Annotated in this window: 107 protein-coding genes and 4 pseudogenes (1 of these 111 cut by a window edge); 61 read left to right on the forward strand and 50 right to left on the reverse strand. The window is 57.5% G+C overall.

Annotated features, from left to right (window positions below; all coding sequences use genetic code 11):
* The first annotated feature begins 524 nt into the window (after window positions 1–524).
* Window positions 525–1,547 (forward strand): nucleotidyltransferase family protein, encoded by a 1,023-nt coding sequence (locus O6760_RS31565; RefSeq protein WP_075284020.1) that lies wholly within the window; start codon window positions 525–527, stop codon window positions 1,545–1,547.
* A 118-nt stretch (window positions 1,548–1,665) separates the two neighbouring features.
* On the opposite strand, the gene O6760_RS31570 is transcribed toward O6760_RS31565, so the two are convergent.
* The gene (locus tag O6760_RS31570; RefSeq protein WP_075284021.1) at window positions 1,666–2,115 is read right to left on the reverse strand and encodes a MucR family transcriptional regulator; all 450 of its coding nucleotides are present in this window, start codon (window positions 2,113–2,115) and stop codon (window positions 1,666–1,668) included.
* 1,736 nt (window positions 2,116–3,851) lie between these two features.
* Here O6760_RS31570 and repA point away from each other — a divergent pair.
* The 3 genes from repA (at window position 3,852) to repC (ending at window position 7,599) form a co-directional block, all read left to right on the forward strand.
* Window positions 3,852–5,075, forward strand: coding sequence for a plasmid partitioning protein RepA (repA, locus tag O6760_RS31575; protein WP_075284022.1), 1,224 nt, complete (start codon window positions 3,852–3,854; stop codon window positions 5,073–5,075).
* Window positions 5,072–6,124, forward strand: coding sequence for a plasmid partitioning protein RepB (gene repB, locus O6760_RS31580; protein ID WP_083660788.1), 1,053 nt, complete (start codon window positions 5,072–5,074; stop codon window positions 6,122–6,124). Before repA ends, repB begins: the two co-directional genes overlap by 4 nt.
* Before the next feature lie 218 nt (window positions 6,125–6,342).
* Window positions 6,343–7,599 carry a plasmid replication protein RepC gene (gene repC / locus O6760_RS31585; RefSeq protein ID WP_075284023.1) on the forward strand — a complete coding sequence of 419 codons (1,257 nt, stop codon included), beginning with the start codon at window positions 6,343–6,345 and terminating at the stop codon, window positions 7,597–7,599.
* Window positions 7,600–7,726: 127 nt separating this feature from the next.
* Here repC and O6760_RS31590 read toward each other — a convergent pair whose 3' ends face one another.
* Complete coding sequence (locus O6760_RS31590) at window positions 7,727–8,650, reverse strand: recombinase family protein (RefSeq protein ID WP_075284024.1); 924 nt, start codon at window positions 8,648–8,650, stop codon at window positions 7,727–7,729.
* A 282-nt stretch (window positions 8,651–8,932) separates the two neighbouring features.
* Between O6760_RS31590 and O6760_RS31595 the strand changes: the two genes are divergently transcribed.
* The 4 genes from O6760_RS31595 (at window position 8,933) to O6760_RS31610 (ending at window position 13,559) form a co-directional block, all read left to right on the forward strand.
* Window positions 8,933–10,039 (forward strand): RHE_PE00001 family protein, encoded by a 1,107-nt coding sequence (locus O6760_RS31595; RefSeq protein WP_075284025.1) that lies wholly within the window; start codon window positions 8,933–8,935, stop codon window positions 10,037–10,039.
* Between the two features lie 103 nt (window positions 10,040–10,142).
* Window positions 10,143–11,060 (forward strand): hypothetical protein, encoded by a 918-nt coding sequence (locus O6760_RS31600; RefSeq protein WP_075284026.1) that lies wholly within the window; start codon window positions 10,143–10,145, stop codon window positions 11,058–11,060.
* Window positions 11,050–11,538: a hypothetical protein gene (locus O6760_RS31605; RefSeq protein ID WP_075284027.1), complete on the forward strand. Its 489-nt coding sequence runs from the start codon at window positions 11,050–11,052 to the stop codon at window positions 11,536–11,538. The genes O6760_RS31600 and O6760_RS31605 overlap by 11 nt, the downstream gene beginning before the upstream one ends.
* Complete coding sequence (locus O6760_RS31610; protein ID WP_075284028.1) at window positions 11,535–13,559, forward strand: hypothetical protein; 2,025 nt, start codon at window positions 11,535–11,537, stop codon at window positions 13,557–13,559. Before O6760_RS31605 ends, O6760_RS31610 begins: the two co-directional genes overlap by 4 nt.
* 65 nt (window positions 13,560–13,624) lie before the next feature.
* Here the strand turns inward: O6760_RS31610 and O6760_RS31615 are convergent, their stop codons facing one another.
* Together O6760_RS31615 and O6760_RS31620 are read right to left on the reverse strand one after the other, a co-directional pair.
* A complete protein-coding gene (locus tag O6760_RS31615; RefSeq protein WP_228873471.1) occupies window positions 13,625–14,254 on the reverse strand; it encodes a TIGR02391 family protein in 630 nt (209 codons plus the stop codon).
* Between the two features lie 125 nt (window positions 14,255–14,379).
* Window positions 14,380–14,796, reverse strand: coding sequence for a MerR family transcriptional regulator (locus tag O6760_RS31620; protein ID WP_075284029.1), 417 nt, complete (start codon window positions 14,794–14,796; stop codon window positions 14,380–14,382).
* 75 nt (window positions 14,797–14,871) lie between these two features.
* Here O6760_RS31620 and O6760_RS31625 point away from each other — a divergent pair, with 75 nt between their 5' ends.
* From O6760_RS31625 to merA, 5 genes are read left to right on the forward strand one after another with little or no spacing between them, the layout of a single operon-like run.
* Window positions 14,872–15,258: a mercuric transporter MerT family protein gene (locus O6760_RS31625; protein WP_075284030.1), complete on the forward strand. Its 387-nt coding sequence runs from the start codon at window positions 14,872–14,874 to the stop codon at window positions 15,256–15,258.
* Window positions 15,259–15,271: 13 nt separating this feature from the next.
* The gene (locus tag O6760_RS31630; RefSeq protein ID WP_075284031.1) at window positions 15,272–15,577 is read left to right on the forward strand and encodes a hypothetical protein; all 306 of its coding nucleotides are present in this window, start codon (window positions 15,272–15,274) and stop codon (window positions 15,575–15,577) included.
* Between the two features lie 9 nt (window positions 15,578–15,586).
* Window positions 15,587–15,841: a hypothetical protein gene (locus O6760_RS31635; protein ID WP_075284032.1), complete on the forward strand. Its 255-nt coding sequence runs from the start codon at window positions 15,587–15,589 to the stop codon at window positions 15,839–15,841.
* Entirely contained in the window at window positions 15,838–16,065 is a 228-nt protein-coding gene (gene merF, locus O6760_RS31640) for a mercury resistance system transport protein MerF (RefSeq protein ID WP_075284033.1), read from the forward strand. The genes O6760_RS31635 and merF overlap by 4 nt, the downstream gene beginning before the upstream one ends.
* Window positions 16,058–17,482 carry a mercury(II) reductase gene (gene merA, locus O6760_RS31645; protein ID WP_168693851.1) on the forward strand — a complete coding sequence of 475 codons (1,425 nt, stop codon included), beginning with the start codon at window positions 16,058–16,060 and terminating at the stop codon, window positions 17,480–17,482. Before merF ends, merA begins: the two co-directional genes overlap by 8 nt.
* A 117-nt stretch (window positions 17,483–17,599) precedes the next feature.
* On the opposite strand, the gene O6760_RS31650 is transcribed toward merA, so the two are convergent.
* Both O6760_RS31650 and O6760_RS31655 read right to left on the reverse strand, forming a co-directional pair.
* A complete protein-coding gene (locus tag O6760_RS31650) occupies window positions 17,600–17,929 on the reverse strand; it encodes a YnfA family protein (protein WP_168693850.1) in 330 nt (109 codons plus the stop codon).
* A gap of 49 nt (window positions 17,930–17,978) precedes the next feature.
* Window positions 17,979–18,557 carry a recombinase family protein gene (locus O6760_RS31655; RefSeq protein ID WP_168693849.1) on the reverse strand — a complete coding sequence of 193 codons (579 nt, stop codon included), beginning with the start codon at window positions 18,555–18,557 and terminating at the stop codon, window positions 17,979–17,981.
* 153 nt (window positions 18,558–18,710) lie between these two features.
* On the opposite strand from O6760_RS31655, the pseudogene O6760_RS31660 reads away from it, so the two are divergent.
* A pseudogene (locus tag O6760_RS31660) lies at window positions 18,711–19,649 on the forward strand (DUF4158 domain-containing protein); the annotation flags it as partial.
* An 11-nt stretch (window positions 19,650–19,660) separates the two neighbouring features.
* Here the strand turns inward: O6760_RS31660 and O6760_RS31665 are convergent.
* Window positions 19,661–22,624: a Tn3 family transposase gene (locus O6760_RS31665; protein WP_208984812.1), complete on the reverse strand. Its 2,964-nt coding sequence runs from the start codon at window positions 22,622–22,624 to the stop codon at window positions 19,661–19,663.
* Window positions 22,625–22,753: 129 nt separating this feature from the next.
* Between O6760_RS31665 and O6760_RS31670 the strand changes: the two genes are divergently transcribed.
* Entirely contained in the window at window positions 22,754–23,353 is a 600-nt protein-coding gene (locus O6760_RS31670; RefSeq protein ID WP_009452622.1) for a recombinase family protein, read from the forward strand.
* Window positions 23,354–23,495: 142 nt separating this feature from the next.
* On the opposite strand, the gene O6760_RS31675 is transcribed toward O6760_RS31670, so the two are convergent.
* The 3 genes from O6760_RS31675 to O6760_RS31685 form a co-directional block, all read right to left on the reverse strand.
* Entirely contained in the window at window positions 23,496–23,900 is a 405-nt protein-coding gene (locus O6760_RS31675; RefSeq protein ID WP_055661663.1) for a MerR family transcriptional regulator, read from the reverse strand.
* A gap of 70 nt (window positions 23,901–23,970) precedes the next feature.
* Window positions 23,971–24,630: a DsbA family protein gene (locus O6760_RS31680; RefSeq protein WP_028793180.1), complete on the reverse strand. Its 660-nt coding sequence runs from the start codon at window positions 24,628–24,630 to the stop codon at window positions 23,971–23,973.
* Entirely contained in the window at window positions 24,627–25,067 is a 441-nt protein-coding gene (locus tag O6760_RS31685; protein ID WP_024706423.1) for a disulfide bond formation protein B, read from the reverse strand. Before O6760_RS31685 ends, O6760_RS31680 begins: the two co-directional genes overlap by 4 nt.
* A 221-nt stretch (window positions 25,068–25,288) precedes the next feature.
* On the opposite strand from O6760_RS31685, the gene O6760_RS31690 reads away from it, so the two are divergent.
* The 8 genes and pseudogenes from O6760_RS31690 to O6760_RS31725 all read left to right on the forward strand — a co-directional run.
* Window positions 25,289–27,421, forward strand: a complete 2,133-nt coding sequence (locus O6760_RS31690) for a heavy metal translocating P-type ATPase (protein WP_040673348.1) — start codon at window positions 25,289–25,291, stop codon at window positions 27,419–27,421.
* 66 nt (window positions 27,422–27,487) lie between these two features.
* Window positions 27,488–28,105, forward strand: a complete 618-nt coding sequence (locus O6760_RS31695; protein ID WP_018065776.1) for a cation transporter — start codon at window positions 27,488–27,490, stop codon at window positions 28,103–28,105.
* The gene (locus O6760_RS31700) at window positions 28,098–28,601 is read left to right on the forward strand and encodes a copper chaperone PCu(A)C (protein WP_009452628.1); all 504 of its coding nucleotides are present in this window, start codon (window positions 28,098–28,100) and stop codon (window positions 28,599–28,601) included. The genes O6760_RS31695 and O6760_RS31700 overlap by 8 nt, the downstream gene beginning before the upstream one ends.
* A gap of 62 nt (window positions 28,602–28,663) precedes the next feature.
* Window positions 28,664–29,218: an SCO family protein gene (locus O6760_RS31705; protein ID WP_442969953.1), complete on the forward strand. Its 555-nt coding sequence runs from the start codon at window positions 28,664–28,666 to the stop codon at window positions 29,216–29,218.
* Complete coding sequence (locus O6760_RS31710; protein WP_009452630.1) at window positions 29,218–29,961, forward strand: cytochrome c biogenesis CcdA family protein; 744 nt, start codon at window positions 29,218–29,220, stop codon at window positions 29,959–29,961. The genes O6760_RS31705 and O6760_RS31710 overlap by 1 nt, the downstream gene beginning before the upstream one ends.
* A gap of 25 nt (window positions 29,962–29,986) precedes the next feature.
* Window positions 29,987–30,451 carry a signal peptidase II gene (lspA, locus tag O6760_RS31715; protein ID WP_009452631.1) on the forward strand — a complete coding sequence of 155 codons (465 nt, stop codon included), beginning with the start codon at window positions 29,987–29,989 and terminating at the stop codon, window positions 30,449–30,451.
* The gene (locus O6760_RS31720) at window positions 30,448–31,560 is read left to right on the forward strand and encodes a flavin-containing monooxygenase (RefSeq protein WP_075282879.1); all 1,113 of its coding nucleotides are present in this window, start codon (window positions 30,448–30,450) and stop codon (window positions 31,558–31,560) included. Before lspA ends, O6760_RS31720 begins: the two co-directional genes overlap by 4 nt.
* A 156-nt stretch (window positions 31,561–31,716) precedes the next feature.
* Window positions 31,717–33,759 (forward strand): annotated as a pseudogene (locus O6760_RS31725) (Tn3 family transposase); the annotation flags it as partial.
* Here O6760_RS31725 and O6760_RS31730 read toward each other — a convergent pair.
* The 9 genes from O6760_RS31730 to O6760_RS31770 all read right to left on the reverse strand — a co-directional run bounded on the left by O6760_RS31730 (window position 33,716) and on the right by O6760_RS31770 (window position 42,353).
* The gene (locus tag O6760_RS31730; RefSeq protein WP_228873468.1) at window positions 33,716–34,087 is read right to left on the reverse strand and encodes a hypothetical protein; all 372 of its coding nucleotides are present in this window, start codon (window positions 34,085–34,087) and stop codon (window positions 33,716–33,718) included. The pseudogene O6760_RS31725 and the gene O6760_RS31730 sit on opposite strands and share 44 nt — an antisense overlap.
* Before the next feature lie 95 nt (window positions 34,088–34,182).
* A complete protein-coding gene (locus O6760_RS31735) occupies window positions 34,183–35,505 on the reverse strand; it encodes a type II toxin-antitoxin system HipA family toxin (RefSeq protein WP_075282899.1) in 1,323 nt (440 codons plus the stop codon).
* Between the two features lie 3 nt (window positions 35,506–35,508).
* Window positions 35,509–35,865 carry a helix-turn-helix domain-containing protein gene (locus tag O6760_RS31740; protein WP_228873466.1) on the reverse strand — a complete coding sequence of 119 codons (357 nt, stop codon included), beginning with the start codon at window positions 35,863–35,865 and terminating at the stop codon, window positions 35,509–35,511.
* A 430-nt stretch (window positions 35,866–36,295) separates the two neighbouring features.
* A complete protein-coding gene (locus O6760_RS31745; protein WP_075282901.1) occupies window positions 36,296–37,189 on the reverse strand; it encodes a DMT family transporter in 894 nt (297 codons plus the stop codon).
* On the reverse strand, window positions 37,186–38,541 hold the full coding sequence (locus O6760_RS31750; RefSeq protein WP_083660635.1) for an SAM-dependent methyltransferase: 1,356 nt from the start codon (window positions 38,539–38,541) through the stop codon (window positions 37,186–37,188). Before O6760_RS31750 ends, O6760_RS31745 begins: the two co-directional genes overlap by 4 nt.
* A complete protein-coding gene (locus tag O6760_RS31755) occupies window positions 38,538–39,782 on the reverse strand; it encodes an NAD(P)/FAD-dependent oxidoreductase (RefSeq protein WP_139314151.1) in 1,245 nt (414 codons plus the stop codon). Before O6760_RS31755 ends, O6760_RS31750 begins: the two co-directional genes overlap by 4 nt.
* Window positions 39,783–40,604: 822 nt before the next feature.
* On the reverse strand, window positions 40,605–40,913 hold the full coding sequence (locus tag O6760_RS31760) for a hypothetical protein (protein ID WP_139314152.1): 309 nt from the start codon (window positions 40,911–40,913) through the stop codon (window positions 40,605–40,607).
* Between the two features lie 70 nt (window positions 40,914–40,983).
* Window positions 40,984–41,631 carry an RNA polymerase sigma factor gene (locus O6760_RS31765; protein ID WP_075282904.1) on the reverse strand — a complete coding sequence of 216 codons (648 nt, stop codon included), beginning with the start codon at window positions 41,629–41,631 and terminating at the stop codon, window positions 40,984–40,986.
* Window positions 41,632–41,666: 35 nt separating this feature from the next.
* Window positions 41,667–42,353 (reverse strand): DUF6629 family protein, encoded by a 687-nt coding sequence (locus O6760_RS31770; protein WP_075282905.1) that lies wholly within the window; start codon window positions 42,351–42,353, stop codon window positions 41,667–41,669.
* Here O6760_RS31770 and O6760_RS31775 point away from each other — a divergent pair.
* Complete coding sequence (locus O6760_RS31775) at window positions 42,352–43,017, forward strand: potassium channel family protein (protein WP_208992311.1); 666 nt, start codon at window positions 42,352–42,354, stop codon at window positions 43,015–43,017. The two genes, O6760_RS31770 and O6760_RS31775, sit on opposite strands and share 2 nt — an antisense overlap.
* Window positions 43,018–43,038: 21 nt before the next feature.
* Here O6760_RS31775 and nhaA read toward each other — a convergent pair whose 3' ends face one another.
* The 7 genes from nhaA to O6760_RS31810 form a co-directional block, all read right to left on the reverse strand.
* Entirely contained in the window at window positions 43,039–44,196 is a 1,158-nt protein-coding gene (nhaA, locus tag O6760_RS31780) for a Na+/H+ antiporter NhaA (RefSeq protein WP_075282906.1), read from the reverse strand.
* The gene (locus tag O6760_RS31785; RefSeq protein ID WP_228873486.1) at window positions 44,193–45,455 is read right to left on the reverse strand and encodes an APC family permease; all 1,263 of its coding nucleotides are present in this window, start codon (window positions 45,453–45,455) and stop codon (window positions 44,193–44,195) included. The genes nhaA and O6760_RS31785 overlap by 4 nt, the downstream gene beginning before the upstream one ends.
* Before the next feature lie 399 nt (window positions 45,456–45,854).
* Window positions 45,855–46,682: a hypothetical protein gene (locus tag O6760_RS31790; RefSeq protein WP_139314153.1), complete on the reverse strand. Its 828-nt coding sequence runs from the start codon at window positions 46,680–46,682 to the stop codon at window positions 45,855–45,857.
* Between the two features lie 253 nt (window positions 46,683–46,935).
* Window positions 46,936–47,586 (reverse strand): methyltransferase family protein, encoded by a 651-nt coding sequence (locus O6760_RS31795; RefSeq protein ID WP_075282909.1) that lies wholly within the window; start codon window positions 47,584–47,586, stop codon window positions 46,936–46,938.
* Complete coding sequence (locus tag O6760_RS31800; RefSeq protein ID WP_075282946.1) at window positions 47,583–47,831, reverse strand: DUF2933 domain-containing protein; 249 nt, start codon at window positions 47,829–47,831, stop codon at window positions 47,583–47,585. The genes O6760_RS31795 and O6760_RS31800 overlap by 4 nt, the downstream gene beginning before the upstream one ends.
* Window positions 47,832–47,848: 17 nt before the next feature.
* Entirely contained in the window at window positions 47,849–50,230 is a 2,382-nt protein-coding gene (locus O6760_RS31805) for a copper-transporting P-type ATPase (protein ID WP_269586472.1), read from the reverse strand.
* 8 nt (window positions 50,231–50,238) lie between these two features.
* On the reverse strand, window positions 50,239–50,688 hold the full coding sequence (locus O6760_RS31810) for a hypothetical protein (protein WP_075282911.1): 450 nt from the start codon (window positions 50,686–50,688) through the stop codon (window positions 50,239–50,241).
* A 764-nt stretch (window positions 50,689–51,452) separates the two neighbouring features.
* Between O6760_RS31810 and O6760_RS31815 the strand changes: the two genes are divergently transcribed.
* The 4 genes from O6760_RS31815 to O6760_RS31830 all read left to right on the forward strand — a co-directional run bounded on the left by O6760_RS31815 (window position 51,453) and on the right by O6760_RS31830 (window position 58,757).
* Complete coding sequence (locus O6760_RS31815; protein WP_075282912.1) at window positions 51,453–52,346, forward strand: DUF3991 and toprim domain-containing protein; 894 nt, start codon at window positions 51,453–51,455, stop codon at window positions 52,344–52,346.
* A 210-nt stretch (window positions 52,347–52,556) separates the two neighbouring features.
* Window positions 52,557–53,153, forward strand: coding sequence for a DUF1419 domain-containing protein (locus O6760_RS31820; RefSeq protein ID WP_075282913.1), 597 nt, complete (start codon window positions 52,557–52,559; stop codon window positions 53,151–53,153).
* An 8-nt stretch (window positions 53,154–53,161) separates the two neighbouring features.
* Window positions 53,162–53,560: a DUF3085 domain-containing protein gene (locus O6760_RS31825; protein ID WP_075282914.1), complete on the forward strand. Its 399-nt coding sequence runs from the start codon at window positions 53,162–53,164 to the stop codon at window positions 53,558–53,560.
* 88 nt (window positions 53,561–53,648) lie between these two features.
* A complete protein-coding gene (locus O6760_RS31830) occupies window positions 53,649–58,757 on the forward strand; it encodes a DEAD/DEAH box helicase family protein (protein ID WP_269586473.1) in 5,109 nt (1,702 codons plus the stop codon).
* An 11-nt stretch (window positions 58,758–58,768) separates the two neighbouring features.
* On the opposite strand, the gene O6760_RS31835 is transcribed toward O6760_RS31830, so the two are convergent.
* A complete protein-coding gene (locus O6760_RS31835; protein WP_075282916.1) occupies window positions 58,769–59,266 on the reverse strand; it encodes an RES family NAD+ phosphorylase in 498 nt (165 codons plus the stop codon).
* Between the two features lie 5 nt (window positions 59,267–59,271).
* On the reverse strand, window positions 59,272–59,622 hold the full coding sequence (locus O6760_RS31840; protein ID WP_008188369.1) for an antitoxin Xre/MbcA/ParS toxin-binding domain-containing protein: 351 nt from the start codon (window positions 59,620–59,622) through the stop codon (window positions 59,272–59,274).
* 413 nt (window positions 59,623–60,035) lie between these two features.
* Here O6760_RS31840 and O6760_RS31845 point away from each other — a divergent pair, with 413 nt between their 5' ends.
* The 5 genes from O6760_RS31845 to O6760_RS31865 all read left to right on the forward strand — a co-directional run bounded on the left by O6760_RS31845 (window position 60,036) and on the right by O6760_RS31865 (window position 64,452).
* Window positions 60,036–61,724, forward strand: a complete 1,689-nt coding sequence (locus tag O6760_RS31845; protein WP_269586474.1) for a ParB/RepB/Spo0J family partition protein — start codon at window positions 60,036–60,038, stop codon at window positions 61,722–61,724.
* A gap of 90 nt (window positions 61,725–61,814) precedes the next feature.
* Window positions 61,815–62,288, forward strand: a complete 474-nt coding sequence (locus O6760_RS31850) for a hypothetical protein (RefSeq protein ID WP_075282918.1) — start codon at window positions 61,815–61,817, stop codon at window positions 62,286–62,288.
* Complete coding sequence (locus O6760_RS31855; RefSeq protein WP_075282919.1) at window positions 62,285–63,160, forward strand: DUF7007 domain-containing protein; 876 nt, start codon at window positions 62,285–62,287, stop codon at window positions 63,158–63,160. Before O6760_RS31850 ends, O6760_RS31855 begins: the two co-directional genes overlap by 4 nt.
* Entirely contained in the window at window positions 63,157–63,507 is a 351-nt protein-coding gene (locus tag O6760_RS31860; protein WP_075282920.1) for a hypothetical protein, read from the forward strand. Before O6760_RS31855 ends, O6760_RS31860 begins: the two co-directional genes overlap by 4 nt.
* A 357-nt stretch (window positions 63,508–63,864) precedes the next feature.
* Entirely contained in the window at window positions 63,865–64,452 is a 588-nt protein-coding gene (locus O6760_RS31865) for a hypothetical protein (RefSeq protein WP_075282921.1), read from the forward strand.
* Between the two features lie 232 nt (window positions 64,453–64,684).
* Here O6760_RS31865 and O6760_RS31870 read toward each other — a convergent pair whose 3' ends face one another.
* Window positions 64,685–68,140 carry a class I SAM-dependent DNA methyltransferase gene (locus tag O6760_RS31870; protein ID WP_075282922.1) on the reverse strand — a complete coding sequence of 1,152 codons (3,456 nt, stop codon included), beginning with the start codon at window positions 68,138–68,140 and terminating at the stop codon, window positions 64,685–64,687.
* Window positions 68,141–68,645: 505 nt separating this feature from the next.
* Between O6760_RS31870 and O6760_RS31875 the strand changes: the two genes are divergently transcribed.
* From O6760_RS31875 to O6760_RS31885, 3 genes are all read left to right on the forward strand, one after another.
* Window positions 68,646–68,831 carry a hypothetical protein gene (locus O6760_RS31875; protein ID WP_269586475.1) on the forward strand — a complete coding sequence of 62 codons (186 nt, stop codon included), beginning with the start codon at window positions 68,646–68,648 and terminating at the stop codon, window positions 68,829–68,831.
* Window positions 68,832–69,101: 270 nt separating this feature from the next.
* Window positions 69,102–70,031, forward strand: a complete 930-nt coding sequence (locus O6760_RS31880; protein WP_269586476.1) for an ArdC family protein — start codon at window positions 69,102–69,104, stop codon at window positions 70,029–70,031.
* Between the two features lie 723 nt (window positions 70,032–70,754).
* The gene (locus O6760_RS31885) at window positions 70,755–71,072 is read left to right on the forward strand and encodes a DUF736 domain-containing protein (RefSeq protein WP_075282947.1); all 318 of its coding nucleotides are present in this window, start codon (window positions 70,755–70,757) and stop codon (window positions 71,070–71,072) included.
* 87 nt (window positions 71,073–71,159) lie between these two features.
* Here O6760_RS31885 and O6760_RS31890 read toward each other — a convergent pair whose 3' ends face one another.
* Window positions 71,160–71,420, reverse strand: a complete 261-nt coding sequence (locus O6760_RS31890) for a WGR domain-containing protein (RefSeq protein ID WP_269586477.1) — start codon at window positions 71,418–71,420, stop codon at window positions 71,160–71,162.
* A 363-nt stretch (window positions 71,421–71,783) separates the two neighbouring features.
* Here O6760_RS31890 and O6760_RS31895 point away from each other — a divergent pair, with 363 nt between their 5' ends.
* From O6760_RS31895 to O6760_RS31905, 3 genes are all read left to right on the forward strand, one after another.
* Entirely contained in the window at window positions 71,784–71,948 is a 165-nt protein-coding gene (locus O6760_RS31895) for a hypothetical protein (protein ID WP_168693765.1), read from the forward strand.
* Window positions 71,949–72,193: 245 nt separating this feature from the next.
* Window positions 72,194–72,442, forward strand: a complete 249-nt coding sequence (locus tag O6760_RS31900; protein ID WP_075282925.1) for a type II toxin-antitoxin system ParD family antitoxin — start codon at window positions 72,194–72,196, stop codon at window positions 72,440–72,442.
* Window positions 72,439–72,732, forward strand: a complete 294-nt coding sequence (locus O6760_RS31905) for a type II toxin-antitoxin system RelE/ParE family toxin (protein WP_075282926.1) — start codon at window positions 72,439–72,441, stop codon at window positions 72,730–72,732. The genes O6760_RS31900 and O6760_RS31905 overlap by 4 nt, the downstream gene beginning before the upstream one ends.
* A 33-nt stretch (window positions 72,733–72,765) precedes the next feature.
* Here O6760_RS31905 and traG read toward each other — a convergent pair whose 3' ends face one another.
* From traG to O6760_RS31920, 3 genes are read right to left on the reverse strand one after another with little or no spacing between them, the layout of a single operon-like run.
* Entirely contained in the window at window positions 72,766–74,685 is a 1,920-nt protein-coding gene (traG, locus tag O6760_RS31910) for a Ti-type conjugative transfer system protein TraG (protein ID WP_269586478.1), read from the reverse strand.
* Window positions 74,606–74,866: a conjugal transfer protein TraD gene (gene traD / locus O6760_RS31915; RefSeq protein WP_332306235.1), complete on the reverse strand. Its 261-nt coding sequence runs from the start codon at window positions 74,864–74,866 to the stop codon at window positions 74,606–74,608. Before traD ends, traG begins: the two co-directional genes overlap by 80 nt.
* A gap of 43 nt (window positions 74,867–74,909) precedes the next feature.
* Entirely contained in the window at window positions 74,910–75,161 is a 252-nt protein-coding gene (locus tag O6760_RS31920) for a TraC family protein (RefSeq protein ID WP_168693775.1), read from the reverse strand.
* Window positions 75,162–75,769: 608 nt separating this feature from the next.
* Between O6760_RS31920 and traA the strand changes: the two genes are divergently transcribed.
* The 4 genes from traA to O6760_RS31940 are packed head-to-tail and all read left to right on the forward strand — an operon-like array spanning window position 75,770 to window position 81,491.
* Window positions 75,770–79,147 (forward strand): Ti-type conjugative transfer relaxase TraA, encoded by a 3,378-nt coding sequence (gene traA, locus O6760_RS31925; RefSeq protein WP_269586479.1) that lies wholly within the window; start codon window positions 75,770–75,772, stop codon window positions 79,145–79,147.
* A gap of 59 nt (window positions 79,148–79,206) precedes the next feature.
* Window positions 79,207–79,701, forward strand: a complete 495-nt coding sequence (gene traF / locus O6760_RS31930) for a conjugative transfer signal peptidase TraF (protein WP_228873492.1) — start codon at window positions 79,207–79,209, stop codon at window positions 79,699–79,701.
* Window positions 79,610–80,860 (forward strand): conjugal transfer protein TraB, encoded by a 1,251-nt coding sequence (locus O6760_RS31935; RefSeq protein ID WP_267480489.1) that lies wholly within the window; start codon window positions 79,610–79,612, stop codon window positions 80,858–80,860. The genes traF and O6760_RS31935 overlap by 92 nt, the downstream gene beginning before the upstream one ends.
* 4 nt (window positions 80,861–80,864) lie before the next feature.
* Complete coding sequence (locus O6760_RS31940; protein ID WP_269586465.1) at window positions 80,865–81,491, forward strand: conjugal transfer protein TraH; 627 nt, start codon at window positions 80,865–80,867, stop codon at window positions 81,489–81,491.
* A 527-nt stretch (window positions 81,492–82,018) separates the two neighbouring features.
* Here the strand turns inward: O6760_RS31940 and O6760_RS33510 are convergent.
* On the reverse strand, window positions 82,019–82,576 hold the full coding sequence (locus tag O6760_RS33510; RefSeq protein WP_083660640.1) for a transposase: 558 nt from the start codon (window positions 82,574–82,576) through the stop codon (window positions 82,019–82,021).
* Window positions 82,577–83,054: 478 nt separating this feature from the next.
* On the opposite strand from O6760_RS33510, the gene O6760_RS31955 reads away from it, so the two are divergent.
* From O6760_RS31955 to O6760_RS31970, 4 genes and pseudogenes are all read left to right on the forward strand, one after another.
* A complete protein-coding gene (locus O6760_RS31955; RefSeq protein WP_075282933.1) occupies window positions 83,055–83,912 on the forward strand; it encodes an OmpA/MotB family protein in 858 nt (285 codons plus the stop codon).
* Between the two features lie 30 nt (window positions 83,913–83,942).
* Window positions 83,943–85,087 (forward strand): annotated as a pseudogene (gene istA, locus O6760_RS31960) (IS21 family transposase); the annotation flags it as partial.
* A 43-nt stretch (window positions 85,088–85,130) separates the two neighbouring features.
* Window positions 85,131–85,925 (forward strand): IS21-like element helper ATPase IstB, encoded by a 795-nt coding sequence (gene istB, locus O6760_RS31965; protein WP_075282935.1) that lies wholly within the window; start codon window positions 85,131–85,133, stop codon window positions 85,923–85,925.
* A 322-nt stretch (window positions 85,926–86,247) separates the two neighbouring features.
* Window positions 86,248–86,999 (forward strand): IS5 family transposase gene (locus tag O6760_RS31970; protein WP_139314154.1). Its coding sequence is split into 2 segments (ribosomal slippage): window positions 86,248–86,578 and window positions 86,578–86,999, totalling 753 coding nucleotides; the frame shifts between segments, so codons are not numbered across the junction.
* A gap of 13 nt (window positions 87,000–87,012) precedes the next feature.
* Here the strand turns inward: O6760_RS31970 and O6760_RS33515 are convergent.
* Complete coding sequence (locus O6760_RS33515) at window positions 87,013–87,441, reverse strand: IS5 family transposase (protein ID WP_075282938.1); 429 nt, start codon at window positions 87,439–87,441, stop codon at window positions 87,013–87,015.
* 139 nt (window positions 87,442–87,580) lie between these two features.
* Window positions 87,581–87,793 carry a transposase gene (locus tag O6760_RS33520; RefSeq protein WP_419150112.1) on the reverse strand — a complete coding sequence of 71 codons (213 nt, stop codon included), beginning with the start codon at window positions 87,791–87,793 and terminating at the stop codon, window positions 87,581–87,583.
* Window positions 87,794–88,055: 262 nt separating this feature from the next.
* Here O6760_RS33520 and O6760_RS31980 point away from each other — a divergent pair, with 262 nt between their 5' ends.
* On the forward strand, window positions 88,056–88,811 hold the full coding sequence (locus O6760_RS31980) for a heparan-alpha-glucosaminide N-acetyltransferase (protein WP_075284825.1): 756 nt from the start codon (window positions 88,056–88,058) through the stop codon (window positions 88,809–88,811).
* A 36-nt stretch (window positions 88,812–88,847) separates the two neighbouring features.
* Here O6760_RS31980 and O6760_RS31985 read toward each other — a convergent pair whose 3' ends face one another.
* The 4 genes and pseudogenes from O6760_RS31985 to O6760_RS32000 form a co-directional block, all read right to left on the reverse strand.
* Window positions 88,848–89,852: a L,D-transpeptidase family protein gene (locus tag O6760_RS31985; protein WP_075284826.1), complete on the reverse strand. Its 1,005-nt coding sequence runs from the start codon at window positions 89,850–89,852 to the stop codon at window positions 88,848–88,850.
* 393 nt (window positions 89,853–90,245) lie between these two features.
* Window positions 90,246–90,941: a TVP38/TMEM64 family protein gene (locus O6760_RS31990; RefSeq protein ID WP_075284827.1), complete on the reverse strand. Its 696-nt coding sequence runs from the start codon at window positions 90,939–90,941 to the stop codon at window positions 90,246–90,248.
* Window positions 90,942–91,082: 141 nt separating this feature from the next.
* Window positions 91,083–91,196, reverse strand: a pseudogene (locus tag O6760_RS31995) (transposase); the annotation flags it as partial.
* A 127-nt stretch (window positions 91,197–91,323) separates the two neighbouring features.
* Window positions 91,324–92,093 (reverse strand): IS5 family transposase gene (locus tag O6760_RS32000; RefSeq protein ID WP_209171662.1). Its coding sequence is split into 2 segments (ribosomal slippage): window positions 91,324–91,763 and window positions 91,763–92,093, totalling 771 coding nucleotides; the frame shifts between segments, so codons are not numbered across the junction.
* A gap of 247 nt (window positions 92,094–92,340) precedes the next feature.
* Here O6760_RS32000 and O6760_RS32005 point away from each other — a divergent pair.
* Window positions 92,341–93,438 carry an acyltransferase family protein gene (locus O6760_RS32005; RefSeq protein WP_075284839.1) on the forward strand — a complete coding sequence of 366 codons (1,098 nt, stop codon included), beginning with the start codon at window positions 92,341–92,343 and terminating at the stop codon, window positions 93,436–93,438.
* A 109-nt stretch (window positions 93,439–93,547) separates the two neighbouring features.
* Here the strand turns inward: O6760_RS32005 and O6760_RS32010 are convergent, their stop codons facing one another.
* From O6760_RS32010 to O6760_RS32020, 3 genes are all read right to left on the reverse strand, one after another.
* Complete coding sequence (locus tag O6760_RS32010; RefSeq protein WP_075284840.1) at window positions 93,548–94,240, reverse strand: methyltransferase family protein; 693 nt, start codon at window positions 94,238–94,240, stop codon at window positions 93,548–93,550.
* Between the two features lie 61 nt (window positions 94,241–94,301).
* Window positions 94,302–96,626: a copper-transporting P-type ATPase gene (locus O6760_RS32015; protein ID WP_267480492.1), complete on the reverse strand. Its 2,325-nt coding sequence runs from the start codon at window positions 96,624–96,626 to the stop codon at window positions 94,302–94,304.
* A gap of 311 nt (window positions 96,627–96,937) precedes the next feature.
* The gene (locus tag O6760_RS32020; RefSeq protein ID WP_075284818.1) at window positions 96,938–97,144 is read right to left on the reverse strand and encodes a heavy-metal-associated domain-containing protein; all 207 of its coding nucleotides are present in this window, start codon (window positions 97,142–97,144) and stop codon (window positions 96,938–96,940) included.
* A gap of 154 nt (window positions 97,145–97,298) precedes the next feature.
* Here O6760_RS32020 and O6760_RS32025 point away from each other — a divergent pair, with 154 nt between their 5' ends.
* The 3 genes from O6760_RS32025 to O6760_RS32035 all read left to right on the forward strand — a co-directional run bounded on the left by O6760_RS32025 (window position 97,299) and on the right by O6760_RS32035 (window position 100,872).
* Complete coding sequence (locus O6760_RS32025) at window positions 97,299–99,809, forward strand: heavy metal translocating P-type ATPase (protein WP_209171661.1); 2,511 nt, start codon at window positions 97,299–97,301, stop codon at window positions 99,807–99,809.
* An 11-nt stretch (window positions 99,810–99,820) separates the two neighbouring features.
* The gene (gene cueR, locus O6760_RS32030) at window positions 99,821–100,237 is read left to right on the forward strand and encodes a Cu(I)-responsive transcriptional regulator (RefSeq protein WP_075284727.1); all 417 of its coding nucleotides are present in this window, start codon (window positions 99,821–99,823) and stop codon (window positions 100,235–100,237) included.
* Between the two features lie 128 nt (window positions 100,238–100,365).
* Window positions 100,366–100,872, forward strand: coding sequence for a cytochrome b (locus tag O6760_RS32035; protein WP_075284726.1), 507 nt, complete (start codon window positions 100,366–100,368; stop codon window positions 100,870–100,872).
* 78 nt (window positions 100,873–100,950) lie between these two features.
* On the opposite strand, the gene ppk2 is transcribed toward O6760_RS32035, so the two are convergent.
* From ppk2 to O6760_RS32070, 7 genes are all read right to left on the reverse strand, one after another.
* Window positions 100,951–101,757: a polyphosphate kinase 2 gene (ppk2, locus tag O6760_RS32040; protein WP_075284725.1), complete on the reverse strand. Its 807-nt coding sequence runs from the start codon at window positions 101,755–101,757 to the stop codon at window positions 100,951–100,953.
* A gap of 105 nt (window positions 101,758–101,862) precedes the next feature.
* Window positions 101,863–102,564 (reverse strand): CBS domain-containing protein, encoded by a 702-nt coding sequence (locus O6760_RS32045; protein WP_075284730.1) that lies wholly within the window; start codon window positions 102,562–102,564, stop codon window positions 101,863–101,865.
* A gap of 104 nt (window positions 102,565–102,668) precedes the next feature.
* Complete coding sequence (locus O6760_RS32050; protein WP_075284724.1) at window positions 102,669–103,106, reverse strand: c-type cytochrome; 438 nt, start codon at window positions 103,104–103,106, stop codon at window positions 102,669–102,671.
* Window positions 103,107–103,312: 206 nt separating this feature from the next.
* Window positions 103,313–105,091, reverse strand: a complete 1,779-nt coding sequence (locus tag O6760_RS32055; RefSeq protein WP_075284722.1) for a DUF3141 domain-containing protein — start codon at window positions 105,089–105,091, stop codon at window positions 103,313–103,315.
* Window positions 105,091–105,411, reverse strand: a complete 321-nt coding sequence (locus tag O6760_RS32060; protein WP_075284721.1) for a DUF5676 family membrane protein — start codon at window positions 105,409–105,411, stop codon at window positions 105,091–105,093. Before O6760_RS32060 ends, O6760_RS32055 begins: the two co-directional genes overlap by 1 nt.
* Complete coding sequence (locus O6760_RS32065) at window positions 105,404–105,745, reverse strand: YHS domain-containing protein (protein ID WP_269586466.1); 342 nt, start codon at window positions 105,743–105,745, stop codon at window positions 105,404–105,406. The genes O6760_RS32060 and O6760_RS32065 overlap by 8 nt, the downstream gene beginning before the upstream one ends.
* Window positions 105,746–105,940: 195 nt before the next feature.
* Complete coding sequence (locus tag O6760_RS32070) at window positions 105,941–106,324, reverse strand: hypothetical protein (protein ID WP_139314320.1); 384 nt, start codon at window positions 106,322–106,324, stop codon at window positions 105,941–105,943.
* 700 nt (window positions 106,325–107,024) lie between these two features.
* Between O6760_RS32070 and O6760_RS32075 the strand changes: the two genes are divergently transcribed.
* From O6760_RS32075 to O6760_RS32115, 9 genes are all read left to right on the forward strand, one after another.
* Window positions 107,025–107,606 (forward strand): c-type cytochrome, encoded by a 582-nt coding sequence (locus tag O6760_RS32075; RefSeq protein WP_083660862.1) that lies wholly within the window; start codon window positions 107,025–107,027, stop codon window positions 107,604–107,606.
* A 3-nt stretch (window positions 107,607–107,609) separates the two neighbouring features.
* On the forward strand, window positions 107,610–108,500 hold the full coding sequence (locus O6760_RS32080; RefSeq protein ID WP_075284718.1) for a c-type cytochrome: 891 nt from the start codon (window positions 107,610–107,612) through the stop codon (window positions 108,498–108,500).
* Between the two features lie 22 nt (window positions 108,501–108,522).
* On the forward strand, window positions 108,523–109,899 hold the full coding sequence (locus O6760_RS32085) for a multicopper oxidase family protein (RefSeq protein WP_228873420.1): 1,377 nt from the start codon (window positions 108,523–108,525) through the stop codon (window positions 109,897–109,899).
* A 65-nt stretch (window positions 109,900–109,964) separates the two neighbouring features.
* On the forward strand, window positions 109,965–110,318 hold the full coding sequence (locus tag O6760_RS32090) for a hypothetical protein (protein ID WP_269586467.1): 354 nt from the start codon (window positions 109,965–109,967) through the stop codon (window positions 110,316–110,318).
* A 66-nt stretch (window positions 110,319–110,384) separates the two neighbouring features.
* Complete coding sequence (locus tag O6760_RS32095; RefSeq protein WP_083660861.1) at window positions 110,385–110,951, forward strand: L,D-transpeptidase; 567 nt, start codon at window positions 110,385–110,387, stop codon at window positions 110,949–110,951.
* A gap of 128 nt (window positions 110,952–111,079) precedes the next feature.
* Entirely contained in the window at window positions 111,080–111,253 is a 174-nt protein-coding gene (locus tag O6760_RS33525) for a DUF2933 domain-containing protein (protein ID WP_228873488.1), read from the forward strand.
* Between the two features lie 182 nt (window positions 111,254–111,435).
* Window positions 111,436–112,104 (forward strand): L,D-transpeptidase, encoded by a 669-nt coding sequence (locus O6760_RS32105; RefSeq protein ID WP_075284715.1) that lies wholly within the window; start codon window positions 111,436–111,438, stop codon window positions 112,102–112,104.
* On the forward strand, window positions 112,101–112,589 hold the full coding sequence (locus tag O6760_RS32110) for a c-type cytochrome (RefSeq protein WP_075284714.1): 489 nt from the start codon (window positions 112,101–112,103) through the stop codon (window positions 112,587–112,589). The genes O6760_RS32105 and O6760_RS32110 overlap by 4 nt, the downstream gene beginning before the upstream one ends.
* Window positions 112,586–112,999, forward strand: the 5' portion of a protein-coding gene (locus O6760_RS32115; RefSeq protein ID WP_075284713.1) for a DsbA family protein. It continues 330 nt past the right edge of the window; the window shows 414 of its 744 coding nt (coding positions 1–414); its start codon is at window positions 112,586–112,588; the stop codon falls past the right edge of the window. The genes O6760_RS32110 and O6760_RS32115 overlap by 4 nt, the downstream gene beginning before the upstream one ends.

Here is a 112,999-nt window from a genome sequence, read left to right on the forward strand (position 1 = left end):
ATTTGAATTGGGAAATATAACACTCAAATTGGGCTACGTTGCCGTCCGTTCATCTAGGTCTTAGCTAAAGAGATATTCGACGTTACGAAGCTTCGTGATCACAGATCCTTATGGCCGGGGCCAAACGTGGACCTATCAGCCGTGTCAAAAAAACAGGCGCATCTCTGCGCCTGTAGAAAGGTTCAATGCACGGGCTTGAACGACCACGAAGTGCCGCCTCCTGAAAAACTCTGCAATTGTGCGAATGGATTTTTTTATTGAACGCGGATAAAAGGGAAAAGTGACCCAGCGTCACGTGCGCACCTTTCCAGGCGCGTCCAAGTGTCTTCCTCCCAAGGCTCAACACGTGCGCGCTATTTTTTTGAAGCAGCTGCTCTTTGGTTTTTCGTTGGCGTTCCACACCAAGGACAAGGCGGTTCGGAAGGTTCTCCGAGATTGTGTTCCTTGTTTACCCCACAAAATAATTTCTGTGGGATAGAAAATCTGCTAGTCTTACCCCACGAGAAAAAATATGTGGGGTACATATGACCATCGACTATCACAGTGCAATCGGCACAGCCGCCTGGACGGACTTGCGGCGGTCCCTGCGTGACAGCGAGGTGTCGGAGCTGCGCGGCGCGCCACGGTCGAAGGTGGTCGCCTCCAAGACCTATTGGTACGATCACTTTCGCGTCGGGCAGAAAACCATCGACCGGTATATCGGCGAAGACACGCCAGAACTGCGGAACCGCCTGGAGCGGCAATCGGAGATCGCCAGGGCGGCGAAACTTGCCGAACGGGAACGGGCGAGACTGATGCGGGTGCTGCGGGCCGAAGGCTATCTGTTCGCCGATGTCGGTTCCGGCCAGGTGGTTTCGGCCATGGCCAAAGCCGGCGTCTTTCGGCTCGGTGGAACGATCGTCGGTACGCAGGCCTTCCGCTGTTATGAAGGCGAACTCGGCATCCGGATCGGGTTCGACCAGTCGGCCACGACAGATGACATCGACATTGCAAGTTTCGAGCGGTTGTCACTGGCTCTCGCGGACACGGTCGACCCTCCCCTTGCAGAGGTTTTTTCCGAGCTTCAGTTCGATCCCGTGCCTGCGATCGAAGACGGCAAGACCTGGCGCTGGCGGCAAACACATCGCCAGACCCTGGTCGAGTTTCTGACGCCGTCCTTCGAAGAGGATGAGGCCATCCGCGATCTTGCCGCCCTTGGCGTCAGTGCGCAAAGTCTGCATTTTCTCAATTACCTGATTGCCGATCCGATCAGTGTCCCCTTTTTGTATCGCTCGGGCGTGCTGGTGCAGATCCCGCGCCCGGAACGCTATGCGGTGCACAAGCTCATCGTCGCGGACCGGAGGCAAGGAGGGGCAGATGCACTCAAGGCGCACAAGGATCGGGCCCAGGCGGCATTTCTGTTCGAGGCGTTGACCGAGACCAGGCCGGGCGACCTTGCCGAAGCCTACCAGAGCGCATTGGAAACCGGTCCGGAATGGCGCAAGCGCATTGCGGCAAGCCTGAAACGCATGCCGGCAACTTCGGCCTTGCTCGATCAGCTTTCTTGACAGGCGGACTTGCCGGCAGGGAACCGGTCGCTGCAGGCACCTGCTTCAGAGTGATCGAATTGTGCCCCGCGCGCCGGAACTTCAGCTCCGGCGGGGTCTTGTCCAGGCGGGAAGAAGACTAGCTCTTGTTCGCCAGTTTGCTTCTGCGACCCTGTTTCTGACCCAGTCCCATTTTCCTGGCGAGATCCGACCGCGCCGCGGCGTAGTTCGGGGCAACCATCGGATAATCCGCAGGCAGGTTCCACTTGGCCCGGTAGTCTTCCGGCGTCATATCGAAATGCGTTCGCAGGTGACGCTTCAGCGATTTGAATCTTTTGCCGTCCTCGAGACAGATGATGTAGTCGCCCAAGACGGACTTCTTGACCGGTACAGCCGGGACAAGTTCTTCAGCGGCTGGTTCCTGTGCCGTTTGTGCGGCCGAAACGAGAGCCGAATGAACCGTCGCTATCAAGGCTGCCAGATCACCCGAAGCAATCGTGTTGTTGCTCACATATGCGGAGACGATGTCGGCAGTCAGATCAACATATACGGGCTCAATAGTTGTGTTGTTTTCGGGTGTCTCAGACATTGGGTTCCTTGCCGGGCGATACTGGGATCTGGGTGCGCGCTGGTTCTAAACTTGTTCCCCTGTGAAGTAAAATCATCGCTTCGGACAGCCAGTGGTCGCTTTACGTTCACCATTGCTCTTGAGCACACCGCGATCGAGCTTTTCGGCCATCCGAACCTGATGTTCACTTCTTTAGGTTGGAGGCCCCTGCCCTCGTAATGAATATCTCTTACGGTCGGCATCTTCCGGCTGGTCACTTCCTACCTTAGTGCTCGACGGTTGCCATTTAGCATCAGTTGTCTGGGCGGTTCAAAATCGCCGTCGCAATCATTCGCTAGCGTTTACGGTCCTGTTGTATTTTTTGATGGGATTGCCCTGTGGGACCTCAATACTTCTTTGGTAGGAAAAGGGAGACGATGTTTTCACCGCGGGATTCAATTGTTCTCGTGGCCGCAAATCGGGGGAGGGGAGTTCAAGAATTGTTCGCATTCGATTGGAAGGAATGACGTCTCGGAAAAAAAACATCGAAAAAACAATTTCTTGACCCGGTGTCATCTGACACCCCACTCGGAACTAGGTGTTCAGAAACGTATCAAGTCAACAGGTTTGCGGATTCCACTACATCGCAGACGGAACTTCATCTGCGGTGTTTGAGTTGATTGCGTTCTGTGTTGCCGATAATGCAGAGTCTGGTCTCGTAGACGGAACCGAGCTCTTGGTCGCCAAGCTGCGTCCAAATGCCGATTTGGCGTGGGTTGGAAATCAATTTCTGGTCATCCAACATAGGAACTTCAAATCGTTGATCCGGGGCTGGAGGTTGGATATTGCCCAGCGGAGAGGAGGGGGCTTGGAAATCCAATTGGTCGAATTGTCTCACAACAATTTGGCACGACGCAGTGCTGGTAAATTCATACGATGAACGATGTCAGTACGAACCTTTTGGAAAGAAGGGTTGTTAAAATCTCGTGGCGCCACCTTCTGGAATTGCTTTGCCCGGCCTGTCCTAAAAGAAATGCATTTCGACCTAACACAATTGTTTGACGAATGGGTCTACAGGTAGCCGTGAGCGCGGCTCATGTCTGAATAGAACTTGTCATTCAGGGTTGTCGTCGATGTTGGTCTTCTTCGTTCACGCCGCAATTCGTAGGCAACAAGCTTTAAGATGGCGAAAGCTTTTCTGAGGTCTCCTAGCGCAATAACATTGCACCGAGAGACCTCACTCGAGAACTTGAGTGTCAGTTCGGCAAGAAGACATTTTAGAATTAGACCCCGAATGCGGCGATCCAATAAAAGACCTCTACTTTTTATGGAGTTTCAAAGTGGACATTTGTCATGAAAACGGTGGTGGATACACTGGGCGTCAATCTGACTGCCGTGCGTGAGTGGGCGAAAGGGAATACGAAACCGAGTCATAGCTATCAAAAAACACAGGAAGCAACGCGGTCTCCGCGCATCAAAACTTAGACGCCGAACGCCTGATCTCAGGATACATTCGGGTCTTCGCTGATCTGAATCGAATATTATGAGGCGTACATCATTGTTTAGCTCGCTCTGCACTTCTGAACAAATGCACCATGAGCAGAGTCTGCCTGCAAGTACTAGTGTGGTCCATTTTCTCTAGGCACACGATATCGTGTCGACGGTGGAAAAGTTAACGGGCGTTAACTAAAAAGCCATTGACAGGAATCACTAATTCGCTCTTAGTTCGCTCTGACGCTTATTTCCGTGTTTTTCAAATTTTTGCGTCGGAGTGGATAATGACAGAAGAAGCCGCAATTTCTGACAAGGAATTGGACCCCAACTCAACAAGGGGAAAAATTGCGCGTTTTTCGTCACTATTGAGCCAGCAAATCAAAAACAACTGGCAACAGAATTATCCTCCGGAGTCGCGTAAGCACTTGCGATCGTTTTCCTCATCTGAAGTTTCGGACCTGATTGGCATCGCGCCCGCAACCTTGCGGCAAATGTCGCTCGACAATGAAGGTCCGCAACCGGCGCGGTCTGATGGGAACCGGCGCATGTACACACTCGATCAGATCAATGAACTTCGATCGTTCCTGGCCGAAAAACGTCCCGGACAGTCCCTACAGTTTGATCCGCGTCGTCGTAAAGATGACGGAATGCAAATTGTCGCGATCGCCAATTTCAAAGGTGGCTGCGCGAAAACGACGACTGCTTTGCACTTGGCTCAGTTTCTCGCGTTGCAAGGCCTCCGCGTTCTCGCAATCGACCTTGATACACAAGCAAGTCTGACGGAGATGCTGGGTGTTCAGCCGGTCTTGGAAGTAGGCGACAACGAAACGGTGTTTGGCGTTCTGCGTTACGATGATGAACGTCGGCCACTTCCGGAGGTAATTCGACCGACCTACTTTGCGGGCCTGGATCTTGTTCCAGGCCAGAGCGAGCTGCAGTATTTCGATTACGAAACGCCAGCCGCCATCATCAGCAACAAATACGTGGGAGACGAATACTTTATTCGCCGGTTGGCGACTGCACTGAGAAGCGTGGAGGATCGTTACGATGTAGTCGTAATCGATGCGCCACCGCAATTGTCGTATCTGACATTAAACGCTGTATTTGCCGCTACCGGGCTAATTATCCCTGTACAGTCCGCGATGATCGACGTCGCAAGTATGAACCAGTTTTTGTACATGATGGACGAAATGCTGGAACAAATGGCTCACTTTGGTGCGCCTGTCGATCATGAGTTCATGCGGTTTCTTTTGACCAGACATATTCCCCACGATGTTCCACAGGTGAATATTGCAGCGATGCTTCGGTCTCTCTTTGGAGAAAGCGTCTTGACTGCTGCAGTTGTAGAGACCACTGCGATCACAAATGCCGGTCTGGAAAACAAAACGTTGTACGAACTCGAAAAAGGGTCTGTCGGACGCGACACGTACAATCGCGCCATAGAATCCGTAAATGCTGCCAACACTGAGATCTTCCAAGAGATCCTGAAAGTCTGGGGACGCTCATGAACAAAGCATCCAACCGGGCGAAACGCCTTGCCGGCATGTTTGGTGCCGTAGACCCGAACGAACTTGCCAAACAAGCTGAAGCCGAGAAATCGGACAAGACTACGAGTCGGCCCATGACGACTGCTCCGACGAAAGCACTGCAGGCGAGTTTTGCAAGCATCGAAGAAGAAAACCTGCGGCTGAAAGCCGAGCTTGAAAAATCCCAAACCGTTGAACTCGACCCCATCACCGTGCGGGCTTCCATCATTCAAGACCGTCTTGAATGGACCGACGATGACCCGGATTTTCGAAGCCTGGTGACTTCCATTAAGGAAGAAGGCCAACGACTCCCCATCCTTGTCCGTCCACATCCGGCAGAAAATGGTCAGTACCAACTGGCGTATGGAGCGCGGCGCAATCGTGCTTGCATGGTTCTTGGGCAAAAGGTGAAAGCTTACGTTCAAGAACTTTCTGACGAAGAGCTTGTCATTGCTCAAGGTCTTGAAAATAATGAACGAAAGAACCTGTCCTTCATTGAGCAGGCGGTATACGCAGTCGCCCTTTTGGAAGCCGGTTTCACGCGTAAGCTTGTAGCCAAGTCTGTTGGAGTTGCCTCTGACACAACGATTTCGAAAATGTCTGCAATCGTCGCTTTGGTGCCAGCTGATATCTTTCGTTTGATTGGACCTGCCCCCAAGATCGGCCGAAATCGTTGGGAGGCTTTTGCGAGCCTCGCTGATCGAGGTGCAAAGAAGTCTTCGATTCTCGAAGCGGTGCGTGCTCTACCCGAAAGCGCAGTGTGGAAAGGGGCTGACTCCAACAAGCGTTTCGAACTGGCTTATCGGACAGCTGAAAAAGCAGACAAGTTCAGGACGACGAAATCCAGAGCTGAAAAGTCTCGATTGGAGAACGAAGGTCGCTCGTTCGGAACGATGGAGCAGTCCAGCAACGCTGTCAAAATCTTCCTAGATGCGAAGAAAGAGCCGGCTTTTGCTCAGTTTGTCGCAGACAAGATGACGGCGTTGATTGAAGAGTTCAAAAAAGGCGAAGGGAAACAAGCGAGCAAATAAAAGCATGAAACAAAGAACCCGCCACGTGGGCGGGTCCTCGTTGAGATAAGCACGAGTGCCTATGATCTCGGTCTAGCAGCTCTGATTCTAGAATCACTCGCAGCGCAACGCAAGTTCTGTCTCGCAGCAGAGCACGATTTCTTGCGTCTTCCAGCTTGTCTCGCATCTGAAAATTCAGTGCTCGGTCGCGTTTATGCGCTTCCGGCAAAGGAGGACTTATGTCTTCGACCCAGCAGATTGCGAGTTTTCGCAAGGTGTCTGCCGGGATTCTTGCGAGCGCGCATCTGGCGTCCCAGGAAGACCGGCCGAAGGTCACCAAAAAGGAAATCTCCCTGGTTCTGAAACGCGTTGCGCCGGCGCTTGGTATCGATGGCACGGCTTATCATGTCCTGGATATTCTCCTGGGTCTTGTGCAGCCCGACGATTTCCAGGCCGGAAAGCGGCCGGTAGTGGCGATCTCAAATCAGCGTCTTGCCGAATACACTCGGCGCACCACGCGCACTGTCACGCGCTGCCTGAAGAAACTCGTCGAAGCCGGAGTGCTTGCCTATCGGGACAGTCCGACCGGGCGACGCTATGTCTATCGCGGTTCAGAAGGGGCTCTGGAGCAGGCCTACGGTCTGGACTTTAGCCCTGCGTGCTTCAATCTGGAGGCCTTCAAGGTTCAGGCGGATGCATTCCAGCGCCGTATCAAGGCCGAGCAGGAAGCCAGGCGGGCTGTTACACGGTTTTCACGGGCGATCGCCGACATGGCCGAACTGGAGCCTGCAGAATTTCACGGGTTTGCTGCCCGAGCCCAGGCGATTGTGATCCGGGACGAATTGAATGTGGTGGAGAAGGCGGCACTTCTGGAATCGCTCTATGCGCAGGTCCTGGCTCTCCATGAAGCACATTCGTTGAAAAATAAGGATAAAATGTCATGCGCGGGTGACATTGATGTCAGCCCTTTATTTATTACAACCCCAACCGACTCCCTTGAAAGTAATCCTCAACGGACTTGCTCTAACGAGCAAGACATTGAATTTACTTCTGACAACGGCTTCGCCGTTGAAATGGCTCTTGAAAAAGAGCCTTGCGGCGGGCGCACGGAAACACAACAGCCGAAATCACAAGTGGGAAGGGGAGGCGCAGGCAAGTTTCCCGAAACCAACCTGGATGGTGTTTCCATAGGGCTCATTCAGTCGGCATGTTCATCGGTACAGGCAGAATTGGGGGTCGGTCTGAGCAGTTGGCCGGCTCTTTGTGGAGCTGCCGAGCAGTTGCGCATGCTGATCGGCCTCAGTCCGTCCGGATATCAGCTCGCTGTCGAGCGGCAAGGCAGATATCTGGCCGCGGCCTGCCTTGCGGTTGTCGCCGAAAAGGCGCTGCGGGATCCGGAGCACATTGCCTCGCCCGGCGGATATTTCCGCGCCATGATCGACAGGGCTGGGGAGGGCAAACTCCACCTCCACAAATCCCTGCATGGGCTGGTGTGAGACCATGGTGAGGTCTGAACGGAGATCAGTGCCGGCGCCAGTTTTCCGACCGGTTGAAATCAAACGCACGGAGACTTCGTCCGCAGGGTCTGGGCGGGCAATTTGCGCCGGAGTTCCGATCTGGGACTCAAACTGCTTCGAGCAAACCAGTCCGCTTTGCCCGGTCGATGAGGTTCTTGACGGAAGAAGGCGACCATTTTGTCCCACCGCGGGGTGTACGCTCGTGCAGGCGTTCGAGCTGACCGGCGATTTCGCGCAATGTCAGCTCCGGATTGGACGAATGAATGCCGGCGACCAGCGTCATCAGCCGGTCTTCCGGCGGGCGCGGAGGCGACTTGCTGAGCAGGGCCTTGTCCGCCATTCCCTCTGTGACCATCCACTTCACCGCGCGCCGAAGCCGTTCGGGCGTCCAGTCAAATCCACGGTTTTTGAGAAACCGTGAGATATCGTCCCAGGTGTGATAGGGACGCATGCGCCGGACAATTGGAAGCCACTGACTTGCACTTGCCTGGATGCGTGCACCATAGGCCGCCTTTTGAGCGGCCGTCATCTTGGCAAGCGCTTCAGGTCTGCGCTCTCGAATTCCTGGATTGCCGGGTAACTTCCCCTTCGCCTTTGCGGCCTTGATGCCGGCCTTGGTGCGCTCGGAGATCAAGGCGCGCTCGAGCTGCGCGACAGCACCCAGAACCTGCAGCGAGAACATGCCCTGAGGTGTCGTCGTGTCGATCGGGTCGCTCAGTGAGCGAAAATGCGCTCCCTTTGCATTCAGATCGTCGATCACTTCTAAAAGATGGTTCACTGAGCGGGCGAGACGGTCAAGCCGGACGACGACCAGCGTCTCGCCGGCATCGATCTCCCGAACGAGCCTGGCGAGGGCAGGACGAGCGCGTGAGGCGCCGGAACCGTATTCCTCCACGATTATCTCGCAGCCCGCCGAACGCAATTCCAGTTCCTGCGCCTCTGTCGCCTGTTCCTCCGTGGAGACGCGCGCGTAGCCAATAAGCCGTCCCTCAGGTCGATGAGAAGACTGTTTGAGCGCTGATTTGGCCATTTGGGACGCCTGAGAGCCGATAAGAGAGGAAGTTTCCAATTAAAGAAGATACGGATAACCGATCGTTTGTAAACGTCTTTTGAGTGCCTTTTCCACGACCCGAACCGTCAAAACCCCAGGAAAACCGGGCCCTCTCGTCGACCTGAGCGCGGACTGCCGGGCATTTGTTCAATTCAGAAGGCCTCAGACTGCATATCGGCGAACGCGAGTTTACGGGGCAGTCTATGACGGAAGTTAAATTCGTGGTAGCTTCCGCATAAATGCGTAAGACACGAAAAAACAATGCCTTATGAAATTGGAAAGTTGAGCCTCGAGGCTCTCTTGAAGCCGATATCGGCGGCTGAAGATGCACTCGCACGGCTTGATGAGCGTGTTGCCCGATCTGAGGTCGGACATGGCTTTGCAGAGCGGGCTGATTTCTTCGAGGCCGTCTCCAACATGTGGGTGGCCGGCGAACTTGTCCATCTGGAAGACTTGGTTCTGCACGACGCCAAGATGGACGTTCGCGCACCAAGCCACGAGCTTGTCATTGCGCACCGGATCGTCCGGGCGAGACGACGGGCGATGAGAAACAATCCAGGTTGGGCGATCTCGCGGGCTGGGATCATTGCCTTTGCGGGGATTGCCGAACAGGAGGATGAACTTCCCAGAAAACTCAAGAGGAGAGGAGAGGGGAGGGATCTCGAAACGGACGAGCACGATGCGCTTCCTCCGGAATTGGCAGAGTTCGACGAGGTGCTTGCGGAAACCAGCTGGCTGGTAGAAGCCGTTCCCCCCGGATCTACCAGAACCCGGCAACCAGACCTCATTGTGGGCGAGTTGGTCATCAGGGATCCTGATTGGGACGAAGCCGAACGGATCTCTGAATGGCTCGAGTTGGTCAGAAAAGTTGACACACTTCCGGCAACCCTGGCCGCAGCGGTTCTTTGGGATGGCTGGGAGCAGCTCGAACCGCTTCAGCGGCAGCATTGGCTTGGGCAGGTGCTCGTTTCGGATTTCTTAAGATCGCGAGGAAAGGTTCAATCACATCTCCTGGCTTTCTCCGTCGGGCTGCGAGAGATGCCTCGTGAGCGGCGGCGTGCGCGGGATAGAACAACCAGGCTGAGTGCCTTCCTCGAAGCAATGATCGCTGCGGTTGGTGCGGGAATGAAGGAACTTGATCGTTTGACGCTAGCAAAGCATCAGCTCGAGCGGCGTGCTGTCGGCAAGAGATCTACAAGTAGTTTGCCCGTCGCCATTGAGCAACTGTTGTCACGGCCGATCGTGTCGGCACAGATGCTCGCCAACGCGGCCAGGATCACGCCGCGTGGCGCTCTGAACCTTATTGGCCAACTCGGCGTGCGCGAGATTACGGGAAGGGGACGTTATCGAGCATGGGGTGTGTTGTGAGCTAGACGTCGTCTAGGGTCGATATACCTACGATTGCACGTATTGAAATATCCTCGATCACAGATAGACTTGCCGAATTCGGGGCGGGGGCATATTCGTGACAATGTTGAGTGCAGTTCAGGTTTGGAACCCAGACGATTGGGAGCACTTTGCACTCAGTCTTCTTCAAGGCCGTCATGGTCCCTTAAATGTGCAGAAAATACCAGCCGCACACCAAGGTGATTATGGAGTCGACTATTACTGCACGACGGATGCTGTCGCCTATCAATGCTACGCCGTCGAAGAGCCAGTTGATATCGCCACGCGTGCGGACAGGCAAAAGAAGAAGATAACAACCGACCTCGGAAAGCTGATTGCAAATCACGTTGAGGTTGGAAAGTTGTTTCACGGCACGCTGATCAAGCATTGGGTGCTAATGTCGCCTTTGCACGATAGCAAAGACGTAAATCTCCACTGCGCAAAGAAGACGAAAGACCTCAGGGAGGCAGGTTGCGTTTCGCTGGACCCAGCTTTCGAGGTGACAATTCAGGATCCAGGCGCCTTTCCATCGGAAGCAGTTGCGAGTGGTATGGCGTCGCTTTCCAAGGTTACGCTTTCGATTCCTTCCCCGACCCAATCGGAGGTCGATAGCTGGTCTGTCGGGTCTACAAACCTTTTGACCAACGCGACCGAAAAGCTGAAAAAGCGCGCCTCACCAGATCAATTGGACGAGTTCGTGGCTGAAGCTGTTCGCTCGTTCTTACAAGGCAACGCGTTGCTTGATGCGTTGCGGTCAAGTTCGCCCGAACTTCACGAAAAGGTCATTACAGCGGTCAAAAGCCGAGCCCGCCGCCTTCAGTTCGCTGGCCCACAAGCGGGCGACACAGCTGGACAGGTTTTGAATGCAGAGCTTGACGCGCTCATCTCTGCAATGCGGACAGCTGCCCCGAGCCTTTCTGCCGAGAATGCCGAACAAATTGCCTACGGGTCAATTTGCGAATGGATCATGCGGTGTCCACTGGATTTCCCCAATGTCCAGTGAAACACGATTTCGCACCGCCATCCTGGGCGGATCATTCACATTTACAGCTCGACCGGACCCTGTTCCTGGCGACCTTCGAATGTCATGGGGAATCGCGGTCCTGATGCTCGCGCTGTTTTACAGTCGCGGGAAGAAGTCCAACTTTCAAAAGCTTCAGTTTCTTGCCCATTCTGTGCGATTGCCAGAAGGCCGGGAAGAGGTTCGAGGCCTTCTTTCGGGAGAGTATCGCCCAAACGAGGTTTCGGTGCGTGTCGAGCCCTCTCTGAATAGAGCTGTGGCGTTTGCGCACGCTCTGGGCATGGTCAAGATCGACAAAGGAACGTCGATCTCACTTACCGACAAGGGAGTGAAAGTGGCGCAGGCAATCGTCAAGCAAGGAGAAACGCTCGCCGAGGAAGCGAAGTTTTTGAGCGAGGTGGCGCCTCGAATGACTGATGCGTTGATGAAGCGGGTCTGGCGTTTGGAGGATTTGATATGACGTTGCGCTTTCGACACCTGAGGTTGCGGGCTGTCACAACGGATGGCGTTTATGGTGCCGACGTTCCTTTTACTTCCGGATTGACCGTCCTCTGGGCGGACAACACCAAGGGCAAATCGACGTGTATGCAAGGGATGTTATACGCGTTGGGTCTGGAACGAATGTTGAGCCCTCGGAGAGAAATTCCGTTACCGCACGCGATGACAAGCTACCTCAATACAGACGAGGAGAAGCGTGTTGAGGTGATCGAGTCGAGCGTTTCGCTCGAAATCGCCAATGGTGAGGAACAAATCATCACCGTTCATCGCGGCGTGAAAGTGGCGACAGATACTAGATTGGTATCAGTAGATTTCGGAGCGGCCTTGTCAGAGGGCACCAATGATCTCAGACGGCAAAACTTCTTCGTGCTGGATCCAGGAGCCGCCCAAAGGGAAGACGGATTTCATCATTTTCTGGAAGGCTTCCTCGGATGGCATTTGCCGCAGGTCCGAAGGTATGATGCGCCAGAAACGAAGCTCTATCTGGAGACGGTGTTCCCACTTTTCTGGGTGGAACAGAAATTTGGCTGGACGGCAATCCCGGCTGCTATCCCCACCTACATGAGAATTCGAGAGGTCCACAAACGGGCTGTCGAATTCATCATGGACCTCGATGTTTACAAGCTTGAAGTGCAGCGCGAGCGATTGGCGGAGCGCGTCGCAGCCAATTCGAAGGTATGGTCGGTTACCAGGCAAGATCTGGAGCGGTTCGTAGCGCGAGGCGGCGGCAGGATCGCTTCACTCAGCGAGACGCCTATTGCGGATCTCGGTGCGTTGTCAAATGCTCACATTCAATTGGCCGATGGGACGAATTGGGTACCGCTAAACGCGGTTGCTTCCAAGCTCAGAGGTAGCATAGCAGACCTGGCCGCCACGGCAGTACCAGACGTCGAAGACCAGTCGGAGGAAGTTACGCAAAAACTGCAGCAGATGACCCAGCGGGTCGATGATTTGAACGCTGAGAGAATTCGGCTTCACGGACTGCAGCAACTGAAATTAGCTGACTTACAATCTCTGCGAAGGCGAATTGCTTCACTCGACGAAGACCTTCAGAAGAACCTCGACGTCCAAAGACTGCAAAGGTACTCGGGTGTCACTGCCGCATTGACGCCGGATCGATGCCCGACCTGCGAACAGGCTCTCGCGGATACATTGCTGGCGCAGGAAGCCCTCTCCGTCATAATGCCGGTTTCGGACAACATCGAGTACATCCGATCGCAGAAAAAAATGTTCGAAGATATTCTCGTTAGGGAGGAAAGGGACGAGAACGACCGGAGGGAGCAACTCTCTGCTGTCGGCCGGCAACTGTCGGATCACTACACCCAAATCCGACTTCTTCGTTCGGAGTTGGTAGCGCCAGGTACCAACCCCTCGGCTGCCGTTATCGAGGAACGCATACGGGCAGAAGCGAGATTGAGGGACCTAGAGGCGCTGCAGGCCGTTTTTGATGATGCGCTGGATCGGTTTCGGGGTTTGCAGGAGGCCTATACTGAGCTTCTGCGAGAGCAAGCGGAGATTCCTAAAGAGAAGCTCTCTCCGCTCGACAAAGATAAGCTTGGTCGCTTGACGCGGCTGGTGCAGGGCCGAGCTGCAGACTTCGGATTTAGTACATTTTCACCCTCCGAACTGTCGATCTCTGAGGACAGCTACAGGCCCGAGAAGGAAGGATTTGAAATTGGGTTTGAGACTTCCGCGAGCGATGCGATTCGTCTGAAATGGGCCTACCAAATGGGCCTGCTCGAGCTATCCAGCGAACAGACGACCAACCACCCGGGTCTGCTCGTATTCGATGAACCGCGTCAACAGTCATCGTCACGTCCAAGTTTCAAAAACTTGTTGGGTCGTGCTGCTGGCGCAAAAGAACGCGGGCAACAGGTGATCTTCTCTACCAGCGAAGACATTGAAATCTTAAGGCCCATCACGGCCGGAATCGATTGCAATGAAGTAATCTTCCCTGGATACATTCTTCAAAAAATCGACTGATTCGCTCTGCTTCAGCAACCTCTGTCCACCGGCTGCTGTGGAGCGGAAAACTGCATGACGCTGGATTATAGCCGGGACGGCGTTGTGGCTGCATCAATTCGCCGATGCATCAGCGAAACCATGGAAAGCAGGTCTTCTGCGTCTTTCTTTGACATCTTCCAATAGATTCGCGGCGCGTGCGCGGTCGTGTTGCGAAACATACCGAAAGTGCCCTTCAGGAGATTGCAGAAGCCCTTTTGCTCGCTCTTCTCGCTTTCCGTTGACAGCGCGTTGATCGCCAACATCGGCCTGTCACCGCCGAAGGCGCGATCGACGAGAACTCCTCCGTCATCAGTTAGACCCGTTCGAGTTCTAATTTTTTCCGCGACGCTTTTTACAGCCTCGAGGACGGCGTGGAAGTAGTTGTCAGCGAGAAGTTCTTCGCGGCAGAAACTGAGAACGTCCGGGTGGACACCTCGGCTCGCAAGGTCTTCTCGCAGTTCTCTGGCGCGCTTGCTGGCTTCCGAAAGTGTCTGAACGGCGCTGGCCGAGACGAGTTGGCCCGATGCTTCAATCGCCAAGCCTGCGAATGCCAAAGCACGGTTCAGATTCTGGCGCATAGGGGCCAGAACAAGATTTGCAATAAATCCTGCGCTTAGCTGGAACGAACACCGAACTTTCGATTCGACCAGTCTGATAATCGCGACCTGCCACAACAACAGTCTTCATTTAAGGAGAAATTCGCACAGGCATATTTGAGCACTGCGTTTGGCAGGTGTAAACAGCCGGAACGGCCCCCAGGGCGAGCAACTTGCCGGGACAGTCAATCACCCAATAGTTACTACGCTTCAAAGAGCGTCTGGATAATCGGACAGTTCGGGACATCTCCCTTCGCGCATTCAGACGCCATATTAGTAAGAGCCTTTTCAAGCTTCTTCAGGTGCTGAATCTTTTCCCTTACAGAGCTCAGGTGTTCCATTGTCATGGCATGCACCTCACCGCAACTGATGCCTTTCTGGTCGACCATTTTCAGCATCGCGCGGATCTCGTCGATGCTGAACCCAAGTTCCCGGCTCCGCTTGATAAATGACAATCGTTGAAGGTGGTCGTGGGTGTATTGCCGGTTGCCTCCGGCAGTCCGGTCAGGCTTCGGCATCAGTTCGATGCGTTCATAGTAACGGATCGTCTCGATATTCACGCCGGTTTCGCTGGACATTGCCCCAATCAGATAGCCTCGCGCGTTCGTGATCCCGGACATAGGAAAACTCCTTGCATCTGTAGTGGCTACAGACAGTACGCCTTCACCTTAGATGGATCAATTGAGGGTGTCAGAATGACGTCAGAAATACATCCCGGGACCAAAGGGGAGAGAGATCTGGGTGCGAGAGCCGCCACCGCTGGCGGCATACTTGGCGCTCTTGCAATGACCTCCTGCTGCATTCTGCCGCTGGTGCTTTTCAGCCTCGGGGCCACAGGCGCATGGATTGGTCAGCTCGGAGCGCTCTACCAGTACAAATGGGTCTTCTTCGCGTTTGCCGGAGGCACACTCTGTTACGGGTTCTGGAAAGTGTACAGGCCGACGCCGCAGGCCTGTAATGATGGAAGCTGCGAACGGCCTCTGCAAAAGCGGTTCATGAAAAGAGCACTGTGGGGTGCAACTTTCATTGTCGTGCTCTCCTTGGCTTTCCCATACTTCGCTCCGCCACTACTCGGTTACTGAGAAAGGATTCTCCATGAAACAGACATTTATGACACTTGCCGTTTTGCTCCTGGCGACTGGGGCAACCCATGCAGAAGAGCGAAAAGCGCGGATTGAGGTCACAGGCCTTTGGTGCCCGTCCTGTTCTTACATCGTTGGCGAGGCGTTGCAAAAATCCGAGAGCGTCGAGATCCTGAATTTCCAAGAGCACGAGGATGGCCGCTCCGGTGTCTACACGATCACTTTCGACGACGCTGTGACGGATATGGAGGAGATCGTCGCACAACCCGCCACATATGGGTACACGGCGGTTTTGCTGGACGATGGTTCGAACTCCTGAAGCTAACCCATGAGTGACAAGTCCTTGGGTATGATACTGGCAACGGCGGTTGCCGCTCCCGTAGTGATTATCTGCTGTGGTGGCGGCCTGGCGTTTGTTGGTTCCGCAGCAACCGGATTGATCGCCCAGCTATTCGGTTCGGGTGTTGTGTTGTCCGTGCTGATTGCCGCGGTCGCGGGTCTTTTCGCTTATTTCCTGCGCCACAGGTTGCGACTCTCGGTCGGGTCTGGCTGCCGGGAAGACAATAGGGAAAATCTGAAATGAACAATAAGCTCTTGGCGACAGGGGTGATCGGTACAGTGATCGCAGCGCTGTGCTGTTTCACACCGGTTATCGTCGTATTGTTCGGCGCGGTCGGGCTATCGGCCTTCGTTGGCGTTCTCGACTATGTCCTGTTGCCAGCTCTTCTCGCCTTTGTACTCCTCACGGTTTATGCGCTTGTTCGCAACGCACGACGTCAACGCAATGAAGGAAACCCAAATGTCTGATTGTTGTTCGAACAAGAACGGATCTTACGATCTGGCTGTGGTTGGCGCAGGGTCAGCGGGATTTTCTGCCGCAATCACAGCGGCCGAGGAAGGTGCTCGGGTCGCGCTTCTTGGATACGGTGTCATCGGTGGGACTTGCGTCAATGTCGGTTGTGTACCGTCCAAGGCGATGATCCGGGCTATGGAGGTCATGCACTCCCCAAAAGCCGCCGAGAGATTTGACGGGATAGAGGCGACGGCGCAGATCACGGATTGGGCCGCCATTATCCGCCAAAAACAGGCGCTGGTCGATGACCTGCGAGCTGCAAAATATATCGACGTCCTGCCCCAACACAACAACATCGTCTATTTGGAAGGTGAGGCTCGTTTCATTGCTGGCGGTCAGCTGACTTTGGATGGAGAGGTTATCTCTGCGGACAAGATCATCCTCGCCACGGGATCCCGGCCCCAGGTGCCTGACATTCCCGGGCTGACCCAGGTACGCCCTCACGACAGCACATCAATCCTCGAAGTTCAGAAGCGCCCTGCGTCGTTGATTGTTATGGGAGGCGGATACATCGGTGTTGAATTAGCCCAAGTATTTGCACGCACGGGAACGGCCGTCACCATAGTCAGCCGCCGAGGATTGCTGCCTGAGGCTGAACCGGAAATAGGTAATGCGCTGACGCGCGCGTTCGAAGACGAGGGAATTATCGTCAGAACCATCAAGAGCTACACGGAAGTCATGAAGCGTGATGGCCACATTGCACTGAGGGTGGAAACGGAAGATGGAACCGAGACCCTGGAAGCGGAGGACCTTCTGCTTGCGACAGGTCGTACGCCCAACACGCAAAATCTTGCGTTGGACCTGGCAGGAATCGCCACCGACCGGCGTGGCGCGATCCTTGTCGATGACCGGATGCGTACCAGCCACAAGAATGTCTACGCCGCCGGTGATGTAACCGGACGTGACCAATTCGTCTATATGGCTGCCTGCGGTGCCAAACTGGCTGCGAAAAACGCGATGAACGGCGATAGTCTAGTCTATGACAACACTACCATGCCGGCAATCGTCTTCTCTGACCCTCAGGTTGCCAGCGTCGGTCTCACAGAGGCCGCGGCAAAGGCTGCCGGCCAAACTGTTCGCACTTCAGTGTTGTCGCTCGAGCACGTACCCCGGGCGCTCGCTGCCCGGGACACGCGCGGGCTCATAAAACTTGTCGCGGACGGAAACACCAAGCGGTTGCTCGGGGCACATATACTTGCTCCGGAAGGTGCCGACAGTATCCAGACCGCGACGATGGCGCTTAAGGCGGGAATGACTTACGAGGAGCTCGGCGCGATGATCTTCCCATACCTCACAACGGTTGAAGGGTTGAAGCTTGCTGCGCAGACTTTCGAAAAGGATGTAGCGGCTCTCAGTTGTTGTGCGGGGTGATCGTGGCCGTTTCAGGGCTTGAAACAGTGTTCGTGATTTCTGCCGCGTCGGCATTGTTCCAGGCGGCGTTGTTATTCAGATTGAATGCAGGAATTAGATCTCGATAATGCCGCCCGATTAAACGCGTGAGTGAGGCGCGGCAATAATAATCGCAGCCCCGACTATACAGATGGTTGCACCTAAGAGATCCCAGCGGTCAGGATGGACGCCCTCGACCAGCCAGAGCCATATGAGAGAACTCGCAATGTAGATACCTCCATAGGCCGCATAGGCACGACCTGCGGCCGCGCTATCTACCAACGTGAGCAAATATGCAAATAGACTCAGCGCAGCGAGACCCGGAACGATCCACCAGATTGATTTGTCGAGCCGCAGCCAAGCCCAAAATGCAAAACATCCCGCTATTTCAAAAACGGCTGCGCCGACATATGCCGCGAAAGTTTGCATTCTTGATAGCCCTCGTTTCGAAGAATGGAAATCCGATCCTGCTTCTTGCTCAACGGATTTCGTCACGCACCCGCATGATTGTTTGACGGCTGGTACCAAATGCTCGGGCAATAGCGGAAATGCTTTTGCCGGAATTCAGCGCAACCCGCACATCTTGCTTTTGGCTGTCTGTCAGGCTTGGCCGCCGACCCAGAACTTTCCCTTCGGACTTGGCACGTCTTAAGCCTGACTGCGTTCGCTCGATTAGCAAATCTCGCTCGAACTGGGCAACGGCATTGAGCACGTTCATGGTCATCGTGCCGGCTGAACTCGTCAGGTCGACACCGCCAAGTGCAAGACAGTAGACCCGTACTCCTTCGTCGGCCAATGCCTTTACTGTTGAACTGACGTCTATCGCATCCCGGCCGAGGCGATCGAGTTTCGTCACGATGAGAATGTCGCCAGGTTCCAGACGGTCCACCAGCCGAGAGAATTCCGGACGCTGCGTTATCGGCACACTGCCGGAAATCGTCTCGGTAACAATCCGGCGGTCTTCGACGTGGAACCCCGCCGCCCGGATTTCTTCTATCTGGTTTTGGGTCGTCTGGCCGGGCGTGGAGACGCGGGCATAGACGAAAGTGCGTGACATGGCGTCAATCCTGTCCGAAAAGGCTGTTCAAATTATCTGCTTGTCCAGAATGCAGTCAAGCTAATTTGTGGACAGGGTATTTAAGCCCTGTACGCAATCGGACGTTTTCGGACACAGACATGGGTCATCGGCTTGCATAGTATGGAGTGTAAGATGGCCCGGCGTATGCTTCTCAAGATTCAGGAGCGACAGGAACTATTCGATATCCCCACCGACGAAGACAGCCTGATCCATCATTATTCCCTGTCTCCAGCCGACCGGCTTGAAATTGAGCTTCGCAGACGAGAACACAATCGGCTCGGCTTCGCGATCCAGCTTTGCGTGATGCGGCATCTGGGCCGGGTACTCTCTGTCAACGAAGCTCCGCCGACGGCAATGCTGAACTATGTTGCCGAACAGGTTGGAGCCGAGCCTGCTTCATTTGAACGATATGCTCGCCGGGAGGAAACGCGCAGCAATCACATCGCGCACCTGCTCGGCTATCTCGGAATGCGGAGTGCAACAGCCCAGGATCGTCGCGCGGCATTGCTGTCCGCGATACAGGCGGCTTCAGCGACCGACAAGGGCGTGCCGATCGCGAATGCCATCATCGCAACGTTTCGCGAACGCCGGGTGCTGTTGCCTGTGGCGAATGTCATTGAACGTATGGGACTGTTGGCGCGAACCATCGCGCGCCGCGGTGCTGAAGCCGCCCTGATCTCGAACCTTACGCCGGACACACTGGAAGCACTCGACAGTTTGCTGACCGTCGACCCGGCGATCAGCCAGACACGCTTTCACTGGCTGAAGTCAGCTCCGGACGCTCCTGGCGCGTTGAACCTGGTCGGATTGACAGAGCGCATCGCATTTCTACGCTCGCTCGGGATCGATCCCCGTTTGCAAGCGCGTATTCCGTCGGGACGTTGGGATCAGATGGTGCGCGAGGGGGATGCAATGCCGGCCTGGCTTGCCAACGACTTCACCGCCAGCCGCCGACGCGCGACACTTGTGGTGCAGGTCATCAAGCTCGGCCAGAAACTCACCGACGACGCGATGACCATGTTCATCAAGTTGATCGGCCGGTTGTTTTCCAAAGCCAATAACCGCAAAAAGGCCTCTGTGCATTATCGGGACATAGATTCACGGTAGCTATCGGGGATTCGAAGGGGCATGAGTCCGTCGGCATCGAGTTCAATGCCGTCTGACCAGACATAATCGCCGGTGAGGTTGATCCGGTCCCAGCCCAAAGGTGAAAGCTGCGAGAGTAGAGCGGGATCAATTTTCACTCCGCGACTTCCAAGTTCACTCACGGCGCGGTCGAGATAGCGGCAGTTGAACAGGATGATTGCGGCGGTGACGAGATTGAGTGCTGCCGCTCGCATTTGCTGATTTTCGATACCGCGATCCCGGAAGCGGCCGAGCCGGTGGAACGCAACCGCGCGCGCCAGACTGTTTCGCGCTTCGCCCTTATTGAGTTCACCCGTGACAAGCTGGCGAAGCGCCGGATCCTTGAACCATCGCAATGTGAAGAGTGTGCGCTCGATACGGCCGACCTCGCGAAGGGCAGCGGCAAGGCTGTTTTGTTGCCGGTAGGCTGAGAGCTTTTTCAGGATCAGCGATGGGGTGATGGTTCGGTCGCGCATCGCCCTAATGACGCGATGAATGTCGGGCCAGTGATTGACGATCAGATCGCGGTTGAGCCTGTTCCCGAACAGCGGCGCGAGGCGTCCGTAACGCTTGGGCGGCTCGAAGGAATAGAGGCGGCGATCGGAGAGGCGCGGAATACGTGGCTCAAAATCAAGCCCGAGCAGGTCCATGACCGCAAACACGATATCGGAGACGCCGCCGCCATCGACGTGCAGCGCGGAAAGGTTGGCGTTGCTTTCGTGGCCGAGAATGCCGTCGAGGGCATGGATCGCTTCGCCGGCAGTGCCCGCGATCACGGTTTGATGGAGCGGTGCGTAGCGGTCGGTGATGGTGGTGTAGATTTTGACGATCGGGTCGCGGCCGTAATGCGCGTTGACCTGACCGCCAGCCTCCCCGGCGCCACCAAGATAATAAGCCTGCCCATCGGCAGAGGCGCGCCAGCCCTCACCGAACCAGGCCGCCATTGGTTCGGCCTGTATGGCGTCGGTCAGACAGCCGAGCGCGGCGCGAAACGTCTCTTCACGCATGTGCCACGTCTGCATGCGCAGGAGCGTGCGCCGCGATGCCACGCCGCAGACCTCAGCCATCCGTGACAGGCCGAGGTTCGTCGCTTCCGCAATCATAGCTGCGAGAAAGGATCGTTCATCGCTGGGCGGCAACCCGGTCGAGACATGACCGAAATGGCTGGTGAAACCGGTCCAACGTTCGACCTGAGACAAAACATCGGTGATGCGCGTCGTCGGCACGAGATTGTAGCAGGTCCGGACGAACTGTCTGCCATCGTCGCGTTCGGCAAGATCGGTTTTCGGCTCTTTCGGAAACCGCAGTCGGTCACCGGAAAACAGCGCGGGATCGCCGCTGGTCAGCCCCCCTGATACCTTGAGCAGCGCAGTATCCAGTTCGGCCGCGCGGGCATCGAGCCACACATGAGGATCAGGAATATCGGAGACCTGTGCCGGGACCGGATCCGTACTCGGTGAAAGCAGCGTTTCCAGAGAGCGGTGCAGTCGGGAGGTTGGCACCCAGATGTCGCCCGCCGCCAGTGCTCCAGCCAACGCGGAATAGGTCGCCAGCTCCCAATGGGTTCGGTCGATCTTGTCGTCCGTGACGACATAGCGCTGCCATCGCCGCTCGATATGCCCGAGCGGCAAGCCATCAGGGAGCGCCGTGCGCCAGTCGCCATCGAGTTCGGCCAGGATCGCCATCGCTGCACGGAGCGGCGCGGTACCCTTGCGACCCTCGAACGTGAACGCTTTCAGGAAGCGCGGCCCCGCCCGCTTGAACGTCCGATATTCTGGCCCGATTTCACTGATGGCATTATCTCGTCCCGGCCTCGTGGTTCGCCGGAGAAGAGCAGCGTCGGCATCGATCGTATCGAGCGAGGCGACCGCTGCGACCGCTGCTGCAATATCGCCGCCGGCGCGTGCGGCTTTGCTGACCGCCTCAAGCACGTCGGCGACACGGATTAATCGGTCGCGGCCCTGGTCGGCAGAAGCGGCAACCGTCTGTTCAAGGCGTTTGCGGGCACGCAGATGCGCTCGCCCGATGAGCGAGTCGAACATACCGATAGCTGTGTCAGTCAGCGTGGCCTCAAACTCGCGCAGCGTCGCCACAAGAATAACATGCCGCCGCGCCGACCCCATCTGCTGGAATGCCTGCGCGGTGTAGCGGACCCCTTCGCGCGCAAATTGCTCCATTCGGGGTTCGTATCGTCTATCGATGGCGGGCGTCCTGATGCCGCGAACCAGTGCGATCTTGTCAAGAATACCGACGAGCGAGGCAGAGGCGACGCGCGGGGTGGGTTCCCGTAGCCAGGAAAATCGGCTTTGCCTATCGTGCGTTTTCTCGGCGATAAGCGCGTCAAGTCGGCTATGGGTGGCCGGATCGAGACGATTGTCGATGTCGGCGATGATCCGGTTTTCGGCCGCGTGCATCGCTTCGGCGGCCATGCGCTCGACCACGGTGATTCCGGAAATGACTATCTTACGGAAGCGCAGTTCGTCGAGGAAGTTGCCCAACAAGACGCGTCCGTTGGTCAGGCCGACAGCTTCGGCTTCCAGCCACGCTCGAAGCGTTGCGCGCATCGGCTTGGTGAGGTCGGTGAACCCGAAACGCGCCTTGATCGCGAGAAGCTGATCGTAGCGTGTGGGCGTCCGTCGTGCGAAACCGCCGATCACTTCTGCATCGATCCCGATCTGCTCAGCGATATGGTCGAGCATGACAGCGGGCAGCAATTCGCCGCGTCGGAGATGCCTCCCCGGATAACGCAGACAGCAAAGCTGCAAAGCATAGCCAAGCCGGGTCTCAGGCGTGCGGGCGCTGTTGATGGCAGCTAGGTCGTTTACGTCCAGACTGTGATGGCGGACGACCGTCGTCTCGTCTTCGGGCAGCGCCAACAAAGCGTCGCGCTGAGGGCCGATCATGTAAATGCGTGCTGGCATCGGTTATCCCTTTCAAAAATCACTTGCCTTTTGATACAGTTTTGCAAGAGGATTGTGAAAGGCATTGAGCCTTGATTTGCGGTCATGGTCATCCTGCTTCCGTAGACGGCCGTTTGTGAAAGGATCGAATTGAGCACCGCACCTTATTTGATCGGCTATGCTCGCGTGTCGAAGGGGGACGACCAGTCGAACGCAGCACAGTTGCGCGCGCTGACGGCAGCGGGTTGTAAACGCGTCTTCGAAGAATCCGCCAGCGGCGGGCGATGGGACCGGCCGAGGCTCCAGGAGATGATCGGCCAGCTACGGGATGGCGATGTCGTTGTTGTCTGGAAGCTCGACCGGCTTTCGCGAAGCCTGAAAGACCTGCTGCACTTGATGGAAAAGATCGAAGCGGCGGGGGCCGGCTTCCGGTCGCTGACCGAAGCGATCGACACGACGACACCGGCAGGCCGCATGATGATGCAGATGGTCGGCTCATTCGCCGAGTTCGAGCGCGCCATGATCCGCGAGCGGACTAGCGCAGGGCTAGCGCAGGCGCGGTTGGAAGGGCGGCTCGGTGGTCGGCGGCGCAAACTTGACGATAAGAAACGGCGTGAGATCGCCGAATCCGTTGTTGCGGGGCGCAAGTCCGGCGCCGAGATGGCGCGGCTCTATGACGTGAGCGAGCCAACCGTCTCAAGAATCGTTGCCGAATATCGTCAGCGGGAAGCCCATGAGGCCTTGGCATGACTTGGATCCGATGACCTCCATGGGGTGGAAAGCGGAAAGGCCGCTTTCAGCAGCCAACCCTTCCAAGCGGAAGATGTCGAACGACCTACCAATTGCAGTCGATCAAGACATGGATCGTCGGCAAAGCTGCATGGACCTCCGATCATTTCGGCGACAGGGTTTCAATGATCCGGCAATCGTCGACGATGCCGCACTCGCACTGGTCGATCATTCTGTCGAGTTCGGCCTTGAGCGCCATGAGATCAGTGATCTTCTTTTCGACCTTTGCACGATGTTCGCTAGCGATGGCATCAACTGCTGCGCAGGATTGTCCGCGATTGTCGGATAGCGTGAGAAGCGCTCTGATCTGGTCGAGCGAGAAGCCCAGGTCACGTGCCCGGCGGATAAAGCTCAGCCGGTTCAGATGGTCTGGCTCGTACGCCCGATAATTGCCTTCGGTACGCGAGGGCTCGGGCAGTAGACCGTTCTTCTCGTAAAAGCGGATCGTTTCGACCTTGGTACCGGTTTGCCTTGCAAGATGACCGATCGTCAGAATTGAAGAGTTCATTTTATGACCCTATAGCGTATACAGGGTCATGTAGGTTCTATTTGGACGTTTGTCGATCTCGATGGCTCGCCTAGTGCGCCGCTCTGGCGCTCTCCACCTCTTCACGCACCAGGTCGTGGAGTTGCTGCGGTCCGAAGGATTCCAGCGGCCTGCCATTCACGAAAAAGGTCGGTGTCTGGCGCACATTATTGCTCTGAACATCGGCCATATCCTGCTCAAGAACGGCGTCAATCTCGGCCGAGGACATCTCACGCCGTGCCTGCTCAACATCCAACCCAGCCGCCGCCACGATTTCCCAGGCTTTCTCGAGATCGGGTGCACCATGCACGGCCCATTCCGGCTGTCGCGCCAGCAGGGCTTCCAGTATCGGTTCGTATCTGTCCTGAAGACGGGCTGTTTCCAGAATCCTGACGGCTTCGTCAGATCCGTCATGGAAGGGCGCGTATCGGATGACCAGGCGCGTCTCGGCAGGGAAATTCGCCATGATCTGCTTAACGGCTGGATAGAAAGCTCGGCACGCCTCGCAGGACGGATCAAAGAATTCCACGATCGTCACCGGCGCATCCGCTGGGCCGATTACGGGTGAATGCGCCCTGACCAACGCATCACCTTGCGCCGGTGCAACGGGCTGTGCCGAGAGGCCGCCGTACCGGTCGTAGATAAAGGCACCGCCTGCAAAGACAATCAGTGCGACAAGGCCAGTGAGAAGTACGATGGACCGTCTGGTCATGTTGAACGTCTCCGGTGCGCGAGAACGAGAAGAAGAGCGATGCTCCCAAAGGCGGCGAGCGATAGGTAAGGGAGCGGCAAAATGCCAAGGACCGTCATCTCGACGCCAGAACATGACGGGCCGTCTTGTGTACAAGGCTCGATGGCTGCTGGAAGGATCCTCGCATAAAGGAGGGAGTGGAATGCAGCGATGGCGGCACCTAGGGCAGCCAGTGGAAGTCCGTACCGGGAAACGCTGGCATCACCTCGAAAGCTAGCGACAGCCAGAATGACCGCCAGCGGAAACATGAAAGCGCGCTGATGCCAGCACAGATTGCACGGCGTCTGTCCCATGACCTCACCAATGAAGAGAGCGCTGAGCGAGGCGGCAAGCGCAATGAGCCATGCCGAGAAGACGAACGCCCAGGTATTTGCAGTCGTGCCCGCCCCGGTGGTCATAGCACTCCCTTTCGCCATCGTTTCGCTTCGCTCCATTTACCTTTGCATTCAACTATTTCTGCACCCTGTACCCACTACAGGGTCAAGGCTCCTTAATGAAGTTGTACCGCGAATTTGCACGTGGATCGCAGCGCGAAATCAAATAAACGAAGTCCACTCTTGACCCTATAGTTGCTACAGGGTCTATCTGCGGTGTCACATTAAACCATCGAGGTGACACCATGGCGGCAGCGAGCCCTTACAGACTGCGTATAGAAGGCATGGACTGCGCCTCGTGCGCATTGAAAATCGAGACGGCGATGCAACGCCTGCCGGGCGTTAGCGACATCAATGTCAGCTACGCCAACGAGACGCTAGCATTGCAACTCGATGAAGACCGGACGGCCCTCGGCACTATTGAGCAAAAGATCCGAGCGCTCGGGTACACGCCAGTGATCGAGCAGGCTGAGACGAAGGGGGGGCCGCCTCGGAAGCGCATCACAGAGGCGTGGTGGAAAGGCAGCAAGGGTCGGCTTGTACTGCTGACCGGCGCACTGTTCATGCTTGCCTTCGCCATTGCGCGTATCCTGCCGGATTGGGAGCAATGGCTCTATTCAGGTGCGGCCCTGATCAGCGTTATCCCGTTCGCGCGGCGGGCGGTCGCCGGTGCGATGTCCGGCTCACCCTTCACCATCGAGACGTTGATGACGGTCGCGGCACTCGGCGCGGTCGCCATCGGCGAGGCCGAAGAAGCTGCTGTCGTGATCTTCCTGTTCGCAGTGGGCGAGCTGCTTGAAACCGTGGCGGCAGGCCGTGCGCGGGCAGGCATTGAAGCGCTGATCGATCTCGTGCCCCGGGTCGCGTTCCGCGAGCGTGATGGTGTCATTGAGCAGGTCGCTGCCGAAGAGTTGGCTATTGGTGATGTCGTCGTTGTTCGGCCTGGGGACCGTGTGCCGTCTGACGGCACGGTGATTGATGGTGCATCTGAGGTCGATGAGGCGCCCGTGACAGGCGAATCCATGCCCGTGCTTAAAGAAGCCGGCGCAAACGTCTATGCCGGCAGCATCAATGCAAATGGCGAGTTGCGAGTGTCGATCAGTCATGTCGCGGCCGACAATACCATTGCCCGCATCATCCACATGGTCGAGGAAGCTCAGGAATCAAAGGCCCCGACGGCGCGTATGATCGACCGTTTCAGCCGCTGGTATACGCCTGGCGCTATGGTCGTCGCGGCTCTGATCGTCGTGGTGCCGCCGCTCGCCTTCGGCGGTGACTGGATGACATGGGTATATCGGGGTCTTGCGACGTTGCTGATTGCTTGCCCCTGCGCGCTCGTGATTTCCACGCCGGCGGCTATTGCCTCGGGTCTTGCCGCCGGCGCGCGTCAGGGATTGCTGATTAAGGGGGGCGCGGCACTGGAAATACTCGGTAAGGTCGTAACTGTTGCCTTCGACAAGACAGGAACGCTGACGCGTGGCCATCCCCAGGTGACGGACATTGTGCCGATCAATGGGGACGAGAACGCCGTCCTTGCCATTGCAGCGGCCGTCGAGCGCAGCACCAGCCATCCTCTCGGGGTTGCAATCGTGGAGGCGGCAAAAGTGCGGGGGCTCGAACTGCCCGTCACCTTCGGGGGCGGCGTTGCCACACCCGGCAAAGCGGTCACAGCGCGGTTGAAGGACGGCTTCGCTTCGGTCGGGTCTCCCCGTCATGCCGCCGAACAGGCTGCCCTCGAAGAGAACATTGCCGAGACGATCACCACACTGGAGAGCCAGGGCAAGACGGTCGTCGTGCTTATAAAGGGCAAGACCATCGAGGGATTGATCGCGTTGCGCGACGAACCGCGCGACGACGCTATCGAAGGTGTGAAGCGGCTGACAGATCGAGGTGTGCGGCCACTGATGCTGACCGGCGACAACAAGCGCACGGCCGACGCCATTGCGGCCCATCTTGGCCTTGAGGCAAGCGCCGAATTGTTGCCCGACGCCAAGCTCGCCGAGATCGGTCGCCTCAAAGCTAATGGCCCGATCGCCATGGTGGGAGACGGTATCAATGACGCGCCGGCGCTCGCAGCCGCTTCCGTTGGCGTTGCCATGGGTGCAGGCACCGACGTTGCTCTGGAGACCGCAGATGCCGCGCTGCTCAGAAACCGGGTGACGGGTGTTGCCGATCTCATCGGGTTGTCACAGGCGACACTCGGCAATATTTGGCAAAATATCGCCATAGCGCTTGGTCTGAAGGCCGTCTTCCTCGTGACGACTCTATTCGGCATTACCACGCTCTGGATGGCGATTCTCGCCGATACGGGCGCTACGGTCCTCGTTACAGCCAATGCGCTGCGCCTGCTGACCTGGCGCGGCACCCGCGACAAATGAGCCCAAGCAGTGCGCGAAGGCAGGTCGCGGCTTCCACTTCTCGCCAAGAAAGCCGAGGTGTAATTTATGAGTAATCAGTCCAAGGGCAGTGCCACTTCATCCGAGAAGAGCGAACAATGGGCGCTCGCATGGGTGCTTGCGATCAATACGGCCCAGGCAGCCATTGTGGGGGGATTAGGGTGGTGGGCTCAGTCAACAGGATTGATGGGCTCTGCACTCGATAATCTTGGCGATGCCGGTGTCTACGCTATTAGCCTTTTCGTCGTAGGTCGCGGTTTGGCGGCGAAGGTTCGAGTTGCCCGGCTGTCGGGTATCCTTCTGATGGTTTTCGCTGGTCTTCTTCTATTTGAAGTCGGTCGTCGCTTCTTCACTGGCTCCGATCCGATAGGGCCGGTCATGATTGCCGTGGCAATCGCGAGCGCGCTTACGAATATGATCTGCATGTGGTTCCTGAATTCTCATCGGGAAGGCGGCGTGCATCTGCAAGCCTCATGGATTTTCACGACAAACGACATGCTCGTGAACTCAGCCATCGCGCTTTCGGGTCTGGCCGTAATCCTTTTCAATTCGCCCTACCCGGATCTGATCATCGGCCTGGGCGTGGTTGTTGTCGTTGTCAGAAGCGGCTTGGAAATTCTTGAAAAGGCCGGGGAAGCTGGAGAGAAAGTTAATCAACATGATTAGTTCACGAGCCCTATCCGCCGCCTTCCTTACCCTTGCGGTATTGATCTCTCCTGCCGTTGGTCACGACTTCCAAGCCGGTTCGATCACCATCAATCATCCGTGGTCGCGCGCGACTCCGCCGGTCGCGCCGGTAGCCGGCGGCTATCTGACGCTAACGAACGATGGCGGTATGGCCGACCGTCTGGTTTCGATCTCATCACCTCTGTCAGAACGGGCGGAAATCCACGAGTCGACCGTGATCGACGGGGTTGCCAGCATGAGGCCGGTGCAAAATGGCATCGAAATTGGGGCTGGCAAGACGGTCGAACTTCAACCTGGCGGTATACACATCATGTTTTTGAAGCCATCGCGTCCTTTGAAGGAAGGGGAGCGGTTTGCCGCAACACTGGTGTTCGAGCAGGCCGGTACCATCGACGTTGAGTTCGCTGTGCAGAACATGGGTGCTCGTCCGGAATTTGCGAACGAACATGACGGGCACGGAGAGGCTGTCCAATGAGCGGCGTCAAACTTTTCCGTCTTGTTGCATAGGTTGCCGTCGCCGCTGTCGGTGGGCTTTTCATCGGCTTGTCAGTGTCCAAGCCTTGGCAGCAGCAAAATGCGGCGGTCGCGTCTTCGACAGGCATCGCAGCTATCGGCGGCCCGTTCCAGCTCACATCGCATCAAGGCGGGACGATCGACAATGCCGCGCTTGCTGGAAAGCCTTATCTCGCCTTCTTCGGCTTCACCCATTGTCCCGATGTGTGTCCGACGACGCTCTACGAACTCAGCGATCTCATGAACGAGCTCGGGCCGGTGGCCGACCAGTTCAACGTACTGTTCTTCACCGTCGATCCCGAACGAGACAGCCAAGAGCTGCTGGCTCAATACATGACAGCCTTTGATGATCGCATCCTCGCATTGCGGGGAAATCGACAGGAAACGGACGCCGTGGTGAAGGCCTTTGCGGCCTACGCGCGAAAAGTGCCTCTGGAGGGGGGCGAATACACGATGGATCACACCGCAGGCGTCTACATGATGGATGCCGAGAGCCAATTCGTCGGCACGCTCGACATGCACGAGCCGCGTGAGATTCGCTTGCAGAAGCTCCGCCGTCTAGTGGGCGAGATTGGCTGATGGAGTTCTCCAGTATCGGAATGGCGACGGCTTTCGCCGCTGGCGTTATATCCTTCCTGTCGCCCTGCGTTCTGCCGCTGGTGCCGGGCTATATTTCCTACGTTGCAGGCCGCACGATTAGCCCGGACGGAATTGCGGCCGATACAGAATTCAGGGCAGCGGGCCGAACTCTCGGCCTCAGCCTCTGCTTCGTGCTCGGCTTCACGACCGTGTTTGTCATCCTTGGGGCCAGCGCCACCGTGTTGAGCCGGCTCTTGCGCATGTATCTTTTCGAAGCGAACCTGATTGGCGGAGGGATCGTTATCGTCTTCGGCCTATTCACGACCGGCCTCGTACCAATGCCCTGGCTCAATCGTGAAGCCCGGTTCCATGCCAATCCGGGCAGCGGAAGCGCTGGGGCCGCTTATCTCCTGGGTCTCGCTTTTGCGTTCGGCTGGACTCCCTGCATCGGACCAGTGCTAGGTGCGATTCTGACCCTCTCCGCTGCCAACGCCACGGTTGCAAGCGGAACGACGCTGCTCGCCGTCTATTCCCTGGGCCTTGGCCTCCCTTTCATCTTGGCGGCTTTATTCATGCGCGGGTTCATGGCGCGGATGATGTCGATGCGCCGCACCGGCCGGGTGCTCAAAATCGTCGCTGGTGGGGTGATGGTGGTGATGGGCATCGCCATGATCACCGGCCATCTCTCTAGCTTTGCAATATGGCTGCTCCAGACGTTCCCGGCCCTCGGTCGGATCGGCTAAGCCGGAGTTTAAAGGACATTCGGACATGCTCAGGCTCGGCCTTCCACTCGCCCTTGGCGGGTTTTTCATTGATCAGGCGACGAAGTGGTGGGTCATGGACCATGTTATGAATCCACCTCAGGTCATTCCCGTCACCGGCTTCTTTAATCTCGTGCTCGGCTTTAACACCGGCGTGAGCTTCGGATTGTTCGGCCAGGCGCCGGTTTGGCTCCTGATGGCGTTCCCGCTCGCTATAGTCGCCGGCCTCCTTATCTGGATCCATCGAAGCGACAGCCGCCTGACGGCATCCGCCCTCGGGCTCGTGGTTGGGGGGGCGCTCGGCAATCTGCTCGACCGGCTCCGGCAGGGTGCCGTGACGGATTTCCTGGATTTTTACATCGGCAGCTATCATTGGCCCGCCTTCAATCTTGCCGACGTGGCGATTGTCTGTGGGGTAGGGCTTTTGCTGATGGAGAGCATTCTGGTAAAAGGCAAAGCAAAGGCTGCATGAACAGAAGCCCTCGCCAGCTATCCGTGAGCCATGGTTCGGAGGAAATAGACGTTCTAGTGATCGGCGCGGGTCAAGCGGGACTCGCAGCCGGCTATTATCTTGCCCGACCAGAGCTTTCATTCCAAATCGTCGATCGCCATGCCCGCGTCGGCGACAGTTGGCGCCATCGCTACGATTCCCTGACCCTGTTCACTCCGCGCGCATTTAGTTCGCTGCCTGGTCTTGCGCTCGATGGGGACCCAGAAGGCTATCCAACGCGAGACGAGTTTGCGAATTATCTCGAAACCTACGCCAGCCATTTCGACCTACCGGTGCATTCCGGAAATGGTGTGGCTCGGCTCGAACGCCGGGCCGATGAGCGGTTCGCCGCGCAACTCGACGATGGCAGGTACATAGTAGCGAAGGCAGTGATCGTCGCGACGGGTGCGTTTCAGAAACCGATAATCCCAACGATTGCTGCCGGCTTCGACAGCGCAGTCAAGCAACTAACACCGGAAAGTTATCACAATCCCAGTGATCTCCCGATTGGCATGGTCCTTATTGTCGGAGATGGAGCAAGCGGACGCGACATCGCAGCCGAGCTGGCTTTGACCCATGAAGTGGTGCTTGCGGCTGGACGCAGCCGCCGTCTGTTTCCCGAGCGCATTCTGGGCCAGAGTACATGGTGGTGGCTGCACACATTGGGCTTGATGAGAGCAAGGCCCGAATCGACGATAGGACGCGTGATGCGGCGCGCGGACCCCTTTCCTGACAGGGATCGGAGCCTTGACGACTTGGAACGAAGGGGCGTAGCCGTCGCGAAACGCTTAGTCTCTTCACAAGACCGCCTCGCATTCTTTGCCGATGGATCGAAACGGGTGATCGATTCCGTCATCTGGTGCATCGGATATCGAGACGATAGCGCATGGCTCCAGATTCCAGGCAGTACCCGTTCCAACGGAAGCATTCTGCAAGAAGGCAGCCTTTCTCCCGTACCGGGCCTTTTTCATCTAGGACGTCCGTGGCAGCGAAATCGTGCTTCAGCCTTCGTGATGGGCGCTGGTGAAGATGCTTCCGCAGTTGTCGCCGCATGCGCGAAATTCTGCTCCGGTCGCGACGTGCCGGTATGATAGGTCGCGGTGACGTCGGCCACCTGCAGCGTCTGGTTTCAGAAGCAATGACCTGCCTCAGGGACGTCCCGGATGGCGTCGCTTGTTGCCCGACCGCGTTGGTACCGTCCAGCAGGTTCCTACCGTGAATCTATGTCCCAATAATGCACAGGGGCCAAAAAGCAGCGACATATCAACACCCGTGCCGAAACATCAAAAGCATTGCGCCTGTTCCTCGACACGATCGTGGCCTTGCAGGCAGCTAACGATACAGGTGAAGATGCGATCGACACATTGAACCGGCAGGTCGGCTGGTACCGGCTACTGCAAATCAAGCCAGGTCTCGAAGCCATCGTCGAAAGCAACCGCACTTCCCCGTTAGCGCTGGCGGCCGAGCAATACGGTAACCTTCGCAAATATGCGGCAGTTTTCCTCCAAACATTTTCTTTCCAGTCACGCCGTCGGCACGATCCGTTGCTGGCCGCAATAGAAGCCCTCCGATCGCTTTATGCCGAAAGCAGGCGCGTTCTTCCGGACCGCGTCCCGGTTGCCCATCTTTCAAAGTCGGACAGGAAGCTGATCTTCGAGAAAGGTAAGCCGGATCGCCGACTCTATGAGATTGCGACGCTCGCTCATTTGCGTGATCGGCTCAGATCCCGCGATGTCTGGGTCGAAGGCAGCCGGGCCTTCCGGCCGATTGATGAACATCTTATGCCAAAGCCCGTTTTTGTCGCTCTCAAGGAGGAAAACAAACTCGGCCTCGGCGTGCAAAGCGACGGCGAGGCGTGGCTGGCCGAGGTCCAGCAAATGATGGACTTCAATCTCAAACGGCTGGCGTATCGTGCCCGTAATGGAAAGCTCGAAGGCGTCAGGCTTGAGGTGGGAACCTTGATCGTGACGCCGCATGCCAGGGATGTTCCCGCTGCGGCCGAAGACTTGAACGCCGAAATCTCCGAGATGTATCCGCTCGTGGAAATTCCCGACCTGCTCAGAGAAGTGCATGAATGGACCGGTTTTGGCGACCAGTTCACCCATGTCCGAACGGGAGGCCTGCCGCAGAACATGCCCGCAATGCTAGCTGGCGTGCTCGCGGACGGGACAAATCTCGGCCCGAAACGCATGGCCGGAGCTTCAAAAGGGATCAGCGCCCATCAGATCGGTTGGATGCGCACTTTCCATGCCCGCTCCGAAACCTATCGCGCTGCGCAGGCCTGCGTGACGGACGCACATACGCTTCATCCGCACTCGCGACTATGGGGTGATGGAACAACCGCGTCTTCCGATGGGCAATTCTTCCGGGCCAGCGACCGGGCCGCAAAGCGCGGCGACATCAATCTGCATTATGGCAGCGAACCGGGCACGAAATTCTACAGCGGCCTTTCCGATCAGTACGGCTACTTCAGCGTCCTGCCGATCAGCCCGACCGAAAGCGAGGCGGTTTATGTCCTGGACGGGCTGTTCGACCATGACACGATCCTCGAAATCGAGGAACTCTTCACCGATACCGGCGGCGCCAGCGATCAGGTGTTCGGATTGTTCTCTTTCGTCGGCAAGCGCTTCGCTCCGCGGTTGCGCAACATTAAGGACCGGAAATTCCATACCTTCGAGAAAGCCGATACCTACCCGGCCTTGGCCAATCATATCGGCACGCCAATCAACACCACGCTCATTCTGGAGAATTGGGACGATCTCTTGCGCCTGGGCGCGTCGGTCACCACACGAGCTGTCGCGCCGTCAACCATCCTCAAGATGTTTGCAACCTCGTCGAAAGCCAATGACCTGGCCAAGGCGCTCCGCGAGATCGGCCGCATCGAGCGGACACTGTTCATGATCGAATGGTATTCGAGCCTAACGCTGCGCCGGCGGTGTCAGGCTGGTCTCAACAAAGGTGAGGCCGCCCATAAGCTCAAGCGTGCCGTTTTCTTCCACGAACGCGGCGAAATCCGTGACCGCTCTTATGATAGCCAGGCTTTCCGCGCCTCCGGGCTCAACCTGGTCGTCAGCGCGATTGTGCACTGGAATACTGTTTATCTCAGCCGAGCAGTCGCTCATCTGCGCCAGCAGGGGCGGAATATTCCAGATGACGTGCTGAAACACATCTCGCCGCTCAGTTGGGAGCATATCAATCTGACCGGCATCTACTCCTGGGACACAGAGCAACAAATTCCTGAAGGATTCAGGTCGTTGCGAAGCCCAGGTCGGATCCTTCGGACAGCGTGATGTTCACAGTCCGTTCGAGCTTAGCGCAGGATTTTAAGCAAATCTTGTTCTGACCCCGCATAGGCTCGAAACGCTTCTGTTCCCGCGCAAACCGTTCGGGTTTCATCGCCTTGCGGACAAAACCGATAATGCGAGTCCGATCCTTTCGGCGGTTTTGATCATTGGCGAACGCATTGTATAGCCGGTGACGTTTTGTCATCTGCGGATCGGTATCTACAATGCCGACGGTCTGGAGAAGGTGTGCGATTTCCGAACCGATCAGTCCGTCTTCGGTGTCTCCCAATGCGTCGGCTATGGCTTGCAATTGCGATTGAGTGAACGTCGCCATTTCCGCTTAGCTCCATACCGCTAGCTTTGAACCAGGGTCCGACGCATCGAGGGCGCCAGTCGAGATGTCACACGACCCATGACGCTGCTGAACGTTCACAGAACTGACCGGTGAGCGTTTCTAATCCTTCGCGTTTTCTCGTTGTTAACGCCAGCGTCCTGCGCATATTTCGGCCAGTTCGAAACGACCTCGCTGACATTGGAAATGAGTGTCTTTGCCTTGGTTGGCTTTATGGATGCGGTTTCCGCAAAAGCCAACAGATCTGCCATTTCGAAGCCGTCGCGTTTGCCATTAAGGCTCATCTGATGTTGCCCAGTCCATTCGCCACTCGGATTGTACGAGTAGTTCACGTCGAAGGCTGGAGACAGCGTCCACTCGCCAGTCTGGTCCATCAAGAAGGCGATATTTTTGACGTGATCATCCTGGTTTCTGGCGATGATGTTGAATATCGCCCGGAGAAACTGCTGCTCCAATGCTGGAGCGCCGAGGCCGAGTTCGCGGATGGTCAGGATGGCCTGCTCGTAGGAATAGCCGCGCGGGTCGTTGAAGTCATAATGCTGTAGGGCGCAAAGCGACTGCATGTGGAGCTTGTGCGTCACCCCGTTTTCATCGACAGGTCGGTCAAACCGCCTTGTCATAAAATGACTACGTCCACCCTCATGGTGCAAACGGCACGGCATCATGTCGATGCCTGCAGCCGTTGCCATCAGGTAGTAGCCGTATTCGATCAAGCCGAACCCCTGCGGGTCGGGTTCTTCCTTGTCGCGGTTATTGTCGATGCCATCGAACTTCATCAACCAGTGTTCGAAGCCATCACCGGCGTCGATCTGACCATGGCGGAATTCGCCGGTTTTCTGGTTCCAGGCCAGAATCGCCTTCGCGCGCGCTCCACCTGCCGATGTGCCAACTCGGAGAATGTCATCGATTGCGGCAAGGTCGTTCTTGCCCTCAAGCACGCCTTCTAGACTCGCTTTCTCGTTCAGTACCAGATTGGCCAAGCGAACGAGGTTGGCGACCTCGACTTTGCGGGCCTTGCGTTTTGAGCTCATCAATGCCGGCTTGAACTCGAGAGCTCCCATGCCGCGAGTTCCGACATAGCAAAGGCGCTCCACCGGATTGAAGCTTTCAGGCGTGCGGCCTTGTTCTGCCAGCCAGGCGTTGATTAGTCGATCGCCATATTTGTCGGGAAGGGCGTCCGCCAGCATTCCCGGTAATCCCTTGAACGTTGTCCTGGGCAAGGCAGGGAAGGAGTAAGGATCCTGACTTAAAGGCATCACGAGCGGTGATAATTCGATTCCGGATTGGGAGAATTCAGGGTCGTACTGGAAGACGGCATACCCTTCGTCCGCCAACCACGAAACGGCTGCGATCTCGCGTCCCCAGAGATTGATGGATGCGTCGGTAGATGGCTCAGCCATGTGCTAGCTCTTTGTTCCCCATTCCCACGGTTTGGTCTTCTTGGTTGGCTTGGTTGAGCTTGAACGTTGCCGCTCAACCCCCTTCGTCCGCACCCGCTCGATTGGTCTGATGCGCGGATCGGGAACAAGGAGATCGACATTCTGCTGGATTTTCAGCGAAATCAGGACGCGGATGAGCGAGTCGAGTGTAGGATTATCCCCCGACTCGAGTCGCCTTAATGTACGCTCGGAAATGCCTGCATCCTGGGCGAGTTCAGCCTGCGTGATGTTTCGCGAGAGACGGAGTCGCTCGAGTTTCTGGCCAATGTCCCTCGTGATTGTTTCTGGAGTTCTCACGCGCACCTGTTTATTATCGGCCATATGTGACCTCATAATCCGTTTTTTAGCACTAGTAGGCCACATACGGCCGCTACTATGCATTTATAAAATTGAGACAATAGGACATATAAGGCCATTTATGGCAAAATTCAACCGCTGTAGGTCGCATATGGCCGCTTAAAATAGTTTGGTGGTTTCTAACCTGAAGACAATGAAGGATAGGACATCGTCTTGAGCAACAAAAAAGCAAGAGGTCCCGACATTGGATTGCGCCAGGCCAAACGGCTCAGTCAGTTGTACGAGCGGGAATGTGGTCTCTACCCGTGGTTGGCAACTCGATCTTAGGAACGGGAACACAATGGGACCGCGGCTCGTCATGGTCGCTATCCGCGCCCACTTAGGCATCATGTTGACAAGACGTTGGTGGTTCCAAATCATCACACGGACGTCAGGCAAACATCTCCGGCACCTTTCATGCTGTGTCCGCGTTCGGCGTAGTGCGGCGAGAGTTGGCCAGAGCGATGCCCGCGAGTGTTGCGGCTATTCCCAAAACCGCGAGCCAGTTCAGCGTTTCGCCAAAGAATGCGGAGCCCATGGCCAAACCGAACACGGGTACGAGAAAGGCAAAGCTATTGGCACGACCGAGCTCGGTGGTGCGCAGGATGTCGCTCCACAGCCAATAGGCGAGTGCCGATCCAAATAGGGCGAGACCAACGAGAATGGCCAGGAATTGCGGCGTGAAGGCTATGGCGAAAGGGTCTTCGAATACTGCGGCACCGCCGATTAGCGGGACCGCGCCGATCAGCATCTGCACACCCATCGCCATCAGCAGATCGACCCGTTCCACAATCGCACGTATCAACACGTTGCTCACCGTGATGCCCAGAGCTGCCAGCAGGATATAGCCTATCCCCAGGCCATAGGCGCCGGCGGCGGGCGTCTGCATTTCCGGCGCCGCTATCAGAATGATGCCGGCAAAGCCCATCGCCAGGCCCACCTTGCCGCGCCAACCGAGCTGCTCACCCAGAAAGACAGCTGCCAGGGCAGCGGCCATGAGTGGTTGGGCGTTCGCTATCACCGTGGCAATGCCGGGCGAGACGAATTCTGAGGCCATGAACATGCCGAGAAATCCGAGCGACGTAGCCCCAAGGCCAACTCCGGACAGTGCGAGCCAGACACGTCTCCCGCGCGGCCAGCGTCGACGCAGGACGATCCCCGCGCAGAGTAGTGCAGCTCCGGCGAGGAGAGCTCGCAGCGCCGCGAATGTCAGGTGCGGGGCATGGGCAGACCCCGCCACGATGAGCGGAAAGCAAATGGCCCAGAGGAACATCACCAACAAAATCTTCGCAAACTTTTCCAGGTTCATTCTGCGACCGCCGCCTTCATTATCGCGCCGGTCATCAGATTGCTGGCCCCAATCTGCGGCACGTCGGCTGGCGTATCGCGAAGCGTGCGCTCCTCCGCATCAACATAGCCGCGCGTCCATGGAAGGGAGTCGAACCTGCGTGTGAGCTGTATCTGGAAGACCACAAGCCCATTAAAGCGAAAGCCCGCCTCGCAGGCGGCCAGGTAAAATTCCCACATTCGGCAGAAGCGTTCGTCGTAAAGTGCTGTCGCCTCGGTCCGACGCGCCAGGAAACGCTCGCGCCAAGCTTTCAGGGTCTCGGCGTAGTGCAGACGCAGCACTTCCAGATCAGTAACGATCAGCCCCGCGTGCTCGATCGCAGGCGCGATTTCGGACAGCGAGGGGATGTAGCCGCCGGGGAAGATATACTTGCGGAGCCAAGGGTGCGGCGCGGCCGGTTCGGCCACGCTGCCGATGGTGTGCACCAATGCCACGCCGTCATTCGTCAGCAGGGAGGCGACCTTGGCGAAATATTCGCTGTAGTGGCTGGCGCCAACATGCTCGAACATTCCGACTGAGACGATCCGGTCGTAAGGCCCTGTCTCATGGCGGTAGTCGCGTAACTCGAACCGCGCCCATTTGTCCAATCCCTCGCGCCGGGCTCGAGCGGCTGAGTATTTCTGCTGCTCGACCGACAAGGTGACGCCGGTGACGTTCGCCCCTGTCGTGCGCGCAAGGTAAAGGCCAAGGCCGCCCCAGCCTGAACCTATGTCGAGTACCTGCTGCCCTGGCGCAAGCTGCAGCTTGGCCGCGATGCGGCGCATTTTTTGCTCTTGGGCCGTTTCGAGGCTGTCTGCTGGCGTTTTGAAGTATGCGCACGAATACTGACGTTCAGGGTCGAGGAAAAGCTCATAGAGATCGTCCCCCAGATCGTAGTGATGGGCCACATTTTTCTGCGCACGACCAACCGGATTGTGCATCAGAAACCGCCGGCCCATCATCCTTAGTCGCTTATGGACCCGGCGCGACCAAGGGCCCGGTCCGCGTCCGATATTCGATAGGCAGAGCGCGAGAAAGTCGTAGAGATCGCCTTGTTCCACCGTCAGCGTGCCGTCCATCCAGGCCTCACCCAGGGCGAGGTCGGGATTGAGCGCGATGCGCCGCAGCGTCGGCCAGTCGTGGAGGGCGATGGCGCATTCCAGCACGCCCGATCCGTAGCGGCGCGTCTCGCCGTCGGGCAGGCGCAGCCACACGGTGCCGGCGCGGGCGATCCTGCGCAGCGCGCGATCCAGGATCCACAGCGCCACGGGTGCACGGCGACCGGGCTTCTGGACCGTTGGCCCCGGAGCCGCGACGATCGGTTGGAGTTTCATGACTCTTCCTCCATATGTAGCCGCGTCGCGGGCTGGCGCGCCTCGCCGTGATCGCCGTGCCGACACCAGACGCAATCGCAATTCTCGTGGCTGCAACTCGGATCGGCGAGCGGCGCCCGGTAGCGCCTGAGCGCGATCGGCAACGCCAGCTGCTTGAGCGGCGTCAGGTCGTAGGCGCGGCGCAGGAGATCGCCGGTGTCGCGGCGGGCCAACCGACCGATAGCAAGCCGCATCCCCGGCTCTCGCGCCGTGTTGAAGATCCACCGGTTGGCGATTCCCGCCTTCAGCGTCCGGCCAAGCTCAGCCCGCCACCGCGCGGCGTAGTCGCCTCCGTCGAGAATGCTCTCGGCCGCCAACACGCCGGAACGAATGGCATAGCGCAAACCGAAAGCCGCGAGCGCGTCCTGAAAGCCTGCATGTTCGCCGACTACCGGATGTCCACCCTGCATAGCGCTTTTCGGCAGGCGTATGTTGCCATAGCCACCGAAAGGGCGAGGGTTTGTCATTTCCAGCCCGACATGGGCTCGGAAGAAATTCTCGGTCGCCTCCACGTACTTCGCCTGCTCGCGAAAGCGAGTGAACATGCAACTAGCCACGGTGCCGCGACCGCCCTGCACCAGCAGATAGGCGTAGCCTCCCGGCGCGACATCGTGCCCGAGCGCCAGCCAGGCGCCGTCGGCGATACCGGTCTTGAAGACGTGGCCGGCAGCAATCACGCCAGCCTCGCGCGGCCCGGCGGCGAGAACGCCCACGCCGGCGAAGCTGCCAACCCTGTCGCCGAAAACGACCTCCACACCGGCGGCCCGAGCCTGGGCCAATAGCGCGCTGTCGAGCGTACCCTCCGCTGAGCCCCGGCGCAAAAGGTAGAAGAGAGGTCTCCGCCCTTGGACCAGATGAGGTCTCCCGTGCGGATCGAAAATTGCACCCCGATCAAAGGCATGGCACTCGAAATCGGCAGCAATGCCGTCGGCCGCGAGTTCCGCTAGAACGTCTGATTCGCGCGTCCAGTTCTCAAGCCCCTGGAAATCGTCATGAAAGCGGTGACCAACGCAGTCCTTCCACTCGCGCACCACCACATTCGCTCCGCCACGGGCAAGCACGATCGCACAGGCAAGACCGGCAGGCCCCGCCCCCACGATCGTGATCGCCTCATTCGGGCTCGGCCGATCGGTCCCCGACCTCTGCTCGGATGGGGCGGCGATGCAATTCCGGGATTGCGTCATTCGTCGAGTTTCGTTCATGGGCCTCAACTCTCGGCAACGCAGCCTACAGAACGGCTGATAACCGACTGCGGATCTGTGGTTTACTCTGCGACGGGCAGCACGCCACTGCTGATGCTGGCGGCGCAGATTCTTGGTTGGCAATTCACCCGTTGAACCCAGCGCTGCTAACGGCGCCACATCCGCTTCACAGGCAGAAGAAGGGGTACGGGCACCTGTCGTCTCGAACGCACGACGATCCCAAGCAGAAGAACGGTCATGGCGAGTGTTGCAAAGGTCTGTGTCATCATTTTCGTTTGCTCCACTTAACGCCCCGGTAGAGTTACCTCGGCGCTCTTTAGGTAGACGCCGATTGGCGAGAAATATTACACTGCGCGCAGCAGTCTCTCGGTTGGGCGTCAGGTCGGAGTTCGACTACAATCACCCGGTAAAGCCCTCTCAACATATAGCTTTCTCGCCAAAGGAAGAGTTTCGGAGCGGGGGTGAAGGAGCGGATCGACTTTTCTATTTTGTGGCGACACAGGGCTCAAGTAGGAGGAACATCAGACGTACTCCCGGCCTGTGAGGGAGCAAGCGTTCCGGTCGGTTACAATCGACGAAGATCGCTTGCCCTACGAGTAACAAAGTTTAGGAAATTAACCCGCCCTGGGATTGCGCTCGGGGGAGTTTCTGACGGTGCCGGCACCGAGATTGAACCAGGCAGCTATCAGTAATCCAGCGAAAATAGCCGCGGAGGAGGACAGGTAAATCGTTTGTCTTGCCGTGACATTCCCTCTTGATTGCATGGGCGGATAGGTTCATCGAGAGACCGACAGAGACAAAGTCGCATCTCACCGAAATTCGTCAAGGTTTACGCTGTTCGTAAACAGTCCCCCGCCGAGACAGGCCAAGCGCCACTTGCATCGTGACATCACGCCGGATCTGGGCAACGAGGGCCCTCGCTTCGCGAATTTCCAGGTCAAGGGCCTCGGCGACTTCCGCCAGTGGCTGCCCCTCGATATCGCAGCGCAGGAACAACTCCTTGCGAAGTTTACAAGCACAGCTCCCCGAATCAGGCAAACAGGCGCAGAACATAGTGTCGAGTATCGCGCGAAACTCAGCGTCGATCTCCATTCCGGGGGGACCAGTTTTTGAATACTTGCGAAGCGTCATCGCCTTGCCCTTTCCATCCATATACGGCCCGGAAAATCCGCAATAGATAGACGCGCAATGGCGAAATTTATTACCGGATGAAGGCCCCGTCGGTTGACTGTTTGTCCGCGCAATGTGTGGCGTGTTCGGGGTTTTTACAGCCCCCGGGGGGACAAGAGCAATCGTCAAAGCCATGCTGACAACAGCCACCGCAATGAGCAAGCAACTGGTCACGCAGGGCCGCACGGGCACGGTGCAGGCGCACTGCCAGTGTACCAGACCTGATGCCCAGATCGGCTGCGACCATCGCGCGGTCTTCCTCGTCGACGTCGATCCGGTGAATCAATATGGCGTCCGTCGGGCGCAGTTTGGGTACTAAACCCTTGATGCAACCGCAGACCATCGCCATCGCCTCACTCGATTCAACATATTCTTCCGCCGATTGCATCTCGCGTGCAACGGCATCGTTCAGCCGCCGCCGCCGCCCAGCCTTGCGGAAATGGTCGTTGAGCGCCGAGCGCAGGATCGCATATAGCCAAGCATCCAGTCGCTCGGCATCTCGCAGTTGGTCCTGCCGGGCAAGGACGCGGATACAAAATTCCTGCAGCACGTCCTCGGCCTCTTCGCGATTGCGCAGCCGCTTCTCAAGGAAGCCCAGAAACGCGGCTCTACCTTGCGCCAGAGCCTGGTCCAGCCCGCCATCACCGGTCGCTCCAACAGCCTCTCTGTTCCCACACATGACCCGTGCTCCCAAGTGTCTGATCGCTAGCCTTTTTATGCGAACAAAACAGGACATTCTCGCGCACACTTGTTGCGCGCAATGATGTAGATCAAGTGAAGTGTTCCTAGCCCCGCAAGGAGGCAGAAAAACGAAATATAGGCGTAGCGAAGGAAGAGGATGTCCACGACGACTACGGCGACGATGGTCAGAGCAAACCAGCGCATGTGGTAGTAGGTCGAAATCAGCGGCGGAAGGATGATCAGGAACAGATATATGACGTAGGTCATCCACCGCGGCATCATATAGTCGAGGATCATCGTTCCTTCATAGGCAAGGCTATCCTGATTGACCGTGACCCGCACCCAGTCCGGATTGGCTAGGTGCGGCACGTAAAGCGACAGTCCGAATGCTAGTCCGGCCACCGACATCGCCGCCATCCAGGGCCGGCGTCGGCTGTTTGGTGGTTCCAGCACCCAAGAGGCAAGTGGGATCCAGAATGGCCACATAAACCAGGTGAAGAAGATGAACCCCAAAGCCCCGAGAAGCGTTGCAGCCGGATCGCCCGTGTTCACTCCCCACCAAACATTACCCTCCATGAATTGCTGCACACCGGCAAAGACCGGCATAAGCGCCACCGGCAAATAGCGGCGGTTGATTGCCCAAGCCCGAGTGACTGCATAGCTGCCGCCGACAACGAGAAATGCGCTGGCTGTGAAACTGACGGATTGGGAAAGGCACATGGCGCAGAGGGACCCTGAAGTTATAGATTGGAGAATAGATGTTGATCTGGCGGACAATTCCTCCCGGCATCATTTTATTGATACCATTGTGGACATAAGTAGCTTAGGCCACTTGTCGAATCCGGGGTTGCTACTGGAACCCGACTTAATCGGTACTATCCACACCGATTTTCTGTGGCAACGTCAACGAAACCGCACCTATCCGGAGGTCGCCCCCTTGCTCTATTCCAGTCTGCTCACGGTTTCGGTCTTTTTCATCACTGCTCTTATTCATCTCGGAGCCCTGCGATGGTGCTCCCGTGGTATGGCCGCTATCCCCCTAACGCCCTCGGCGCGCGTGCTGGCGGTTGCCGCGTTGCTCTTCACTGCCCATATTGCAGAAATCGCGCTTTACGCGATCACTTATTTTCTCGCAGAACATGTGTTCTTGGTCGGTGGCTTCGCTGGCTTACCGATCGCTGCGCCTCTCGACTATTTCTACTTCTCGGCGACTGCCTACACTTCGCTCGGCATCGGTGACATCTTCCCCACCGGTCATATACGTTTCCTGACCGGGATCGAAGCTCTGAACGGCCTACTGCTGGTCGCATGGTCAGCCTCGTTCCTGTTTGCACTAATGAACCGGATTTGGGAGTGGCAGCCCTGCGTGCGCCCCAAGCGATGAGAGAACACAGCCAAGAGCGCATCATTCCGTTTTTCTTGCACAAGTCATCAGGGCAATCAGCGCAATGACTGCGGAGAGCGCCGAACCGGCGAGCACCGCCAGTTTGGCAGTATCTGCGAGGAGCGGATCGTGAAACGCAGCCGTCACGATGAACAGGCTCATCGTAAAGCCGACACCGGCGAGCAGGGCAGCCAACGCGATGTCACGCGCAGTGACCATGGCTGGTAGGGATCCGATCCCCAAACGAACCGCGAGCAGCGTACCCAACAACACACCGAGGGGCTTGCCCAACACGAGTGCTGCTCCGATGCCAAGCGCTATCGGTTCAATGGCTAGCGCGGGTTGCGCAAGATCGAGCGGAACGCCTCCATTGAAAAATGCGAACATCGGTACTACGAAGAAGAGAGCGATCGGGGATATGCGGCGCATGGTACTCGTGACCGTATGGGGCTGGAAGGATGAAAGCGGGAGCGAGAGGCCGACCACCGCACCCGCCGCGGCACCTTCGAGGCCTGTCGCAATAAGCCCGGTCCACAAGACCGCCCCGGCCAGAAGATAGGGCGCGAGGTGCGCATATCGGCACCGGTTGAGGGCGAACAGCGTCAGCAGGCCGGCGATGATGACTGCAACTGGCCACACAGCCGCCACTTCGCCGTAGAAGAGCGCAATCACAATCACAGCTCCGAGATCATCGAAGATAGCGGTCGCTGTGATGAAGGCTATGACCCCAGGGGCGACCCGACCGCCAAAAAGCGACATAAGCCCCAAGACCAGCACGATATCGGTGGCAATCGGGATCGCCCAACCGTTAAGGGCTACAGGATCTGAGAAATTGAACAAGGTGTAGACTGCCGCCGGCAGGATCATACCGCCAAGTGCTGCGGCAGCAGGAACCGCAGCCGTACACGGCGACGCGAGAACACCTGTGGTGATCTCTTGGTTGGTATGGAGGCCGATCTGAAAAAAGAAGACTGTCAGCAGTCCTTGGTTGATCCAGTCGATCAAGGGTGCCTCAATCTGCAGCTCGGCTAGACCCAGCCGCAAAGGATTGTGGTGAAGGAAAGCATAGCCATCGGAAAGTGATGAATTTGCCGCGATCATTCCCAGCGCAAGTGCTAGGAGCATCGCAGCGCCAGCACGACGTCCGTCCCGGATCGCTCGCGGTATGGCCACCGTCATGGCTGGACATCTTCACGCTGTGACGCCAGCCAGCGCGACAAGTAGCTCCGTTCGTAGATAAACACTGCGGCGATGGCTGAAACAGCATAGGCAACAATTGCGGGGTCGCTTCTCAGCTTCATCGCTGTGAACGCAGCAAGGACAAGGGCGTCGAAAGTGATTGCTATCAGGAGCACAGGCGCGGCGGCTTTGATTTCCTGTCGCCGAAACCGCCAGACACCAAATTGCACCACCATGTCCATCACGAGATAGAAAAAGGCTCCGAGCGAGGCGATCCGGCCGAGATCAAAGAGAATGGCCAATGTAGACGCGATCACTACCGTATAAATTAGCGTGTGCCGCTGGATCGGTCCTGACATACCGAAATGGCGGTGCGGAATCATCTCCATCTCGGTGAGCATGGCGAGCATTCGAGACACTGCAAAGACGCTGGCGAGCACCGCTGAGGCCGTAGCCACGACCGCTAACAGCACCGTGAGCAGAAACCCAACTTGGCCCAGAGCCGGTTCCGCGGCTTCTGCCAGGGAATAGTCGCGGGCTGCGACGATCCGGTCAATGGTCAGGCTCGATCCCACTCCGAAGGCCACGAGCAAGTAGACCAATACGCACAGTGCTATGGATATCATTATAGCGCGCCCGACATTGCGATGGGGGTTTGTGATCTCGGCACCACTGTTGGTGATTGTGGTGAAGCCCTTGAACGCAAGGATGGCGAGCGCCACTGAGGCGATGAACCCGGTCGCGCTGAGTTCGCCCCCGTCTTGCGATGCGGCGGCGAAGCCAAACCCGCTCGACCACAGCGCCGCGATCCCGAACAGCGCGATACCGCCAATTTTGATCACCGCCATGACCATCGAAAACAGCCCGATCGACCGGTTGCCGGCGATATTCACCAAAAAAGCGAAGAGGATCACCGAGACGGCGAGGATTGGTACGAGCGGTCCGCCGTTAATGTCGAAAGGTCTCAACAGATAGGCGGCAAAGGTCCTGGCCACGAGACTTTCCGCAATAACCATGCTGAGCGCCATCAAGAGCGCGGCGCCCGCGGCGATCGCACCTGGGCCGTAGCACTTCTGCAGAATCATCGCGATGCCGCCTGCCGAAGGCCAGGCGTTCGACATCTTGATGTAGCTGTATGCGCTGAACCCTGTGACGATTGCACCGGCGATGAAAGCCAGTGGAAAGATTGGCCCGGCAAGCTCCGCAATCTGTCCGGTTAATGCAAAAATACCTGCGCCGATCATTACGCCGGTGCCCATGGCGATAGCACCGCCCAGTGTTATCGAACCGGCTTTATAGGTTTCATTGGAATGACTATGTTTCAATACTTTGCCTCGTCTCACACGTTTTCTCTGGCGACGTACGCTGCACACCATCGGAAATTGAAATGATCATGCCTGGCCGCGACAATCATCGGATGTTTGACCTGTCCGCGTCGTTGTCCAGCGAGAGTACACCATGTCGCAGTGCAAAGATCTCCGTTGCCCTCTTACACGAAGAATTTGGCAACCAGTACGATCGAAGGCTCCAACATCGTTCACCACCGGAACTGTCGATTTCGTAAACGGCAGCATCGTCGTTCGGATCAACACAGCGCGACACTCGCCCTGCGGAAAGCAGATGTACGACAAGGAGCCAGGCGAAATAGCGTACAACCGTCATCGGCGCGCTCCCGTAGCAGCGTAACGCCAGGCTTTAATCCGCATCGCGGGAAGCAAGGCGTGAAGCTCTGCCAATGCCGTGTCATAGTCAAGGTAATCTACGATGTTCGTCACTTTACCGGGCAGCCAACCATTGGTGGGCAGTGCGCGTAGCGCAATCAGGATCATGGCAGCGGTGAGTTCAGCCTGATCGCCACCGTCAAAATACCGCGCAGCAATCAACCTTCGGTCCGAAGTCTGAGCCTCAACAGCTATCCGTGTCCGTCTCGCTGCGAGCCTGGGTAGCAGCCGCGTTGTCCGGGCGATGGTATGGGCATGGCGCAGCAGTAGCGGGCCGAGTCCGATTCGCAAGAACAACACGATCGATCGGGTGACATATCCTGGATCGACGGCAAGATACGTCTCCACGCGGGTCTTGCTGCCCGCTGGCAGAATGCCATGATCAGGAAAACCGACCCCCAGAGCAAGGCGCGCCCTCGTGCATTGTCCGAATACAAAGCCGCGCCGCCGTTCGCCCGGTGATACAATCGCGCTGTTCTGCCCGTCTTTATACGGCGTCCCCAACGCGCGAATAAACCACTCTGTGGCAGCAAGGCCATAGTGTCGTCCCATGCCTAACTCGAGACCGATGTCGATGGAATCTACGTTCGGGCCTCGCGCGATTTCGGCGCCCATCAACGTGCTGAGCCCCGGCGCGGTACCGACACATAGGACAAGAAGCCCCGGCCCGTTCCGGGCTGCTCGCGAGAGATCGTAGATATAACCGGGCGTTGCCGATGTATCGAGTACGGTGCCTCCGCGTGCGATGATCGCCGCTACCGCCACGGGTGGCGTTGCCTCGGTAAGATTGACGACCGTAGCACCATCCGGGATGGCTGTAGCGGAGCCGGGAGTACGGATGTCGATGGGACGCCCTGAGAGCCGAGACGGTGAGAGCCCCTCCGGTACGCCGCCACCCCGCGACAGGAGCGTGATCCCCCAACGACCATCGCTCTGTAGAAGTGGGATCAGGTGTCGACCGACGTCACCCGATCCTCCGATCAGTACAAGGGTCTGGCTATCGAACTTTCTGCGCTCACTAAGATCCATGCGCCCGTGTCCGGACGTTGGGAATGAAAGCTGGCACTCTCGTCGTATATTGATCCCAGGCGTCTGCGAATCGAGCGCGGCTGTCGGCTTCTTCGCTGCGGGCGAGGCGAGCGTACATCCACACCAACACGGGGAACATTGCGAGGGTGAGCAGCGTTGGCCATTGCACCAGGAATCCGAGCATGATCAGCACGAAGCCGACATATTGCGGGTGCCGGATGCGGGCGTAAGGGCCGGTCGTGGCCAGCCGCCCGTGGCGCTGTGCCTGCCAGAGGTGGTGCCACGCTACCGAGATCAGCCAGAATCCACCGCCGATCAGCAAGAAGCTCAACAGGTGGAACGGTCCGAAATGCGGATTCGCTCGCCAACCGAGGATCATTTCTGGCAAATGGCCGCTGTCATGGGCGAGCCAGTCGACTCCCGGATAGGCTGTTTGCAGCCAACCCGAGAGCATATAGATCGTCAGCGGAAAACCGTACATCTCGGTGAACAGTGCGACGACGAAGGCGCTGAACGCCCCGAAGCTGCGCCAGTCGCGCGAGGTCTGCGGCTTGAAGAAACTGAAGGCAAATATTATGAAGACGGCTGAGTTGATAAAAACCATGAACCACAGGCCGTAGGAATATCCGGGCTCGGTCATGACTTGCTGCCTCCCGAGCCATGCCCACCATGCATGAAAAAATGCATGCCGACGCAGACGAGCAGCAGAAGCCAGAGGAACGAATAACCGCCGAAGATATGAATGCGGTGTTCGTAACCCAGAAGCAAACCGCCGATCACGAGGGCGCCGATGAGAACGGTGCCGGTACGAGATTTCCAGAACGACGGCGGGCGGTGGATGCCATTGCCTGTTTCTTGGTCTCCCTGAGCGTTGTGGTCGAGCATCTGCTTATGTTCCTTTCTCATATCTTTGCCCCCCGCAGGCGCAGTGCATTCAACACCACGGAGAGCGAGGAGGCACTCATCGCAAAAGCGGCGAAGATTGGGCCGATCAGGATGCCGAGGAACGGGTAGAGAATGCCCGCCGCGATCGGCACGCCGGCGCCATTGTAGATCAGGGCGAAAAACAGGTTCTGGCGGATGTTGCGCATCGTCGCACGGGCCAGCCGACGGGCGCGCACGATCCCGTCGAGGTTGCCCTTTACCAACGTGATACCGGCGCTTTCTATCGCCACATCGGCGCCTGTGCCCATAGCGATGCCGACATCAGCCTGCGCCAGGGCCGGAGCGTCGTTTACGCCGTCACCCGCCATGGCGACCTTGCGGCACTGCTGCTGCAACTCTTTGATGATCCGCGCCTTGTCCTCCGGCAGCACGTCGGCGCGGATCTCGTCGATGCCGAGCCGGCTGGCGATCGCACGGGCAGTGCGTTCGTTGTCGCCCGTTGCCATGATGATACGTAATCCCTGCTCGTGGAGTGCCACTATCGCCGCGGGCGTTGTCTCCTTGACCGGGTCTGCGACCGAGACCATTCCGGCGATCCGGCCGTCGAGCACGACGAACATCACCGTCTCGCCTTGGTCGCGGCGCACATTGGCCTTGGAGGCAAGTTCGCCCGCGTCGAGCCCAAGGTCCTGGACGAGCTTGAGGTTGCCAAGGGCCACCGCGCGGGAATCGACGCGACCCTTGACGCCTTTGCCGGTCACCGCCTCGAAATCGGTGGCCTCGGCGAGCTTCACGCCACGTTCCTCAGCGCCGGCGACGATCGCCTCAGCCAGCGGATGCTCCGAGCCCTTCTCCAGCGTTGCCGCGAGACGCAGCACCTCGGTCTCGTCGTGGCCCGTTTCGGGCAGGACGGCGACCAGTTTCGGCTTGCCCTCCGTCAGGGTGCCGGTCTTGTCCACGATCAGCGTATCGATCTTCTCAAACCGCTCCAGCGCTTCGGCGTTCTTGATCAGCACACCCGCTTGAGCGCCACGACCGGTCGCCGTCATGATTGACATCGGCGTGGCGAGACCTAGTGCACATGGGCATGCGATGATCAGGACAGCCACCGCCGATACCAGCGCATAGGCAAAGGCGGGCGCCGGACCCCAGATTGCCCAGGTGACAAACGAAAGCACCGCGACGGCGATCACTGCGGGCACGAACTTGCCAGCCACCATATCGGCCCATTTCTGGATCGGCGCACGGCTGCGCTGCGCGGCCGAAACCATCTCGACGATCTGAGCCAGCATGGTGTCGGACCCGACCCTAGTCGCCTGCATAATCAGGCTACCAGTGCCGTTGATTGTGGCGCCGGTCAACTTGTCCCCTGCAACTTTTTCCACCGGAATTGGTTCACCGGTGATCATGCTTTCATCGATCGAGGAACGGCCCTCGACCACTTCGCCGTCCACCGGTACCTTGTCGCCAGGGCGCACGCGAATACGGTCTCCAACCTGGACATGTTCCAGCGGTACTTCCTCCTCGGTGCCATCCTCGCGGACCACCCGCGCCGTCTTGGCCGCGAGGTCGAGAAGCGCGCGGATCGCCTTGCCGGTTCCCTCGCGAGCACGCAGTTCCATCACCTGGCCGAGAAGCACCAAGGTAACGATCACCGCTGCCGCCTCGAAATAGACACCGACGGCGCCGGTTTCGGGATCCCGGAAACCCAGGGGGAAGATGCCGGGCGCGATCACCGCGACAATGGAATAAGCGTAGGCCGCACTTACTCCCATACCGATTAGACTGAACATGTTAAGGTTCATGGTGCGGAATAATTTCCAGCCACGCACGAAGAATGGCCAGCCCGACCACAGGATCACCGGCGTGGCCAGCGCTACCTCGAGCCAAAGCGAGACTTTTTCGCCGAATAACTCGCGAATTGCCATAAGCCCCAGATATGGTGTCATCGTCAGGATAAGGAGTGGCACGGTTAGTGTCGCACCGATCCAGAAACGGCGAGTGAAGTCCGCCAGTTCGGGGTTCGGAGCGTTGACCGCCATCGTCGCCGAGGACAACTCCAGCCCCATGCCGCAGATAGGGCAATCGCCCGGTTCCCTCTGCCGCACCTCCGGGTGCATCGGGCAGGTATAAATCGCGCCGGTCCAGTCGGTGGGCACCTTGTCATATTTCCCGCCAGGTGCCGGCGCGGTGGCGTGTTGGCTACGGCCGGCATGGTCGTGCTTGCCATGGCCATGCGCCGCGTGGCCGTGTCCCCCGGCCTCCCCCTCGGGTACGAGAAACATGCCGCACTTAGGGCATTTGCCCGGCCCTTCTTGGCGCACTTCGGGATGCATAGGGCAGGTGTAGATAGCCTCGGCGCTGGTCTCGTGCGGGTGATGGTGTTGGCTCTTGTTCATGGCCTGTCCTACATGTTTTGAGGTCGATAGGTGACCCCGTTGACTTCCTGCAGTTCGCGGATATTAACAGCGATGCGCGCGACTTGAGCCGTAGCCTTTTCCAGCGACATGCCATCACAAAGCCTTTGGTGATGCCGCACACCATTTTGAGCTGCCATTTGGAATGCCTGATCACCATGGTGCCTGAGATTGTTAATGCCATATTTGAAGGACGGCCCATATTCGGTCCCTGGCACGCTCTGGTCATGACAAGCCGAACAGACGATGTTGAAATAGCGCTCAACCTCCTGTGAGGCGACCAGAAGTGTGGGTATAACGCAAGCCGCCTGCACCAGCTCACCGGCTGCTTCTTCCGTCCCCGTGGGGTGACGCGCGCATATGCTCTGGTCCCGTGGGAGTACAAGCTGGGCGATACGGGTACAGATAGCTTTTTTGGCCTTGTGCTGCACGAGTGGCATTAGTTGTTCGAACGTGCCTGCAGCCCGGCAATATCTGACGGATCGAGCATCGCGCCGACAGTCCCCAACTCAGCGACGGCCGCAGCAGCAACCGCCCTCGGCCGGCACTGTGGCGGGTTTCTCCACCGGAGTCTTTTCAACGTCCGCAGCAGGCGAACTCGCGGAGCCTGTTGCAGCATCGCCACAACATGCCATCGGCTGGCGGGTGTGTGTGTGTGGGCCTTCGGCCGGAATCAATGTCGTCTTGTCCATGTTCGGTCTCCTTCCGTTGAGGATCGACATGTAGACGCCGGCGAAGGTGCGGCATTACATAGAGTAATTCCGCTGATAGTCGGACCCGGTTTACTTGTCGGCTGTTCTCCGATGCCGACATAGGGATAGTCAGTGACAGTAACGAGTGTGACCATTTTTTCCCAGCCTCGTTGATGTCCCCCCCTTGAAGTCTACCTGATACGAATACTGTTCGCTCACCGGTAGGTTGGGTCTGGGCATGGACGTGTCCCAGGGCCCGTTGGTCGCTCGGATCACTGAAGCAGGCAGGGCGGTTCCACAGGCGGAAAATGGTCAAGTCCCGTGCCGCTTGCGCGCAACGGCCGGCAAGGGACGCTCGCGCCGCGTCTGGCGACGAAGATGTCGACCCTGCACAATTGCCAGCTCACCATCCGCGCCCTTGTCCTGCCTTGCTCTTCGCGGCCTTCGGGTCCCGCTCCGAAACTTGAGGGAGCGGAAACCGAAGAAAGGACCGCGCAAAGCGCGGAGAGCCAATGGAAAAAGCAGACCTTGAAGAGCTGAAGGAAAAAGTCACCTGCGCGGCCGTCCTGGAAACCGCCGGCTTTGCCGTCGACAGACGGGAAAGCACACGTAGGGCGGTCAAGTACCGCCGGAGCGGCGACATCATCATCGTCATTCATGACGGCAAGGGCTGGTTCGATCCCCTGTCGGACGCCAAAGGCGACGTGTTTCGCCTTGTCGAACATCTCGACGGGCTTGCCTTTGCCGCGGCCCTTCATGTCGTCGCAGACCTCGTCGGTTTCACGCCATCCGAACCCGCCTGGTTCTGTCAGGCCAAGGCGAGGGAGCCGCACCAGACGGTGGCGCAACGCTGGCAAACCCGCCGCAAGCCGTGTGGAGGCTCCGCAACCTGGCGGTATCTGCACGATGCGCGCGGCATTCCCGAACCGGTACTGCGACAAGCCATTGCCGCTGATGTGCTGCGCGAAGGTCCGCACGGCAGCATGTGGGCCGGCCATACCGACGAGACCGGTCAAGTCACCGGCTGGGAGCAACGGGGTAAAGAGTGGCGCGGGTTTGCGAGCGGCGGCGCCAAGGTCCTCTTCCGGCTCGGGGCGACTGACGCAACGCGTCTCTGCGTCACCGAGGCGGCGATCGACGCCATGAGCCTTGCCGCGATCGAACGTTCGCCGCCCGGATCGCTTTATCTGAGCACCGGCGGAGGCTGGTCGCCATCGACCGAAGCTGCCCTGCGCTGGCTTGCGGCTCGCCCGGACGTTCTCCTGGTCGCGGCCACGGACGCCAACGGCCAGGGAGAGATCTTTGCCGAACGTCTGCGGGCCCTTGCCGAAGAGGAAGGTTGCAACTGGCAGCGGCTCAGACCGCCAACAGACGACTGGAACGCCTGCCTGAAAGAGAAGGGGTGAGAAGAGAAGACGAGAGGAGAAAGACAAAAAACGACTGCCGCATACCCGCTGCCTGCGTCAAGGGTGAAGCTCCGCCCGGCTGACGCCGGCCCTTGACCCAGCCAGCCGGAGAGGCGGCGCCAAGAAGGGGTCCGGAAGGGCTGAAGAAGATGGTGATACCGACAGGGTACGCTGCGCTCCAGCCCGTGACAGGCCTCAAAGGAGCCCGCCATGACCTCTCCAATCCGCAAGATCTATTTCGGTGTCACAGATCGCCGCCAGATGTTTCGTCTGTTCGACCGTCACGCGCAGCGGCCCGACCGTTGGCAGAAGGATGACAGCGCGCTTTATGCCGGCGAATGGTTTGAAATCGCGCAAGACCAGCACGACTACATGCTCGACATCCTGCCGCCTCTCTGGATGCGCGGGGACATGTTCGCCATGCGCGAATTCCTGACCGGCAGCGTCACCAGCGTCTTTTATACATTGCGCATCAACGGCGCGATGCGGTTCTTCCACGCCTATTGCGATCTGTCCGATCCCCGCTCCCCATATGCCATGCGCGGGGCCATCGCCGAGCGCGAGCGCTGGCCGGTCAAGGCGATGACCCGCGACGAGCGGCTCGAGCATATCTGGAGTGCCACCCATGACGATTATCGCGGATATGCCGGCGAGGACTTCCATCTCAAGCATCGCGGCAAGCGCACGGTTTTCGTGCACAGTCGGCCGGGGACGCGGTTTCAACTGCTCGAAACCCTGAGCGACGCGCAGATCTCGGAAAAGCTGCCCGTTCAACTGCGCCACCTGCCGCACGTGCAAGCTGCGTGAGGTGCGCCATGTTCACATTTGTAATTTCTGCGGTCCGCAAGGTCATTGCGCGCGGTGAAGCAGATGCCGCCGCAAATGGCGGTTTCCGCAATCCCTATTTTGGCGAGGGGCAAGACGAGCGTGAGAAGCCTGGGTTCTGGCTGGTGGGCGACGAAGGAGTGTACGTGATGTCGAACGGCAAGCTTGCCGAGGGACAAAAACCGCTCGTCGTCTACGCAAACGAATGCGATCCGAAGGCCAATCCCGACTGGTGGGACTACAAGCGCCGGCACTTCGGAGGCGACGATGGCGTCGAGTTTATCGATGCCGATCTGCTCATTCCAAGCTTTGACCGGAAGCCGAAGGCCACCCATCTCGGCATCCAACTTACCGAGAATGACATCTCGTTCTCGCTGATCACACGCTAACCCCTTTTTTCAATCCCGCACGTTTCCAACGCCGCCGGTTCGCCAGGTGGTGCGGTCTCGTGCGCCCGCATTCCAGGAGAAACCCACCATGGCAGACCACGATCCCTTCAATCTCGACCCGTTCGGTAGTTCGCAAAACACGCTCTCTTCCGGTCTGGGCTTCGGTGTGACCGCCTTTGCCGAAATCCCACTGATTGAGCCAGACGACACTGCCCGACCGCCAGCGACCGAGACGGTCAGGCAGCCCAAAAGCCGGCAGCTGACTGAGCGGCAGTCCGCTGAAGTGTCTGAGCGCGGCAGCAACTTCCATCTTTCCGGAAGCCGCGCACTGGCGAAGGGCTGGAAGGCCCGCGCCCGCGACAATCTCGAGGCGATCCAGCTTGCGACGTCGATCGCGGCCGAGGACCGGCCTGCGAGTAGGGAAGAACAGGCGCGTCTCATCCGCTTTACCGGCTTCGGCGCCTCCGATCTCGCCAATGCCGTCTTCACCCGGCCGGGCGAAGACAGGTTCCGTGAAGGTTGGGAAGACCTTGGCGAGGGCTTGCAGGAGGCGGTGAGCGAAACCGATTACGCCTCGCTTGCCCGCTGCACGCAATATGCGCATTTCACGCCGGAATTCATCATCTGGGCGATGTGGAAGGGACTGGAACGCCTTGGCTGGCGTGGCGGACGCGTGCTTGAACCGGGGATCGGCACGGGACTGTTCCCGGCTTTGATGCCGGAGACTTTGCGTGAAACCTCTTTCGTCACCGGCGTTGAGCTCGATCCCGTGACCTCACGGATCGCCCGGCTGCTGCAGCCGGTTGCCCGGATCGTCGAGGGCGATTTCGCGCGCACCGATCTGCCGGCGCATTTCGATCTCGCTATTGGCAATCCGCCCTTTTCCGACCGGACCGTGCGCTCCGATCGCGCCCTTCGCTCAAAGGGACTGCGGCTGCATGATTATTTCATCGCCCGGTCGATCGATCTTCTGAAACCCGGCGCGCTCGCCGCCTTCGTCACCTCGTCCGGCACGATGGACAAGGCGGATCCAACCGCTCGCGAACACATCTCCAAATCCGCCGATCTGATCGCGGCGATCCGCCTGCCGGAAGGAAGTTTTCGGCAGGACGCGGGCACAGACGTCGTCGTCGACATCTTGTTCTTTCGCAAGCGCAAGCCGGGCGAGCCAAATAGGGGCACGGCCTGGCTGGATCTGGCCGAGGTCGTTCCCGCCAGCGAGGACATTGAGGCCATCCGCGTCAATCGCTGGTTCGCCGAGCATCCGGACAATGTACTCGGCCGCCACGCCACCACATCCGGTCCCTTCGGTGAAACCTATACCTGCCTTTCCAACGAAGGCGACCTCGAGGCTGATCTGGATACGGCCATCCTTTCTCTTCCGGAAGCTCTCTATGACGGCGAGCCCGACGCGATCGATTTCGATCTCGAGCTTTGCCCGGCAGGGTGCGAAGTCGCCAGGCCCGAGGAGCCCCATGTCCGCGAAGGCAGCTTTTTCTTCGACACCTCGAAAGGCCTCATGCAGGTGATCGACGGCAAGCCCAGCCCGGTTCTCGTCCGCGAGGGACGGTCCGGCGAGGGTCTCTCGGAAAAGCAGATCAACATCGTCAAAAAACTGATCCCGATCCGCGACGCCGTGCGTGCTGTGCTGAAAGCCCAGGAGACCGATCAGCCGTGGCGAGATCTTCAGGTGAAGCTCCGCATCGCCTGGTCGAGCTTCGTGCGCGACTTCGGTCCGATCAATCATACCAGGGTCTCGATCGCAGAGAACGTCGAGACCGGCGAAACCCGCGAGACGCATCGTCGACCGAACCTGCAGCCTTTCCTCGACGATCCGGATTGCTGGCTTGTCGCCTCCATCGAGACCTACGATCTCGACACGGATACGGCGAAGCCCGGTCCGATTTTCTCCGAACGGGTGATTGCTCCGCAGGTCGCCCCAGTCATTACCAATGCCGCCGATGCGCTCGCCGTCGTCCTCAACGAGCGTGGCCGTGTCGATCTCGACCATATTGCCGAGCTTCTGCATGAGGACCGCACAACTGTGATCGAGGAGCTTGGCAGCGCGATCTACCGCGATCCGGCGGATGGATCCTGGCAGGCCTCGGACGCCTATCTCTCAGGTCCGGTGCGCGACAAGCTGGCGATGGCGCAAGCAGCCGCCGAACTCGACCCGGCTTACAAACGCAATGTCGAAGCGCTTGAAGCGGTGCAGCCGGCCGATCTCAGCCCCTCGGACATCACCGCGCGTCTTGGGGCTCCCTGGATCCCCGCCAGTGACGTCGTCGATTTCGTGAAGGAGACGATGGGAGTGGATATCCGCATTCACCACCTAGCTGAACTGGCCTCCTGGACGGTCGACGCCCGAATGCTCGCATTCCGGGCTGAGGGCACTTCCGAATGGGGCACCAAACGCCGGCATGCCGGCGAGCTCATTGCCGATGCGCTCAACAGCCGGGTGCCGCAGATCTTCGACACGATCAGGGAAGGGGACAGCGAGCGCCGGGTTTTGAATGTCGTCGACACCGAGGCCGCGAAAGAAAAACTCGCCAGGATCAAGACCGCGTTCCAGAGCTGGGTCTGGTCCGATCCGGATCGGACCGACCGGCTGGCACGGGTCTACAACGACACTTTCAACAACATCGCCCCCCGATCCTTCAACGGGGACCATCTCCAGCTCCCGGGCGCCTCCGGCGCCTTTGGTCTTTACGGTCACCAGAAACGCGGTATCTGGCGCATCATATCGGCGGGTGCGACCTATCTCGCCCACGCCGTCGGCGCCGGCAAGACCATGACGATGGCGGCCGCCATCATGGAACAGCGCCGGCTCGGTCTGATCTCGAAAGCCATGCTGGTCGTGCCCGGTCATTGCCTGGCGCAGGCCGCCCGCGAATTCCTCGCGCTCTATCCGACAGCCCGTATCCTCGTCGCCGACGAGACGAATTTTTCCAAAGACAAGCGGCACCGCTTCCTGTCGCGCGCCGCAATGGCCTCCTGGGACGCGATCATCATCACTCATTCTGCCTTCAAATTCATCGCCGTTCCGGCCGCTTTCGAAAAGCAGATGATCGAGGATGAACTTGGCGTCTACGAAGATCTGCTCACCCGGGTCGAAAGCGACGACCGGGTGTCGCGCAAGCGCCTGGAACGGCTGAAAGAGGGATTGCGGGATCGGCTGGAATCCCTCGGCTCGGTCAAGGACGACCTCCTCACCATCTCCGAGATCGGGATTGATCAGATCATCGTCGACGAGGCCCAGGAGTTCCGGAAACTCTCCTTTGCGACCAACATGTCCACCCTGAAGGGCGTCGATCCGAACGGCTCGCAGCGCGCCTGGGATCTCTATGTGAAATCCCGACTCATCGAAACCAAGAACCCCGGCCGGGCACTGGTGCTGGCGTCCGGCACGCCGATCACCAATACGCTCGGAGAAATGTTCTCCGTGCAGCGGTTCCTTGGGTTTGATGCCTTGAAGGAGCGTGGCCTGCACGAATTTGACGCCTGGGCCTCGACCTTCGGCGATGTGGCGACCGAGCTTGAACTGCAACCGTCCGGCAAATACAAGCCCGTCTCGCGCTTTGCCACCTTCGTCAACGTACCGGAACTGATCGCGATGTTCCGCTCCTTTGCAGACGTCGTGCTCCCCGCCGACCTGAAGCAATATGTGAAAGTCCCCGCGCTCTCGACGGGCAAGCGCCAGATCATCACCGCCAAGCCGACCAAGGACTTCAAGCTCTACCAGCAGGTCCTTGAGGCGCGGATCCAGGCGATCGAAAAGCGCGAAGGACCTGCAAAGCCCGGCGACGATATTTTGCTCTCCGTCATCACTGATGGACGGCATGCTGCGATCGATCTCAGGCTGGTCGACTTCGGCGAGGAGAATGAACCGGATAACAAGCTCAACAAGCTTATCGAGAACAGCATCCGCATTTGGAAGGAAACTGGCGAAAACGAGTATCTGACCCGCGAGGGCGTGCCCTTCGACCTACCCGGCGCGGCGCAGATGATCTTCTCCGATCTCGGCACGATCAACGTCGAGAAGTCCCGCGGCTTTTCCGCCTATCGCTGGATCCGCGACGAACTCGTCCGACGCGGGGTCCCTGCCTCCGAAATCGCCTTCATGCAGGATTACAAGAAGACAGAGGCCAAGCAGCGGCTCTTTGCCGACGTCAATGCCGGCAAGGTCCGCTTCCTGATCGGCTCGTCCGAGACGATGGGGACCGGGGTGAATGCCCAGCTTCGCCTGAAGGCGCTCCACCATCTCGATGTGCCGTGGCTGCCCTCCCAGATCGAGCAGCGCGAAGGCCGTATCGAGCGGCAGGGAAATCAGCATGACGAGATCGATATCTTTGCCTATGCCACCGAAGGCTCGATGGACGCGCAGATGTGGCAGAACAACGAGCGCAAAGCCCGCTTCATTGCCGCGGCGCTCTCCGGCGATACATCCGTTCGCCGGCTCGAAGATTTGGGCGAAGGGCAGGCCAACCAGTTCGCCATGGCGAAGGCAATTGCTTCCGGCGATCAGCGCCTGATGCAAAAGGCGGGGCTGGAAGCCGACATCGCCCGGCTCGAGCGATTGCGCGCTGCGCACCGCGACGATCAATTCGCCGTTCGCCGCCAGATCCGCAATGCCGAACGCGACATCGAACTCTACACCCGGCGGATCGCCGAGATCGGCAAGGACATCGAACGCAGGATCCCGACCAGTGGCGATGCCTTCGCAATGACCGTCGGCGGACAGTCCTTCACCGAGCGCAAGCCCGCCGGCCGTGCTCTCATGAAGGAAATCATGACCCTCGTGCATCTGCGGGAGGAGGACGAGACAACCCTCGCGGCCATCGGCGGTTTCGACCTGATCTTCTCCGGCCAGCGTTTCGGCCAGGACGATTTCCGCTATGACGTCACGCTTGCGAGATGCGGCGCGGAGACCGGGATCGATCTTGCCCTGACCGTCACGCCGCTCGGCGCGGTGTCGCGCATCGAGCACGTGCTTTCCGATTTCGAGGAGGAGCGGGCGCAATACCGCTTCCGGCTCGACGATGCAAAGCGCCGGCTTGCCTCCTACCAGTCTCGCCAGGGCGGGGAATTCGGATTCGAAGAGGAACTTGCGGAGAAACGCCGGCAGCTCGCTGAAATCGAGAGAAACCTCGCCGATGACGTTGCAACGGTGGCAGTACCCTCTGAGCAGGCGGCGTGACGTGATGGTCCCTAACGCAATCGATCCTCGTCATCGATCAGTTCCAGGCAACAAGGTGCGGAGGGTCCCCATTTCCAGAGCACCAGGTTCATGTCACCGGGACCGGCCCCCTTGGCAAAGCTGCGAACGAGCAGCCCATTATGGCCGGCAGTGATCAGATCGCTCGCAAAGCGCTGGGTCCGTGCTTGTCCCTTGGTCTTCATTTGGTCGCGCCAGGCGGGATCGGCCAGGGCGACCTCATCGAGTCCTGCGGCTTCAAGGGCTGCCATGTCGGTTGTATCGAAGACCATCTCGATCTTCGCCCGGTAGCAGACAAGCGTGGTCGGCTGCAGATCGCCAACCTGGTTGGCTTCCCGCAAGGCTGTCAGCACCGATGTCGACGTGTAGAGCGCGGGTACACCTTTGGGGTTGAACCGGCCGCCATAAAGTGCGGCTCCCCGCCCGGACATCGGCTCGCGCGCATAGACCGGATTGAGCGCCCGGTAGAGTTTTCCGGAATAGCTGACCATCGCTCTCAGGCGTAAACGCCGGCGTCGACCGCGTCGATGAAGTCAAGAACCTCCTCGGCTCGGCCTTCCCGCACCAGCTGCATGGCCGTCCGCCCCGAAAATCCGGACAGCGGCTCTGAGCGAAACCAGGCATAAGCCATCAGGGCGGACCCGAAGCGCGGCTCTACCTTGTTGACGATCTCGACCATCTCGCGCAACCGGCGCTGGGTCTTGTCGGAACGCACCCGATCCTTGCGCTGTACCGCATCCTTGCCGAGACCGACGGTTCGCGCGATTTCCTCGCTGGTCGTACGAAATGCCTTGGCGATCTTGTTCGGCGCAAACAGCCCGTGATCCGAATAGGCTGCGAGATCCATGATGTTGCTCCACATATTTGCCGCTAATTTAGTCGCAATATAGCGTCATTATAAGCGGCATTCAATAGAAGCTCAGAATCCGCAGGGTCAAACAGATCCTCTATTGCCTGCCCCTTGCGCTCAATTTCGAACATTCCGCCTGCGAAGGAGGAATGGAGAAGGGGGAGGAAGGGAAGGGAACCGGTCACAGATCGGTCGAACCGGTGACGCTTTCGCTCAACCGCGCCTCTCGCCATCCCGGCCCGTCGTTCTTCGCAGGGCTGTCAGCCCCGCTCGTCCTGCCGGGCAGGGATGCTCGGCCGCAGTTGCACCGGCCCGCACGCTCCGCGGTCCGGGGGATGTCTTCAGGAAGAAGACCAGAAAGGGAGCCGGCGCCGTGCCGGGTCCACATTAATCCCGAAAAGGAGCTTCCCATGCATCTCATGAAGATCGATCCGCGTGCGCTGAAGGACAATCCCGACGATGCCCGCCGATCGAAATCGAGCCCGCAAGCCGATGCCCTGATGCTGGCCACCATCAAGGCCGTCGGCATCATCCAGCCACCGGTGGTCTCTCCCGAAACTGATGGCGGCAACAGCTTCATCATTCAGGCCGGTCACCGCCGTACCAGAGGCGCGATCGCCGCCGAATTCGACGAAATCGAGGTGCTTGTGGACAATGCGGCCGAGGACGGCGGCGCCATGCGCTCCATGGTCGAGAATATCGCCCGCGAACCGCTCAACCCGGTCGACCAGTGGCGAGCTATCGAGCGGCTGGTCGCGCTCGCCTGGAGTGAGGAAGGCATCGCGGCAGCGCTTTCGCTTCCCGTTCGCCAGATCAGGAAACTCCGGCTTCTCGCCAACGTTCTGCCCGCCATGCTCGACCAGATGGCCAGGGGCGACATGCCCGACGAGCGTCAGCTCCGGACGATCGCGGCAGCCTCGCTCGATGAGCAAAAGCAAGTCTGGAAAGCGCACAAGCCGAAGCGAGACGAGACAACCTCCTGGTGGTCGGTCGCCAACGGTCTCTCCAAGACCCGCATGTATGCCCGTGACGCCAGCTTCGATGATGAGCTTGCGCAGGCTTACGGCATCGCCTGGGTGGAGGACCTGTTCGCTCCGGCCGACGAAGACAGCCGCTACACGACTGATGTCGAGGCCTTTCTCGGCGCCCAGCAGGAATGGATGACCAACAATCTGCCGAAGGGCGGCATCATCACCGAAGTCAGCGGCTGGAACGGGCCGGACCTGCCGAAGAAGGCCGAGCGGGTTTATGGAAAGCCAAAAAAATCTGACCATACGGCGATGTATCTCGACCGCGACGGCAAGGTGCAGTCGGTGGTCTACCGGATGCCCGAGCCGAAGGCGGTCACCGGAAAACAGTCGAGTGACAAGACGGAGGAGGGTGGTGCCGCTGCCCTGCCGGCGCAGCGCCCGGACGTTACCCAGAAGGGCCAGGACATGATCGGCGACTTCCGCACCGACGCGCTTCACGAGGCGCTCGGCCGTGCACCGATCGAGGACGACACGCTGATGGCGCTGCTCGTCATCGCCTTTGCCGGCAACAATGTCCGCGTCGATACGGGGACCGGCAATTCCATCTCCTTCCGCAACAGAATAGCACCCCTTGCCGCCTCGCTCGTCGATGAAACCGGCAAGTTGTCTTTCGACATGGATGGGCTCAGGGTCGCGGTGCGATCGGTGTTGGTCGAGGTGCTGTCGTGCCGTCGCAACATGTCGAACAGCGGCATTGTCTCGCGCATCGCCGGCGACGTCGTCGGGGCCGACAGCTTCCTGCCCAATATGGGGACGGAAGATTTCCTCCTCTGCCTCTCCCGGCAGGCGCTTGAGGCGGCTTGCGCGGAAACGTCGGTGCAGCCGCGCAACAAGGTGCGCGAGACCCGTGCCGCCCTCGTCGAGCATTTCAGGGAAGCGAGCTTTGTCCATGCGTCCGCGCTGTTTGCGCCTGACGCGAATGAACTTGCCGACTGGAAGGCACGCAACGAGATCGTCGAAGATCAGGACGAGGACGCGGGCGACATGGAAGCTCCTGCCGATGAGACGGAGGCGGGAGATACCGGCCTCACCACCGTCCCTGAGGCTTTTCTCGAAGCCGCCGAATAACGGTCTTTTTCCTTACCGATGCAGTTCGCGCCGCCGGCATCGTCCGGTGGCGTTTTCGTTTCCAATCAATAGAACAGGAGGACATCGCCTATGTCCGCTCAGTCCATTTTCGATAATATCCCTCTTGGTGCGATCATCCGCTTCTCCGACTGTACGCCCCGTCCGCCCGAACGGCACCGCCGTAAACTTCAGGCGTGGGAGCGCAACAACAACACCGGCCGGCTGGTGAAGAAACAAGCCGGTGTCATTGTTGGCAATACGCCGATCCCGGCCAGCTTTACGCTTCATGTGGGGGATTTCGGCAGCAAGGCTGTCGTGGTGCTCAGGGTCTTTCGAACGTTCTCAGTCATGAGCGCGCTTGACTTCTCGGTCATCGAACGGCCTGCAGCCGGTTCGATCCTCGTGCTTGACCGCCCCGGCGACGCCTGCGAACTGGTTCATGTCGCGGGAGACCGGCAAGCGGCGGATGAATGGCTGTCGCGTCACGGCTATCCCAACGCCGTGCTGCACGAAGTGACCACCGACGAAGTTGCCGCCGATCGCGGCGAGGGGAGGGCAGCATGACCTTCGCTCAGTCAGAACCCGATACGATAGCGCTGCCGGACGTTCAATTTGCCACCAGCGCCGAAGGCATTCCCGTTGCGCGCGTCGGCGATACTGCTTTCGCCATGGTGCCCGGCCGCGTCGAAACTTGCTTTCTGGCCACGGCCTGGTGCGTGCGCCGGCCGCTCGCCGAGCTCGTTCGCAATGATTTTTACGGGCATGGCGGAGAGCTTGCCGGCGAAGAGGCGTTCCGCGCCAAGGTGCTCGAACAGGCCGGGCACGCCCGCGAAAAGCGTGCCCTCGGACGCCGGGAGGTTCGCTGCCACGCGAACACGCCATGGGGACCGTCGCAGGGGGCGACGGTCTTTGGCGAGAGAGTGGTCTGCCATTCGACCGCTGCTCATGGAGGTTTCCATCTCTCCGCCGACCGCAACGCGAAGGTCGACCGGGGTCTTCGCCGGCAAGGCGGCTGGTACGAGGAAGATGCCGAATGGGCGATTGTTGCGCTGACCCTTCCGCACCTCTTCACAAGCTTCGAGCGGCGGAGCGCCGAGCAGACCGTGAAAGACAGCTGGCCGGATGCCTGGGAAGTGATTTTTGGCACCGTGCTCGAACCCGGCCAGTCTCACGAAAAGGATCGGCGCGCGTTTCATGCACGTCATGCTGGCGACTGGATCGTCATCTCCGCCATAAGGGCGGAGCAGCACCACGGTTTTGTGGAGGTCATTGCAACGCCCGGCGGCGCGCGAGGGCCAAAGACTGAGGAACGCCGGTTCCTCGTTCCAGCTGCGGAATACGAGATCGGCCGTTTCGGTTTCGTCGTCGATCCGGCCCGGCACGATGCATACGACGGCCCTTCGAGCTTCATTGGGTGGAGGCCGAGTTCGCCATGACCCGTTTGCTTCTTCTCCGCCGAATGGAAACCGCGCGCCGCCAGACAAAGGCGCATCTGGATCTGATTGAACGCCAGATCGCGGCACGGGCCGAACGCATGACGATCAGCGCCCAGGCCAAGGCCAAGGCCAAGGCAAGATCGCATCCGCGTGGCCGCTCCCGCTGGACACGGTCCGACGACGTCTTGTTTCGGGAGTATCTCGATCAGCTCAGTTTCGAGCGCCGCGGCGAAATCGATGCACTCACCCGAAAGCTGTCCAGGCAGGAGCAGGCGATCGTAGCCGTCAGGGCGAAGGTCACGATTGAGGGGTCTGCTGCCGGACCGGATGCGCAACTCGTATTGTGAGGGAAGGGGCATTTGCGGGGGCACCGGTCATTCCCTTCATGATGGGCGCCGGTGGAATGCCACCCCTGCCGGCCTCCCTTCGGTTCTGGACGCGGCCGTAAACCGGCGGCCGGAGCCTTCAAGGCCGCTAACGCGCCGCGGGGCGGCCACACGCCCCATCCTCGTCAAACCTGTCCCGCGGGACTGCGCCAGGTCTTGAGAAGCCCTGCTGGCCCGCAGGACAGGTTCGCTTGTCTTGGTTCCGCGCGGACCTTGATGCCTCCGTCTTTCCGCCGGGTTCTTTTGCCCGCGCCCGAAGGGAGGGCCGGCAGGGGTCGGCTTAAGCCTTCGGTCCAACGTCGAAGGAAAGGAACTCCCATGTCCAGCAACGCCCGTCCCTCCCGTCAATCCGGCAAGGTCGTCCAGCTCCGCAAGGCTGCGACCCTCGAAATGGTCCGGCACACTTGCCCCGACAGTGCCCAGGCTTCCCTCATCTCTGAAAGCTTCGGTCTTCCCGTCATCGACAGCGACGGCATCCGCGATCTCCATCATCAGATGATCATCGATACATCCGACTCCCTCAATGAAGGCCTCGGCAACCGGGCAATGCAGATCCATCTCCAGCGCATTGTCGGATCCTATGTCGGCTCCGCCCACGGCGCCGGCCAGTTCTATTCAAAGGCAGTGACCGAGGCACGCGATGCGACAGCCAAAGGTGCCAATGACACGCGTGACGAGGACCTCGACGGTCCCGTCGGTTTCGACGGCGCTGCTCAGCGCAAACGCGAGTTCGCCGCTGACATGGGACTTCAGGCCCATGCGCTCCGCTGTGCGGCCGAGGGCGTCGTGGCCGCCTATGAAGACGTTGTCGGCGAGGCCTGGAAACCCTTCCAGCGCCAGGTCGAAAATCCCGGCCAGTCCGTCGACCGGAAAGCGGCTGAATTGCAGATGGCGGCGTTTGGGTGAGCCGTCGGGGCGGGGCTACGGCTCCGCCCGTTCAAGTTCATGCGCCGCGACGCGAATGAAGTCGAACATCACTAAATGTCATCGTTCTTTGGGTTCTCACCGAAAGATTCCGATTTCTACCAAGATTGTCTGTGCGTAAAATTGCAGCGCGCAACTTTGCTTAGCTCCTAAGTGTAGGGTCCTTCAAAGCAGAATTGAACGTTTGTTTCATCTGCAGATGCGCAGGTGTAAATCAAGCTCTAACAGCTGTGTATCTTTGTCCTCCGTCGTGACTTTCTGCCTCGCCCAGAGCACAACGCGCTTTCAGCAGTTCCTGAATATCATCGGCAACTTTTCGCGAATTTGAATATCTTGATGCGAGATCCATCACACTGACAGGCTCTTCGGCGTCCAGCATTAAGTTGCGTATTTCGGCGGCTTGATCCGCCGCTTTTTTGGGGAACGGCCGTTTCTTTCTTTTTTCGCTCGCGACCGCAAGTGTCTGAACTTTGTCCGCCCTGTGCGCCAACGGGCCGAACTTGTCAATTTGATAGTCTGGGCGCAACCACCGTATGAACCCTCGCCGTTCATCTGCCGCACGCGCTGTATTGAGTTCCACCAATCGTCCCAATATTTCCTGATCGCTCAAGGTTTTAGGCCATCCGTAAGCTTGAAACACAAGCTCATCAAGTTCCTCGTGAAGCTCCTTGAGGATCAGGCCTCGCCCCCTCTGGCAGACATCTTCGTCCTTGTTATTTAAACCGCTTGGTGGCAAGTAGAGTTTTTCCAATACATTATATAATCCTGTCAAAGTAAGGTCGGGATACTCTTCTAAAACCTGTTTGCGAGTAGTATCCAATTCTTCGGCAACGAGTCGGATTCTTCGTTTCAGAGCGTCTGGTGTTTCCGGAAATGGGAAGGGATCGAAGCAACGCGATTTCGTATATCGTGGTCGATCCTCAAGTGCGCCACCCTGTTTGGCGGTCCAGAGCCTATGAATACTCGACGAGAGTACGCCAAGATGAAAAGCGTCGCCGGAGCTTATCGCCACCAACATATTGTCAGGCAAGATATCGGCATCCAAAAACTGAAACACCCGATGCTTCGCAGTTTCAACAGTCGCAATGTAACGTGGTAAGTCTTCGAGCGCGGGCCGTAGTTCAGTTCTGGGTTTCCCGAATTCTAACCACTTTTCTAAATAGCTCGCAGCATCTTTCGTCGGAGATTTTAGAAATTGTATTTCTCGCTGGCTCCTTACGGTAATCAAAAGATGCTGGTACACCTCAGGAAACCTATGCCGAACCTCATCCTTGGACAGTCCGAATAGGTCAATTGCCTTTACTCTACGAGGTCGCGACGTCAGATCGCGCCCGTTCCGGTAATCCCGAATATGGTGCTCCAGACCCTCTCTCCGACCGAGGCCCAACTCAATGGCTTTGGTGTCCGAAATAATGAATCCATCTCCATGAAGCTTCACTCCGGGCGAACAAAGGGCAGCGTTAGAGAGAAGGCCCTTCACAGTTGTAACATCCACCCCAACGGTTAGATCCGCATTGATCCTGCCTCTCGTCATCATCATTCCAATCTTGGGGTCGTCCGTCTCTAATCCAGTTTCAGATGTGACTGTGCCAAGCACCCCTTCGTGTTCGCCTGCGGCAGCTACAGTCATGGCGATGCGCACTGCTGCGGCATCCTTACTGGCTTTTGTCCAAGGATGGTCCGGAATGGCCATCACCAGTGATACCGGCTTTTTCGAGTTCAAATGTTGATCGACGACGCGCCGCTGGAAGACTTGAGTGATAGAGTTCGTGGTCACAAGGCCGAAACGGCGAAGTCTCGTTTTCTTTGACGCGAGCAGGCGTGCGCAGGCGTCCCACCAATACATCACGAAGTCTGCGGAATTATTTATCGTGGGATGCGCCTTCCACAAGGCTTCGGCGTAGTCGCCGCCAAGTCGAGCGCGAAGATCTTTACCGCCAATAAACGGCGGATTTCCCACAATAAAGTCAGCATCAAGCCATACGGGAACGCGTGGATTGGCCAAAAGAAATACAGGATCAATAGCACCATCCGCCCCATATTTTTGAACCGGTTTACCGGTCGCGTCCCGTTTGAGCGGACGTTCTGGATAGCCGTCCCAAGTGAGCACGGCGTCTTTTTCTATCACATGATCACTGTCGTGGATGACAGGTTCGGGTGGCGGCCCTTTTCGTGTTTTAAGATGCCACTGAAGATATCCAATCCATAAAACCAGTTCAGCAATTCGCACAGCACGACTGTTTATCTCCATCCCGAGAAACTGTTCGGGCATAACCGAGATTTCTCGAAATCGTTTGACCGAATTCTCCCCGCCGAGATCTTCCAGCACCGTGAGAACATCGCCCTCAAGCTGCTTCATTTGCATGAGCGCGACATACAAGAAATTACCAGTACCACAGGCTGGATCAAGGATCCTGATACTTGCGAGTTTTCGCAAGAAGGCTAAGATTTCATTGATCGCATTGGCCTTTGAACCCGCTCGCAATTCCTTGGCGGCAACTGTCTTGACGTCAGACCAGTCTTCCTGAAGCGGTTCCAAAATAGTCGCGTTCACCAAGCGTTCGACGTGAGGGCGCGGCGTGTAGTGTGCCCCAAGCCGTTTTCGCTCCGCTGGGTCAAGTGCCTTTTCGAACAGCGAACCAAAAATCGCTGGCTCCAGATCCCGCCAATCTGCTTGCGCAGCCTGACGAAGCAGAGAGATTTCGTTCTCCTCTAGACGGAGTGCAGAAGCATTTTTGAAGAGCTTTCCATTGAACCGAAGGATTTGTTCGCCGATCACCGGCGAGTATTCACCCTTGTCCATGGTTTGCCACAGGTGCTCCATATCGGGCGCAAACCGTTTAGGATTTTCGACACACGCATCAAGGATTTTTGTGAAACCATCGTGCGGGATCAATCCGACATCTTCTACAAACATCGTGAACAGGCAGCGCATCAGGAAATGCGCCACTTCACTGGCTTCATGCCCCCTGTCCTCTAGCGCTTTGGACACATCAGCCAGCCTGGCGGCAATTTCTCGTGTCACCTTGGCGCTTTGCTTGGCAGGGTCCAATTTGTGTGGGTCGCACCAAATCATGGCCAACCGTTGTCGTATGGCAGGGATTCTCAGGTCTTCAAGATGAATGCGGAAGGCGTTTGAATCTGGAAAAGGACTATAATGCCGTCCTGTTTCGGAAAAGTCGGCGAACACTTCGATGAGCCGCCCTACATCACAAGTCAGAATGAATGGAGGATACGGATGATCATCAGGTAGCTTGCGCGCATATGCCTCCGCTTGCTTGCGTGCGCTGGTCATGACAACGTCCCAACCATGTGCGGTTTGAGAGCTCGCAGCATTCTCAATTTGAAACAGGTCACCCTGGCCCGGTGTGTTGGCGGCTACCTCTCGAATACGCGTCTGTTTGGCTTCCAGAATAAAACAACCACGTTTGTAAAGATCAATGCGACCCCGTTTGAATGACTCGTCAAACGATTGACTTTTAACTGTGCGTTCAAACACATAGTCGTTGTTTTCGTGCGCGGCTGACGCTGGCTCGGGCCTGGCGACCTCGAGTACATCACACAGCTCTGACAGAAACAGTGCGTAGTTCGCACGTTCCTGACCGCCTTCGCTACCTGACCATCTGTCAATGAACCTATCGACGTCTCCGGAATATTGATGCCCCGCCAAGTGCTTACTCCCAAAAACTCTCTCAGCGAAAGAAAATAGATTGCATTAAAATCCTTTACCTATCAATAAGAGTGGGGTCGCTTATTTAACAACAAAAAATTGCTCAATCGCCCAATGTCACGCACAATTCTTTACGTCAGGAATGAGACCTAAACGCGCTGCTTTAACTAGCAGAGGTAGGGAACGTCTGGTCTTGGATACCTGCAACTCAGTTCATCGTAGACGGTACTAATCAACGACAAAAGTGTCGGTTGATCAATCTTTCCGAACTCTGCGGCAATAGAGCGTACACACCCCTGGTGCTTCATATAAAGCAATCCAATCCCGCTCTTTGAGAGATGGCATTCCTGGTACGGCGCGGACTTCCACGATCAACCCGTAAAGGGTCCGCTAGCGAGCTGCGGCCGCTTGGCTTTGGCCTGCGCGGTGATCGCGTCCGCTAAGCCGCACACTGACGGAGCCATCAAGAGCGGGAATTGGCCCGCTCCAACGATGGAGCCCTCAAATGCAGCACGATCTTTCCCTCGCCCAGAAGCACGCCTGGAACCTCGCCCGCACCCTCATGACTCCGATCGTCCTCTTTAAATCCGGCGGTGAATACGGCGTCCTACCGGCAGACGAGATCGAAGACGCCGATGTCGAAGTGGTCTTCGAGTACGACCCCTACAGCGGTGGCTACTCCGTCCACTGACGACCCAACTTATTCTTGATGGCGGCGCCTGGCGCCGCTTTTTCCGCTGCGCGGCAGCACCGACCGCGGCCCGTCCCGGGAAAGTCCGGGCGGAGCCGGCAGCAGCTGCAACGGCGTTGCCGTCCTCCTCTGCGTTCCGGCCCTTCACCACCCCGCCGCGCTATGCGCAATGGGACCCCTGCTCGGGTGCAGCTCCTGCCTTCAGCTCCGCCATTTCGGACCCCGTGACGGACCGCGATCGGCGTGGTCCTGAATTCAGGAGGTTTGGAAATGAAAAGGAAAGAGAAAAGTCCGCGCGTCGACATCTACGGGCGGATCACGGACAAAATCGTTGCAGATCTTGAGAAGGGAGCCCGCCCCTGGATAAAACCCTGGAGCGCGGGAAGGCTCAATGGCCGGATCACACGGCCGCTCAGACACACAGGCGAGCCATACACGGGCATCAACGTTCTGCTGCTCTGGTCGGAGAGCCTGGCCCGCGGCTTTGAAGCACCGCTCTGGATGACTTACCGGCAGGCCAGCCAGATCGGCGCGCAGGTCCGTAAGGGCGAGACCGGCGCAACCGTCGTCTATGCCAGCCGCTTCACCAAGACCGAAACGGATTCCCGCGGCGATGAGGTCGAACGCGATATCCCGTTTCTGAAGACGTACACGGTCTTCAACTGCGACCAGATCGACGGGCTTCCGGACCACTATTACCACCGGCCCGACAAGGTCATCGATCCGGTCGAACGGATCGAGTACGCGGACCGGTTCTTCGCCAACACCGGTGCGATCATCCGCCACGGCGGATCGAAAGCCTTCTACGCGCCGGCAAGCGATCACATCCAGATGCCGCCCTTCGAGACGTTTCGGGACGCTGCATCCTACGTCGCTGTCCTCAGCCACGAGCATGTCCACTGGACTGCACCAGAAAGCAGGGTCGGACGCGACCTGTCACGTTACCACAAGGACCGCACCGAACGTGCACGCGAAGAGCTCGTGGCCGAACTCGGAAGCTGTTTTCTCTGCGCCGATCTCGGCATCGCGCCGGAGCTCGAGCCCCGGCCGGATCACGCCAGCTACCTTCAGTCCTGGCTCAATGTCCTCAAGGGTGACAAGCGGGCGATTTTTCAGGCGGCGGCCCATGCACAGCGCGCGGTGACCTATCTGCACGCTCTTCAGCCCACACAGGTCAGCGAAGACCGGCAGGCGGCCTGATACTTTCCCTAACTGATGCCACCGCGGAGGGCAATCAGCCCTCCGTCATGCACCTGCGCGTACTTTCGCCAGGTGCCGGCGTACAATCGACGACGCTTTCCATGATGATGGCGGCACAGCGCAGTCGGGCCAGTGTCCTCGACTTGGTCCAGGGCAGCAGGAGATCACTGCACCACCATTCGACTGAAACGGCACAGGAAAAGCGAGAGCCCGTGTCAGAAGCATTGATGCAATATGCACCGGTTCCCCTTTCCGTCGCCAGCTTTTGCCACCCCGACCTGCCGCTGGACGTACGCGGACAAAGCAGGGATTGCCGGTCTGTTCGGAGCTTAAAGATCGACAATTCCCCGGACTGGCATCAACGCCAATAACGCACGCTCATTCTCGTCTCGTGCGCCGCCGTGGATCGGTGGATCGGATACGACGTTTGCAGGTCTTCATTTCCTTAAAATGTCACATACGCGCCGCCCAAAGCGGTCTCGATTGAGGCATGTCTGACCGGGACCCGGCTTCGCCTCGCTCGGCTTGACGCAACGGCGGCTAGATACTTTCTTCCCCTTCGAACTGGCGTTCGAATTCCTCGCGGGTAGCCAAGAAAGTGTCTTTCCGCCGTCCTCCATTTCATTTCGGTTCCGCTGGAATGCGCGCCGATCGTTCCCGGTCTCTTCGACAGCCATCGAGGCCGCGATGGTCGTGGCCCGAAACATCGAAGGAATGAAGACAATGGCAAACATCGGCACATTCACCACCACGAAGAACGGCTTCACCGGTCAGATCAAGACGCTGGCCCTCAACGTCAAGGCCCGCCTCGAGCGCGTCGAAAACCCTTCCGAAAACGGCCCGCAGTTCCGCATCTACTCCGGTTCGGTCGAACTCGGAGCCGGATGGCAGAAGCAGGCGAAAGACACCGAGCGCGACTACATCTCGGTCAAGCTGGACGACCCGAGCTTCCCCGCTCCGATCTACGCCACCCTCATCGAGGTGGAAGGTCAGGAAGGCCTGCAGCTCATCTGGTCCCGCCCGAACGGCAACCGCGACTAAGCGACCAGCACGAGGGCCTCGCCACAAGCGGGCCCTCGATCGCCATTACCCGAGCACAGCGCATCTGTCACCTGATCGGTGCAGACGTTATTCGGCGCCGGCGATTGTCTCCCGATATCCCCGCCGCTTCTTGGTCCGCTCTATCCGCACCAGGGCATTGGTGGCATCGGCCGGGCAGTCAAATGTCTCCATCATCGTCTGTCCCCGGGTTCCGATACGCCCCCAATCGCGAATGAGCGAAGCGCCGCCAAACAGCGTGGGCTGCACGGTGAGACAATAGAACCGCCGCATGTTCCGGGCCGGGTCGATGCGGCGAAGATGGATGGGCGCGAGCTTTTGTGAGGGCATGGGAAGAGTCTCTCTGACGATGCTGGCTCCGTCCAATGAGTTATATGAATCGATGACCCTCAATCGATTCATACCATTCATGCGTGTTTCCCTTTTCGAATGCTGACAAGGCTGTCGCGCTTCGAACGCGGCAGCCTTCTTTTCTAGCCGAAACCGGGTGAGGCCTGGTCTGCTCAGATCGCCCGAGTGTAGTGCGGCGGCAAGTCTGCCCCAAGGACGCACGGTCCCCCCAATTTTCCGGCTACGCCAGAAAATCGGCACCCCCGCGCGCCGCCGCCGGCGGTCGCTTGCGCGATCCCTGACCCAGCCTCACCGCCACACCTTCGGGCGTCATCTTTCAAAGACAATCAAGAGGAGATGACGATGCACCTTGAAATCCAGATTGAAGAACTTCGCGCAGAGCTTCGCAACGCTGTCGATGCCGGCGAGCGCTGCCAGATAACGGCAGAGCTGGAGATGCTGAGAGCAGAGCTTGCGGTCATTGCGTCGGATCAGGACAAAACAATCGAAAGCGTGCCGCCCTTATAAGGCGGCCGTTTCTCGTCTTCGCGATGGAAAGCCTTGGCCCGGATCGACCGGACCAAGGCTTGTTTGACGACCGGCAGATTGCCTCCTCGGTTTTAGAATTGTCATTCCCGGTGAAAACGGTTCTCACGGACGTCCGCATTCGAGCGACTAATTGCCGGTGTCAACTCCAAGCTCGTTCTTGTCTGTTTGCCTTTCGTGTAATACATATTGGTACTAAAGAATGCCTCAGAAATAGGAGAGCACCAATGGCCCGGAACACGTCCGTAACGCTTGGGGATCATTTCACCGGGTTTATCAGCGATCAGGTGCAGACAGGCCGCTACGGCTCCGCCAGCGACGTCGTGCGGGCGGGGTTGCGGCTACTGGAGGAACATGAGGCGAAGGTAAAGGCGCTGCAGGATGCGTTGATTGCCGGGGAACGCTCGGGCGAACCCCAGCCTTTTGATTTCGATGAATTCAAGGCACGCAAACGTGCAGAGTATGAGAGCCGATGAAGGTTCTTGTCTTCTCTCCCGCAGCAAAAATGGACCTTGAGCACATTTGGGATCACAGCGTTGAGATTTGGGGTCTGGATCAAGCAGATCGCTACCTTGACGAGATAAGGGACGCCTGCTTTGGTCTGGCTTCCGGTGACCGGCGAGGCAGGCCGGTAGATGTGCGTGCCGGGTATCTGAAGTATGCTACGGGAGTGCACATGGTCTATTTCCGTGATCACGTTGACCGGTTGGAGGTCATCCGCATATTGCACCAGAGGCAGGACGTGAGCCGGAATCTACCGACATAGCAATTGGCGTGGACCAGGAGGGTTCCCGCATCCTTACCGTCGCTCTGTTCCGAACCGCGACGCCGTCACTTTTTCAGTCATCTCCTTCCTTCGAAAGAACATCGCCCGGCCACACCGCAGCGGCTCATTCCCGCTGGTGAAAACAATCTGCTCATCGGACCGCATCTGCAGAACTTCATGCGGCTGAATGAGAGGACGCTGAGAGAGCTGCCGGGAGCGGTTTCGCGAAACTTGCCCGCCGCGTGAGGAGCGGCTGACCTGTTCGACCTCGATTGTCGTCATGCCACAGCGCTCAGAAATATACCGCGCGGTGTCCGGATCGTTGACCGCGGCGAAGGAGACCCAGGAAGCGGATTCAAACCACTTGGATGTGGCGTCGCGGCCGCCGAAGGCCTCCCGCATCTGGCCGAGCGACTGGAACAGCATCAGAAGCGAGATCCCATATTTGCGGCCGGCATCACGAGCTGTTTCGATGATGCGCATGTAGCCGAGCCGCGCGGCCTCATCGAGAAGAAACAAGACCCGGCCGTTGATGTCTCCGTCGCGGTTGTAAACGGCTTTGAGAAACGCACCGATGATCACCCGGGCCATGCCGGGATGATTTTCCAGGGTGGAAAGATCGATGTTGAGGAAGATTGTTGTCCGGCCGTTGGCGATGATGTCGGTTTTGAAGGTATTGCCGGAGACGAGCGCGGCATAGGTCTCATAGGAGAGCCAGTGGGTTTCCTTGGCGGCGGTCGCATAGACGCCGGAGAAGGTTTGCGGCGTCATGTTGATGAAGGGGCCGACGAGTTCTTTCACGAACTCGTTCGGCGCCGTATCGTGAATGTCCGCCAGGAACTCCTTCAGGTTCTCTTCCGGTTTGGTGAGAATGCTGCGCACCGTGCGCAGCGACCGTTTGCCGGAGGTATTCTCCAGGTCGGAAAAGACGACATGGGCGATCACGCTGGTGATCAGCTGTTCCGCATTGGTGCGGAAGAAGTCGTCCGCTCCGGAGGCGATGCTCGGCTTCTCCGACATGAGCCAGGCCGCAACCGTTGCCATGTCCTCTTCCATCGAGGAGCCGAATTGACCGATCCAGTCGAGGACATTGAACCCGACTTGTCGGTTTTTCGGATCGAGACATATGACCTTCTGGCCCATCGCGTTGCGGCTGCCTGCCACCATCGGTGCAATTTCGGTCGACGGATCAAGAACAATCATTGAACCCGGATATTGGAGGCAGGTGGGAATGACCACGGATGTCGTTTTGTATCCTCCAGAGCCGGCGAAGACGATGCCATGTGTGGATCCAAAGCCCTGGTCGAAAGCGACGAGGGGCGCCTTGCCGCCCTTGCCCCAGGTGTTGTTGTGGCGCGGATCGAAATTGATTTCCGATACGCTGTCCTGATCGACGCGATAGCGTTCTCCGATGACGATACCTCCGTTCTCTGCAAACATCTTCGCGGCGGTCTTACCGTCCATCCAATCGCTTTCGCCGTGGATGCTTCTGCGGCCGGAAACCCGTTTCGGCCGGTTGTCGCCGAAGGCACTGTTGCCCTTCAAGCCTACTTTCAAACCGAACAGACCGACAAAGAGCGCTCCGACCGCACCACCGATCGAATAGAGATCGGCGTACTGCAGAACCGACCCAGGCTGTACTTGCGCCGCGAAAGCATTGAGCCGTAGCGCCTCCCGTAGCGCAGCAATAGCAAAAACCATCAGGCCGCCGGTCAGCACACCGAAGCCAGCCCATTTGATGTCGAGACTGCCGCGCGCTGAGAAGAGAACGATGAGGCCCAGCCCGGCAGAGACAAGAAAGGGAAGGGTAAGCCCGGTCCGGCCGAGCAACAGATAGGCTTTCTGCGTCGTGGCGAAAGAAGCCAGCCTGGTTTCAATTCCGGTGAGGCCCCATTGCGCTATCAGCATCAAGGCTATCGGGATCAGGAACAGCAGCGCCCTTTTGAGTGTCATTCTTGAATGCAGCCTTTCCGATCGCGCGCCATCTGTCGCGCTCATTCATGTCGCCAAGGCGCTTCGATGCATCCATGAGAATGCCGAGAAGGATGGCCTTGTCTGTCTCGCGAAGCCCGGCTTTGACGATGAGACCGCCGAGCTGGATTTTTTCGCGTGCGTCTTTCTTGCGGTCCAGCAATCGTGTTCGCCTTATCCGGTTTTCTAGACTTCTGAATTGCCCTTCAATTCTGCGGAGCTGCAGCGTGAGCTTGTGAAGCGGCCGGCTTTTGAAATCGGGCGGCGAGGTCGTTCAAGGCTTTGGCGAGTTCAGACTCATCAATGTCGAGTTCGGCGAGGCCGCTCTCCATGACGAGCTTGGCGACGCGCTCGGACTGCTTTTTGAGCACCTGCCTTTTCTTCTGCTGGAGCTTGGCAATCTGAGCTTCGATGTCGTCGATCTGCTCGGATGCGGTTTTGGAAGTGCGCGGAGCCATCAGATTTTCCTTGATTTTAAATGGGTTGTTTAAAGGGAGAGGGCTCGCTCATAGCGTGTCATATTCCTCAAGTCGAGCTTGGTTGCAAAACTTGTCGTGGATACAACCAAGAAGGAGTCCGCTTCGAAAAAAGCGGAGCGGCCTCGCGGCAAGCTGAAGCGCTCCCTGAAGATCCGGTTTTCCAGCCCGTGAGGGCCGCAGTCCGGTTTTGAAGAAAACCGGACGGAGCAGGCGAAGGCTTGAACGCGCTCCCCATAAAGCGCTGAAGAGAAAGCCGAAGCCTGTGGTAAATCGGATCTGGGCGGTGGCGGACTTGCCACATCACCCGCACGGCAGACCGGCAGAGAACGGAGTTTTTCTGAAGCCAGGGCGGCGCTTCCAGCGTCCTATCGCCGCAAACGGCGATAGCTCTCAAGCGGAAACGATTTTCAATCGTTGAGTGCAAGAGCGCACTTATAGGATTGCATCTGCAATCCCGTGATGGTATGAGAGTTGAATTGCAACCAATGGGCTGCAATCCCCGCCTTCGCCGTTCTGGCGCTTTGTCTCTCCGCTGTCCTCTTCGATCGTCCCCGCCAGCCTCTTCACATCCGGAATCCCTGCCCTCGATGGCCATCTACCATTTCCATGTCCAGGTGATTTCCAGGAGCGCGGGCCGGTCGAGTGTTGCGGCGGCCGCTTACCGGCATCGCGCCCAAATGACGGTGTCGAACGACTCCGATCACATGACATTCGACTATGCGCACAAGGACGGCGATCTGGTGCATGAAGAACTGGCGCTGCCTGATCAGACGCCGGAATGGTTCCGGACGCTGATCGACGGTCGGAGTGTAGCGGGTGCCAGTGAAGCGCTCTGGAATGCGGTTGAGGCGCATGAGACGCGCGTCAACGCACAGCTTGCCCGTGAGATTGTCTTGGCGCTGCCGTCTGAACTCAGCCGCCCGGAGAACGTTGCCCTGGTGCAGGGCTATGTTGGGCAAGCCTTCACATCGCGGGGCATGATCGCGGACTGGGTCTATCACGACAAGGAAAACAATCCTCATGTCCATGTCATGTTGACGATGGCGCCGCTCACCGAGAAGGGCTTCGGGTCGAAGTGGGAAACGCTTCTCGACGAGAATGGCGAGCCGGTTCGGAAAGGCAGCCAGAAGAATGGAAAGATCCAATATCGAGCCTGGGCGGGCGACAAGGAAACGCTGAAACAGTGGCGTGAGCTTTGGGCCGTTCATGCGAACAAGAGCCTGGAACAAGCCGGGCACGATGCGCGGATTGATCATCGCAGTTTTGAGGCCCAGGGGATCGAACTGCTGCCGACATCGAAGATCGGTGTGCAGGCGCGTAACATTGTTAGCCAGGCAAAAGCGCAAGGGCGTGATGCCGGTCTGGAACGCTCGTCATGGCATGCGGAAAGCCGGCTTGAGAATGTCAGGCGGATCACGCGCCGGCCGGAAATCGTCATTGACGCAATCACGCGCGAGAAGAGCGTTTTCGATGAACGAGACATTGCCAAATACCTTCACCGCTACGTGGACGATGAGGCTAAATTCCATGACCTGCTTGCACGCGTTCTGAATTCTCCAAACCTTGTGAAGCTTGCGGTCGAAGCGGTTGATCCGGAAACCGGCGAAATGGAACCGGCGAAGTTTACCAGCCGGGAGATGATGCGGCTTGAGGCAGAGATGGCGCGGCGGGCGGATCATCTTGTGTCCGTTTCCTCGCATGGCGTGGATGCGCGTTTGCGTGATGGTGTGCTTGTCAGTGTCAAAAAACTTTCCGATGAGCAGCGTGTTGCGATCGAGCGCATCACGGGTGACGAGCGCATGGCGTCGGTCGTCGGCCGGGCTGGGGCGGGCAAGACCACGATGATGAAAGCCGCGCGTCAGGTATGGGAGGCAAACGGCTATCAGGTTTTTGGTGCCGCGCTTGCAGGCAAGGCTGCCGAGGGACTGGAGAAGGAAGCCGGGATCGCATCGCGCACTTTGGCATCCTGGCAATTGTCCTGGGGACGTGGCGAGCGGCTCCCTGACAAAAGGTCCGTGTTCGTGATCGATGAAGCCGGCATGGTCGATAGCCGACAGATGAGCGTCTTTGTCGAAACGATCGCGAAGGCGGGAGCCAAACTCGTTCTGATCGGAGACGCGGAACAGCTGCAGCCGATTGAAGCGGGCGCTGCCTTCCGGTCGTTGACCGATCGAACCGGATACGCGGAACTCGGCACGATCTACCGGCAACGTGAACAATGGATGCGCGATGCGTCGATGGATCTAGCACGCGGCAATGTCGCGAACGCGATCCATGCCTATCGGGCAAACGGTCATGTCGTCAGCATGCCGCTCAAGGATCAGGTTTTTGGGAAGCTGATCGACGACTGGTCGCGCGACTACGATCCGTCGAAGTCGATGCTGATGCTGGCGCATTTGCGGGAAGATGTGCACCGGCTCAACCGGATGGCGCGGCAAGTGCTGATTGACCGCGGCGTGATCGAGACTGGCAGAAGGTTCCGCACGGAGGAGGGTGAGCGGTTCTTTGCCGCCGGCGACCAGATTGTCTTCCTGAAGAACGACCGGGAGCTGAACGTCAAGAACGGGATGATCGGCCGCGTGGTCGAAGCAGGCGAGGGGCGCATCCTCGCTGAGATTGGGGATATCGGTTCGAACCAGACCCGGCGTGTAGAGGTCAGTCAGAAGACCTATCGCAATGTCGATCATGGCTACGCGACAACGATCCACAAATCGCAAGGCGCCACCGTCGACAAGGTGAAGGTGCTGGCAACGCTCTCCCTCGACCGGCATCTGACCTATGTGGCGATGACCAGGCACCGGGAGGACGTGAAGCTCTATCACGGCGCGTTGTCCTTCGCGAAGAATGGCGGATTGATAGAAGTGCTTTCCAGGAAGGGCGCGAAAGATACGACGCTCGATTATGCCGGCTCGGAACTCTATGCCCAGGCACTCAGCTACGCCAATAGCCGGGGGCTCTATGGGCTTCGGGTTGCCAAGGCCATGGTCCAGAACCAGCGCCGCTGGTTTGCCGAGCAGAAGGCCAAACTCTCGGAGCTCGGTGAGCGGCTATTGTCCCTCGGTGAAAAGCTGGGGATTGGCTTGAACGGTTTTGAGCGAAGTCTTGCAGGGGAGACGAATACCGTCCAAATACAATCGCGCGAACATCCTGCCACAACACAACCCTGGATCGCGGGTGTGACGATGTGGGCCATGTCCATCTCTGACACTGTGGAGGCCAAGTTGCAGTCGGATGCCACGTTGACAACTCATTGGATCGAAGTCCAGAACCGCGCCCGGCTTGTATTCGAGCGGCCGGAAGAGGCCGTCAAGGCGATGCGGATCGAGGACATCGTGACGTTGAGTGGCGAAGCGCAAACCACGGCTCGCGACAGGCTCGCGGAAGCGCTGGCCAATGCGCCCGAGCAGTTCGGTGCGCTGCGCGGCAAGGCGGGCATGCTGGCGGGCAAGACTACCCGCGAAATCCGCGAGCAGGCGCTGACCAACGTTCCGCAGCTCAGCGATGATGTGAAAACCTATATCCGTCTGAGGGCCGAGATCGTAACTTCAAGTACCGTGGAACTGGAGCGCGAACGCGATCTGTCGCGTGTCGATATTCCAGCGCTGTCACCCGCGGCCGAGACGGTCTTGTCGCGGATCCGTGATGCCATCGACCGGAACGATCTAAGTAGCGGCCTGTCTTTCCTTCTGGCGGACAAAATGGTTGAAGCGGAACTCGGTGAAGTTGCCGCAAAGTTGGACCGGCGGTTCGGAGAGCGCGCATTCGTGGCAGGAATGAAACCCGAAGGACCTGCCTTTGAGAAGGCGGCTGCCCGGGTTGCCGATGAAAACCGGGCCAGGTTTGCGGAGGCATGGCCGAAGTTCAATGCCATCCAGAAAATCAACGCCAAAAGGCTTTCTCACGAGCAAGCTCAGGCACAAGCCCTGAAACAGAATGTTTCCAAAGATCAGGGCATGACCCGGTGATAAACGAGGTGAGGCGGAAGGACAGGCGAGGGGCTCTGCTGATCCTGTCGTTTGCCGGAATGGTAGTTGGCGGCATTGCCGCGGCCGGAACCTTCGGCGGATACCGGATCAACACAACACCGAGCTTTCCGCTCGGACTTTGGCGGATCGAGGCGCTCTCCCGCGAAGTTAACGTGGGCGACACCCTGTTCATCTGTCCGCCCGCAGATGCGCCGGCGATCAAACTGGCTCGGGAACGCCTCTATCTTCCCGCGGGTCTCTGTGAAGGCGGGATAGCACCGCTTATCAAAACTGTCGTCGCCCTGCCCGGGCAAACCATCGCCATCGAGGGCGACCAGGTGGCCATCGATGGTGCTCGCCTGGCGCATTCTTCCATTCAAGAGGCGGACGGGCAGGGGCGCGCCTTGACCGCCTTTACCGAGGGCGTCGTTCCTGTCGGCGCGCTCTTTGTTCATTCCGACTATGTGGCTTCCTTTGACTCAAGATATTTTGGACCCATTCCGGCGGGTGGCGTTCTCGGCCTGGCGCGAGAAGTGTTCACCTTCCAGCCTTAAGTTTGCGCGCAGTCTGTTTTGTATTCTGGGAGGCATGGCGACCGCCACAATCGGCTGGTCCGGGAACGTGCTCCTGTTGCCGGCCGGAATGCTGTTTCCGGCTTTCTGGGCTTACGCCCCGTCGCGATCCGTGTCGGCACTGGTGGCCGCCGCGCATTTCCTTGGAGCGTCACGGGGCTTGCCGCAGGGCGCCAGCATCTTCTTCGGCTCCCAATATGCAATCGGCCTGGGGCTGTGGTTCGCGGCATCGCTCGTCTTTGTCGCCGTTCATTCGGTACTTTGGACGCGCAGATCCGGATGGCCACGAATGCTGCGCTACCTGATCGCAAGTGTTCTGATGAGCCTGCCACCCTTCGGGATCGTGGGTTGGGCCAGTCCGATCACAGCGGCCGGAGTGCTCTTTCCGGGGTGGAGCTGGTTTGGGCTGGCAGCGACCGCGATCCTGTTGCTCATGATGACCACAAACCTTTGGCGGATCGCGGTTCCGGTGGTGGCCGGTTGTGCTGCCTGGTCCGCCGCATTCTGGACAGAGCCAAAGGTAATCGAGGGTTGGACCGGCATCAACACCACTTTCGGTTACGAAGGGGCTGGACAGCTTGCCGGTTATGAGCAGCAGCGGGAAACCATTCTCATGGTTCGAAGGGCGGCCGGGCAGGGGGCGAAAGTCGCCGTCCTTCCCGAAAGCGCTCTTGGACTATGGACGCCGACGACGGAAAAGCTTTGGACGGACGCTTTGTCCGAACTGCCGGTGACTGTGATCGGAGGAGCCGCTGTTGTTCAAAGGACTGGCTACGACACAGTCATGGTGGAGATTTCGGGAAGCGGATCGCGGATCTTCTATCGCGAGCGCATTCCGGTTCCGGTCTCGATGTGGCAGCCCTGGCGGCGGCTCACGGGCGATGGAGACGGCGCCAACGCCTACTTCTTCGATAATCCCGTCACACAGGTTGCAGGCACCCGTGCCGCGCCTCTGATCTGCTACGAACAGCTCCTCGTTTGGCCCGTTCTGCAATCCATGGCCATGGGCTCAGACGCAATCGTTGCGATCGGCAACGGCTGGTGGACGGGTGAAAGCAACATTACCGACATTCAACGCGCCAGCGTCACGGCATGGGCAAAGCTGTTCGATGTGCCGCTGGTGATCGCATTCAACGAGTGAACCCATGATAGATGTTGCCCTGATTGAGCAATGTGCCGACCCCTCCTTGACTCCTGCGATCGTTGAAGAGTTCATAGCGGCCGTAGGTTCCAAGGATCCGCTAAATGTGACCGTGCGTGCCGGGTCGAAGACGTTTCTGGTTCGACAAGCGAATTCTCCGCAAGAGGCGATGAAGCTGGTTCAGGATCACCTCGGGAAAGCTGTCGTGCGCGTCGGGATCACGCAATATCCGGTTGGTATTGGCATCTCGGACAAGTCCCAGGTCGCAGCCGATGTCTTTGACACGTGCAACAACATCAAGATCGGGACGGCGCTGTTTGCCCGTGTCTACCGGGTCGTTACGAAGTGGTACGGCACGCCTGTTCCAGAGGGGTTTGAAGATGCCATTGAGGCGTACCAGACGGGGTATTTCGATGGGGAGTATGTGTTCACGGCGGAAGACCCAGGTGAGGCCATTGAGTTGGCAACTCCGGACCCGGCCGCCTCAGAGGAAGGCGCACCGGTATCGGAAACCGAAGGTGCGGCGCCGGACCCAAAAAACGAACTGCGTCAACAACTATGGGCGCAGGATCCGAACAAGGCGGATATAGGTGTCGATCTGTCAGAGATAGAAGACTACAATAGGAAATGATTGAAGGGAAAAATATTTGAAACAACTAAACTATGCAGTCTTATTTTTTGTAATGCTAAGGAAAGGCCCCGCATCAGCTTCGGAAAATGAAATATCTATTTAATTTCTGGCCGATGTAGAAAAGTGATGTCCAAAGATGGCGAAGTGTTAGCTTGGTGCCGGATAGATCAGTAAGCTACAAAATTGAAGTTCTCCCTGTCTTTGGGTCGCTCCAGGATGGAAATTTTTAGGCGGTGTCAGCCTAGCAGGCTTCTCTGAGTGGGGTCGGTGAGGTCAAGCTTCTCCTGTCCCTTTTTCCGGAGTATATCGCTCCGTGGGTCACTCGCTTTTCTTCGCGGTCGGCGCGGAGCCGCCGCATGATGGGGTCAGGAAAGCGAGGCGACTCAATCTGTTGAACGACCTTGGAGAACTTGCCCAGGATCGTGCCTGCTAACGAGATCGCCTTGCCCATCGTCCCCGCAGGAACGCTCCGGATCACCCTCTCGGGCGAACCACTGTCTGTGTTCGTTTTTGTTCCTTGCCCTAACTCATGCCAATGCGGGGACGGCGGCTTCCTTTCCAAAGCAGAATTCGGCTGCAACGGCCCACATGCGATGCAGGATAACGGCCAGCTTGCGAGCTACCGCCACGCGGGCCCGTGCCATGCCGAGACGTTTGGCGATGTTCATGCCCAAGGCGCGCAAGCTCGACCATTTCTTCGGGCGCACAAGTAGCGAATGTGCTGACTTGTAGAGGGCGGTGCGGGCGAGTTCGTCGCCGCAACGGCTGACCTTGCCCTGAATGTAGGTTTCACCCGATTGGTATTGCGCTGGCGTCTTCGAAAAGATCGAATGGTTCCATGCGGGATCGTCAACGCCAATACCGATAAACCAGCGAAACAGAAGGTCGTATTCCAGCCGCTCCATCAGAAGCCGTTCCGACTGGATCGAGTAAAACGCCTGCAACAGCAATGCTCGTAGCAGCTTCACCGGTGCGATCGAAGGACGTCCCATCGAAGAATAAAGCACTGCAAAGTCGGCGCTCAGACCAAACAACACCGTGGTCACAATTTTCCGGATCTTGCGCAACGGATGGTTCTTTCGCACCCGTGCATCTCAAATCCCGCAGGACCAAAGGAATCATCATCGAAACCAAAGCGCCAGTGACTTTTTCAACGTTCTGCTAGAAACGAAAGTTGAATCTAAGTTCCAATGTGTTGGCGTTAAAGTTGAATATGTCTCCGTTGCGCAAGATATGAGTTGTTCGGATTGGATACTAAAGTATCGGGCCCAATGCGGGTAATTCGGCAATTCAAATTTGTCAAAAACAAGTAGCTCTCAAGTGTTGGTCATGACTGAAAAAAATCTATTCAGCTCTCGGTGAGCGTGAAACTGTCTTGCAAGCAGACAAGAGTGCGAAAACATCGTTTCAAACGGGCGGCGCCGAACAAACGAGAAATGATCTAATCCGCATTTGGTGTACTTAGGAATCAATTAACTGACCTGGATGAAAATGGATATAGACCTTCATCTTGATTGCGGACTGATCGTAAACACTATGTATAATTCCGCGGAGTATTAAATAATGTCGAGAAGAAAAGGGAAAGGGACGGACGGAGGCGCGCCTCTTTGGATCGTGACATTTGCCGACTTAATGTCACTACTTGTAGTATTTTTTGTTTTGATTATCTCTTTTTCAATTCAAGATAAAGAGAAACTACAGGTCGTTGCTGGGTCTATGCGCGAAGCATTTGGCGTGAAAGAAACATCTCGAAAAACTGGCATTATTGAAGTAGAGGGAATTCCAATCCGTGATTACATGAAGGACATAAGCCAAATTCCACAAGAATTAGATTCTGACTTTGCTCAGGAGAGACACGAAAAACGTCGAAAGCAAGGCCCGGAAGCAAATACGAACGATACGTTAGAGGCGGAAATAGAGAAGCCGCGGCAATTTGCCTCCGCCGCCGCATCGCTACGCCAAGCTTGGCAAGAAATGCCCGAAATAACAGAAATCTCTACAAACATCATATTGGAGGAAACGGAAGAAGGTTTGAATATTATGCTTGTCGATCAAGATGGGCGCTCAATGTTTAAAGAAGGATCTAAATATCCGTACGAAAGCACTAGAAGACTTCTTTCAAAAATGGCGCCAGTTATTTCACGGATGCCAAATAGAATCCATATCACGGGACATACCACTGCTGGTCAACAAGGGTTTGATCCAACTTACACTGCGTGGGAGCTCTCGAGTGACCGTGCAAATGTCGCAAGGCAAATTCTTGTCGAATATGGTGTACCAAGCGACCAAATCTTTGGCGTAACAGGAAAGGCAGACTCTGAACCACTCTTCCCTAATGACCCCTACCTTGCGGCGAACAGAAGAATTGGTCTGCTATTGATGTCAGAAGCGCCGCCCCTGCCAGTTTCTCACAAACCATAGCTGGTTATCCGATTTTTCCTGGTTTTCCATGACCGCAAGACGTTCCGCAAATATCTAGAGATGAGCTGGAAGCTCCCGTTTATAGCCCGCGTCCGCCGTGCGGGAGCAAATTGGATGGATATCGTGATTATCTGAGGGACCGGGTTACTGAGTTCCCCGATCTATCTGGCTGGCGTTTGCTGCGGGAAATCACTGAACTGGGCTACGAAGGCAGCTACACGACCGTGAAGAAGTATCTTCGCGAGATCCGGCCGCCGGCGCGGGCTCAATTTGAGCGGCGTTTTGAAACGCCAGCAGGCAAACAGGCTCAAGTAGATTTTGCTGAGTTTATCGTCAACTTCACTGACGAGCCTGGTGTCACGTGGAAAGTCTGGCTCTTCTCGCTGGTCCTGGGGCACAGCCGTTGGCTCTGGGGTCGGTTCGTCTCCAGCCAGAACCTCCAATCAGTGATGCGCTGTCACATAGCGGCCTTTGATGCCAAGGGCGGTGCGCCGGAAGAAATTCTCTATGACCGCAGGGAGACTGCGGTGATCGGCGAAGACGAGGCCGGCATTGTCACGTACAACACCTCGCTGGTGGCGCTTCTCAATCATTATGGGACGGCCCCGAAAGCCTGCCGGCCCTATCGGGCGAAAACCAAGGGAAAAGTCGAGCGGCCGTTCCGGTACATTCGTCAGGACTTCTTCCTGGCCCGCAGCTTCCGGAACCTCGACGATCTCAATGCCCAGTTCACGCAATGGCGGGAAACAGTGGCCAATCCGCGAGTGCACGCGACGACCGACCGTGTTGTCGACGTAGCTTTTGCGGAAGAACAGCCAGCCCTGAAAGAACTGTCGGCATTGCCGTACAGCGCGGTTCTCACCATTGAGCGGCGGGTCAGTCATGAGGGCATGATCTCGGTAGACGGAAATTACTACAGCGTGCCGGACACGACCCGCAGGCGGACACTGGAAGTGCAGAACCACACCCAGGACATCCGGATCTTCGAAGACGGGATCGAGATCGCACGTCACCCGATCCTGGAGGGCAAGAACAAACGGCGCGTCGATCCCCTTCATCGCAAGGCACCGCCGAAACGGACAGCACCTTCCCGCAACTCTGATCGATTGCACCGATCACTCGACTTTTATGATGCGGTCGGACGGCGCCTGGCAAGTGAACGGGTGCCGGCATAAGTGAGCTTCTGGAAAGAGTCCGGGGGCGCTTGTCGGGCTGAAGATGCCGCGTGCATTGGAAGCACTCGATCACACGCTTCATCGTCTGGAGCAGGGTGAGATCACGGCGGTGGAAGCGATCGATGCCTTGCTCAGTGAAGAGTATTCCACGCGCGAGACCAGGCGGATCGACGTGGCCCTCAAGACGGCGAGGCTGGTTCCGATCAAGACGCTGGAAGGCTTCGAATTCTCCTTCCAACCTTCGCTTGACCGCGAACGTATTGCAGCCCTTGCCCAGCTCGACTTTGTCCGACGGTCGGAAGTGGTCCACTTCCTGGGCCCACCGGGTACCGGCAAATCCCACCTTGCCACTGGTCTTGGCGTCGCTGCGGTCAAAGCCGGTAGAAGCGTCTACCGGGCGACATTGGCCGATCTGATCGAGGCCCTGTCCAAAGCTGAACGGGAGGGGCGCCTGGTCGACAAGATCCGCTTCTACGCCCGGGCCTCGCTACTGATCGTCGACGAGATCGGTTATCTGCCGATTACACAAGGCGGAGCCAACCTGTTCTTCCAGCTTGTCAACGCTCGCTATGAAAAAGGGGCGATGATCCTCACCTCAAACCGCGGCTTCGCGGAATGGGGAGAAGTCTTCGGGGATCCTGTTGTTGCGACCGCACTCTTGGACAGACTTCTTCACCATGCTGTCGTCGTGCAGATCGAAGGCGCCAGCTATCGGCTTCGCGGGCACCCGGATCTAATCCCGGGACATATGCGTGCAAACGCGCCGATCTCGCCACCACCCCCGCCGAGGCGCAGGGGACGGGCACCAAAAGCTATACACGGAGCCGCCGGTCTGTAAATCCGGCTGACTACCGGGACACCAAACTGGGGAATTTTAGAGGGCCCATTATGGTGAAATTTGAGGTGCCTTGACACACACCACGGTGTGGCTCCACCAGATGCTCGCACCAACGCAGTTAGCGGCGAAACCAACCGGCCCTTAGGGTGACCGGAACCAGCCTTTCGGTGGTGTTCAGCCGCATGCCCAACGTCCGTATCACGCTGTGCAGCGCGCTTCGCGTTGTGATTTGACTCCGTCGTCAAATGACCCAAAATTTAATGGAAACGCTCAAGGGTTTGTGGGGATTCACAAATCAGTATGAATGTGATTCACACTTTGGATGGATCGTTTTGTACTGACAGACGCCCAATGGGCGAAGATAGAGCCGCACTGCCTTGGTAAACCGACGGACCCCGGGCGGAGCGGCGGGAATAACCGCTTGTTCATCGAAGCCGTGTTTTGGGGTGTGCGCACTGGCAGCCCCTGGCGTGATCTTCCTGCCATGTTCGGTAACTGGAGCACGGCCTTCCGGCGGTTCCGGGATTGGCGCGAGGCCGATATTTTCAAACGCATCTTTGATGCTCTGTCGGACGAACCGGACATGGAATACGCCATGGTGGATGCCACCATCGTCAAGGTTCACCGCCATGGTCAGGGCGCAAAAGGGGGACTCAGAGCCAGGCCATTGGCCGATCCAAAGGCGGTATGACCACCAAGATACTGGCCCTGACCGATGCCTTGGGTAATCTCGTTCGATTCCGCCTACTGCCTGGTCACCGTTTTGACAGCGTCGGAGTCGCACCGCTGATTGACGGTGTCGAGTTTGGGGCTTTGCTCGCCGACAAAGCCTTCGACAGCAATGCCATTGTCGCTGACCTCGATGAACGCGGCGCCAAGGTCGTGATCTCTCAGCATTCCCGCAGAGCCCTGCCGCGAAAGATCGATGCAGAGATCTACAAATGGCGACACCTCATCGAGAACTTCTTCTGCAAACTCAAAGAGTTCAAACGCATCGCCATGCGCGCCTCCAAAACCGACCGCAGCTACGAGGCATTTATTTACCTCGCTGCTGCCGTGATAAACTCGAGATGAATCCCCACAAGCCCTAGGTGACCGACTCATAAGTTCGCAGCCAGATGCGGATTGAAGCGAGTTGGACTGACGCGAGAAAATTGTCGTCGCGCTTGTCGTATCGTGTGGCAATGGCCCTGAAGTGTTTGAGTTTGTTGAAGAAGCGCTCGACGGCGTTGCGCTGTCGATAGACCCAGGCACTGAACGGGAAGGATTTGACGCGGTTTGGCATGGCGCGGATGTTGGCCCATACGCCTCGCCCGGCCATTTCCGCGCGCAACGCATCGCTGTCATAGGCGCGGTCGGCGAGCAGGATGTGACCGGCCTTAAGCGTTTCGAACATGTCGGCGGCCGAGCGTCCGTAGTGAGCCTGGCCCTCAGTCAACTTGAGGCGGATCGGCCGTCCCTCGGTATCGACAAGCGCATGGATCTTGGTGGTAAGGACGCCGCGCGAGCGACCCATGCAACGGGATCGCCCGTCTTTTTTGGCCGTTGGCGGCATGCTGATGAACACGGATCGATGACGAGTCGATCATCTGCACGTCACCGTCGTAAGCATCTGATACCGCTTCAAGAATACGCGCCCAATGGCCAGCCTTGCGCTAGTAGTTGAAGCGGTTGTCACAGGTCGTGTACGGGCGCGTAGCGCACTGGTATCTCGGCCCAGGGTGCCCCCGTGCGCAGACCCAGAAGATGCCGTTCAGGACCTTGCAATCGTCAGCGCGCGGTACACCACGCACCTTTGTCGGTAGTAGGGGCTGTATTACAGACCACTCGAAATCCGTCAGATCGAAGCGTGCCATACTGACCTCCATTCACGGCGGTCAGTGAATCAGAACTCTCCCTACAAGAGAATTCTGTTTATGAGTATGTGACCTAGATGGAAAGGTTTCTTTCGTCTGGATTTGAGGCGTAATGTTTCCGGGACGTATGCTTCAGCGAACTTATTGGAAACATTTATTTCAATTTTGTCGTTGTCCGTTGGCTTGAAACGCTTTCTTGTTGGAAGTTGTGTGGTTTTCGGTTGGGAGATCGATCTCTTGATATCTTAAATAAAATTTAATTCCGGAGTGTGAAATGACGGGATCTTGGAATAGTAGTTCCAATTTAACAAATCATCGAATTCTTCTAGTTGACGCAGTACGAGGGATTGCGATTGCTGGAGTTGTTCTTTTCCATGTTGTTTGGGATTTGGAATTATCAGGACTCGTACGGGGTCTTGCGTTTAATTCAGTTTGGCTTTTATTCGGACGTCTTCTTGCCGGAACGTTTATGTTTCTTGTCGGTGTAAGCCTCGTACTCGCACACAACGAAGAGCTCAAGCTAAAAAAATTCGCAAAACGAGTACTGGTGATAGTTACGGCAGCATTCACAATTTCTATTGTTACTAGTTTCGCTTTTCCGGAAACTTACATTTATTTTGGGATACTACATGCGATTGCTGTTTCTTCTTTGCTTGGCGTTTTGTTCCTTAGATTGCCACCGCTAGGGGCATTATCCACCGGCTTAGTGTTTCTAATTGTTCCTCAATTTGTAGCGTTGGATTTATTAAACACGCGATGGTTTGCTTGGACCGGCCTTTCGGCCTTCCCTCCGCCAAGCAACGATTTCGTCCCAATTTTACCTTGGGCTGGATTGACTATGATAGGAATTTTCCTCACGAAGGTTTCGCTCTCAAAAAACTTCAATTCAAGGTCGGCCGCAGACCTGCCTGACACTCAATTGACACGAAGCTTAGTGTGGATGGGGCGCAATAGCCTTTTGATATACCTAGTTCACCAGCCATTGCTTTTTGGAATTATCTTTCCAATTTCCTATCTACTTGATTATTGATAGTGGAAATGACAATTGGATAAATTGGAAAAGCAATCATGGCTGGCCAAGCATGCGATTGAACGGGTCAGACAAAGCTGCTTTAGGCCTGCTTATTGGTACACCATTATTAGACGTTTGTTTTGATAAAAATTCTGCTCCTTTGTTTAGAAGAACGGTTCTAAATCTGGTATGCATTCCACCGTCGACGTATGATAATTCAACACTACGTTCCTCTTCTAGGAGTTGTTCTGCTGATCTTAAATCAGCATCCAACTTTTCAGTTACATTGGCAGGTGGAGCTTCGAGTTGAGGACATTTTCCGAGTGGCCCATATTGAGGCGCAGATGTTTTCGAAATACCAAAACGGTATCTCCCTTCGCAGAACCCAAAATCAGGCGGCTCTTGCAATACATCGAATCTTGTAGAGGCTTCTTTCAAATCTAACCAAAAATTGAAGTTTGCATTGCTTTTGTGTAATGCAAGGTTCCTGGGTGTCATACGGAAGGGAAGTGACTGGACCTGGATTGCAGGCTGCCCTGCGCGTAATGCTTCTCGAGCCAGAGCGTACACCTCACCTATTTGATCGTCAGTTATTGCAAAGCAACCGGAGGAGGAACAGGCACCGTGAACCATTAAGGCAGTTCCGGTGTAGCCTCTCGCTCGTTCAAGTTTGTTGGGATAACCTAAATCAAACGACAGATAATACTGAGAATTTGGATTTAATCTTGGGAGCGTTACTTCGTAAATACCTTCCGGCGATTGCCGGTCACCTTCAGCTTTTTTGGGCCCCAAGTCGCCAGACCAGCGACACATCGCATAAGTTTTTAGTAGAACATACTTGCCAACTCGATTTTGTTTCCAGACCTCAAGTTCACTTTCTTGTTTGAAAATTCTAATAAACAAGGGGTCCGTTGATTTGGTACCTTTGCTCCTCATCAACGTTTCAATGCTGGCGGGAATCGCGATTTCGCCGCGAGAATCCATTTCGAAAGCGGTGCCAACACATCCAACAGGCAATAGCGCCGATGCTGCCAATGCAATAGCGTGGAATATCTTCATGAAAGATTTCCGTTAAGGCAATTAATGGCAACCTTGACCATCAGCCTGTACCTCAACCTGTTTTTCAAATCTATTCCATGCTCGATCATTCATTTGCCTTGTGAATGTCAAAACCTATTTGCATTTTGCAAATTTTATTTTGCCATTTTCCGAAACGTAAAGGATCAAGCTAAGATGAGTGTCAAAAGCAACCATATCGCTTCTTTTTCTCTCCCTCAAATCACAAATACGTTTCAGTTAAGAGCAAAAAATATCTATTCAAATGGCCTTCACGCAAGGATCTTCGCGCGTTGAATTTCGCTAAACTTCGAAAGGCTATACGGTTGTGCAGCGCATTGCTCGTCAACGGTGGCAAGGCGCAACTCCCTGGTATCGCATCCAATCTTCAGTGTCCTAATTATGGCCGCGGTGGTCGCGCCAGCTCTTTGGTCTTAAACGTCTACGAAGAGTTAACCAAAGCAATGGAAGGGCGGTAAATATTCCCAAACCTAGCGTCAACAATTCTGCGGGTTCAATCGGGCCATTCATTGCTTCTGCGCCAAAGTGTGCAAGAACAAAACTTGCAGGTATTATTCCGGCGATAGTTGCGATGATAAACCGCCATAAATAAAGCCCACTTAGGCCTGCTGCGTAACTCACAGCGTCGAAAGAAATGAAAGGTATGACTCGGGTTGTAAAGACCGTGATGGTCAGAGCATTTTGAGAACCCAAAAAACCATAGTTTGCGTATTCACCCAAAAGACGAACAATCGCATTTCGTCCGAGCTTTCGCGCAATTAAAAACGCAATCGTTGCACCGAGGCAAGAACCGGTTGCAACGTAAATCGTGCCCAGAGTATGCCCGTATGCAGCTCCAGCAGCGAGTGCGATTGGGGCACTTGGAAGAGGACTGACGACAATAGCTAGCGTCATTAGAGCTATAATGAAAAGTGGTCCCCAGATACCTGAATGTTCGACAAGCGTCTTTACAGTTTCTGAGTTAAAATTCTCGAAAAAATTCGGGCGCCACCCAAGAGCAAATAACAGAAAAATGGAACTTAGTGCAATAGAGGCAACTATTTTTACTATGTTTGATGAACCAGTTTTCATTGTTTTCGCTCCCTTAGATGGTGATATATTAAAAATTGTTTTAACGTTGCCGTGCCCAAATGGCCGTACTTTCGATCATCACGTCAAACACGGGTCTCTACAATTTGGAACTTCAATTCGAAGCTCTCTCGTTCAGACACACTTTTCGGACCAACGCGCGAAGCGATTGTAAAGGGTTTTCCTGGCGCCATAGACATTCGGCGCATCGATCCAGCGACCGCCCGACTTCAAGACATGAATAATGCCGTTTATTACGCTCATCATTGAGCCAGAAGAACCCATCAGACATCGTCAACTCCTATTCAGGAGCTTGATGATGTGGGGCGTCCGCACATGAAACAACCTCCAGCTGATTTGCATATAAATCTTATGGGCCCGAAGCCTAGGTGACCGACTCACAAGTTGGCAACCAGATGCGAATTGAAGCGAGTTGGACTGAGGCAAGAAAATTTTCGTCGCGCTTGCCGTATCGTGTGGCAACGGCCCTGAAGTGTTTGAGTTTGTTGAAGAACCTCTCGACAGCGTTGCGCTGCCGATAGACCCAGGCGCTGAGTGGAAATGTTTTGACGCGGTTCGGCATGGCGCGGATGTTGGCCCATGTGCCCCGCGACGCCATTTCGGTGCGCAAGGCATCGCCGTCATAAGCGCGGTCGGCGAGCAGGATGTGTCCGGCACTGAGGGTTTCGAACATATCGGCGGCCGAGCGTCCGTCGTGGGTCTGGCCCTCGGTCAACTTGAGGCGGATCGGTCGTCCCTCGGCGTCAACGAGTGCATGGATCTTGGTGGTCAGGCCGCCGCGCGAGCGACCCATGCAACGGGATCGTTCGTCTTTTTTTGGTCGTTGGCAACATGCTGGTGAACGCGGATCGATGAGGAGTCGATCATCTGCACGTCGCCGTCGTAAGCATTTGATATGGCTTCAAGAATGCGCGCCCAATGCCCAGCCTTGCGCCATCGGTTGAAGCGGTTGACACAGGTCGTGTACGGGCCATAGCGCACCGGTATATCCGCCCAGGGAGCTCCTGTGCGCAACCGCCAGAAGATGCCGTTCAGAACCTTGCGGTCATCGGCGCGGGGTACTCCTCGCACCTTTGTCGGCAGAAGCGGCTCTATCACAGACCACTCGAAATCCGTCAGATCGAAGCGTGCCATCCTGACCTCCACTCATTGAGCTCAGTGAATCAGAACTCACGCTCAAAGGGAATCCTGTTTATGAGTATGTGACCGAAAGCATTACGGCTGGCCCTCGTTCGGATGATAGACTGCAATCGCAATACGAATTAACCCATTAATAAAGATTACAGAATTGTTAGTTCTGGAATTGTGAGTTTTTGGAAAAGATTGATGAAATTTCTTTGACTGCCGAGGGGGGAACTCTCCGGATTAGGGAGGAAAACTGATGGGCGGAAGTTTGGGCGATAGTACGTTGACTGAGGGGGCGCGTATTGAAACGTCTCAGCGCATGCCATGGGTCGATGCAGCCAAAGGGATCTGCATCATCCTGGTTGTCATGATGTATGCAACGTATAACACAGGCGAACACACCGGGAAGGTTGGGTTTCTTCACTACGCGATCGGTTTCGCCACACCCTTCCGAATGCCGGAATTCTTTCTCATTTCTGGCCTGTTCCTCTCCAACGTCATTGCCAGACCCTGGCGGCGTTACGCGGACCGGCGCATCATTCATTACCTTTATTTTTACGGGCTCTGGGCCTTGATCTCTATCTGCCTGAAAATCGGCATTTTCAGCGGGCGGCCAGATCAGATGTTGCTCGATCTTGCGTGGGCTGTTGTACAACCTTACGGAGTTCTCTGGTTCATCTATATGCTCGCAGTGTTCTCGCTAGCGGCAAAACTATTGTGGCGGGTGAATATGCCACATTGGGTGGTCATTTTGGTTGCGGCGGTGCTGCAGATGACAGGTTACGTTTCACCCAGCTATCTCGTTACGCAGTTCTTCGCCTATTTTGTCTTTTTTTATCTTGGCTACGCCGCAGCTCCGCTGGTCTTCAGGATTGTTGCTTTTTCGGAACGACATTGGCGACTTTCTTTGGTCGGACTGGGCATTTGGGCCATTGCGAACTACCTGCTCGTGTTTTCGCCCGGCTATGCCCTTCACCCGGCCGAAATGCAGATGGGTCTTGCAGCTATTCCTCCGGTCCATTTGTTCCTCGCAGTTGCCGGTACCTTCGCCTTGTGCGTCATGGGCGCGTTGTTTGTGAGGAGCCCGAGGTTCGAATGGCTCAGGTGGATCGGCGAGCATTCACTGGTCGTCTATGTAGCCTTCACAATTCCCATGTCGATCATTCGCGGGATCTTGCAGTGGAGCGGGCTGATTTCCGATGTCGGCATATTGAGTGTTGTTGTGTTCGCCGGATCGCTCGTCAGTCCCCTGATCCTTTATTCCCTCGTAAGGTGGACGGGATACGGCACCTTCTTGTTCGAAAGGCCAGGCTGGGCAAGGATCCCTATAGAAAAGTCGGTCGCGTACAATTAATTGGCGCCGGAGTACGGCAACAGCGTCTGGAATGCAGCAGTATTTATCGCAAGTTGATAACGGAGGGTACGCGGATTTCTCTTGGCGCGCGAAACTCCCGGACCAGTTGTTATTCCCGCTCGGAGTTCTTGGTAGAGCGTTGACCGCCATTACCAGCTTGCCTGTCGGAAGTTAAACGGGATGGAACAAAAGCGGGTACGCGGCCTGCATAGGAGTCCCATTCGGATCCGAAACGCGCCCGGCTATCGGCTTCTTCATGGCGAGCAAGGCGCACGTACATCCAAACCAATATTGGAAACATCACCAGAGTCAGGATGGTCGGCCACTGCACCAGGAAGCCGAACATGATCAGCACAAAACCTGCATATTGCGGATGGCGCATTCGGGCGTAGGGACCGGCCACGGCCAACCGATCTTTCCTCTGCGCCGCCCAGAGGTGGCGCCAGGCCACAGCGAGGAGCCAGAAGCCGCACCCAATGAAAATGAAACTGGCGATGTGAAACAGGCCTGCATGCGGATTCGCCTGCCATCCTAAAAGCACTTCCGGGAGATGCCCGCTGACATGGGAATTCCAGTCGACGTCAGGTTCGAAAGTCTGAAGCCAACCTGAAAGCAGATAGATCGTCAGGGGAAAGCCGTACATCTCCGTAAAGAGCGCCAGGACGAAAGCACTGAACGCGCCAAGGCTGCGCCAGTCCTGCGCAGTCTTCGGCTTGAAGAAACTGAAGGCAAAGACGATGAAAATCGCCGAGTTGACGAAAACCAGCGACCAGAGCCCATAAGATCCGCTGGACGAGATCAACAGGCTCTCCAGTGCCGGGGTTCTTCGACGACGAGAGGCTGCCGGCTATTCGCTTTCCGTATCAGATTTTTGCTCCTCTCAGGCGCAGCGCATTGAGCACCACGGAAATGGATGATGCGCTCATGGCAAAAGCGGCGAACATCGGGCTGATAAGGATACCGAAAACAGGATAAAGCACGCCTGCCGCGACCGGCACGCCCAACGCATTATAGATCAGGGCGAAGAACAGGTTCTGCCGGATGTTGCGCATGGTGGCGCGTGAGAGTCTGCGGGCGCGCACGATGCCGTCGAGATTGCCTTTGACCAGCGTGAAACCGGCCGATTCAATGGCCACGTCCGCGCCGGTGCCCATGGCAATGCCCACATCGGCCTGCGCCAGGGCAGGGGCGTCATTCACCCCGTCACCGGCCATGGCGACCTTGCGTCCCGCCGTTTGCAGTTCCTTGATGATGCGTGCCTTGTCCTCGGGCAGGACGTCCGCGCGGATTTCATCGATGCCGAGCCGCGCGGCGACCGCTTTCGCCGTCCGTTCGTTGTCGCCGGTCGCCATGATGATGCGGAAACCAAGCTCATGCAGCGCCTTCAGCGCAGCGGGAGTGGTCTCCTTGACCGGATCGGCGACACTGACGAGACCGGCGACCGTGCCCTCGAGCACGACGAACATCACGGTTTCGCCTTCGTCGCGCCGGGCGTTCGCCTTGTCTGCCAGTGCGGTGACCTGGAGCCCGAGTTCCTCCATCAGCTTCAGATTGCCGAGAGCGACGCTCTTGCCGTCGACCGTACCCTTGACGCCCTTGCCGGTGACGGCCTCGAAGTCTTCGGCCTCGCCCAACTGTACGCCGCGGTCTTCCGCGCCGGCGACGATTGCTTCAGCCAGCGGATGTTCCGATCCCCTTTCAAGGGTAGCGGCAAGACGCAATACCTCCTGCTCGTCATGGCCATCCTCCGGGAGCACGGCCACCAGCCGGGGCTTGCCCTCGGTCAGCGTCCCGGTCTTGTCGACGATCAAGGTGTCGACCTTCTCGAAGCGTTCCAGTGCTTCCGCGTTCTTGATCAGCACGCCTGTCTGCGCGCCGCGTCCGGTTGCTGTCATGATCGACATGGGCGTGGCAAGGCCGAGGGCGCAAGGACAGGCGATGATGAGGACGGCCACGGCGGCGATCAGGGCGTAGGACAGGGCAGGGGCCGGTCCCCACAGCGCCCAGCCGATGAACGCGAGAACCGCGATGCCGATGACCGTCGGGACGAACCAGCCGGCAACCTTGTCGGCGTATTTCTGGATCGGCGCGCGGCTGCGCTGCGCGTTTGCGACCATTTCGACGATCTGGCTGAGCATGGTGTCGGCGCCGACGCGCGTTGCCTCCATGATCAGGCTGCCCGTGCCGTTGATGGTCGCTCCGGTCACCGGATCGCCGGGTGTCTTTTCGACCGGCACCGGTTCGCCCGAGATCATGCTTTCGTCGACCGATGAACGGCCGTCGGTCACCACGCCGTCGACCGGCACCTTGTCGCCGGGGCGCACACGCAGACGGTCGCCGATCTGGACATCCTCCAGCGGGACCTCTTCCTCGCTGCCATCGGAGCGGATTACCCGCGCGGTCTTCGCGGCCATGTCCAGAAGCGCCTTGATGGCCTTGCCGGTGCCCTCTCTCGCGCGCAGTTCCATGACCTGGCCGAGAAGCACCAGGACCACGATGACGGCGGCCGCCTCGAAATAGACGCCGACATGACCCTCGGCGTCCCGGAACCCGTCGGGAAAGATCCCCGGAGCCAGAACCGCAACGACGCTGAAGGTCCAGGCGGCCATGACACCCATGCCGATGAGCGAGAACATGTTGAGATTGAGCGAACGGAACGAATTCCAGCCGCGGGTGAGGAAAGGCCAGCCGCACCACAATACGACGGGTGTTCCCAGGACCAATTCGATCCAGAGCGTTATCCGCTCGCCGAAGATATCGCGCACGCCCGACAGGCCCACATAGGGTCCCATGGTGAAGACGAGCAGGGGAACGGTCAGGACAGCGCCGACCCATAGCCGGTGTGTGAAATCCACGAGTTCCGGGTTCGGCCCCTCGTCGGCCATCGCCGCGTTTTCAAGTTCCAGTCCCATGCCGCAGATCGGGCAGGATCCCGGTTCGGTGCGGCGGACTTCCGGGTGCATCGGGCAGGTATAGACAGATCCCGAATATCCCGCCGGCACAGTATCGTATTGGCCGCCTTTTCCGGACGGCGCGTCACCGGTCGCGTGGGCATGATGGTGACCGTGACCATGACCGTGATGGTGCTGGCCGGCTTCGCCCTCTGGAACCAGATGCATCCCGCATTTCGGACAGTCGCCGGGTTCCGGTTGCCTTATCTCCGGATGCATGGGGCAGGTGTAAACCATCTCGGCCCCATGCCCGGACGTCGTGGTCGGGGCATGGGAGTCACGGGTCTCATAGGACGACATTTCGGGTTCTCTCCGATTTTCGATGCGCCGGCCGAGGCGTTCGGGACAAGCAGGGCGTTCCGCTTTAGCTCGATATGACGGGCTTTGCTGCCAGGGCCACAAACGTTCCGAACGGGTAGCGGGCCGAAATCACTGTAACGGATAATAGCGCCCTTGCCGGGCTGGAAAAGGCCGCATGGTGATACCATACGGCCAAAGACAGGCCCTGCCGACAGGTCTTACCGTTCGATCCTGCGGTGCAGGTGGAATCACAACGCCGACTGGGCCGGTGAGGCTTCATACCCGGCCGTCTTCAGAGCGGCCATGACCTGATCGGCAGAGAGCTGGCTTTCGACCGAAACGATCCTGTTTTCCATATCGAAGTCCAGTTGCGCCGATCCGTCGGCGCCCTTGACGGACGTGTCGATAGCCGCCTTACAGTGGCCGCAGCTCATATCGGGTACGTGAAATCTCATGGCAGTGCTCCTTTGCTGGAATTTTTCGAATATGGAGTTTCCAGTTGGTGGAAGGTCAAGATCCGGGACCCGTTCAAAATTTTATTTCTGCCAGCCTTGACCTTCCAGTAACTGGAAACCCTATTTTCGTGGAAATTCGAAAATCGGAGACGACATGTCCAGCGAAACCCATGCAACACTTTCCATCGAAGGAATGTCCTGTGCATCTTGCGTCGGGCGCGTGGATCGCGCTTTGGCCGTTCTGGAAGGCGTGAGCGATGTATCGGTCAACCTGGCCAGCGAAACCGCCCAGTTGACGGCTGACGGGCCGGAGCGGCTGATGACCGCGGCAAAGCGCCTTGATGAACTCGGGTATCCCGCACGCCGCGCCAGTGTGACGCTGAACGTTGGCTCCATGTCCTGCGCGTCCTGTGTCGGACGGGTGGACCGGGCGCTGTCCGCGGTCCCCGGCGTAACCGAGGTGAACGTCAACCTCGCCTCCGAGACGGCAAGTGTCACCTACCTGGAAGGCATGACCGGTCCCGCTGCATTGGCGGCTGCTGCGACGGCTGCCGGATATCCAGCGGAGGTTGCCGAAGCGAGTGCCACCCAGGACCGTACAGCCCGCAAGGAGGAGGAGGCCCGGGCGCTTGCCCGCCGGGTGGTCCTGGCCGCTATGCTGGCGCTGCCTGTCTTCCTGATGGAAATGGGCAGTCACGTGATCCCGGGGATGCACGACCTGATCGGGCACACCATCGGACATCGGACAAGCTGGCTGATCCAGTTCGCCCTGACGACCGCGGTCCTTGCCGGGCCGGGCCGTGCTTTCTATCTCAAGGGTATTCCGGCGCTTCTCAAGGGCGCCCCGGACATGAACAGCCTCGTCGCCGTCGGCACGGCGGCGGCCTATGCCTATTCCGTGATTGCCACCTTCTTTCCGGTACTGCTGCCGGATGCGGTCAGGTCGGTCTATTACGAGGCCGCTGCTGTGATCGTCGTGCTGATCCTGTTCGGACGGTTTCTGGAGGCGCGCGCCAAGGGCCGCACCGGAGCGGCAATCCAGAAGCTGCTCGGTCTTCAGGTTCGAACCGCGCGGGTTCTGCGCGATGGCGAACCGGTTGAACTGTCAATTGAAGACCTGCATGCGGGCGACATCGTCGTCGTCCGGCCGGGAGAACGCATCGCCGTCGACGGCGAGGTGACGGAAGGCGAAAGCCACGTCGATGAAAGCATGATCACCGGTGAACCGGTGCCAGTTGCCAAGACGCTGGGGGCCGGCGTCACTGGCGGAACTGTGAACGGGGCGGGGGCCTTTCAGTTCCGCGCCACCCGGGTCGGGGCCGACACCACACTTGCGCAGATCATCCGGATGGTCGAAGAGGCGCAAGGGGCCAAGCTGCCGATCCAGGGGCTCGTGGATCGCATCACCCTCTGGTTTGTCCCGGTGGTCATGTCCGTTGCGGCGCTGACGGTGCTGGTGTGGCTAATCCTCGGTCCCAGTCCCGCGTTGACGCTGGCGCTGGTCGCGGGCGTGTCCGTGCTGATCATTGCCTGTCCCTGCGCCATGGGCCTGGCCACGCCGACGTCGATCATGGTCGGCACTGGCCGCGCGGCCGAGATGGGCGTGTTGTTCAGAAAGGGCGATGCCCTGCAGCAACTGACCGCGGTCGAGGTCGTCGCGCTCGACAAGACCGGCACAGTGACCGAAGGCCGGCCGGAGCTGACCGATCTTGTCCTCGCCCAAGGATTTGACCGCGATGACGTTTTGGCGCGGGTCGCGGCGGTCGAGGACCGGTCGGAACACCCGATTGCCGCCGCCATCGTGCGGGCGGCGCGCGGCGAAGGCGTCGCGCAGGTCGGCGTCGCGGACTTCACCTCGATCACCGGTTACGGCGTTCAGGCGACCGCCGGTGGAGCGCAGGTGATCGTTGGCGCGGACCGCCTGATGAGCCGCGAGGGTATCGACCTGGGGCCGTTGGCGGAGATTGAAACCGACCTGGCCAGGCGCGGCCGGACCGCGCTCTTTGCCGCTATCGATGGCCGGATTGCCGCGGTTATGGGCGTTGCGGACCCGGTGAAGCCTGCAAGCCGCGCCGCGATTGCGGCCCTTCATGCACAAGGGCTTCAGGTCGCCATGATCACCGGCGACAAGCGAGAAACGGCCGAGGCCATTGCCGTGGAGACGGGCATCGACCATGTCGTCGCCGGCGTCCTGCCCGAAGGCAAGGTTGCCGCCCTTCAGAAGCTGCGCGGGGTTGGCCGGAAGATCGCCTTTGTCGGCGACGGCATCAACGATGCGCCCGCGCTCGCCCATGCGGACGTGGGCATCGCCATCGGCACCGGCACGGATGTGGCCATCGAATCCGCCGATGTCGTGCTGATGTCGGGCGACTTGCGCGGCGTGGTCAATGCGTTCGAAGTGTCGAAGCGGACCATGACCAATATCCGGGAAAACCTGTTCTGGGCATTCGGTTACAATACCGCGTTGATCCCGGTCGCCGCCGGCGTGCTTTACCCGGCCTTCGGGCTCCTACTGTCACCGGTTCTCGCCGCCGCCGCCATGGCCCTATCCTCGGTCTTCGTACTGACGAACGCACTGCGCCTTCGCCGGATCAAGCCTCCGATGGACGAAAAGGAAACGCCGGCACCGCAAGTAGCAGCTTTATTGGCGGAAGCGGCCGAATAAGGGAGAGCATTATGAATATCGGCGACGTATCACAACTGTCCGGTGTTCCGGCAAAGACGATCCGTTATTACGAGGATATCGGGTTGATCAAACCCTTGCGAGGGGACAATGGCTATCGCAGCTTCCAGGACAGAGATCTTTATAAATTGGCCTTTCTTGGCCGGGCAAGGTCTCTCGGTTTTTCGATCGAAGATTGCAGAAGCCTCCTGGAGCTTTACGAAAACGATGGTCGGGCGAGCGCCGACGTGAAACAGATCGCGGAGAAGCATCTGGCTCGGATCGAAGAGAAGATTTCCCAACTCCATTCCATGCAAAGGACATTGGCACATTTGATCGATGCTTGCGCGGGAGATCATCGCCCCGACTGTCCGATCCTTAATGACCTTGGCCAGGCTTCCGGACTTTCGGCGACTCGCAAGCGGCAGTGATACCCGGGCTATGCCCATTGGCAATGCGGTAACTGGATAGCTGTATCCTTGCCGATATTGACCCAGCGGCGTCCGGAGGCGCTTCTGCGGATCCAATGCCGAAAAGACTTGCTGAGAGATGCTGCCAGATGCCGGGAATTGAAAACACAGCCCAAACGGCGCACCGCTATACACGATTGCAGATCGTGCTTCACTGGTCCGTCGTTATCCTGATCGCCGAGCAGTGGTATACGTCAAAGGCGATCCCGCGAACACACAACCCGTTCCTGCCACCATCGAAAGCCGATCTGTTGATGCACATGGTGCACAATTATGCCGGCATGTTGATCGGGCTGCTCATGGTGATCCGTCTCGGATTGATTTTCCTGAACCCCCGTCAGGGCAAAACCGGAAGCCGGGACTGGCAAACGAAGGGGGCCCATGCGGTGCACTGGGCACTGTATCTGGCTGTTCTCGGTCAGGCGTTGACCGGCTTTGTCGCGTCCTATCTCTGGAAGGGCGCTGTTCCCTTCCATCTGATGTTCTGGAATCTGATCCTGACCCTGGTGAGCGTGCACGTCCTCGCGGCGGCCTATCACCTTGTCTGCGGAGATGGTGTCGTCCGGAACATGGTTGTCTGGCGCCCGAAACGGTAGGAGCCGAACCGTTCCAGATCGGCCGGGCTGAAGTTGGCACTACCGACGAGGTAAGTTTGGCATGTACCATCCGGCCGTTCACGGGATGATCATTCCATTGCGGACATAGTCTTCGTGATACGGGAACACGATTTCCGGATCCGACCGCAGGACGTTGCTATCCTTGTCGCAATAGTGCAGGCGTAGGAGCAGGTCGCGGATCAGGTTGAGCCGGGCACGCCGCTTGTTGTCACCATGCACAATTGTCCAGGGCGTGATTGCATTGTGCGTCCGCGACAGCATTTCGTTCCGCGCGGAACTGTAGTCGTCCCAGAGCTTGACGGCCTTTGCATCGATAGGGCTGATCTTCCACTGCTTGAGCGGATTGGTGCGCCGGTCTTCAAGGCGGCGTTTCTGTTCGTCCCGGGAAATGTCGAGATAGTATTTCAGCAGCTTGATACCCGAACGCACCAGCATGTGCTCGAAGTCGAGGACCGTCTCCATGAATTCCTCGTACTCTGCTTCCGTGCAGAATTTCATGACCCGCTCCACCCCCGCGCGGTTATACCAGCTGCGGTTGAACAGCACGAACTCCCGGGCTTTGGGAAGGTGTGCGGTGTAGCGCTGGAAGTACCAGCCGGTGCGGTCGAGATCCGATGGCTTTCCGAGTGCCACGACGCGCGTTTCCCGCGGGCTCAGATGCTCAACGATCCTTTTTATGACACCGTCCTTGCCGGCCGTGTCACGGCCTTCGATCAGGACCAGAATCCGATCGTCGCATTGAATGAAATGCTTCTGAAGTTTCACCAGTTCGATTTGCAGGGCATGCAATTGGGCACGGTATTCCTTCTTGTCCAATTGCATGCCCCTTTGAGACTGGTTCTTGTTTCGGCTTTGGCGTTTCATGGCCTTTTAACCGTACCTCCCAAATTCTGTCCTGGACGGCTTTGGGCGATGGTCTCGCTGACGAAGCTTTCTTAGACAGGACAGGGCGGCATGCGGCGCTCCTGATTAGTCGGCCCACATGGCGGCGCGTACCATCGGCGGAAAGACATTGATTTTGTTGTCGACCTCCCTGACACCGGCCACGTTCTCCGTTGCCACGCGTATAGCCTGCCTTTCCGGATCTGAATCGACGGCTCCCCAAAGATGGGCGATGCCGCCGGATACGGTAACGGTCACAAATTGCCGGTCTATTCCGGTTTCCTTCAAAGCCTGTTCCACTTTGCCACGGATCGTTTTGTCATCCTTCGCAGCCTGTTCCGTGGCCGGCTTTGGCGTCGCCAGTCCACGCAGCAGATCGGCACGGCTCACGACCCCCACGAGTTGTCCGTTTGTGACGACCGGGACCCGTTTTATGTGGTTGCGTTCCAGCAAGTCGGCGACTTCCTCGAGAGACGCGTCCTCACCCACGGTTTTTACGTCCCGTGTCATCACGTCCTTCGCCGTGCCGCCGTGCGACTTGATATAGTCGAGTGCCTTGTCCTCCGGGGCGGCCAGAAGCGCCATCCACCATGAAGGATGGCGCTCCGTTTGGGTTTCGGTGCGCCGGATCAGGTCACCCTCGCTGACGATGCCGACCATGTTGCCTTTGGCATTCACAACTGGTACTGCGCTGATCCGCTTGTCGGCTAGGGCTTTTGCGACGTCGCGCACGCTTGTGTCCGGGCCGACCGTTATTACGGACGTCGTCATCACGTCTTTCGCAAACATGATATTTCCCTCCATTAGATAATATCCTTATCCAACAACCTATTATGGGAAGCCATTCAGGGGGTATGTCAATCACCCAGCCCGACCTCCCGCCATTTGGCCTTCTACATGGTGTGCGGCCGGTAGGTGATGCCGTTGGCTGCCTGCAGTTCGCGCACATATTTGATGATCGTTGCCACCTCTTCCTGACTCATTTGTGGCTGTGCAGGCATGTTTCCATAGGGCCAGTGGTGCTGGCGCACGCCGAACCTCGCCGCGACTAGGAATGACTCGTCGGTATGGTGTCCGGGATTGTAGATGTCGTGGACCAGCGGCGGGCCCTTGTCGGTTCCCGCCGCGTTGGCGCCGTGGCAATCCGCGCATACTGAATCAAACGCTTGTTTGCCTTTCAGGGCGATTTCGGAGAGTTGCGGCACTGAGACTGCTACGCTGACGGCAGATGTTCTTTTTTCCGATCCGAATGTTTTCCAGAGCCACAGACCTCCGCCAATTACGAAAAAGCCCAGCACCAGATATCTCGGCAGATTGTCGCGCAGGTTCATTTGGCGGATTTCCCTTTCTGTGTAAGTGGTCGAACCATTGTTTTCGACGCAGTGGACATCCGGCCATGCGCACGTTCGGATTGGTTCGCATTGTTGATGCGGACGACGACGTCAAACGGCGCAAACGCACCGGTTCTGGCTCCCTGCGGGTCGTCGTAGGTGGCACCTCCCATTCTCCGGGACATGGTCTGGAGCACTTTCATTTTCTATTGCCCGTAAAGCGCGGTGAAGATGCGTTCGTACGCTGCATCGCGGAATTCCCTACAGACTTCGAAGCTCTTGCCGACATCCTCAAAAATTTCGCGCTCATGCACGATCGCCGAATTATCGGCCTCAAGAGGTTTACGGTCTTTCCGGATCGTTTCAGCCGCTGCCGCCACACCGGGCATCCACGGATTGAACGCCTCGGAATAAAGATACCGGCTGGCCCTCATCGGATGCAGCCATTTGAGAATTTCCGCCGACCATGGATTGGAAAACGCCCGAACCCAGGGGCTGAAGAATGTCGCATATACATTCTCGCTGAATTCGGATGTCCGGCGGACACGCTCAAAGGCGTCACGCGGATAGTCGGTTTGAAGGTCCTCAACCCGGCGCGGCTCGAAACGAACCTCATAAGCAGGCTTGTGACAGTCGGGATCTCTGGACGGATTGTCGATCTTCATTTCATAGAGACCGGGGGGGAGGGCCTCGATCTCTTCAAGGCTTTCCAGGATGGCCCTGTGTTCCAGTCGGGCGATGCTGGCCGAGACGAAAATTCCCAAGTGCCCCACATGGGGATTGGTCAGGTAGACGATCCGCTGACCGGCCTGTTTCAGGTCGTCCGTGTCCTTGTATACCGCAGGTATCCAGCCCAGGGCCTGATGCGGTGGGGTGATATTGTCGCCGTAAGACGCGAAGATAACGATCGGGTTGGCGATGCGGCGCAAGTTCGCAAGGCAGCCTTCGCAGATACGCACCAGGCCTTGTTCGAGCTTGTTGCCGACAAACAGATTTTCGACGATTGCCAGCATTTCCTCGCGGCTGAGGAAATAGAAGCCGTTCCACCAGCGCTCAAAATCAAGGAAACGCTCGCGTTCGGTATCGATATGGCTGAAGAGGTTCGCATATTTTTCCCAAATCGCCTTTTCCGGCTTCAGGTTCTCGAAGTTCTGAGCCAGCCATGCACCATCGAAACGACCATCCGCGAGATCTGCGGTTAGATGGGTGAGCCATGCACCGCCGAGCAAACCTCCGGCGACCCGCATCGGGTTTACACCCGATTCACCCGCCCAGTAGGACAGCGGCGAACCGTTCAACACGATTGGCCCCGCCAGGCCTTCACAATCGGTCGCAAGCAGCGTCACCACCCAGCCGGCCTGACAGTTTCCGTAAAGCACCGGAGGGCTATCCAGATGTCGGCGTGCCACCTCTTCGACGAAGAGCCTGAGGGCATGGAGAACATCCATCAGGGTCTGTTCAGGTTCAGGCTCCGGATAGAAAATGACGAAGTAGACCGGATGCCCCTCGCGCATCGCCATTCCGACCTCTGAATCGCGTTTGAAACCGCCTATACCCGGGCCATGGCCTGCACGGGGATCGACGACGATGACCGGTTGTTTGTCGACATCGATACAGTTCTCGAGGCAGTCTTCTCCGACCGATGTGATCCGCAGCAGCGCATAGTTCGCCGGGCGTTCGAAACGCCGCGCGTCGAGCACCGTCTCGTATTTGAAGTCGAGCAGAGGCGGCATCCCAGAGCGCTCATGCGCCAGCATGTTGTCGGCACGTTGACGCAGCGTGTCCCAGAATAGGATGCAACGTTCCAGAAAATCGCGCTGATAGGCGGCTATTTCCTGGACGGAGTGAAAAGGATCGCCGACGGCAGGCCGGGGTGCTGCTTTGGCAACATCGCCGCCATTGTTGCTCGCGGGACGATCCAAACGCTGTTTCCGGCGGCTTTCCCGGGATGCCAGAGATTTCAATGTTGTGGTGATCGTTTCCATTACTGCCACCTCCTCGCAAAGAAGTTGAACAAGGGCGCGAAAATCAGCGCGACATACCAGCCGTAGGCGAAGCTTTCGACGAGGCCGAGCAGGAAGCTGGGCAAGCTCAGCCATTTGAAGCCGGGCAGCAGGCGCAACCAGGTTTCGTACATGGCCTGTTGCGGAAAGATGAGGTCGAAGATCACGCACAACACGTACGTGACTGCGAGAAACAGGCCGAGGCTCATCCCGAGGGTCAAAACGGGTATGCGGATCGCAGACGGGGCGGGAAGCGGTGTGCCGGAAGGGCTTTGCCGCCCTGGAGAAACTCGGTCAACCATGAGCGCTCTCCGTGGTTTCTTCGACAACGGTAGCCTTCGAACCCGCATACAGATGCGGAGCGGCCTCGAATTGCTCACGGCAGTCGCGTGAGCAGAAATAATAGACCGATCCGTTGTATACGGAGGGTTTGGAGTCCTTTGTCTGAACGGTCTTTCCACATACAGGATCGACGTCATTCACGGGGGGGATCCAGCGAAGTTCGCCTTCGCTGTTTGAGTTTTCTTTTCCGGCTTTCTTGTGCGAATGATGTCCAGTTATGTGAGAACCGCAGCCGAACCTCATCATTAAGAAGAAGAGACCCGCCCAGAATAGAAAATAGACCAATGTTTCCATTTTAATCTGTCCATTTGTTATTTTACGTGCATCTGCTCAGGTGTTTATGTCTTTGCCGTAGTATAGCAGTGGCACCTTTGGTTCGTGGCAATTGCCTCTGTAAAGTACGTGTTTCTGTTTCCACGAATTTGGATTAGAAATTCATGTGTCTAGACACGTTTCACTTTAACGACGGGGCATTGCCGAGCTAATTACCTAAATCAGCGACATTCGTATCGATTTGGGAGGATGAGGTCGTGGGATAATGTATCTTGTCCAGTCGACAATTGCCTGAACAGAGAGCCCAGAAAATGTTGTTTCAGGAAAAAATGAAGTGAAGATTCCAGCCAGTGCGAAATGACTACACTGCTCATTTTCGCTGCAATCCCATTTGTTTTCCGGTGCAAAGTACGATGCAGAAAGATCTGTATCTGTTGACAGCGTAGAAACGCAAACAACTGTCTCGGGAAGATCGCCCAAAGATTCGTTTGATACCAGGAAGGCAAATATTGTTACCGCAACAGCAATCAGAAGCCCGGCAGTAAGCCGAAGTAATGAGACCAATTGTCCATCAGCAAGATTATGCGCTAAATTGAGCATTTCTGGCTAACTTTCTCTCACTGAGCTTGCAGTATTTCAAGCACGCGAAATGGCTGAGCTCGTCTCGACGATAGTTAGGCATTCGATCAGTAGGGGCATGATGAATAAACTCTAGTATATCCTCACGCGTCAGTTTTTGTTTGATCAAAATCAATATGGAGACTTGGTTCTCTACCGTGCAATTATTTCCTCTGGCTGGTGGGTTGAAAACAAGTCAGCCCCTATTTAATAAAGTCATGAACTCGGTGCGGCTTTGTGGTCGGTTGAAAAGCGATTGCGTTAAACGGAATTTTTTATATGAGGCGCGGTTCCTGTAAGCTTTTGATATTGGTTTTCGCTCTTGCTGTAAGCCTAGTGGTAGCGGGAGGTGCGTTCACCCACTCGGTAGGCTCAACTGTTGAGGCTCACGTAAACCAATCGGTCACATCAGTTGATATTTTGCACGGTGAAATGTCCAATGATCAGGGGGGAACATTTTCAGGGAACGAAACAGTTCACTGTGGTGCCTACCTGCTTGCCTTGACCTCGGACGTGCCTCTGTCGGGGCCCGATCTCCTGCAGGTCATTGGCACAGTTCCGCCGAGTTTGGCACTGTCCAGACAGGCGAACCTGGACCCGCCACCACCACGACCTGTTCCTCTGCCCGCTTGAACTCTTACTCGGCGAACGCCGCCGATCAACCGGTTACAGGAACAGATTGATGAAATTCAAAGTAATGACCATCGCCGGCACGCTGGTGCTGGCGGGTGCCGCCGCGGCCCTGGCGCATGGTGGCGCTACGGGAGTCGTCAAGGAACGCATGGATGCCATGGGCGAGATGGGGGATGTGATGAAGTCCCTCTCTTCGATCATGCGCGGCGACAAGGGCTATGACGCGGCCGCGGTGCGCAGCGGCGCCGAGGCGATCCAGTCCCATTCGGGCGAGGCCCTGACGAAGCTCTTTCCCGAACACAGCATCGAGGGATCCTCGGAAGCAAAGCCCGAGATCTGGTCGAACTGGCAGGAATTCAAGAGCCTTGCCGATCAGCTGGACCTCTTCGCCGCGGCGCTTGGTCAGGGCGCGGACAATGGGCTGGCCCATGGTGGCGACGGTGCCGGTATGATGGGTGGCAGCTCCATGATGTCCCAGGACGGGATGATGGGGACCGCACCCATGATGGGCGACGCATCGCAGATGGCGAACCCGGAGATGCTTGCGCAGATGCCGGCGGACGGGCTTTTCAACATGGTGGCCCAAACCTGTTCGGCCTGCCACTCCAAGTTCCGGGTTGAGAAGAAATAGCCGATGCGCCGCTGGTTCATTGTTGCGATGGCTGCTCCCGCGGTAGCGGGAATGGCTTTTGCCGTGTTGCACTATTGGCCGATCAGCAAGACTGAGGAAATTCAGAACCTTGTTGGGGATCCTGGGCGAGGTGCCTATCTCGCGAGAATGTCCGGATGCATTGCTTGCCATACCAACTCTGCTCAAGGTGGCAAGCCACTCGCGGGCGGTGTCCGCTTGCCGACAGACTTTGGGACATTCTATTCGCCCAACCTAACAACCGATCCCGAACACGGGATCGGCGACTGGAACCTGGAAGACTTCGCGCGTGCACTGCGCCAGGGAGTGGCTCCCGACGGAAGCCCGTATTTTCCGTCGTTCCCCTATCCGTTCTACAGCAGCTTGAGCGACCAAGATGTCGCCGATCTCTGGGCGGCGTTCAAAACCGTCCCACCCGTCGCCGAAGCGTCAAAAGAACATGACATGCTGCCACCGTTCAATCTCAGGGCCGGGCTCAAGGTCTGGCGTGCGCGCTACTATGATCCGGCACCTTTTTCACCGGACCCCGGGAAGAGCGATCTCTGGAACCGGGGCAAGTTCATCGTGGAAGGGCCCGCTCATTGCGGCGCTTGCCACACACCGCGCAACCTGCTTGGCGCCCGGGAGGTGGAAATGGCGCTGCATGGTGCCGAAGAGCTGCCGGATGGCGGCAAATCGCCTCCCATTACCAGCGAGGCCTTGAAGGAGGGCGGCTGGGACATAAACTCCTTGTCTTACGCGCTCAAGACCGGAATTTTGCCGGATGGCGACGTCTTTGGCGGCTCGATGGGCGAAGTGGTTCGGGACGGCACCGCTTTCCTGACCAACGAAGACCGGAAGGCGATCGCGACCTATCTTCTTGAAAGAGAGAACTGAGACCATGCTGACAAGGCGCAGAATGCTTCAACTGGCCGGGATGGGGACGGCGGCTTTTTCAGTGCCGCCGATCCTGACCGCTGCACGGGCGTCCGACAGATTTCTGGAACTGACCGCCGGTCCTTCTCGCAAGAAGCTTTATCGAAACGACGCCGCGGAGTCCGAACTGTGGACCTATAACGGTAGCTCGCCTGGCCCTGAGATCCGGGTACGGGTTGGCGAGACTGTGAAGGTTCGGCTGTTCAACAATCTTGAGGAGCCGACCTCCATTCACTGGCACGGGATCAGGATCGACAACGCCATGGACGGCGTTTCCGGGCTCACGCAACCCGCGGTGCCGCCTGGCGAGAGTTTTGACTACGAGTTTGTCGTGCCGGATGCCGGAACCTACTGGTATCATGCGCATAACAAGAGCTGGAACCAGGTGGCACGCGGTCTCTATGGCCCCCTGATCGTGGAAGAGGCCAAGCCGGCCTTCAGCAGGGACAATGATCTGACCCTGGTGATCGACGACTGGCGTCTCAACCGGGACGGAAGCCTCGACGTTGCCAGTCTCGGCCATCTGATGGACTGGAGCCATGGTGGTCGGTTCGGCAATTGGCTGACGGTGAACGGCGAAAGCAATCCGGAAATTCAGGTGGTGCGCGGACAGGCCACCCGTCTCAGGCTGATCAACGCGGCCAACGCCCGGATCTTCGAGATCAACCCCGGCCGGTTCGGTGCGAAAATCCTGGCTTATGACGGCCAGGCGCTCTCAAAGCCCCAAATACCGGCCTATGCCCCATTGCTGCTTGGCCCGGCGCAACGCATGGATCTTCTGGTGACACCTGACGATGACTTCTTGCTGGAGGAGCTTTCGGGAGACGATCCCTATCCCTTTGCCCGGTTCCGGACCGTTGAGGGGGATGGGACGCAGCACAGTGCGGGCTCCTTGCCAGTGAACGCCATCCCCGAACCTGACCTGGACAACGCGCGGGTGGTGCGTGTCGACATGACCGGCGGCGCCATGGGCCGGATGGTCCAGACGGTCTACCAGGGCAAGATCCTTTCAGGGGAGGATTATCCGCGCACCGGACAGCTCTGGGCCTTCAACGGGGTCGCGAACCTGGCGGAGGAACCGCTTTTGGCGGCCCAAAGAGGGGAAACAATCATTCTGGAGGTGTTCAACGATACCGCCTTCATGCATGCCATGCATGTGCACGGACACCATTTCCGGGTGATCGAGCGAAGTGGGGCGACCATCGATGACGGTGATCCCTGGCGGGATACGTTTCTGGTCGGTCCCGAACAGACGGTCCGGATTGCCTTCGTGGCGGACAATCCCGGCAAGTGGCTGTTTCATTGCCACATGCTGGAACACGCGGCCGCCGGCATGAATACCTGGTTTGATGTTGCCTAGTGCGCTAACTCAATTGTGTAATTTTCGGTATAGAATTATTTAATCTTATCGGGTATTCAAAATCTATGAGCTCTTGGATTTCGGTCTTTCTTGTTGCTGTTTTTGCAGTGGTTCACACGGCTGCTGCGTTTAGTGCTGACGAAGTCGAAATCCAGACGCTTTCTCAGAAGCCCTCGGTTCTTCAGACAAGCTTGACAGTTCTGGCGATTGCAGGCGCACACCAAATGAAGTGCTGCGAGCAATCAGGAAATCAGTACAAATCCCCGAAAGTATCGAATTGCAGCGTGGATTGCGTTACCTTTATCGGCACGCGCTCGGTGGTTCTGCCAAAACTAATGATCGCCCATGAACAGTTGCAGCCACCCCCATTCAACGCCTCCAACCCATCTCCGGATAAACGGCCTCCAAGACACGTCTGACCAGGCACACATGCGTGAGTCCGCAAGGACCGCGCGCGACAGGTCAATCATGATTGGAGTGAAACGATGCTATCCAGGCGAAGCCTGCTCGCATGTTCCGCCGCAATTTGCGGGACCATAGTTGTCCCTGCGTCGGCGCATCCGACCGGAAAAAAACCATTTAAGGTCGACCCGAAGTTTGAACCGCAATCCGTCCGGTATTTTTCCCATCCCCCCGGCACAATCGTGGTGGATACGGGAAAACACTTCCTGTACCTCGTCGAGAGTTATGGGAGCGCAAGACGCTACGGTATTGGAGTTGGAAAAGCCGGGCGCTCTCTGAAAGGTGAAGCGGTTGTGGAGCGCAAAGCAAAATGGCCTAGCTGGCGTCCGACTGCCAATATGATCCGACGAGAACCCGGCAAGTACGCCAAATACGCAGCCGGTGTGCCAGGTGGCCCAGGAAATCCACTCGGGTCCAGAGCCCTGTATCTTTACCGCAATGGCCGGGACACGATGTACCGGATTCATGGCACAACTGAACCATCCTCAATCGGACGATCCGTCTCGAACGGCTGTGTACGCATGATCAACGTACACGTCGAAGATCTTTTTGAACGCGTCCCGTTGGGAACAAGGGTAATCATCTTATGACTATGCAATACACGAACAACCAAATCAAAACGTCCGTTCCTCAGGTCAAGGCGGCTCCCAAAACAGGAAACTCTATCGGCAGTCTTTTCGCAGGACATAACATTTTCATGATGGCTTGTTGTGCGGCGATGGTGATCGGAACTGGATTCCTGATCGCAACTGCGCCAGCGGGACAGACGATCGGCCAAACACTTCTTCTGGCTGCTCCAATGCTCGGATGCGTTGGCATGCATCTCGTAATGCATCGCTTCATGGGAAAGTCTTGTCACGGTGACTCTAAGTCAGAGTCAAAAAATGACTAGACTAAGCTTGCTTCAGAGGGTTTTGCAGCAGCTCGTGATTTGGAGCATGCGAGCTCCCGGATTGCCTAAGGACACATTGGGCATGGGCTTTGCCCCATTCGCGAATTCCACGAACTCCGCGCAGGAAGACCCGTGGAAGCGTAACCCGAAATGCAATATGACGATGGGTGAATGATCTTCAAATGAGAAAACTGACAAGAAGATCTTTTCTTGCCGGGGCGGCGAGCCTTTCAGGGCTCGCCGTAACCGGCTGTATTTCGAGCAATGCACCTCAGGAGCCTCTTCCGCTCGCGGAGGACCCGGCCTACCTGAGCATGTATGGTGCAAAGCCTGCCGAACAATTTCCGCTTCCTGCGATCAACCTCAAGAAAGTGCCGGAGCGCTTCTATCGTCAACAGGTCGACTATCGAACGAGCGAAAAGGTAGGAACGCTGGTGGTCGATACACCAAACTATTACCTCTACCTCGTCCAGGAAAACGGGAAGGCGATGCGCTACGGAGTCGGCCTCGGGCGCGCCGGGTTCGAGTGGTCGGGGAGGGCACGTATTGCGCGCAAGTCGGAATGGCCTACATGGACGCCGCCCGATGAGATGATCGAGCGCCAGCCCGAGCTCGAGAAATGGAGTTGGCGCAATGGTGGCATGCCGCCTGGACTGGAAAACCCGCTTGGGGCTCGCGCGCTCTACATTTTTCAGGGCAACAAGGACACGCTCTACCGTCTCCACGGAACCGCCGAATACTGGACGATCGGAACCGCTGTTTCGAGCGGCTGCGTCAGGCTCATGAATCAGGACATCATTGACCTGTATGGTCGGGTTCCCGTCGGTTCCCCGATTGTGGTGCTGTCATGAACCGTGCAATCAAGATCTGGTCGGTCCCCATCATTCTGCTCATTTCGATCGGTGTTGCTGTCGGCGTTTTTCTAAGGGGTAGCAGCCGCTCTGCCTCCTTGGAATTGAGGCCGGGTGAAGCGGAACTCGTACGCAGAGGCGCCGAAGTTTATGCGCAAAATTGCGCCTCCTGCCATGGCGTGGATCTTAAAGGGGAGGAGGATTGGCAATCGGGCAATACCGACGGCACGCTCAAAGCCCCACCCCATGATGAAACCGGTCACACCTGGCATCACGACGACGAACTGCTTTTCCGGGTCACCAAATTCGGAACGGCAAAGGCCGTGGATCTCAAGGACTTCAAATCGAACATGCCTGCCTTTGAAGGCACGCTGACCGATACGGATATTGTCGCCGCGCTGTCCTGGATCAAAGCCCAGTGGCCCGAGGAAATCCAGGAGCGGCATGACATGATGAATGAGCGAAAGAGGAGCAACAACCAATGAATTTCCGATTGCCAAGCCTTGGGACCGTACTGATTGCCCTGTTGTTCACCGCGTCAACCGCTTCTGCAGACCAGGAAGAAGGACTGACGGAAGCCAGGATCAAGGAGTTGGCACTCGAGGCAATTCTTGAAAACCCAGAGATCATCGAACAGGCGATCGGCTTGCTTCAACAAAAGCAACTCGCGCGTCAACAAGCAGATGTGGCTTCCATTTTGGCCGAAAGGCGCAACGAACTTGAAGAAGATCCTAACGCACCGGTTCTCGGCAATCCGGCTGGGGATGTCACCCTTGTCGAATTTTTCGACTACAATTGTCCCTACTGCAAACGCGCGATGCAGGAAGTCAAAACTCTGCTCCAAGCAGATCCGAATATCAGGCTTGTCTATCGGGAGTGGCCCATTTTGAGCCCT

Origin of the sequence: Roseibium sp. Sym1 (assembly GCF_027359675.1) — a bacterium.
GTDB lineage: Bacteria > Pseudomonadota > Alphaproteobacteria > Rhizobiales > Stappiaceae > Roseibium.

What these genes read in the sequence shown, in the direction of transcription:
- O6760_RS31845 (WP_269586474.1), top strand. Translation starts at nt 60,036, where the DNA reads ATGCATCTCATGAAGATCGATCCGCGTGCGCTGAAGGACAATCCCGAC.
- O6760_RS31830 (WP_269586473.1), top strand. Translation starts at nt 53,649, where the DNA reads ATGGCAGACCACGATCCCTTCAATCTCGACCCGTTCGGTAGTTCGCAA.
- O6760_RS31810 (WP_075282911.1), bottom strand. Translation starts at nt 50,688, where the DNA reads ATGCCACTCGTGCAGCACAAGGCCAAAAAAGCTATCTGTACCCGTATC.
- O6760_RS31840 (WP_008188369.1), bottom strand. Translation starts at nt 59,622, where the DNA reads ATGGATCTCGCAGCCTATTCGGATCACGGGCTGTTTGCGCCGAACAAG.
- istB (WP_075282935.1), top strand. Translation starts at nt 85,131, where the DNA reads ATGCCGCGTGCATTGGAAGCACTCGATCACACGCTTCATCGTCTGGAG.
- O6760_RS31860 (WP_075282920.1), top strand. Translation starts at nt 63,157, where the DNA reads ATGACCCGTTTGCTTCTTCTCCGCCGAATGGAAACCGCGCGCCGCCAG.
- O6760_RS31720 (WP_075282879.1), top strand. Translation starts at nt 30,448, where the DNA reads ATGAACAGAAGCCCTCGCCAGCTATCCGTGAGCCATGGTTCGGAGGAA.
- repC (WP_075284023.1), top strand. Translation starts at nt 6,343, where the DNA reads ATGTCTTCGACCCAGCAGATTGCGAGTTTTCGCAAGGTGTCTGCCGGG.
- O6760_RS31815 (WP_075282912.1), top strand. Translation starts at nt 51,453, where the DNA reads ATGGAAAAAGCAGACCTTGAAGAGCTGAAGGAAAAAGTCACCTGCGCG.
- O6760_RS31740 (WP_228873466.1), bottom strand. Translation starts at nt 35,865, where the DNA reads ATGGCCGATAATAAACAGGTGCGCGTGAGAACTCCAGAAACAATCACG.
- O6760_RS32065 (WP_269586466.1), bottom strand. Translation starts at nt 105,745, where the DNA reads ATGGAAACATTGGTCTATTTTCTATTCTGGGCGGGTCTCTTCTTCTTA.
- repA (WP_075284022.1), top strand. Translation starts at nt 3,852, where the DNA reads ATGACAGAAGAAGCCGCAATTTCTGACAAGGAATTGGACCCCAACTCA.
- O6760_RS31935 (WP_267480489.1), top strand. Translation starts at nt 79,610, where the DNA reads ATGTGGCTTCCTTTGACTCAAGATATTTTGGACCCATTCCGGCGGGTG.
- O6760_RS31895 (WP_168693765.1), top strand. Translation starts at nt 71,784, where the DNA reads ATGCACCTTGAAATCCAGATTGAAGAACTTCGCGCAGAGCTTCGCAAC.
- O6760_RS31885 (WP_075282947.1), top strand. Translation starts at nt 70,755, where the DNA reads ATGGCAAACATCGGCACATTCACCACCACGAAGAACGGCTTCACCGGT.
- O6760_RS32095 (WP_083660861.1), top strand. Translation starts at nt 110,385, where the DNA reads ATGCTATCCAGGCGAAGCCTGCTCGCATGTTCCGCCGCAATTTGCGGG.
- O6760_RS31905 (WP_075282926.1), top strand. Translation starts at nt 72,439, where the DNA reads ATGAAGGTTCTTGTCTTCTCTCCCGCAGCAAAAATGGACCTTGAGCAC.
- O6760_RS32070 (WP_139314320.1), bottom strand. Translation starts at nt 106,324, where the DNA reads ATGCTCAATTTAGCGCATAATCTTGCTGATGGACAATTGGTCTCATTA.
- O6760_RS32090 (WP_269586467.1), top strand. Translation starts at nt 109,965, where the DNA reads ATGAGCTCTTGGATTTCGGTCTTTCTTGTTGCTGTTTTTGCAGTGGTT.
- O6760_RS32085 (WP_228873420.1), top strand. Translation starts at nt 108,523, where the DNA reads ATGCTTCAACTGGCCGGGATGGGGACGGCGGCTTTTTCAGTGCCGCCG.
- O6760_RS33515 (WP_075282938.1), bottom strand. Translation starts at nt 87,441, where the DNA reads ATGGGTCGCTCGCGCGGCGTCCTTACCACCAAGATCCATGCGCTTGTC.
- O6760_RS32035 (WP_075284726.1), top strand. Translation starts at nt 100,366, where the DNA reads ATGCCGGGAATTGAAAACACAGCCCAAACGGCGCACCGCTATACACGA.
- O6760_RS32015 (WP_267480492.1), bottom strand. Translation starts at nt 96,626, where the DNA reads ATGGTTTACACCTGCCCCATGCATCCGGAGATAAGGCAACCGGAACCC.
- O6760_RS31695 (WP_018065776.1), top strand. Translation starts at nt 27,488, where the DNA reads ATGAGTAATCAGTCCAAGGGCAGTGCCACTTCATCCGAGAAGAGCGAA.
- traG (WP_269586478.1), bottom strand. Translation starts at nt 74,685, where the DNA reads ATGACACTCAAAAGGGCGCTGCTGTTCCTGATCCCGATAGCCTTGATG.
- O6760_RS31665 (WP_208984812.1), bottom strand. Translation starts at nt 22,624, where the DNA reads ATGCCAGCACGCATTTACATGATCGGCCCTCAGCGCGACGCTTTGTTG.
- O6760_RS31655 (WP_168693849.1), bottom strand. Translation starts at nt 18,557, where the DNA reads ATGTCACGCACTTTCGTCTATGCCCGCGTCTCCACGCCCGGCCAGACG.
- O6760_RS33525 (WP_228873488.1), top strand. Translation starts at nt 111,080, where the DNA reads ATGGTGATCGGAACTGGATTCCTGATCGCAACTGCGCCAGCGGGACAG.
- O6760_RS31730 (WP_228873468.1), bottom strand. Translation starts at nt 34,087, where the DNA reads ATGGCGACGTTCACTCAATCGCAATTGCAAGCCATAGCCGACGCATTG.
- O6760_RS31620 (WP_075284029.1), bottom strand. Translation starts at nt 14,796, where the DNA reads ATGTCCGGGATCACGAACGCGCGAGGCTATCTGATTGGGGCAATGTCC.
- O6760_RS32050 (WP_075284724.1), bottom strand. Translation starts at nt 103,106, where the DNA reads ATGAACCTGCGCGACAATCTGCCGAGATATCTGGTGCTGGGCTTTTTC.
- O6760_RS33520 (WP_419150112.1), bottom strand. Translation starts at nt 87,793, where the DNA reads ATGGAGGTCAGTATGGCACGCTTCGATCTGACGGATTTCGAGTGGTCT.
- O6760_RS31900 (WP_075282925.1), top strand. Translation starts at nt 72,194, where the DNA reads ATGGCCCGGAACACGTCCGTAACGCTTGGGGATCATTTCACCGGGTTT.
- O6760_RS31690 (WP_040673348.1), top strand. Translation starts at nt 25,289, where the DNA reads ATGGCGGCAGCGAGCCCTTACAGACTGCGTATAGAAGGCATGGACTGC.
- O6760_RS31855 (WP_075282919.1), top strand. Translation starts at nt 62,285, where the DNA reads ATGACCTTCGCTCAGTCAGAACCCGATACGATAGCGCTGCCGGACGTT.
- O6760_RS31625 (WP_075284030.1), top strand. Translation starts at nt 14,872, where the DNA reads ATGACGTCAGAAATACATCCCGGGACCAAAGGGGAGAGAGATCTGGGT.
- O6760_RS31635 (WP_075284032.1), top strand. Translation starts at nt 15,587, where the DNA reads ATGAGTGACAAGTCCTTGGGTATGATACTGGCAACGGCGGTTGCCGCT.
- O6760_RS31610 (WP_075284028.1), top strand. Translation starts at nt 11,535, where the DNA reads ATGACGTTGCGCTTTCGACACCTGAGGTTGCGGGCTGTCACAACGGAT.
- O6760_RS31755 (WP_139314151.1), bottom strand. Translation starts at nt 39,782, where the DNA reads ATGAACGAAACTCGACGAATGACGCAATCCCGGAATTGCATCGCCGCC.
- O6760_RS31875 (WP_269586475.1), top strand. Translation starts at nt 68,646, where the DNA reads ATGCAGCACGATCTTTCCCTCGCCCAGAAGCACGCCTGGAACCTCGCC.
- O6760_RS31710 (WP_009452630.1), top strand. Translation starts at nt 29,218, where the DNA reads ATGGAGTTCTCCAGTATCGGAATGGCGACGGCTTTCGCCGCTGGCGTT.
- O6760_RS31775 (WP_208992311.1), top strand. Translation starts at nt 42,352, where the DNA reads ATGGCGCAGAGGGACCCTGAAGTTATAGATTGGAGAATAGATGTTGAT.
- O6760_RS31850 (WP_075282918.1), top strand. Translation starts at nt 61,815, where the DNA reads ATGTCCGCTCAGTCCATTTTCGATAATATCCCTCTTGGTGCGATCATC.
- O6760_RS31800 (WP_075282946.1), bottom strand. Translation starts at nt 47,831, where the DNA reads ATGCTCGACCACAACGCTCAGGGAGACCAAGAAACAGGCAATGGCATC.
- O6760_RS31605 (WP_075284027.1), top strand. Translation starts at nt 11,050, where the DNA reads ATGTCCAGTGAAACACGATTTCGCACCGCCATCCTGGGCGGATCATTC.
- O6760_RS31595 (WP_075284025.1), top strand. Translation starts at nt 8,933, where the DNA reads ATGCCTTATGAAATTGGAAAGTTGAGCCTCGAGGCTCTCTTGAAGCCG.
- O6760_RS31685 (WP_024706423.1), bottom strand. Translation starts at nt 25,067, where the DNA reads ATGACCACCGGGGCGGGCACGACTGCAAATACCTGGGCGTTCGTCTTC.
- O6760_RS31745 (WP_075282901.1), bottom strand. Translation starts at nt 37,189, where the DNA reads ATGAACCTGGAAAAGTTTGCGAAGATTTTGTTGGTGATGTTCCTCTGG.
- O6760_RS31590 (WP_075284024.1), bottom strand. Translation starts at nt 8,650, where the DNA reads ATGGCCAAATCAGCGCTCAAACAGTCTTCTCATCGACCTGAGGGACGG.
- O6760_RS32105 (WP_075284715.1), top strand. Translation starts at nt 111,436, where the DNA reads ATGAGAAAACTGACAAGAAGATCTTTTCTTGCCGGGGCGGCGAGCCTT.
- O6760_RS32075 (WP_083660862.1), top strand. Translation starts at nt 107,025, where the DNA reads ATGAAATTCAAAGTAATGACCATCGCCGGCACGCTGGTGCTGGCGGGT.
- O6760_RS31630 (WP_075284031.1), top strand. Translation starts at nt 15,272, where the DNA reads ATGAAACAGACATTTATGACACTTGCCGTTTTGCTCCTGGCGACTGGG.
- O6760_RS31835 (WP_075282916.1), bottom strand. Translation starts at nt 59,266, where the DNA reads ATGGTCAGCTATTCCGGAAAACTCTACCGGGCGCTCAATCCGGTCTAT.
- O6760_RS31990 (WP_075284827.1), bottom strand. Translation starts at nt 90,941, where the DNA reads ATGAAAACTGGTTCATCAAACATAGTAAAAATAGTTGCCTCTATTGCA.
- cueR (WP_075284727.1), top strand. Translation starts at nt 99,821, where the DNA reads ATGAATATCGGCGACGTATCACAACTGTCCGGTGTTCCGGCAAAGACG.
- O6760_RS31565 (WP_075284020.1), top strand. Translation starts at nt 525, where the DNA reads ATGACCATCGACTATCACAGTGCAATCGGCACAGCCGCCTGGACGGAC.
- O6760_RS31825 (WP_075282914.1), top strand. Translation starts at nt 53,162, where the DNA reads ATGTTCACATTTGTAATTTCTGCGGTCCGCAAGGTCATTGCGCGCGGT.
- O6760_RS31940 (WP_269586465.1), top strand. Translation starts at nt 80,865, where the DNA reads ATGATAGATGTTGCCCTGATTGAGCAATGTGCCGACCCCTCCTTGACT.
- traF (WP_228873492.1), top strand. Translation starts at nt 79,207, where the DNA reads ATGGTAGTTGGCGGCATTGCCGCGGCCGGAACCTTCGGCGGATACCGG.
- O6760_RS31805 (WP_269586472.1), bottom strand. Translation starts at nt 50,230, where the DNA reads ATGAACAAGAGCCAACACCATCACCCGCACGAGACCAGCGCCGAGGCT.
- O6760_RS32055 (WP_075284722.1), bottom strand. Translation starts at nt 105,091, where the DNA reads ATGGAAACGATCACCACAACATTGAAATCTCTGGCATCCCGGGAAAGC.
- O6760_RS31865 (WP_075282921.1), top strand. Translation starts at nt 63,865, where the DNA reads ATGTCCAGCAACGCCCGTCCCTCCCGTCAATCCGGCAAGGTCGTCCAG.
- O6760_RS31570 (WP_075284021.1), bottom strand. Translation starts at nt 2,115, where the DNA reads ATGTCTGAGACACCCGAAAACAACACAACTATTGAGCCCGTATATGTT.
- O6760_RS32020 (WP_075284818.1), bottom strand. Translation starts at nt 97,144, where the DNA reads ATGAGATTTCACGTACCCGATATGAGCTGCGGCCACTGTAAGGCGGCT.
- traA (WP_269586479.1), top strand. Translation starts at nt 75,770, where the DNA reads ATGGCCATCTACCATTTCCATGTCCAGGTGATTTCCAGGAGCGCGGGC.
- repB (WP_083660788.1), top strand. Translation starts at nt 5,072, where the DNA reads ATGAACAAAGCATCCAACCGGGCGAAACGCCTTGCCGGCATGTTTGGT.
- O6760_RS31785 (WP_228873486.1), bottom strand. Translation starts at nt 45,455, where the DNA reads ATGGGCACCGGCGTAATGATCGGCGCAGGTATTTTTGCATTAACCGGA.
- O6760_RS31955 (WP_075282933.1), top strand. Translation starts at nt 83,055, where the DNA reads ATGTCGAGAAGAAAAGGGAAAGGGACGGACGGAGGCGCGCCTCTTTGG.
- O6760_RS32080 (WP_075284718.1), top strand. Translation starts at nt 107,610, where the DNA reads ATGCGCCGCTGGTTCATTGTTGCGATGGCTGCTCCCGCGGTAGCGGGA.
- lspA (WP_009452631.1), top strand. Translation starts at nt 29,987, where the DNA reads ATGCTCAGGCTCGGCCTTCCACTCGCCCTTGGCGGGTTTTTCATTGAT.
- nhaA (WP_075282906.1), bottom strand. Translation starts at nt 44,196, where the DNA reads ATGACGGTGGCCATACCGCGAGCGATCCGGGACGGACGTCGTGCTGGC.
- merF (WP_075284033.1), top strand. Translation starts at nt 15,838, where the DNA reads ATGAACAATAAGCTCTTGGCGACAGGGGTGATCGGTACAGTGATCGCA.
- O6760_RS31770 (WP_075282905.1), bottom strand. Translation starts at nt 42,353, where the DNA reads ATGTGCCTTTCCCAATCCGTCAGTTTCACAGCCAGCGCATTTCTCGTT.
- O6760_RS31880 (WP_269586476.1), top strand. Translation starts at nt 69,102, where the DNA reads ATGAAAAGGAAAGAGAAAAGTCCGCGCGTCGACATCTACGGGCGGATC.
- O6760_RS32060 (WP_075284721.1), bottom strand. Translation starts at nt 105,411, where the DNA reads ATGGTTGACCGAGTTTCTCCAGGGCGGCAAAGCCCTTCCGGCACACCG.
- O6760_RS31750 (WP_083660635.1), bottom strand. Translation starts at nt 38,541, where the DNA reads ATGAAACTCCAACCGATCGTCGCGGCTCCGGGGCCAACGGTCCAGAAG.
- O6760_RS32110 (WP_075284714.1), top strand. Translation starts at nt 112,101, where the DNA reads ATGAACCGTGCAATCAAGATCTGGTCGGTCCCCATCATTCTGCTCATT.
- O6760_RS31760 (WP_139314152.1), bottom strand. Translation starts at nt 40,913, where the DNA reads ATGACGCTTCGCAAGTATTCAAAAACTGGTCCCCCCGGAATGGAGATC.
- O6760_RS31765 (WP_075282904.1), bottom strand. Translation starts at nt 41,631, where the DNA reads ATGTGTGGGAACAGAGAGGCTGTTGGAGCGACCGGTGATGGCGGGCTG.
- O6760_RS31650 (WP_168693850.1), bottom strand. Translation starts at nt 17,929, where the DNA reads ATGCAAACTTTCGCGGCATATGTCGGCGCAGCCGTTTTTGAAATAGCG.
- O6760_RS31795 (WP_075282909.1), bottom strand. Translation starts at nt 47,586, where the DNA reads ATGACCGAGCCCGGATATTCCTACGGCCTGTGGTTCATGGTTTTTATC.
- O6760_RS31600 (WP_075284026.1), top strand. Translation starts at nt 10,143, where the DNA reads ATGTTGAGTGCAGTTCAGGTTTGGAACCCAGACGATTGGGAGCACTTT.
- O6760_RS31700 (WP_009452628.1), top strand. Translation starts at nt 28,098, where the DNA reads ATGATTAGTTCACGAGCCCTATCCGCCGCCTTCCTTACCCTTGCGGTA.
- O6760_RS31680 (WP_028793180.1), bottom strand. Translation starts at nt 24,630, where the DNA reads ATGACCAGACGGTCCATCGTACTTCTCACTGGCCTTGTCGCACTGATT.
- O6760_RS32005 (WP_075284839.1), top strand. Translation starts at nt 92,341, where the DNA reads ATGGGCGGAAGTTTGGGCGATAGTACGTTGACTGAGGGGGCGCGTATT.
- O6760_RS31985 (WP_075284826.1), bottom strand. Translation starts at nt 89,852, where the DNA reads ATGAAGATATTCCACGCTATTGCATTGGCAGCATCGGCGCTATTGCCT.
- merA (WP_168693851.1), top strand. Translation starts at nt 16,058, where the DNA reads ATGTCTGATTGTTGTTCGAACAAGAACGGATCTTACGATCTGGCTGTG.
- O6760_RS31890 (WP_269586477.1), bottom strand. Translation starts at nt 71,420, where the DNA reads ATGCCCTCACAAAAGCTCGCGCCCATCCATCTTCGCCGCATCGACCCG.
- O6760_RS31820 (WP_075282913.1), top strand. Translation starts at nt 52,557, where the DNA reads ATGACCTCTCCAATCCGCAAGATCTATTTCGGTGTCACAGATCGCCGC.
- O6760_RS31735 (WP_075282899.1), bottom strand. Translation starts at nt 35,505, where the DNA reads ATGGCTGAGCCATCTACCGACGCATCCATCAATCTCTGGGGACGCGAG.
- O6760_RS32045 (WP_075284730.1), bottom strand. Translation starts at nt 102,564, where the DNA reads ATGTTTGCGAAAGACGTGATGACGACGTCCGTAATAACGGTCGGCCCG.
- O6760_RS31675 (WP_055661663.1), bottom strand. Translation starts at nt 23,900, where the DNA reads ATGAACTCTTCAATTCTGACGATCGGTCATCTTGCAAGGCAAACCGGT.
- O6760_RS32025 (WP_209171661.1), top strand. Translation starts at nt 97,299, where the DNA reads ATGTCCAGCGAAACCCATGCAACACTTTCCATCGAAGGAATGTCCTGT.
- ppk2 (WP_075284725.1), bottom strand. Translation starts at nt 101,757, where the DNA reads ATGAAACGCCAAAGCCGAAACAAGAACCAGTCTCAAAGGGGCATGCAA.
- O6760_RS31980 (WP_075284825.1), top strand. Translation starts at nt 88,056, where the DNA reads ATGACGGGATCTTGGAATAGTAGTTCCAATTTAACAAATCATCGAATT.
- O6760_RS31920 (WP_168693775.1), bottom strand. Translation starts at nt 75,161, where the DNA reads ATGGCTCCGCGCACTTCCAAAACCGCATCCGAGCAGATCGACGACATC.